Below are 112759 nucleotides of genomic sequence, written 5' to 3'. Positions count from 1 at the left end.
GCGGCCGCCTCGTCGTGGTCCGGGAAGAAGAAGCACAGGTCCTCGTCGGACAGCTTGATGAGGTCCGCCTGCCGCATGACGCGCTCGAAAATCGGGCGGTACGCGGGGTCGCGGTGCACGATGCGGGCGTTCGGGTCGAAGCTGACGCGCACCCCGGCGGCCTTCGCGTCGTCCATGACGCGCAGCAGCGTGTCCGCCAGCGGTTGCCGCGCGAGGCTGATGCCGCCCAGGTGCAGCCAGCGGGCCGCGCCCGTCCAGCCGTGCGGGAGGGCGGCCGCGTCGAAGGTCAGGTCGGCGCTGTTCTCGCCCAGGAAGCGGTACGCGGGCGGCGTGACGCTGTACACCACGGCCAGCAGGGTCGGCTCTGGCGCGTGCTGCATGAACCTCGGGTCGAGTCCCGACGCACGTGACGCCTCCGCGAGGTCCTCGCCGAAGTTGTCCTGCCCGACCGCGCCCGCGAACGCGGCAGGCACGCCGAGGGCAGACACGGCACGGGCGACGTTCCATGCCGCGCCGCCGGGGTGCGCCTCCCAGCGGTTGCCGCCTGCGGTCACGAGGTCGGTCAGGGCCTCACCGGCACTGACGATGAGCGGTAGGGTCGCCACGCTGTCCTGAGTCATGCGCTGAGTGTAGAGGAACGCCGCCCCAGTGCGTGCGGGACGGCTGCACAGGCCCCCTCCCTTCCGCCCCCGGCTTGATCTGGCGTTTACCCGGTGGGCTGGGCGACCATCCACGCCCATGAACGCCCCGACACTGGAGCGCATGACGGTGAATGTGGTGGTGACGGGCGCGGCCAGAGGGATCGGGCGCGCGATTGCGGAACTGTACGCGGAACGTGGGGCGCACGTGCTGAGCGTGGACCTGACGCTGCCGCCCGCCCTGAAGGGCCAGGAGCGCCTGAAGGCCGACGTGGCGAGCAGGGCGGGCCGCGCCCGGATTGCGCGCGCGGCGAGGGAGAAGCTGGGGCGGGTGGACGTGCTCGTGAACAACGCCGCGTACCAGGGCGCGCACGGCAGCGTGCTGGACGTCAGCGAGAGCGGCTGGCAGCGCACGCTGGACGTGAACCTCAGCGCCCCGCTGATGCTGGTGCGGGAACTGATCTCGCTGCTCCCGCAGGGCGGCGCGGTCGTGAACGTGGCGAGCGTGCAGGGGCTGTTCGCGGAGCAGGACAACGCCGCGTACAACAGTTCCAAGGGGGGCCTCGTGAACCTCACGCGCGCCATGTGCCTGGACCTCGCGCCGCGTGGCCTGCGCGTGAATGCCGTGGCGCCCGGAGCGATCAGCACCGAGGCGGTCATGGCGTCCATCGACGCGTCCGCCGACCCCGCGCAGACGCGCCGCGACTACGAGGACCTGCACGCGCTGCGCCGCATCGGGGAGCCGAGGGAGGTGGCGCAGGCCGTGTACTTCCTGGGGTCGCCGGAGGCGAGCTTCATCACGGGCGTCATCCTGCCCATCGACGGGGGCATGACGGCCAGCTTCATGATGGCGGGACGCCCCGTGTAAGAAGGCCGAACAGGCGCAGGCCCACCCCCCCTGTTCCGGGAGGTGGGCCTGCGTCTGCCAGGGTGGGGCGTTCAGGTCCTGGGTTTGCGGACCACGTCCGGGTACTCGGGCGCGGCCTGCGGTTTCAGCAGCCCCGCGAGGTCAAGAGGGACGCTCAGGACGGTGCGGTCCCCGAGGTTCAGGTCGTAGGTGCGGGTGGCAGGCGTGTAGCGGGTGCGGCTGCCTCGGAGGAGGGTCAGGCCGGACAGCGGCACGTACGCGCGGCCGTCCAGGGTACGGACGGTGAGCGTGACGGGCGGCAGGCTCTGCGCGCTGCCCGCGTAGGGCGCGAGGGTGGCGCTGACGTTGGTGCGGACGAGAAGCTGCGCCTGAAGGGCCGCCGTGAGTTCCGTGAGCGGCAGGTACACCACGCCGTCCTGAGCGCGCGCGCCGCGTCCGGCCTGCGTGGCGGCGAGCTTCGCGGTCTGGGCGGCCTGCGCGGCCAGCTGTTCCGGCGTGGGAGCAGGCGCAGTGGGAGGTGTGGGGGCGGGCGTGGTGGGTGCCGGGGGCACGGTGCCGGGCGTGCCCGTGGTCGGCGTGCCGGGTTTCGGGGTGGTGGGGGTGGGCGTGCCGGGTTTCGGGGCGGGGGCTGTGCCGGGCTTCGGCTGCGCGACGGGCGCGGTCGTCACCGGGCGCGTGGCGGCCACGCGGATCGCCTGCGTGCGCGCGGCGGCCTCGGCGGGCGTCAGGGTGCGGCCCACGCCGGACGGCGTGACCCGGTACGAGCTCCACGGGCCGTTCGCCTGCGGTTTCTGGCCCGTGATGGCGCTCAGGTTGCCGCCCTGCGTGCTGAAGTACAGGGTGCCCGCGTCCGACACGGACACGGACGTGTCGATCTTCAGGTTCGGGTTGATCTTCCACAGTTCCGTGCCGTTCACGCCCACGGCGTGCAGCGTGCCGCCCAGGTCCCCGACCACCAGCGTCCCGTCGCTGAGTTCCACGGCGGGCGCGGCGGTGGGGTTGCCGAGACTGAAGGTCCAGGCGGGCACGCCGTCCGCGTTGAAGGCGTACAGGTTCCCGTCGTAGCTCGCGACGACGACCAGGCCGGTCGCGGTCACGATGGGGCTCGCGTTCACGAAGAGGCGCGTGCCGGCCGACCAGCGCAGCTGCCCGGACGGGTCGAGGGCGTACACCTTGCGGTCCCCCGACCCGAAGTACACGTTCCCGGCCGCGTCGAGGGCCGGACTGCTGAACACGGACGAGCCCGCCTGGAAGGTCCAACGTTCCCGGCCGGACGCGTCGAGGGACGTGACGCGTCCCGTCTGCGACCCGAACGTGATGTTGCCGTTCAGGTCCACGGCCGGACTGCTGAAGACCGGGCCGGACGCCCGGTACTGCCACAGGACGCGGCCGCCCGCGTCGAGGGCGTACACGCTGCCGCCCGCCGTCGCGGCGACGATGCTCCCGTCGGCCCGCAGCGCCGGGGTGGCGTAGATGTCACCGTCGAGCTTCGTCTTCCAGACGAGCTTGCCGGACGGGTCGATGGAGTACAGGGTGTCGTCGTAACTGCCCGCGATGACGCCACCGCCGGGCAGCACGATCGGCTCGGCCCGGCCGATGTCACCGAAGGTGAAGTTCCATTTCTCCACGCCGCGCGAGTCGGTGTGGTGCAGTTTGGCGTCCGCGCCGATGAAGTACAGGTCGCCGCTTGGGGCGACGCTCACGGAACCGATGACTTTCAGGTCCTTGGTCCAGCTGATCTGGGGGGCGGTGGCGGCGGTGCTGGACGCGCCCGGCAGCACGCCCAGCAGGGACGTGGTGAGCAGCGCGGTAAAAAGTCTGATTCTCATGACTTGAAGGAACTCCTTTACGCTTTCTTAGAAAAGCTTATGAAAGGGCGGGGGTACGGTGGACGTCCGTACACTAGCGCCCTAAGATGCGACTTGATATGAAAAAGATTCTCATCCTGACCGCCTTCGCCATGGGAAGCCTCGCCGCCGCCCAGACGACCACCACCACCACCACGACCACCGAGACCACCGCTCCGGCCATGATGGCGGCCCCGGCGATGACCCCGGAGGAGAGCTTCGCCAAGGCGCAGGAGTACGCCACGCAGGCCGACGTGGCCTACCCCATCCCCTTCTACGACCGCACGCTCTGGAAGGCCGCCGTGGACGCCGCCTACATGGCCGCGAGCGGCGACATGGGCAACCGCGACTACACCGCGTACCTGGGCCAGCTGTACACCAAGACCCAGTGGTGGATCAACGCGTACAACGTCTGGACCAAGCTGAGCGACCTGACGGACGCCGAGAAGGACTGGGCCGCGCTGAGCGCCGCCAAGCTCGCCTACATCGCCCTGAACCGCGGCGACAAGACCACCGCCAAGATGTACGTCGACAAGGGCATGAGCTGGAAGAGCACCCCCAGCCTGATGGCCATCCAGAAGCGCCTCTGACCTCAGCCTGAACCTCACGCAGTCCTCGCGCCCCGGCCAACGCCGGGGCGCGCCCTTGTGTCGGCTCTGGAGGCGTATCAGCTCTGGAGGCGGTGGACGCTGCTGCCTGCCGCGCTCTTGGTGACGAGCAGGTGGTGCGGGAGGCGTTCGGAGAGGCTCTCGATGTGCGTGATGACGCCCACCATGCGTCCCCCGGTCCGGAGGTTCTCCAGGGCGCCCGCGACCGCTTCGAGCGCCTGCGGGTCGAGCGTCCCGAAGCCCTCGTCGAGGAACAGCGCGCCGAGGATCTGGTTCCCGGCGAGATAGTCGGAGAGGGCGATGGCGAGGGACAGGCTGGCGAGGAACGTCTCCCCGCCCGACAGGGTGCGGACGGCGCGCGTCTCGCCCGCGTTCCAGAGGTCCTCGACGGCGTACTCGCCGTCCTGCAGGCGCAGGCGGTAGCGGCCGTCGGAGATTTCGAGCAGCAGCTGGCCCGCGCCGCTCAGGAGGCGCGACTCGACTTCCTGCAGCAGGTACTGCTGGAAGGCACTCACGCCGAGCGACGACGCGAGGGTCTTCCAGGTGTCGAGTCGGGCGGCGAGGTCGCGCGCCTCGTCTTCCAGGGCGGTCTTGCGGGCGAGGCGTTCGCGTCCGGACGTGAGGCGCTGCGTGAGCTGTCCGGCGAGGCCCTGCGCGGCGCGGATCTCGGCGTCGAGGCCCGCGAGTTCGCGTTCGGCGGTGCTGAGCTGGGCCGGGTCGAAGGTCTGCGTGCCGAGGCGGCGTTCGAGGTCGGCGCGTTCGGCGCTCAGGCGTTGCCGGAGGTCCTCGTGCGTCTGCGCGGCCGTTTCGAGCGCCTGGATGTCCAGTTCGGGCAGGGCGGCCGCTTCGGCCTGCTCGGCGCTCAGGCCGAGCGGGGCGAGATGGGCGTGCAGGGCGTCCTGCGCGGCCTGTGCTTCGCGGGCGCGTTCGTGTTCCTGCGTGCGGGCCGCGTCGGCCTGCGCGGCGGCGGCGGCGTGCTGGGCCTGCGTCCGGGCGTGCGCCTGCCGTGCCGTGTCGTGCGCGTCTCGCAGCGTACGGATCTGGCCCTGCACGCGGGCGAGTTCCTGGGTGGGCTGGCCGCCCATGTCGCGCAGCTGCCCTGCCAGTCCGGCGAGGTAACGGGCAGCGAGGTCGGCGGGGTCGCCCTGGACTGTGGCGGCGAGCGTCGTCTCGGCCTGCCGGAGGTCCGATTCGCGCAGGTCGAGGTGCTCCTGTTCCTCCTGCAGGCGGGTGGCGGCGCCGTCCAGGGTGCGGGCGCGGGCGCGGGTGTTGACGTTCAGGTCGTTGTAGCGGGTGCGGAGCGCTTCGAGTGTCAGTTCGAGGCGGCTGATCTCGTCGTTCAGGACGGCGAGGCGCGCGGCGGGTTCGGCGGCGTCCTGCGGGGGGACGGTGAGGACCGTCTGTTCGCACAGTGGGCAGGGTTCGCCGGGGTGCAGCAGGTGGCGGTGCGCGAGCACGCCGAGGCGTTCCTGCAGCGCGTCGCGTTCCTGCTTCAGGGTGTCCTGTCGCTGCTTGCCGCTCAGCCCGTCGCGTTTCACGCGGTCCTGCTCGGTGAGTTCGCGGGCCTGCGTCTGTTCTTCGAGGGTGTGGTCGGCGCGGCGGCGCTGCAGGGCGGCGCGTTCCGCGTCGAGCTTCACGCGTTCCAGGGCGTTCTTGCGGGCCTTTTCGGCGGCCTGCGCGGCCTGTCCGTGCTGGGCCTCGTCCCAGGGGAGCGGCTGCGGGTGCGTGCTGTCGGGGCGGCCCCCGGCGAGCCTGAGGCGCACGGCGAGTCCTTCGGCTTCGCGCAGGGCGGCGATGCGGGCCTCCAGCGCGGGAATGCGGTCCAGGGCCGCGAGGGCGGCCTGCACGGCCGTGTCGGCCGTCCCGGCGGCGCGCCCGGTGACGGTCAGGGCGTCCTGCGCGCGCTGCGCGGCGAGCGTGGCCCGGTCGAGGGCCAGGGCGCTCTGGCGGGCCTGCACGGTGAGCGGCAGGACGGCCGCGACACGGCGCGCGGCAGCGGCCCGCCCTGCACCCTCGCGGACACTACCCCCCTGCGCCTCGTGGCGGTCGAGGGCCGTGCGGGCCGCCGCGAGCGCCTGCACCAGCTGCCCCAGTTCCCGCTGGCGGGCGACGCTCACGGTCAGGTCCTCGCGCGCGTCCCGCAGCGTCTCGGCGCGCGCGTCGGCAGCGGCAAGCTCGGCCGTCCAAGCGGTCAGGGTGTCCTGCGTGACGTCGGCGTACTCGTTGTCGAGCAGCGCCTGCCGCGCCGTGAGCTGCGAGGTGTACGTGCGGGCGCGGTCGCGGGCGAAGGACGCCATCTCGCCCACCTCGCCGAGGTTCAGGAGGTCCCCGAGGAGCTTCTGGCGTTCGCTGCTCCTGCCTTTCAGGAAGGTGGCGAACTCGCCCTGCGGGAGCATCACGGCGCGCGTGAACGCCTGGTAGTCCAGGCCGACCGTGTCGACGATCAGCTGGTTGGTCTCGGTGACCTTGCCGCTGGCGCGCGATACCCAGCGTCCGGCGGCGGGCGAGTCGTCCGGGTGCCAGCTCTCGAAGGTGAGGGCGTTCTGGCTGGCCTTGCGGCCGCGCGTGCGGGCCACGCGGTGCCGCTGTCCGCGCACCTCGAACTCCAGGTTGACGGACGCGCCCTGCTCGTTCTGCGAGATGAGGGCCTCCATGCCGCTCGCCCCGAGGCGCGGCGTCTGCCCGTACAGCGCGAAGGTCATGGCGTCCAGCAGGGCGCTCTTGCCGCTGCCGGTCGGGCCGACGATGGCGAACAGGTCCAGGCCCGTGAACTCCACCTCCTGATGCAGCCGGAACGGCATGAAGCCCTGCACCTGCAGCCTCACGGGCTTCATGCGTTCACCCCGCCTTCCGTGTCGCCCTGACGGACGGCCTGCTGCGCCTCGAGGAACGCGGCGCGCAGCGCGTCGGGCAGCGCGCCGGACTTCTCGCTGTAGTACCGTTCGTACAGTTCCAGGCGGCTGAGGCCCTCACGTTCCGCGAAGGGCGTGACGTTGCCGCCCTGCTGGTCCGGCGCGTCGAGGTCCACCGCGAGGACGTTCGGGAGGATGCTGAGCACCTGCGCTTTCAGGCCCGGCAGGGCCGTCCCGGCGGGCGCGCTCACCACGACCTTCAGCAGGCCCTGGAAGTCCCGCACCTCAGCGAGGCGGCGCTCCAGGGTGTCGTGCGTGACGCGCAGGGTCCGCAGTTCGCGCCCGCTGGCGAGCGGGATGGGCGTGACGGTGGCGGGGCGGCCCGCCGTGACCTCCACGAGGTTCACCTGCTTCTGCTCGCCCGCCTCCCCGAAATCCAGCTGCAGGACGCTGCCGGGGTAGTGGGCGTTCACGGTCTCCCCCACCGCCTGCGGTTTGTGGACGTGCCCGAGCGCGGCGTACTGCGTGCCGGGCGGGAACTGCAGGCCGCTGACGGTGTACGTGCGGCTCAGGTCGAGGGTGATGCTGCGCTGCCCGCTGGGTTTCGCGCCGTCCAGGGTGGTGTGCAGCATCATCATGTTGACGGCGCCCGCCTCGTAGCTGCGGCCCACGAACTCCATCAGCTGGCCCATGCCGTCCCGGAACTTCTGCCGCCACGCGCCGACATCCTGCCCGAGCAGGTCGGCGGCACGCAGCAGGCGACGTTCGGACAGGAAGGGAATGGCGCCCACCACGAGGCGTTCGCCGCTGCGCGTGTCGATGGTGCGCGTCAGCTGCGTGAGGTCCTGCGGGAGTTCGGCGACCATCTGCACGCCGACCCAGCCGAGCAGGCCGCTCAGGCCGCTCAGGCGGGTGGCGCTGTCGTGGTTCCCGGCGATGACGACGCTCGGCACGCCGAGTTCCTTGAGCCGCAGGAAGAACTCGTACACGACGCGCTCGGCACCCGCGGGCGGGTTGGGCGCGTCGAAGAGGTCGCCGCTCACGAGGACGGCGTCCACGCGTTCGGTGCGGGCGAGGCCGGTGATCTCGGTGAGGGCGTCGTGCAGTTCGGCGGTGCGGTCGTGCCCACGGGTGATTCGCCCAGCGTGGAAATCGGCGGTGTGAAGTACGCGCATGACCGACAGGGTAGCGCGCGGGGAGCGCGGGGACGGCGTCGCCTGCACGTTCCGCCCCCTGCGCCTCCCGAGTGCCGGGAAGCGTGCGGGCGGGTCAGTCGCTCCAGCCTTCCAGCACCACCTTGCCGATCACGCTGCGCGTTTCGAGATCGCGGTGCGCCTCGCGGAGGTTCGCGGCGTTGATGGGCGTGAGGGTGCGGGCCACGAGGTCACGGAGTGTTCCGGCGTCGATCAGGTCCGCCACGCGGTTCAGCAGGCGGCCCTGTTCGGCCATGTCGTCCGTCTGGAACATGCTGCGCGTGAACATGAACTCCCACGCGAAGGTGGCGCTCTTCTGTTTGAGGAGCGCGAGGTCCACGTCCCGTGCGGAGTCGATGGCGACCACGCCGCCCTGGGGGAGCAGCACGTCCACGATGGCCTGCCAGTGCTGCTCGGTGAAGTACGTGCTGTACACGTAGTGCACGCCCTGGATGCCGAGGGCGCGCAGCTGGGCGGGCATGTCGCCGGTGTGGTCGATGACGTGGTGCGCGCCGAGCTGCGTGGCCCACGCGGCGGATTCGGGGCGGGACGCGGTGGCGATGACCTGCAGGCCCGCGTGCCGGGCGAGCTGGATGGCGATGCTGCCGACGCCGCCCGCCCCGCCGATGATCAGGACGCTGCGGCCCGCGTGCCGTCCGTCCGGGTCGATGTGCAGGCGGTCGAAGAGGCCTTCCCAGGCGGTGATGGTGGTGAGCGGGAAGGCGGCCGCCTGGGCGTGCGTGAGGGTGCGGGGTTTGCGGCCCACGATGCGTTCGTCCACGGCCTGCAGTTCGGCGTTGCTGCCGGGTCGGGTGTAGTCACCCGCGTAGTAGACCTCGTCGCCGGGCCGGTAGAGCGTCACGTCCGCGCCGACGGCCTCGACGATGCCGCTCGCGTCCCAGCCGAGCACCTTGGGCGGGTCGTGCGTCACGTCCTGCGCTTTGGGGGCGCGGACCTTGGTGTCCACGGGGTTCACGGAGACGGCGTGCACGCGGACGATCAGGTCGCGCGGGCCGGGCGTGGGGGCGGGCAGGGTGAGGTCCTGCAGGCTGGCGGGGTCCGTGACGGGCAGGTGGCGGGTGAATCCGGTGGCCTTCATGAGGGCATTCTGTCGGGGTGGGGGCGTGGGGGCGGGGCGGCGCGTCACGTTCTGCGGGCGGGCCGGGCCGGGGGGTTTCTTCATGTGCGGCTCATGCGGTGGGCGCGTGGCGGGCCGGACGGTGCGCCCCCGCCTGCTATGCTGTGACCGTAATGGCCGTACCGCAGACCGACCCCTCCCTCAGCACCATCGACGTGAAGGGCAGCATCAACCGCGTGCGCTTCCGGGCCGAGAGTGGCTTCACGGTCGCCCTCGCCCACCTCAGGAACGCCGAGGGCGAGGACCCGGACGCCATCCTCGTCGGCGTGATGCCGCCTCTGGAGGTCGGAGACACCTTCAGCGCGCACGTCGTGATGGAGGAACACCGGGAGTACGGCTACCAGTACCGCGTGCTGAACCTCGTGCTGGAGGCCACGCCCACCGACCTGACCGAGGGCGGCGTCGCCGCGTACCTGGAGGCGCGCGTGGACGGCGTCGGCAAGGTCCTTGCCAAGCGCATCGCGAAGCACTTCGGCGGGCAGACCTTCGACATTCTCGGCGCGGAACCGGAACTGCTGCTGCAGGTGCCGGGCGTCACGCAGGCCACCCTGCACAAGATGACGCAGAGCTGGGGCGCGCAGGGCTCCGAACGGCGCCTGCTGGCGGGCCTGCAGGGCCTCGGGCTGAGCATCACGCAGGCGCAGCGCGCCCTGAAGCACTTCGGGGAACCGGCCCTGGAGCGCCTGAGCCTCGACCTGTACACCCTGACGGAAGTGGAAGGGATCGGGTTCCTGACCGCCGACCGGCTCGCGCAGGAGGCCGGGTACGCCCTGGACGACCCGCGCAGGCTCACGGCGGCCGCCGTGTACGCGCTGCAGCAGGCGGCGCAGCAGGGCGGGCACAGTTACCTGCCGCGCGCGCGGGCCGTGAAGGGCGTCAGTCACTACACGCGCGTGAACGCCGAGGCGGCCGAACTGGCCCTGCAGAGCGCCGTGGAGCTCGGCCGCCTGAAGGACGACGACGGCCGCATCTACCTCCCGCAGACGCTCCGCACCGAGAAGAAGCTCGCGCAGGCCGTGCGGCTGCTGCTCGCCACGCCGCCCAGCAGCGACTGGGAGGTGCGTGAGGACGCCGCGCGCGGCCTGGACGACGCTCAGGCGAGCGTGCTGGAACTGCTCAGAGATCAGCGGCTGGTGGTCCTGACGGGCGGCCCCGGCACCGGCAAGTCCACCACCACGCGCCGCGTCGCGGACCTCGCGGAACGCCTGGGCCTGGAGGTCGGCCTGTGCGCCCCGACCGGCAAGGCCGCCCGCCGTCTCGGCGAGCTGACGGGACGGCCCGCCAGCACCATCCACCGCCTGCTGGGGTACACGCCGGGCGGCTTCCGGCACAACCACCTGGAGCCCGTCATGCAGGACCTGATCATCGTGGACGAGGTCAGCATGTGCGGCGACGGACTGCTGCTGGCGCTGCTGTCGGCCGTCGCGCCGGGCGCGCGCGTCCTGCTGGTCGGGGACGTGGATCAGCTGCCGCCCGTCGACGCGGGCCTGCCGCTGCAGGCGCTCACGCAGAGCGCGCCCACCATCCGGCTGCAGCAGGTGTACCGGCAGGCGGCGCAGAACCCGATCATCTCGGCGGCGCACGCCCTGCAGCGCGGCGAGACGCCCGTCTGGTACGGCGAGCAGGGCCTGACGGGCGAGCGCGGCACGGACGCGCGCCTGTCGCACGTCCCGGTCGAACCGGACGGCGGGGCGCGGCGCGTGGCGCTCCTCGTGCGGGAACTGGGCGGGCCGTACAAGGTGCAGGTGCTGTCCCCCATGAAGCGCGGCCCGCTCGGCGTGGAGATGCTGAACCACCACCTGCAGGGCCTCTTCAACCCCGGCGAGGGCGGCACCCGCATCGCGGACGGCGAGGCGCGCCCCGGCGACATCGTCGTGCAGACCAAGAACGACTACACCAACGAGGTCTTCAACGGCACGCTCGGTACGGTCCTCGCCGCGTCGCCCGGCAAACTGCAGGTGGATTTCGAGGGGAACGTGGTGGAGCTGGGCGGCGCGGAGCTGTTCAACCTGACGCTCGGGTACGCGCTGACGGTGCACCGCTCGCAGGGCAGCGAGTGGGAGACGGTGCTCGGCGTGCTGCACGAGGCGCACGCGCCGATGCTGAGCCGCAACCTCGTGTACACGGCCCTCACGCGCGCCCGCGAACGCTTCGTGGCGGCCGGGTCGGAACGCGCGTGGGCCATCGCGGCCGGACGGCAGCGCGAGGAACGCTGCACGTACCTGCTGGAACGCATCCGCGGCCAGGCCTGATACTGTTTTGAGCTGAACTTTTGAAGTTCGGCCGAGCAAAGCGAGCACCAACAAGTACGGTTTTGAGGAGGTGGAAGCGGGCAAGCGTCCTCATGGGCGCTGTTTTGCCCAAGAAGGGATGTCGGTGTTGTTCCCGGCATCCCTGGAATCGGATCAGACCCGTATGCCACCGGGCTGCTCAGGCAGACTTCACGGCCCACCCGCCCTGTGCGGTGTGGGTTGTGGTTCGGCGGGGACCGTGCTGATGCGGTTCAGGTGAGGGCGGCGACGAGGGCGTCGCGTTCGGCGGTCTGGACCTGCAGCGTGCCGAGCAGGACGTGCACGGCGGTCTGCGTGGCGTGTCGCGCGGCAGGCAGGAGGGGCACGCCGATCATCTCCCACACGGCCCGGACGCGTCCGGCAGGGCCGGTGTCCGGCGGGTGGCCGAGCAGGTACAGGGCGTCCAGCGTGTAGGGTCCGGTGGCGCGGTCCGGGTCGAGGACGTGTTTGCCGTGCGCGTCGGTGGGGGTGTGAAGCAGGTCCGGCGCGAACAGGTGCAGGCTGTGGGGCCGCAGGCGCAGGCCGTGGTCCCAGCCGAGCACCTGCCGGGAGGGGACGTGCAGCCAGGCCCAGTCCTCGGCCACCAGGGTCCATCCGGCCTGCAGGAGGCGCAGGGCGGCGGTGCTCTTGCCTGCGCCGCTGTGGCCGGTCACGGCGACGGTCCGGCCACCCCGGTGCAGGACGGCGGCGTGCAGGGCGAGGAGTCCGGCGGCGCGCTGCGTTTCGGTGAAGGCGAGCAGGCGTTCGGCGGGGCTGGCGCCGGGGTGCAGGGCAAGCTGGCTGCCGTGCGGGGTGACGGTCAGGTGGAAGCGGCCGTCGGGTGTCCAGGCGTGGTCGCCGCTGACGTGCAGGTGCAGCGGGCCGTTCTGCGTGCGGACCTGGGTGAGGGGTGGCGGTTCGTCCGGCGTGGGGGCGGGGTGGGGCGTGACGTGCAGGGCGTGCGTGGCGGGCCAGGGGCTCGGCTGCCGCTGCCAGTCGCGGGCGAGGTCGTCGCCCTGGCCGGGCGGGGCGTGTCCGGTGACGTGCAGGGCGAGGCTGTGGAAGTCGAGCGGGTCGGTCACGCCTGCCGGAGCATGTCGAGGCGCACGAGGTCCGTGAGGAGCGCGTCCAGGTCGGTGCGGGCCTGTCCGGCGGGCACGTCGTAGGTGGCGAGGACGGCGGCGAGCAGCGTAGGGGTGGTGGCGGGGAGGGCCTGCCAGGCGGTTCGGGCGACGGCATTCAGGCTGTACATCTGGCTGGTGCGGCTGTGCAGCAGCACGAGTTCGTCGCCGAGGTCCGTGACGAGGACGTCCGGGTCGGCGTGCCAGTGGGGGTGGGTGGACGGGTCCGTCATGGGTGAACGATAGCGCGGGGGGTGGCGTGGAGGCAGGAACAAATAATTAAGATTTAATGAATACGAACTCATGATGAGCAGAGATGAAAACATGACAAAACGCACGTTAGATTGGAGGGACGCTGCGGCCCAGGCCGTCAGTCGCGACCGGAGGATTTCTTGAACGACCTGCGCTCCACGACTCTCCTTCCAGACCAGAGTGCCCCCACCCCGCGCCAGCCGTACGTAGCCCCGCGCGTCCAGCCGCTCGGCGAGTGGTCGGCCCTGACGCTCGTCACCTCCCTGCCGATCGGCCCTGGCGGCCTGGTGTTCGGCGGCCAGCACCAACCCTGAAGACCCGCGCTGCCCATGTGGCGGCGCGTTTCCGTTTGGTAGCGGTCCCACGATCTCCGGCCCTCAGGTGGCCGGAGTGACGTCCTGCACCCTGCCCTGACTAGACGACCTGATCGAGGTTTCATGTGAAATACAGCATCGCCGCTCTCACCACCCTCAGCCTGCTGCTCGCCGCGTGCGGCACGGGCACCCCCACCACCACCCCCGCCCCGGTCGTCAGCGTGCCCGCAAGCCCCAGCCCGGCCCCCGCCACGCCCGCCCGCAGCGGCGGCCTGTACGAAGTGCACTTCCAGGGCACCAACGGCGACAGCAGCGGCGTGACCGCCACCGCCCAGCTCATCCGCACGCTTGGCACGCAGGCCCTCACCGGCACCGACACCACCACCCAGGCCCTCAGGTTCGAGCGCATCGCCGCCACCACCTTCGTGAACGCCGCCACCGGCACCCGCCACGTCAGCGCGACCTTCAGGGTCACGAACACCGCCAGCAGCGACCTGACCGGCCTGACCCTGCTCGGCGTGGACACCGACGACGCCGACACCGACCCTGGCAACAACCCCGGCTCGGTCCCCACCGTCGGCACCACGCCCTTCAACAGCGTCCGGTACTTCGACGGTTCCGACGCCAGCAGCACTGCCAGCACCTTCACGCCCACCGGCGGCAAACGCTTCAACAACACGAGCGGCACCACCGAGGCCGACCCGACCGCCAGCGTCTTCCTGAGCAACCAGGACGTGAGCGGCGTCAGCACGCAGGCCCCCGCCGGACTCGTCGTGGCCGGCATCAAGACCTACGGCTGGAAGGTCGCCGACACCCTCGCCGCCGGCGCGAGCGCCAACGTCACCTTCGCCGTCGACCTGCCCGCCAGCAGCGACCCGAAGGAGGACCCCTTCGCCTTCAACATCGTCGTGACGGCTGCCGAGGGCGGCGTCACCGCCATCCACGACATCCAGGGCAGCGGCAGCGCCAGCCCCCTCGCCGGTCAGGTCGTGACCACGCAGGGCGTCGTGACGGCCGACTACCAGCTCAGCACGCAGCTCAAGGGCTTCTTCATCCAGGCGCCCGACAGCGACGCCGACAGCGACCCCGCCACCAGCGAGGGCCTGTTCGTGCTGTGCGACGTGGCCTGCAAGGACGTGAACGTCGGCGACCTCGTGCGCGTCACCGGGACCGCCACCGAATACAGCGCCAGCAGCAACCCGACCAACACCATCACCGAACTCAGCCCCACCAGCAGCGTCACCGTCCGCGCGACCGGCGTGACGCTCCCCACCGCGCGCACCGTGACGCTGCCCGTCGCCAGCACCGCCGACTGGGAGAAGCTGGAAGGCATGCGCGTCCGCGTGCAGGGCGTCGTCACCGAGAACTACAAGCTCGGGCGCGGCGGCGTCCTCAAGGTCGCCGACAGCCGCCTCGCCAGCTACACGCAGGTCAACGCGCCCAGCACCAGCGGGTACGCCGCGTGGGTCAGCGAGATCGCGCGCCGCACCATCGCCGTCGACGACGGCAGCACCGCCCAGAACCCCGAAGCCGTGTACGGGCGCGGCAACCAGCCGCTCAGCGCCAGCAACACCCTGCGGACCGGCGACACCGCCGACGTGACCGGCGTGCTGCACTACGGCTTCGACTACACCGGCACCCCCGACACCTGGCGCATCGAGAGCACCCTCAGGGACGCCACCTTCAGCGGCACGCGCCCCGCCGCGCCCACCGTGACCGGCAACGTCACCGTCGCGGGCGCCAACGTCCTGAACTTCTTCACGACCCTGGCGAGCAGCAACAGCGACAGCGACAACGGCGGCGCCCCCTGCACGCCCGACGGCGTGGACACCGCCAACTCGCGCGGCGCGAACGACTGCTTCGAGTACAAACGCCAGCTCGGCAAGGTCGTCAGGAACCTCGCGGGCCTGAACGCCGACGTGATCGGCCTGATGGAAGTGCAGAACAACACCACCGTCGGCAAGGGCGGCGACAGCCTGAACGCCATCGTCACGGCCCTCAACACCGCGCTCGGCGGCGACGTGTACGCGGCCGTCACGCACCCCAGCCCCGGCAGTGACGCGATCCGTGTCGCCATGATCTACAAGAAGGCGAACGTCACCCCCATCGGCGCGCCGCTCAGCGACACGGACGCCGTCAACAACCGCTTCCCGCTCGCGCAGGTGTTCCAGGCGAGCGGCGGCAGCAAGTTCGCGGTCGTCGTGAACCACCTCAAGAGCAAAGGCAGCGCCGCCGACAGCGACCCCCGTAACGCCGACGTCAGCGACGGCCAGGGCTCCAGCAGCTACCGACGCGAACAGCAGGTCGCGCGCCTGCTGGACCTCATCCAGAACGGCATCGTGAACGGACGCGGCGTGCAGGACGTCATCGCGGTCGGCGACTTCAACGCCTACGCCATGGAGCCCAGCCTCCAGAACCTCCAGAAGGGCCTGGACGGCGTCGCCGGGACCGCCGACGACCTCAGCCCCGTCTTCGACAACACCACGTACAGCTACCAGTTCGACGCGCAGTTCGGCAGCCTCGACCACGCCTTCGTCACCAGGAGCCTCGGGGCCCGACAGGTGAACGGCGAGAAGTGGCACGACAACAGCGACGAACCCACCGCCCTCGACTACAACAAGGAATTCAAGAGCGACGCGCAGGTCGGCACGACCGCCGCGCCCGGCACGTACTTCGAGAACACCGCGTACCGCAGCAGCGACCACGACCCCCTCAAGGTCGGCTTCGAACTGCCGTCCCTCGGCACGCTCGGCGTGACGCCCACCGGCAACAGCACCGCGTACACCGGACAGCCGTACACGCTCAGCACCCCCACCACCGGCACGCCCGACACCCTCGACATCGACTGGGGTGACGGCAGCAGCGACACGGGCCTGCCCGGCAGCACCACCAGCCGCACCCACACGTACGCCAGCACCGGCACGCCCTCCATCGTCGTCACCGCGCGCCGTGGCACCGAAACCGCGACCGGCACGCAGACCGTCACGGTCGCCACGCCCGGCATCACCGTGAACGCCACCAACGCCACCCGCGACGTGTCAACCAGCGGCGCCACCACCGCCGCCAACCCCGTCACCGTCACCCGCAGCGGGTACGCGGACAACGTCACCCTGACCGCCAGCGTCACCGGCAGCGGCACCGCGCCCACCGTCACCGTCACCCAGCAGCCCGGCACCGGCACCAGCGGCACCGTCAGCGTGGACGGCAGCGGCGCCACCGTCGGCACGTACACCGTGACCGTCACCGCCAGCGGCCCCGGCGTCAGCGACGCGACCACCACCTTCACCGTGAACGTGAACGCACCCACCACGGCCGGGAAGCTCGTCATCAGCCAGGTGTACGGCGGTGGCGGCAGCACCAGCACGAACCCCATCCCCGCCTACAAGGTGGATTACGTGGAGCTGTTCAACGCGGGCGGGCAGGACGTGAACCTCTCCGGCAAGAGCCTGCAGTACGGCGCCACGTCAAGCACGACCTTCACCGGCACGTACAGCCTCAAGAACGTGGTCCTCAAGCCCGGACAGTACTACCTGCTGAGCGTGAGCCCCGCCACCGGCACCGGCGGCGCACCCTACAGCGGCAGCGACCTGACCGGCGCGGACGACACCACCACCGCCCTCAACATGGCCGCCGCGAACGGCAAGATCGCCATCGTGAACGGCACGACGGCCGTCTCCACGGCCGCCAGCACCCCGGCCCTGATCGACCTCGTCGGCTACGGCACGGCCAGCACGTACGAGGGCACGGCCGCCGCACCCGCCATCTCCACGGTCCTCGCGGCCTTCAGGAAGGCGAACGGCTGCCAGGACACCAACCAGAACAGCAGCGACTTCACGGCCGCCACGCCCGCGCCCCGCAACAGCGCGAGCCCGCTGAACGTCTGCCCCTGACCTCCTCCGTCCACTGACGGCTGAGAGAGAAGGCCGCCGCACCCTGATCGGTGCGGCGGCCTTTCCCCTGCCGGGGGCCTGTGTCACTCGCCGAAGGTGTCCACGTAGCGGACCTGCGCGTCCGTCATGGTGGCGCCCGGGCGGGCCTGCCGGACGTGCTTCACGGCGTCACCCGGGGCCATGCCCGCCTGGACGAGCAGGCACGCGGCGAGCGTTCCGGCGCGGCCGAGGCCGCTTAGGCCGTGCGCGACGACCGTCTCTCCGTTCAGGAGGCGGTTCATGATCTCGTCGACGGTCTCGGCGTACAGGGCGGGGTTCCGGGGGACGTCCGCGCCTGGGACGGGGTGGTGCAGGACGTCGAGGCCGAGGGCATCCGCGTGTTCGTCGTAGTCCTGAAGGCCGTGGCGCCGGGCCTCGTCGTCTTCGAGGAGGCTGACGAGGGTCTGCGCGTGGTGTTCGCGGCGCAGGCGGGTGAGGTCGGCCAGGAGGTCGCGGTCGTGGCGGGTGCGGCCGTCGGCGGACAGGCCTTTCCTGCCGGGCGCGAGGGTCAGGCCGAGCTGTCCGGGCCACAGGGCCGTTTCGGTCCAGTCCACGCGGATGGGGTGGGGTTCGCTGGTCGCCGTGTTCGGGTGGGGGTTCGCGGTGGGGTCGGTCATGGCGTTCAGGATACGGATGTGGGGGCGCGGCGGGTGTGGCGGGTGCTCTACACTCGGGCCATGACGCATTCCAGCAGACCAGTCACGCTCATCACGGGGGCCACCGGCGGGATCGGTGCGGCACTCGCTCACGTCCTGCACCGTCACTCGCTGGTGCTGCAGGGGCGGGACCTGGGGCGGGTGGCGGCGCTGTGCGCGGAACTGCCGGACGCGAGGCCGCTCGTGATGGACCTGTCGCGGCCCGCGTCGTTCGCGGAGCTGCTGGAAGAGGCGGGGCTGGAGCGCGTGACGAACGTGGTGCACAACGCGGGCGTGGTGGAGCTGGGCAACGTGGCCGAGCAGTCGCACGAGATCTGGACGCACACGCTGGCCGTGAACGTGGTGGCGCCCGCCGAGCTGACGGGGCTGCTGCTGCCGCGCGTGCGGGCGGAGCGGGGGAACGTGGTGTTCGTGAACAGCGGGGCGGGCCTGACCGCGAACGCGGGCTGGGGAAGTTACGCGGCGAGCAAGTTCGCGCTGCGTGCCCTGGCGGACGCCCTGCGGGCCGAGGAGGCTCAGCACGGTGTGCGCGTCACGAGCGTGTACCCGGGCCGGACGGACACGGGCATGCAGCAGAAGGTGGTGGGGCAGGAGGGCGGCGAGTACCGAGGGGACGCGTTCATCCGGCCGGAGACGGTGGCGGAGGCGGTGCGGTACGTGCTGGAGGCGCCGCGTGACGCGGTCGTCACGGACCTGACGGTGCGGCCCGGCCCGAGGTGACGCCCGCGCAGGGGGGGAGGGTGCGGGCGGTGCTGTTCGATCTGGACGGCACGCTGCACGACCGCGCCTGCACGGTGCGGCGCTGGCTGGTGGGGCACGTGGGGCGGTTCGGGCTGCCGGACGGGTACGTGGACCGCTGGCTGGCGCTGGACGACCTGGGGTACCGGCCGAAACGCGAGGTGTTCCCGCTGCTGGTGCGGGAGTTCTCGCTGCCGCACGACCCGGAGGTGCTGCTGGCGGACTTCGACCGGCACGCCTGGGACGATGTGGCGCCCATGCCGCACGCGCATGACGTGCTGGCGCGCCTGCGGGCGAACGGCGTGCGGCTGGGCATCGTCACGAACGGCTGGACGTGCAAGCAGCAGCAGTGCCTGGACGGGCTGCGGCTGGGACCGCTGGTGGACGACGTGCTGATCAGCGAGGCGGCAGGCGTCCGCAAGCCCGACCCGGACATCTTCCGGCTGGCCCTGGCGCGGCTCGGGGTGGACGCGCACGAAGCGGTGTACGTGGGAGACAGCCCCGGGAACGACGTGCTCGGCCCGCAGGGGGTGGGGATGCGCGCGGCCCTCCTGCCGGGCGGGCACGCCCTGCCGGACGGCGTGACGCCCGACTGGCAGCTCACGGACCTGCGGGACGTGCTGCGGATCGTGCCGGGACACGTGGACGCGCCGGGCGCACGGTGACCTGACGGCGCGGCCCGCTGCCGGAATTGGGGTAACATCCCGTTCGTGACTGCCCTCCTGCCAATTCATGCGGTGCTGCCGGACGTGCGCGCCGCGCTGGCCCGGCACAGTCTGGTGGTGCTGCAGGCGCCGCCCGGTGCGGGCAAGAGCACCGTGCTGCCCACCGAACTGCTCGGCGAGCCGTGGCTGGCCGGGCAGGGCGTGGTGGTGCTGCAGCCCAGGCGCGTCGCGGCCCGCAGTGTCGCCGCGCGCCTCGCGTCGAACACGGGGAGCGAGGTGGGCGGCCTCGTCGGGTACCGCGTGCGCTTCGACTCGCGGGTGTCCGCCCGGACGCGCGTGACGGTCATGACGGAAGGCATCCTGACGCGCCTCCTGCAGAGCGACCCGGAATTGCCGGGCGTGGGCCTCGTGGTGTTCGACGAGTTCCACGAACGCAGCCTGCAGGCGGACCTCGCGCTCGCCCTGGTGCGCGAGGTGCAGGACGCGCTGCGGCCGGACCTGCGGGTGCTGGTGATGTCCGCCACGCTCGACCCGGCCCTGCCCGCACGTCTGGGCAACGTGCCGCTCGTCGCGTCCGAGGGGCGCGCGTACCCGGTGGACGTGAAGTACCTGCCGGTCGATCCGGCCGGGCCGCCGGACGCGGCCGTGACGGCGGCCGTGACGCGCGCCCTCTCCGACCTGCCGGGTGACGTGCTCGCGTTCCTGCCGGGCGTGGGCGAGATCCGCCGCGCGCTCGGGACGCTGTCGGCCCGGCACCCGGACGTGACGGTCCTCCCGCTGTACGGGGACCTGTCGCCGGAAGCGCAGGGGCGCGCCATCCTGCCCGACCCGGACGGGCGGCGCAAGGTGGTGCTCGCCACCAGCATCGCCGAGACGTCCCTGACGCTCGACGGGGTACGCGTCGTGATCGACAGCGGATGGACGCGCAGGCAGCAGTTCGATCCCGGCACGGGCCTCAGCCGCCTCGTGACGGTCCGCGTCACGCACGACGCCGCCACGCAGCGCGCCGGACGGGCGGGCCGCACCGCGCCGGGCGTTGCGCTGCGCCTGTGGAGCGAACGCACGCAGGCGGCCCTCGCGGCCGCGCAACCCCCGGAGATCCTGGAGGCGGACCTCGCGCCGCTCACGCTGGAACTCGCGGGGTGGGGCACGCCCGACCCCGGCAGCCTCCACTGGCTGGACGCGCCACCCGAGCGCCGGGTGGAGAGCGCCCGCGTGCTGCTGCGCGACCTGGACGCCCTCACCCCGCAGGGCCTCGCGACGCCCGAAGGGCTGGCGCTGCTGCGCCTCCCCACCCACCCGCGCCTCGCGCACCTGCTGCGCGGCAGCGTCCAGGCGGGCCTGCAGGCCCTCGCGTGCGACGTGGCCGCCCTGCTGGAGGAACGCGACCCGCTCGCCGGGACGGGGGCGGGCACGGACCTCGGGGAACGCCTCCTGGCCCTGCACCGCTGGCGGAACCGGCAGGCGACGACCGGCGACACGGTGGTGCTGGAACGCGTCGAGCGCCTCTCGCGGCACTGGCGGCAGGAGATCGGCATGAACGCCCCCCACCGGCACGCGGACCCCGCCGACGTGGGGCGCCTCGTCGCGCTCGCGTACCCGGAACGCGTGGCCGCCCTGCGCGAAGGCACCCGCGACCGCTACCTGATGGTGGGCGGGCAGGGCGTCCGCCTCCCCGAAGCGGACCCGCTCGCCGGGACGCCCCTCATCGCGGTCGCCACGCTGGACGCGCGGCAGGTGGCGGGCGAGGGCCGCGTGTACCTCGCCGCGCCCATCCACGAGGAGGCCCTCGCGGCCCGCGTCACGCGCGAGGACCGCGTGCGCTGGGACGCGCGGACCGGCACGCTGATCGCGCAGCGCGAGGACCGCGTGGGCGCCGTCCTCCTGCACGCCGAACCGCTGCGCGACGTGCCCGCCCACCTCCGCACGGCCGCCCTCACGGACGCCGTCCGCCAGGAAGGCCTGGAGGTGCTGCGGTGGTCGGACACCGCGCAGCAGTGGCTGGCCCGGGTGTCCAGCCTGCGCGCCTGGCGCGGCGACGACTGGCCCGACCTGGGCCGGGACGCGCTGCTCGCCCGCCTGGACGAATGGCTGCCCGGCACGCTCGGCACGGCCCGCACCCGCGACGACCTGAACCGCGTGGACGTCCTGCCCGCCCTGCAGACCCTCCTCCCGTGGAACCTCACGCGGACCCTCGACGAGCTCGCGCCCGTCATGCTGGACGTTCCCAGCGGCAACCGCGTGCGCCTCCAGTACCGCGCGGACGGCGAGGCGCCCATCCTGGCCGTGAAACTGCAGGAACTGTTCGGCCTGGCCGACACGCCCACCGTCAACGCGGGCCGCACGCCCGTCCTGCTGCACCTGCTCTCCCCCGCCCGCCGCCCCGTGCAGGTCACGCAGGACCTCCGCTCCTTCTGGGAACGCGGGTACTTCGAGGCCCGCAAGGACCTGCGAGGCCAGTACCCCCGCCACCCCTGGCCGGACGACCCGTGGACCGCCGAAGCCACCCGCAAAGCCAAACCCAGAGGCACCTGAACCCCGCGCCGCGCGGCACGCCGTCAAGGCAGGGCTGAGCGAGCGGTCAGGCGTCGCCAGAGCCGCCCTGCACGGGCAGTCCTGAACCGGACGGCATCCGTGACCGCCGACCGTGCAACGTCAGGCCCCTGCAACAGCACCCGCCCCTCACGCACCGGGCGGAGGGGCGGGAACGACCGGACGCTCCGGCCAGACTGTCGCTGCCTTACATCGAGGAGGGAATCTGGATGCCGAGCAGCCCCAGGGTTTCCTCCATCTCGGCGCGGAGGCGCTGCACGAGGGCGAGTCGGGCCTCGCGCAGTCCGGCGGGCGACTGCAGGACGTTCGTGGCGGGCTTCCCGTCGGGGCCCTTGGCGTTGTACCAGGCGTTGAAGGCCGTGGCGAGGTCCAGCGCGTACTGCGCGACGACGTGCGGGCTGTGGACGCGCACGGACGTCTGAATGACCTGCGGGGCGCGGGCGACGACCTTGGCGAGGTCCAGTTCCAGCGGCGTGATCTGACTCCAGTCGGCGCCGTCCGGGGTGTGGCCTTCGGCGGCGGCCCTCCTGAGGATGTTGGCGGCGCGGACGGCGGCGTACTGCACGTACGGGGCGGTGTCGCCCTGCAGGGCCAGCGCCTGATCCCAGCGGAAGTCGAGGGTGCGGGTCGGTTCGCTCTTCAGCATCGCGAAGCGGATCGCGCCGATGGCGATGCGGCGCACGATCTCGTCCCCTTCGGGCGTGCCGAGCACTTCCGGCTTGAGGTCCTGCATGAGCGTCGTGACGCGCGCGTGCGCTTCGTCCATCACGGCGTCCGCGCTCGCGCCCACCCCCTTGCGGCCGGAGATCGTCTGGCCTTCGAAGGTCACGAAGGCGTAGTTGAGGTGGATGCTGCGCGCCTCCTGCTCCGGGTGTCCGGCCACGCCGAGGCTCGCCGCGACGACGCGCTGCGGGTGCTCCTGGCGCGTGTCGATCACGTTGATGACCTCGGCCGCGTGCCCGAAGCGGCCTTCCGCGTCCGGCTCGCCGTCCGGGTGGCTCGTCCAGATGACCTTGCCGTCCGGGTCGGTGATGAACGGCCGGAACCGCATGCCGCCGAACAGGCCGAACTTCCAGAACTGGTACCCGATGTCCTTCGCGGCGTACATGGCGGTCCCGTCGGAACGCATGAGGACCACGTTCGGTTCCTCCAGGCCCGGCATGAACGCCGACACGTCCATCACGAACGCGCCCGCGAACTTGCCTTCCGTGGGGTGGCTGGTGCTGGGGCTGCCTTCCAGGATGCCCATGGCCTTGCTCAGGAAGCCGCTGCCGACCACGTCCGACTCCCAGTTCAGCAGGTCGTAGCGGGCGCCCAGCCGGAAGCACGTCTGCAGGTGCGCCTCCACGATCCGTTCGATCTCGCCGCGCAGTTCGCCCGTCTCCAGCCGGTGGATGATGGCGCGGATGCCGTCCTCGGCCCTGGCCTTGTCAGGGTCGGCGTTCAGGCGCACGTACCCTTCGCCCATGAACTGGTCGTACTTCTGCACGCCGTCCCACATCAGGCCGTAGTGCGTCTGCGCGTACAGGCTCTCGGCCGCCTGCCGTCCCGTGTCGTCGATGTAGTTCTGCACCTCGACGGTGTGCCCGGCCGCGCGGAAGATGCGGGCCATGCTGTCGCCCAGCGTGACGTTGCGGACGTGCCCGACGTGCAGTTCCTTGTTCGGGTTGACGCTGGTGTGCTCAATGATGACCTTGTCCGGCTGGTGCGGGAAGGTGGGGCGCACCTCGACCACGCCGCGCACGAACGCGCCCGCATCCACGAAGAAGTTCAGGTACGGCCCGACCGCCTCGGCCCGCGCGATCCCGGCGGGCAGCACCACGGCCGCCGCGAGCTGCCCCGCGATGACGGCCGGGTTCTGCCGCATGGCCTTGGCGAGCAGGAACGCTGCGGGCGTCCCGTAATCGCCGGGCTTGTCTGCGGGCGTCTCCTGAATGACGGCGTCGATGGTGCCGCCGAGCGAACGGGCAGCCTCCTCGACAGCCTGCTTGAGTTGCGTTTTGAGGTCAGTCGCCATAGTGAACGAGTCTATCAGGTCACCTGTTCCTCACCGTGCGGCCACGTCCCTCAGGGCTTTCTCAAGCTCCCGTCACGTTCAGGTCAGCGGCGTGAGGCATCATGAGAGGCATGAAGACCGGTCTGAACGCAATGATGGGGACGCTGGGCCTGGCTGTGCTGCTCGCCGCGTGCAACGTGGATTCGACGACGCCCGACAACTCGCTGAGGATCAGCAACCCGACCGTGAAGACCGAGTACTACGACACCATCAACAGTCAGTACGTGGTGTGCGCCAACGTGAACAGCGTCAGCGCCGCGAACCTGGTGCGCGTGACCGTGACGGCCAGCACCGCGCCCACCGCGCTGCACGTCCAACTGATCGGTGAGACCAGCAGCCGGTACGGGAGCGCGTACGACACGACCTTCTCGGGCGGGAACCTGAACGTGTCGGCCGACCGGTACAGTGGCCTGTTCGAGCAGCCGGCCGTGACGGGCAGCGACAGCGAGATCCTCCCGCAGGGCATCGTCGTGAATCCCGCCACGCGCCCCGTGAAGTTCGTGACGACGGCAGAGTCGGACCGCGTGGCTGGCGGGTACGGCGGGTTCCACGCGACGGTGGTGGGCACGTCCAGCACCGGTCAGACCACCAACACCCTGACCACGGGCAGCGTCCCGTCATATGTGAACTGCGCGCTGCAGGGCACGAGCAGCGACCCGGTCTGATCCTGTTCCAGGGATGCCGAAAACAGCGAAGGCGTCCATTCCTGGACAGAACAGAAGCCCTACAGGACGCATGCCCGCCTTTCGGGCACAACAGTGCCCATGACGGGTCCAGCTCCGCAGGAGGGTCACGTGTCCGCTTCCGTCTCCTCGAAACCGTATCTACCGTATTTTCTGGTGTTCACTTCGCGCGGCTGAACTCGAAGCGTTCAGCTCAACACCGCACGATTCAGGTGTTCGCGGACCGGAAGTTCAGAGATTCCTGAACACCCGGTCATGTTGACGTCAGTCCAGTCCCCGAGAATGAGAGTCATGACCAACAGAATCCGGGCAGGGCTGGGCGGGGCTGTACTCACGTTCGTTCTCGCGTCGTGCGGGGGGCTGTCTTCGGGCGGGGACCTGTACATCGATCCGTCGTCTCTCACGCTGAGCAGCGGGTACGGCGTGCAGAACGCGACGTACAACGGCGGTTCGTATTCCGGCCCGGCCATCTGCGACAACACGACCACGCCCATGAACGCGTCCTTCTCGTACAGCGGCACCATCAGTACGGTGGACGTTCGTCTGAAGGGCGGCACGACCGGCAACGTGAGCGGCAACATCAGGAACGTGACGGTCAGCGATTCCGGCTCGTCCGTCAGCCTGGGCTTCACGGTCGGGGCGGGCGTCGCGCCGCTGAACGTCGGGCCCCAGAGCATCATCGTGGTCCCGAACGCGCACGTGATCGGCCTGACGCGGCTGGAGATGGTGGGGCACAGCCCGAAAGGCTCGACGGACGTGCTGTCCTCGAACTTCATTCCCGTCGTCGACAACTGCTGACCCGTCCCTTCCCTGGGGGCCGCCTGCCGTGCTGCGTGCCGGGGCGGCCCTCCGCGTTTGTTACACTGCGTGTACATGTCACACAACGACGCACGGCTGTACGGCTGCTGGGTGGAGCTTCTAGGCTGGATGCAGGATTATGCGAAGTTCTCCGGCCTGGAGTACGTGAAGGTGAGTGATTTCCCGGATTTCATCTACCGGATGGAGCGGCCGTACGACCTGCCGACCTCCACGGCCAGCGCGAGCCTGAACCGGGACGGGCAGCCGCTGCTGGTGGCGTCCGTCAGTCCGAGGCACGTGGACCTGAAGGCCGTGCAGCTGCGTCTGATGGGGGGCAGCAGGCACTGGCACCTGCATGCGGGCGAGGAGGGGCTGCTGGAGGGGAAGCGGCCGTTCACGCGGGCGCGGCTGCATGCGCTGCTGGACGGGGCGCTGACGGGCGCGGCCACCTGAACATGCGGAGGGGCGGGGCCTGAACCGTTCGCAGTTCAGGCCCCGCCCCTTTCTATGTGCCGTTTCCGCGGGTGCGGTCAGGTGATACGGTTTTGATCCGATTCCAGGGATGCCGGGAACAGCACCGACATCCCTTCTTGGGCAGAACAGCGCCCATGAGGACGCTTGCCCGCTTCCACCTCCTCAAAACCGTACTTTTTGGTACTCGCTTCGCTCGGCTGAACTCCAAAGGTTCAGCTCAAAAACGTATGAGGCGGCCGGTCTCCTCGGTCAGGGCGCGCAGCTGGGCGGACAGGGCGGGCGTGAGGGCGTCCGCGCGGTAGCGCCACGTCCAGTTCTGCGGGCCGGTGGTGCCGGGCAGGTTCATGCGGTCCTGCGTGCCGAGGTTCAGGACGTCCTGCAGGGGGACCACGCTGAGCTTGGCGCGGCTGTGGAAGGCCATGCGCGTGAGTGCCCACGCGAAGGTCTCCTCGCTGGGGTCGCTGCTGGTGTACACGCGGTACGCGTGGCGTTCGCTCTCCTCGGCGTGCGCCCACCAGCCGCGCGTGGTGTCGTTGTCGTGCGTGCCGGTGTACACGACCTGATTCTCGCGGAGGTTGTCGGGCAGGAAGGCGTTGACGCTGAAGTCGCCGCCGCCGAACGCGAACTGCAGGACGGCCATGCCGGGCAGGTCGAAGTCGTCGCGGAGCGCCTCGACGTCGGGCGTGACGACGCCGAGGTCCTCGGCGATGATGTCTATGCCGGGCAGCGCGTCACGGATCGCCTGGAAGAGCGCGTGGCCGGGCGCGGCGACCCAGCGGCCGTGCACGGCGGTCTCGGCGGGGTACGGGATCTCCCAGTACGCGGCGAAGCCCCGGAAGTGGTCGATGCGGATCACGTCGAACAGCTTGAGGCTGCCCCGGAAGCGTTCGATCCACCACTTGAAGCCGTCCTGCTGCATGGCGTCCCAGCGGTACAGGGGGTTGCCCCACAGCTGTCCCGTCTCGCTGAAGTAGTCGGGCGGCACACCCGCGACGGCGGTGGGCTGGCCGGCGGCGTCGAACTGGAACTGTTCGGGGCGCGCCCAGGCGTCCGAGGAGTCCATGGCGACGAAGATGGGGATGTCGCCGATGATGGCGATGCCCTTGCTGCGGGCGTACTCGCGGACGGTGTTCCACTGACGGAAGAACAGGAACTGCAGGAAGGACACGCGCAGCAGGTCGCGGGCGAGGGTCTGCCGGGCCTGCGCCATCGCTTCCGGCTGGCGGGCGCGGAGCGCTTCGGGCCAGGCGTTCCAGGGGAGTCCGCCCTGCGTGGCCTTGATGGCAGTGTAGAGGGCGTAGTCGCCGAGCCAGTCGGCTTCCTGCGTCACGAAACGGTCGAAGTCGGCGTGCAGGGGGTGTTCGCCGCTCATGAGGGCCGCTTCGGCGTGCGCGAAGGCCCGGTCGAGCATCTGATTGCGCCAGATGTACTGCTGGCCGAAGTCGACGCGGTCGGCGCTGAATTCGGGGATGACGTCGAAGTCGCTGTCCTGCAGGAGGCCGTCGGTGCGGAGGTCCTGCAGGCTGATCAGGTAGGGGTTCCCGGCGAAGGCGCTGAACGCCTGGTAGGGGCTGTCGCCGTAGCCGGTGGGGCCGAGCGGCATGACCTGCCAGTAGTGCTGGCCGGCGTCGGCGAGCCAGTCGATGAAGGCGTGGGCGTGCACGCCCAGCTCACCGATGCCGTAGGGGCCGGGGAGGCTGGTGGGGTGCAGCAGAACACCGCTGGAACGGGGAATACTCATGTTGCCTCCTGTGTCCCGCCGGGGGGCTGGTCCGGGCCTCGCGATGGAAGCACTTCCATCCCGTGGGCCGAGGTCCTCCCGGTGTGACGTGCAGCCGTCAGTGTAACCCGCCGCACTCACCCGTCCGCAAGTGCGCGCTCATCCGGCCGGAAGAACCCGTTCATGCACGCCGCACGGCGGACGGTCCATACGGTTTTGAGCTGAACTCCCGGCGTTCAGCTCGGTCCGGGATCAGTACCCGCGGTCCGTCTGCACGGGGTCCGGCACGTCCACGCCTGTCCGGACGGCCTCCACGAAGCGCGCGGTGTACGCCGCGCCGCGCCGGATCAGGTCGTCGGTGGTGCTGCCGACGTGCGGCGTCACGATCACGTTCGGCTGCGTCCACAGCGGACTGCTCTGCGGGAGCGGTTCGGGGGCGGTCACGTCGAGCGCCGCGCCGCCCAGCGCGTCGTCCTGCAGGGCGTGCAGCAGCGCGTCCGGGTCGATCAGTTCGCCGCGCCCGAGGTTGTACACCCACGCGTGGCGCGGCAGGCGCGCGAGCCGGTCGGCGTTCAGGATGTGGCGCGTGGCGGGCGTGCGCGGCAGCAGCAGCACCAGGTCGTCCGCCGAGGCCAGCGCGGCGTTCACGTCGTCCGGCGTGCTGCGCGACGTGAGGCCCGCCACGGTCGCGCCGAGCGGCAGCAGCATGCCTTCCAGCAGCCGCCCGATGTGCCCGAAGCCCCACACGACCACGTGGCGGCCCTCCAGGGTGTACATCGCTCCGGCCCTCTCCCAGCGGCGGGCGTGCTGCGCGTCCCGGAAGCGGTGCAGGCCCCGCCCGGCCGCCAGCACCAGGGCCAGCGCGTGCTGCGCCACCGCCCGGTCGTGCAGGGCGTGCGCGTTGAAGAGCTGCACGCCGTCCGGCAGGTCGTTCACCACGTGGTCGATCCCGGCCGTGAGCGTCAGCACCCACTTCAGGCCGGGCCGGGACAGCAGGTCGCGCCGCTGCGCTTCCGGCAGGAACCACAGCACGAAACCGTCCGCGCCGCCCTCCGGCAGTGCGTCACGGCTGTAGTACACGGGCGTGACCCCCTCCAGCGTCAGGTCGCGGAAGGGGGCCAGGTCGGGCAGGAAGACACGCATACCCGGATTGTAGGTCGCGAACGGGTCCGGGTGGGTCCGTCGTCCCGGACAGGAACGGACAGGCGGTTCAGCGGTCCTGGGGGAGGTCCACGTCGAAGAGGGCCTGCACGAACTCGCGGCTGTCGAAGGGCTGGAGGTCGTCGGCGCTCTCCCCCACCCCGATGAACTTGATGGGCACGCCCAGTTCCCGCACGATCGGCACGACGATGCCGCCCTTGGAGGTCCCGTCGAGTTTCGTGACGATGACGCCCGTCAGGCCGATGCTCTCGTGGAATTTCTTGGCCTGCTGCAGGCCGTTCTGGCCGGTCACGGCGTCGAGGACCAGCCACACCTCGGCGGGCTCGCCGGGGTCGGCCTTGTCGATGACGCGTTTGACCTTCTTCAGCTCTTCCATCAGGTTGTGCTTGTTGTGCAGGCGGCCCGCCGTATCCACGAACAGCAGGTCGAAGCCGCGCGCCTTGCGCACGGTGGCGCCGTCGTGCGCCACGGCGGCCGGGTCGCCCCCGTCCGGACCCTGCACGACCGGAATGCCGAGCCGTTCGCCCCACACGCCCAGCTGCGCGCCCGCCGCCGCGCGGAAGGTGTCGCCGGCCGCGAACATCACGCGTTTGCCGCGCCCCTGGTAGTACTGGCCGAGCTTGGCGATGGTGGTGGTCTTGCCGACGCCGTTCACGCCGATCACCATGATGACCTTGCCCTGCGGTTCCACGCTGCCGCGACGCGCGTCGGGCGTGAAGCCCAGCTTGCGGAACTGCGCGCGGCGCAGGTCGGGTTCGAGCTGCAGGGTCATGGCGTCCATGAGCGCCTCCTGCAGTTTGGGTTTGTTGCTGGCCTTGACGTCCTCGAGGATCTCCTCGGTCGCCTCGCGGCCCACGTCGGCCGCGATGAGGGCGTACTCGAGGTCTTCGAGCGTCTCGATGCGGGTGGTGAACACGTCTTTCAGGTCGGTTCCGAGAATCCCGGCCGATTCGTTGAGTTGTTTGCGGGTCTTACTCAGCCCGTCGCGCAGGCGGTCTAGCCATGACATGAGGGCAGCATAGCGCCCGCACGCCCTCCCGCGCGTCCCGGCCTGCCCACATGAACGCTCTGTATGAGGGGCCGTCAGGCGGCCCGCATCTTGGGTCAGCTTCGCTGAGGCACCCTGGAAGCATGAAAAGACTGCTGAAGGTGATGGGCGTGCCGGGGGCCGGCATCGTGAGCGCGGCGCTGCTGCTGGGCGTGGCGGGCGCGCAGGGCACGGGGAGCGGCACGGCGGGGCCGGGTGGAGTGCCGGTGAACGGCATGGTGTGGGAGCTGCAGGTCCTGACGGATCACGGGGGGGCGGTGACGCTGCCTGCAGGGATCAGGAATCCCAGCGTGCAGTTCGCGGCGAGTTCCGCGAGCGGCAGCGCGGGCTGCAACACCTTCCGGGGCGGGTACGCGTCGCGGGGCGACGTGCTGCGCTTCGGGCCGCTCGCCACGACGCGCATGAGCTGCCCGCCGAACCTGATGACGCTGGAGTCCCGGTACCTGAACCTGCTGAAGGACACGACGCGCTTCGGCGTGTCGGGCAGCGTGCTGACGCTGTACGCGGGCACGCAGGGCAAGCTGGTGTTCCGGCTGCGCAGCGGCGCGAAACCCGCCCAACCCCCGGTGACTCAGCCAGTCCCCGTCAAACCTGTGCCCGTGAAGCCGCCGGTCGCTCCGGTGCCCGGCCAGGGCAACGCCGTCCGTGATGGGGTGACGGGCGTGACGTGGACGCTCGTGAGCGTGAACGGCAGCGCGGTCCGGACGGCGCGCCCCGTCACGTTCCGGGTGCAGGGCGCGCGCGTGACCGGCACGGACGGCTGCAACAGCTTCGGCGGTCCCGGCAAGGTGGCGGTGAGCGGGCCGGGCAGCGGCACCGTCCTGGCGACCGGTCCCCTCGTCAGCACCGAGATGGCGTGCCTGCCGGACGCGGGCGGCGTGCCTTCGCTGCCGGGCCTGCTGCAGAGCGGCGCCGCGTACCGCGTGTCGGGCGGCACGCTTACCCTGAGCACCGCGGACGCCACCCTGACCTTTACGGACGCCCAGCCGGGCGGGGCCACACCGCCCACCGGCACGACCGCGCCCGCCACCACGCTGCCCGCGACAGACCTGCCGGACGCGCGCACGCCCTTCGACACCGTCACGCCCACCGGCCTGGGGCCGGACGAGGACCTGTTCATCGTGGGTGACCGGCGCGTCCCCTGCCAGGGCGTCGGGGCGGGCGAATGCCTGCTCGTCAAGCACCCCGGCGAGACGGCCTGGAGCGTCTTTCACGGGAACATCGAGGGCTTCGCGTTCCAGGGGGGCGTGACGAGCCTGCTGAAGCTCAGCGTGCAGCGCGTCGCCGTGCCCGCAGCAGACGGCAGCAACGTCCGCTACCGGCTGGTGCAGGTCGTGCGGACCTTCACGCCCCGCTGAACACGGGACGGACGACAGGCGGGGCCGAACGTCACTGTTCGGCCCCGCCTGCACGGTTCGTTCTTCTGTCCCTCAGCCCTGAATGGCGCGGTCCAGGCGTGCCAGCACGCGCTCCTGGCCCAGCGCTTCGAGCATCTCGAACAGGCCGGGCGACTCAGAGGTGCCCGCCACGGCGGCCCGCAGCGGCTGCATCAGCTTGCCGGGCTTGATGCCCTGCGTTTCGGCCAGGGCGCGCAGGGCGGCGTCGGTGGTGTCGTGCCGGAAGTCCGGCAGGCCAGACAGCGTGTCCCGCGCGGCCCGCAGCAGGTCCTGACCTTCCGCGATGAGTTTCTGCGCCTTGTCGGTCACGGAGTACTCGTCCGTCCAGAAGTACGCGGTCTTGTCCATGAACTCCCCCAGCGTCTCCAGGCGCGGGGTGAGCATGGCGACCACCTGCCGGAAGTACGCGTCGTCCGGGACGGGCGTGCCCGCCAGCGTCAGGAAGGCCTGCAGCTGCGAGGCGACCTCATCCGGCGTCAGCACCTCGCGCAGGTACTTGCCGTTCAGCCACTTCAGCTTGGTGACGTCGAAGGTGCTGCCGCCCAGGCTGACGCGCTCCCACGAGAAGTGCCGCACCATGTCCTGCACGCCGAAGACCTCCTCGCCGTCCGGCATGGTCCAGCCCATCATGCCCAGGTAGTTCAGGAGGGCCTGCGGGAGGATGCCCATGCGGCGGAAGTCCTCGACGCTGGGGTCGCCGCGCCGCTTGCTGTACTTCTTGCCGCCCGCCGACAGCAGCCACGGCGTGTGAATCCATTCCGGCTGCGCCCACCCCAGGCCCTCCAGGATGTGGATGTGCGTGGGCGTGCTCGTCAGCCATTCCTCGGCGCGGATGACGTGCGTGACGCCCATCAGGTGATCGTCCACCATCGCCGCGAGGTGGTACGTGGGGAACCCGTCGCGTTTCAGGAGGACCTTGTCGTCGAGTTCGGCGTTCTGGAAGGTCACGTCGCCGCGCAGGCGGTCCCGGACGACCGTCTGCCCTTCGAGCGGCGACGCGAGCCGGATCACGAACGCCTCACCGGCCCCGGCGCGCGCGTCGGACTCCTCGCGGGTCAGGGCGCGGTCACGGCGGTCGTAGCCCAGGTAACTGTCCTTGCGGGCCTCGGCGGCCCTGCGGCGCTCGTCGAGCTCCTCGGGCGTGTCGAACGCCCGGTACGCCTTCCCGGCGTCGAGCAGCTGCATGGCGTACTGGCGGTGCAGGTCGGCGCGCAGGGACTGCGTGTACGGCCCGAGGCTGTCCTCGTTGCGGGGGCTGGCGTCGGGGTGGATGCCGAGCCAGTCGAGCATGTCGAGGATGCGGCCCTCGCTCTGCGCGTTGTAGCGGTTGCGGTCGGTGTCCTCGATGCGGACGATGAACTTCCCGCCGTTCTGCGCGGCGAACACGCTGTTGAACAGCGCCTGGTACGCGGTCCCGACGTGCGGGTCGCCGGTCGGGCTGGGGGCGATACGGGTGGTGACAGTCATGCCGGTCAGGATAGCAGGGGGGGTGCGGGCCGCCGTCCGCCGGATGGCGCAGGGCCGGGTTAAGCTGAAAGCATGACCGAAGCCGAGCAGGGAACGCCCGCCACGAAGGCCGACACCGCCAGCCCGTCCACGGCCGGGGCGCCGGACGCGCGGGCCGTGCTGAGTGCCGAGCAGCTGCGGACGCGCATGCCGTCCGGCTGGCAGGGCGACACGGCCGCCATCTGGCGCGAGTGGACCTTCGACACGTACCTGGACGGCGTGCAGTTCGCGGAGCGGGTGGCGCAGCAGGCGGAGTCGGTGCAGCACCACCCGGACCTGCTGATCACGTTCCGGCGGGTGCGGGTGACGTACAGCACCCACGATGCGGGCGGCGTGACGGCGCTCGACGTGTCCGAGGCGGCGTCCATCCGCGAGCTGCGCTGACCCGCGCGCCCGCCTGATACGGTTGTGAGCTGAACGTTTGGAGTTCAGCCGAGCGGAACGCGAAGCCGCCGCCCGGCCGCGAGTACCAACAAGTACGGTGTTGAGGAGATGGAAGCGGGCAAGCGTCCTGCAGGGCGCTGTCCTGCCCAAGACGGGATGTCGGTGCTGTTCCCGGCATCCCTGGAATCGGATCAATACCGCATGAGGGGCGCCTGTCCGGACGGGCCGGGAGCCTTGAGTTGACCTTACAACTGTAAGGCCGCTGTCAGGCGGATGCGGTACGCTGAAGACCTGTGAGCCGAACTCTGGTCGTTCCCCCTCCTGCACACCCGTCCGCTGCCGACGGGACCACCTCGTGCGCCCCGGCCGCCACGGCCGAGCAGCTGCGGCTGCGCCGCTTCAGCCTGCGCCTCACGGTGCAGAGCGCCGAGCTGGACGAGCTGGGGCACGTGAACAACGTCGTGTACCTCGGCTGGATCGAGCAGGTGGCGCGCGCGCACGCCGAGTCGGTCGGGGCGGGCTTCGCGGAAATGTCCGCCACGGGCGTCGTCGCGGTCGTCCGCAAACACAGCCTGCACTATCACCGCTCCGCCCTGCTGGGCGACGAGGTGGAAATCCAGACGCAGATCGAGACGGGCGGCGGCCTGCGCGCCGTGCGGCAGAACCGTATCGTGAACGCCACGACCGGCGAACTGCTCGTGGACGGCGAGACGGAATGGGTGTGGATCAACCCGCAGACGGGCCGCCCGAAACGCCCGCCGCAGGAGCTGCTCAGCCGCTTCGGATACTGACACGGTTTGGAGGAGATGGAAGGGATGCCGGAAACAGCACCGGCATCCCTGGAATCGGATCAAACCCGTATCAGGTGACGGGGCTGGCGGGTGTCAGGGTGCGGCGGTGCTCGCCGCTGTCGAGCAGGGTTCGCAGGAGGCGCACGACCTCGTCGATCTCGGCTTCGGTGTTGTACAGCGCGACGGGCGCGAGGCGCAGGATGTCCGGCTCGCGGTAGTCCGGCACGACGCCCAGCGTCCGCAGTGCGCGGGACAGTTCGCGCGCCTCGGGGTGCGCGAGGGAGACGTGTCCGCCGCGCTCGTCGTGGGACCTGGGCGTCACGACCTGCAGTTCCGGCGTGTGCCGGTCCACCTGCGCGATCAGGTGGTCGGTGAGGGCGAGGCTGCGTTCGCGGACCTCGGCGAGGTTCAGGCCGTCGAAGATGCCGAGCGCGCCCTGGAGGGCCGTGAGCGCGAGGATGCTGGGCGTGCCGGTCTGGTACGCGCCCGCGCCGGGGGCCTTGCGGTACCCGGTGGTCATCTCGAACTGGGTGGTCTTGTCGTTGCCCCACCAGCCGGGCAGGCCGGGCGTGAGGTGATGCCAGCGTTCGTGCAGGTACAGGCCGCCGGGCGCGCCGGGTCCGGCGTTCACGTACTTGTAGTGGCACCACACGGCGAAGTCCGCGCCGCTGTCGTGCAGGGCGTGCGGCATGGCGCCGATGCTGTGCGCGGCGTCCCACCCGATGACGGCCCCGGCGGCGTGCGCGGCGGCGGTGAGGCCCGGGATGTCGAGGCGCTGCCCGGAGCGGTACAGCACGGTGGGCAGCAGCACGAGGGCCACGTCGGGCGTCATGGCGGCGCGCAGGTCGTCACCGTGCAGGGTGTGCCCGTCGCGGCTCGGGACGAGGCGCAGTGTGCCGCCCAGCCGGTCCGTCCAGGCGCGCAGGGCGTACAGGTCGGTGGGGAAGTCGAGGGCGGTCGCGACGACGGTGCGCTTCTCCCCTTCCGGGCGGTACAGGGTCGCGAGGAGCGAGTGCAGGTTGGAGGTGATGCTGCCGGTCGCGACGACCTCGTGCGCGCCTGCCCCGACCAGCCGCGCGATGCTGGGCGACAGGGATTCCGCCAGGCCGAACCACGACTCCCAGCCGAGGGCCGCTTCGTGGCTCCACTCGCCGAGGCGGCGTTCCAGCAGGTCGCGCGTGACGAGCGGCATCAGCCCGAGGCTGTTCCCGTCGAGGTAGATGCCGGGCGGGACGGCGAAGGCGCCGCGTCTCACGCGCCCCTCGGGGCGGGCAGGAGGACGGCGCGGGCAGGCGCGGCGTCCGTCCCGACGAGCGGGAGCGGCAGGCACACGAGGGTGTATGTGCCGGGCGCGGCGTGCGCGAGGTTCAGGCCTTCCAGAATGAAGAGGCCCGCGTCCCGGCACGCGGCGTGCGCGTCGAGGGTCTTGCTGCTGAGGGGGTCGACGCTCGGCGCGTCCGTCCCGACGAGGCGCACGCCGAGGTCCGCTGCGCGCCGCACGAGGGCGGGCGTGAGCGGCGCGAAGGTGTCCGGGAAGGCCGTCCAGCGTTCCGGTTCGCCGGTGTGCAGCAGCAGGCGTTCCGGCAGGGACGGCAGGCCGTCCAGCAGGTCGGGCGTCACGCCGTCCGGGCCGACGTGCGCGCGGGCGTCGAGCAGCAGGCACTCACCGACGTACACGTCGAGCGGCACGGCGTCCAGCGTCACGCCGTGGTCGTCGTAGTGCCAGGGCGCGTCGACGTGCGTGCCGGTATGGGTAGAGGTGGACAGCACGCCGGTGTTCACCGTGTCGCCCGAGGCGATGCGCGCGCCGGGCGTGACGGAGTACGGCGCGTCTCCCGGCCAGTTCGGGTGGCCGGGCGTGAGGGCCCTGCTGATGTCGAGCGGTCGCATGCCCGTGAGCCTAGAGCATTTCGTGCGCGGCGATGGCGTTCCGCACCGGTGTTCCTTGCCGTGCAGGGGCGCTCCCCGCGTGCGGTGGGGGCGGGCGTGCGGGACGCGCGCACGGTTCGGGCCTGCCCGCTGCCGTAGACTGCGCGCATGTCGGATTCCCACACGCCGCCCACCGTTCCCGTCAATGCCAGCGAGGCGCAGACCGCGCCGACGCCGTTCGCGTACCGTCACGAGTACCCGCCGACCCTGATGGCGGTGTTCGCCCACCCGGACGACGAGGCCTTCAGTGTGGGCGGCACGCTCGCCCACTACGCCCGCAAGGGCGTGAAGGTGGTGCTGGTGTGCGCCACGCGCGGCGAGGCGGGCAAGATCACGGACCCCACCATGACCGTCACGGACCTCGGGCAGCAGCGCGAGCAGGAGTTGCGGACCGCCTGCGACGCGCTCGGCATTCCCGCGCCGATCTTCCTGGACTTCCACGATTCGGGCCGCGCGGAGCGCGTGCGGCACGACGACCCGAAGGCCCTGATGAACGTGGACCCGCTGGAGCTGGAGGCCGCGATCCGGCCGCTGATCGAGGAGCACCAGCCGCAGGTGATCGTGACCTTCGACCCGCACGGCGGGTACGGGCACGTCGATCACCTGCAGGTTCACCGCGCGACGAGCGCGGCGTTCTTCTCGACCGGGCACCTGCCGCGCCCGCCGCAGCGCCTGTACTACACGGCGCTCAGCCACGCGACGGCGGAGAGCATGGCGCGCTTCGGGAACGACCTCGACCCGCAGCTGTACGGCGTGAGCGAGAAGACGATGGTGGTCCGCATGAACGTCGCCAAGTACGCGCCGCTGAAGGTGGCGGCCCTCGCGGCGCACGGCACGCAGATGGGCCCGGAGAGCCGCATGGGGCAGCTGACGCCGGAGGAGCGCGCCGTGATGGAGGAGCGCCTGCTGGGCAGCGAGGGCTTCAGCCTGGGCGGCAGCCGCGCGTCCGTGCCGCGCTTCCCGCTGAGCGGCCTGTTCGACGGAGTGGATTACGTGATGTACATCGAGGACTGAACCGTGTTCGCGCTTCTTTCCGCGCGTTCACGCGGGTCCTCCGGGACGGCGTGACGGGCGGGCCGGAGGGTGCGTGAACCGTGCCGGGACCGCTCTCGTGGTGATCCCGGCACGCTAGTCTGGGTGGGTGAGACGTGCCCTGTTTTCCTCCTGCCCGGCCCTCGCCGGGGGGCGTTCCCGGTGCCTGCCGTCCGGGTTCCGGTCGGTGCCCGCGTGAGGAGCCGGACCGCCAACCGGAGCGGCATCGTGCTGCGGCGGCACGTGACGCCTGCCGGGGACATCATCGTGACGCTGCTGACCCCGCAGGGGAAACTGAAGCTGATCGCGCGGGGTGGCGTGCGCGGCCCGCTGTCGAGCGTGCTGAGCCTCTTTCATCACGTGCTGGTGCAGGTGTACCAGACACCCGGCAACGATCTCGCCACCGCGAAGCAGGCGAGCCTGGAGGGGGCGCTGGCGGGGCTGGCCGTGCCGGAACGCTACCCGTACGCGCACCTGCTTTCCGAACTGGCGGACCTGCTGTTTCAGGAGGGGGAGTTCAGCGAGGTGGCGTTCGACCTGTACGCGGGCGGCCTGCGTGGCGTGTCGCGGCACGAGGACCCGGAATGGGTGTGCCTCGTCATGAGTTACAAGCTGCTGGCCCTGGCGGGCTTCGTGCCGCAGACGGCCGCGTGCGCGGTGTGCGCCGCGCCGCACCCGGAGCATCCGGACCCGAACAGCGGGCAGCTGCTGTGCCGTCCGTGCGCGGGCCTCCCGGCCTTCGGGGAGGACGTGCTGGGCTTCCTGCGGCACTTCCCGCGCCACAGTGTCCGCACCCTGATGGAGGAACCGCTGGGCGCGGCTGGGCGTGCGGAGCTGTGGCGGGCGCTGGAGCGGTTCGTGGCGGTGCAGGTGGGGCGCGTGCAGAGCTGGCGCGTGAACCTCCCGCAGCTCGCGGGCGCGTAGGCCGGACGGCGTGTCGCCTGGACCGCTCCTGCCGGGCGGGCACCACGCAAAAGAGAACCACCCTCACCGTGGGGTGAGGGTGGGGACTGGTGGGCGGTATAGGACTTGAACCTACGACCTCTCGCGTGTGAAGCGAATGCTCTACCACTGAGCTAACCGCCCGAAGTGTTTGGTGGGCCCTGCCGGATTTGAACCGGCAACCAATCGGTTATGAGCCGACTGCTCTAACCGTTGAGCTAAGAGCCCCTGGGGTTCTCACCCGGCTGGTCAGGCGAAGGGGACTATAGCAGTGGCCCGGAGCCTTGTCAAACGCGGGCCGTGCCTGCCGGAGGCCGGTGTTATGGTAAGGGCATGCAGCTGCTGCTGATCGCGTCCGAGGTGTTCCCCTTCTCCCGCACCGGCGGGCTGGCCGACGTCATGGCCGCCCTGCCCGAATCGCTCGTCCGGCTGGGGGTGGACGTCACGGTCCTGTCTCCGTGGTGGCAGTCGCTGCACGGCCAGCCGACCGAGGTGTGGCGCGGCAGCGTCCCGCACGGCGGTCGCCTGCAGCCCGGCGCGGTCCGGGTCGGCGAGGTGCGCGCGGCGGGCGTGCGCTACCTGTTCCTGGGCACGCCGGACTTCGAGCGGCCCGGCCTGTACGCCGAGGACGACGTGGAACGTTTCCTGCGCTGGGGGAACCTGGTCCTGCCGACCCTGCAGAGCATGGGCCTGACCTTCGATCTGGTGCACGGGCACGACTGGGCGGCGGGAACGGTGGTGGCGCACGCGCGCGCGGCGGGCCTGCGCAGCGTGTACACCATCCACAACCTGCAGTACCAGGGCCGCTGGAATTTCGCGGAGGGTGCCGCGTGGAGCGGCCTGCCTGCCGCGATGCTGCCGGACGCGGAGTTCTACGGGGACCTGAACCTGATGAAGGCGGGCCTGGTGTTCAGTGACCACGTCACGACCGTCAGCCCCACGTACGCGCGCGAGATCACGACCCGCGAGTACGGCGAGGGTCTGGAGGGCGTGCTGCAGGCGCGGGACGCGGCGGGCGCGCTGACCGGCATCCTGAACGGCCTGGATCTGGACCGCTGGAACCCGGCGGCCGACCCGGACGTGCTGCCCATGACGGCCCGGTCCGGCAAGCCCGCGAACGTCGCGGCGCTGCGCGCGGAGTTCCTGCTGGACGACGCGCCGATCCTGAGTGCCGTGTCGCGCCTCGTGTCGCAGAAGGGCCTGGACCTGCTGGTGGAGGCCCTGCCGGACGTGACGCGCGACTGGAACGTGGTGGTGCTGGGGAGCGGCGACCCGCTGCTGGAGGCGGCCCTGAAGGGCTGGGCGCAGCACCCGCGCGTGCGGTACGTGAGCGGCATGAACGAGGCGCTCGCGCACCGCCTGTACGCCGGGTCGGACGCGTTCTGCATGCCGAGCCGCTTCGAGCCGTGCGGGCTGTCTCAGATGATCTCCATGCGGTACGGGACGCTGCCGGTGGTGCGCGAGACGGGCGGACTGGTGGACAGCGTGCCGAGCGACGTGGGGTTCCGCTTCTCCGGGGGAGGCGCGGGCGACCTGAGTGCCGCGCTGCACGCCGCGCGGCTCGCGTGGGACGACCGGCCCGGCTGGCAGGCGCGCGTGGCGCGCGGCATGGCGCTGGACTTCTCGTGGGAGGCGTCCGCGCGTCGGTACGTGGACGTGTACCGGCAGGTGCTGGGCGCCTGACCCGCGTTCCGTTCCGTTCCCGAACGGGCGGGACTGCACCGCCTGTCCGGCCATCTCCCGCGGCGCGTGTGCGGCCCTCCCGTCTCAGCCGGACCGGATCCGCAGGAACGCGGCCGGGCGGGGTTTGACCGCCCCCTCCGGAGTCCCTACACTGTGGGCATGATCCGCTCTGCGCTTGCGAGCAAGGGACGCCGCGACTAGCCCACCAGGCTGCGTTCGCTCCGTCCCCGGCTGCACGGCCGGGGCTTTTTTGTTGCCGCCTTTTTCCCTTTCAGCTTCCAGTTCCGTTTCAGGAGTACCTCATGACCGATTCGAGCATTTCAGGCAACCCGTCCCCCGTTCACGTCGAGGAGGAGCGCGGCAACCGGTACAACCCGCACGCCTTCGAGGTGAGCTGGCAGCAGCGGTGGGAGGCGGCGGGCCTGTACACCTTCCAGGACGACCCGAGCCGTCCCGCGCACTACGCCCTGACGATGTTCCCGTACCCGAGCGGGAACCTGCACATGGGGCACTGGTACGCGTACGTCGCGCCGGACGCCCGCGCCCGCTGGATGCGCATGAACGGCCACAACGTGCTGTTCCCGATGGGCTTCGACGCCTTCGGCCTGCCCGCCGAGAACGCCGCCATCAAGCGCGGCCTGGACCCCAGGGCCTGGACGTACCAGAACATCGCGGACATGACGGGGCAGTTCAAGCGCATGGGCACCATGATCGACTGGAGCCGGCAGTTCAACACCTGCGACCCGGAATACTACCGCTGGAACCAGTGGTTCTTCACGGAGATGTTCCGGCGCGGCCTGGCGTACAAGAAGGGCGGCCTCGTCAACTGGTGCCCGAAGGACCAGACGGTCCTCGCGAACGAACAGGTCGTGAACGGGCACTGCGAGCGCTGCGGGACGGCCGTGGAGCGCCGCGAGCTGAGCCAGTGGTACCTGAAGATCACCGAGTACGCCGACGAGCTGCTGGAGTTCGGGGACGCGGACCTGCCGGAACGCGTGAAGACCATGCAGACCAACTGGATCGGGAAGTCCGTGGGTGCCGAGGTGGACTTCGACACGCCCGCCGGGGTGGAGACGGTCTTCACGACGCGGCCCGACACCCTGATGGGCGCGACGTTCCTGGTGCTGGCGCCCGAGCACCGCAAGGTCGCGGCCCTCACCACGCCGGAGCAGGCGGCCGAAGTGCAGGCGTACGTGGAACTGGCGGGCGGCAAGACGGACGTGGACCGGCAGTCCGCGACCGAGAAGACCGGCGTGTTCACCGGCAGTTACGCCACGCACCCCATCACGGGGCACCAGCTGCCCATCTGGATCGCGGACTACGTGCTGGTGACGTACGGGACGGGCAGCATCATGGCCGTCCCCGCGCACGACGGGCGCGACTTCGACTTCGCGCGGAAGTTCGGGCTGGAGGTGCGCGAGGTGATCCGCCAAGAGGGCGGCGAGGCGATGCCGCTGGACGCGCAGGAGGCGTACACGGGCGAGGGCGTGCTGGTGAACAGCGGCGAGTTCGACGGCCTGCCGGGCGGCAAGGCCAGCATCGAGGCGGTCGTCGCGCGTCTCAGCGAGCGCGGCGTGGCGCGCGCCAAGACCACGTACCGGCTGCGCGACTGGCTGGTGAGCCGCCAGCGGTACTGGGGCACGCCGATCCCCATCGTGTACTGCGCGGAGCACGGCGCGCAGCCCGTCCCGGCCGATCAGCTGCCGGTGCGCCTGCCGGACCAGGCGACGTTCACGCCCGCCGGTCAGAGTCCCCTCAAGACGGACGAGGTCTTCAAGGCCGCGACGTGCCCCGTGTGCGGCGGCCCGGCGGAACGCGACACCGACACCATGGACACCTTCGTGGATTCGTCGTGGTACATGTACCGCTTCCTGAACCCGCACCTGGATTCGGCGGCGGTGGACGTGGACGCCACGCGGCGCTTCATGCCGATCGACCTGTACACGGGCGGCATCGAGCACGCGATCCTGCACCTGCTGTACAGCCGCTTCTGGACGCGCGTGATGCGTGACCTGGGCCTGACGACGCAGAGCGAGCCGTTCAAGGTCGTGCGCAACCAGGGCATCATCCTGGGGCCGGACCAGGAGAAGATGAGCAAGAGCCGCGGGAACGTCATCGACCCGGACGACCTCGTGCGCGAGTACGGCGTGGACACGGTCCGCACGTACCTGATGTTCATCGCGCCGTGGGAGGTGGGCGGCCCGTGGGACCCGAGCGGCATCAACGGCCCGGCCAAGTGGCTGGCGCGCGTGTACACGCTGTTCAGCGGGGACCGTGCGCCCGGCCCGGCCGAGGACATGACGGACGGCGACGTGCGGTACGCGGTGCACAGCACGCTGGCGAAGGTCTCGGGGGACTTCGAGCGTCTGAGCTTCAACACCATCGTGTCCAGCCTGATGGAATTGACGAACGTGCTCGTGAAGGCCAAGCGCAGCCGGGTGTTCGGGACGCCCGTGTGGGACGAGGCGCTGCGCCTCTTCAACCTGATGCTGGCGCCGGTCGTGCCGCACCTGGCGGAGGAGCTGTGGCAGGCGGGCGGCGAGCGGGACAGCGTGCACCTGCAGGCGTGGCCTGCCGTGGACGTGCAGGCCGCGACGCGTGACACGGTGACGCTCGGCGTGCAGGTGAGCGGCAAGGTGCGCGGGCAGGTGTCGATCAGCAAGACGGCGACGCAGGCCGAGGCGATGGCGGCCGCGCGGGCCGAGCCGGGCGTCGCGAAGTTCCTGGACGGCAAGGACACCGTCAAGGAGATCTACGTGCCGGGCAAGATCATCAACATCGTCGTGAAGGGCTGAGCCGGTCCCCGGACGGACGCCGCCCCTGGGGCGGCGTCCGTGCGGGCCGCGCCGAGCCGCGTGACCCGAAGCGCAAATTGTGTCCCTCGCCCCTTTGCGCTTCGCGGTTCCCTGTATGATTGACGTTCTGATCCCAGAGAGCAAGGCGGGATCGTGCAATGCTGGGCACTTGAGGGAGACGTCCACCTCGAAGTTAAAACGGACGTGCGAGCAGGGAAGCGGGGCAGTACCACAACCTTGATCATCCAGAGAGAAGCCACGCGCTTCTCTTTTTTCTTGCCGTCCCCCCAGCGGGCGACCGCGCACGCCACCCAACCTCCTGAGCGATTCCTCATGCGGGCCGCCCGTGCCCGCGCGGCCCTGTACCCTGGACGGATGCTCGCCGTGTTCATCGTGGTCGTCACCGTCCTACTCGTGATCTGGCAGCCGCGCGGTCTGGGCGCGGCGAGGGCGGCGACGCTGGGCGCCGTGGCGGCCCTGCTGACGGGCGTGATTCACGTGTCGGACCTGCCGGTCCTGTGGCACGCCACCTGGAACGCCACCCTGACGCTCGTGTCCCTGATCGTGCTGAGCCTGCTGCTGGACGCGGCAGGCCTGTTCCGGTGGGCGGCGCTGTGGGTGGCGCGCTGGGGCGGCGGGTCGGGGCGGCGGCTGTTCGTGCTGCTGACCTTGTTCTCGGCGGTCGTCGCGGCCCTGTTCGCGAACGACGGCGGCGTCCTCATCCTGACGCCCATCACGCTGGAACTCGCGGCGGTGCTGGGCCTGCCGGTGGCGGGCACGCTGGCGTTCGCGCTCGCGGTGGGGTTCGTGGTGGACGCGGCCAGCCTGCCGCTCACCATCAGCAACCTCACGAACATCATCGCGGCGGACAGTTTCTCGCTGGGCTTCGCGGGGTACGCCCGCGTGATGCTGCCCACCGACCTCGCGGTGGTGGCGGCGTGCGTGCTGGTGCTGCTGGCCGTGTACGGGCGCGTGCTGCCGCGCCGCTACGACGTGGCCGCCCTGGACGACCCGGCGAGCGCCGTGCGGTCCTGGGGCGTGTTCCGGGCGGGCTGGGTGGCGCTGCCGCTGCTGCTGGCGGGCGCGTTCCTGGCGGAGGGGGCGGGTGTGCCGCTGTGCGCCGTGGTGGGCGGCGCGGCGCTGCTGGTGGGCGTGGTGGCCGCGCGGTCCGGAGCGGTGTCCACGCGCCGCATCCTGCGGAGCGCGCCGTGGAACGTGGTCGCGTTCAGTCTGGCGATGTACGCCGTGGTGTACGGCCTGCGCGGGGCGGGCGTGACGGGCGGGTACGGGGCGTGGCTGGCGGGCATGGCGTCTCACGGCAGTCTGGGGGCGGTGCTGGCGTCGGGGTTGAGCGTGGCGGGCCTCTCGGCGGGCCTGAACAACCTGCCGGCCCTGCTGACCGCCATTCTCGGCATTCAGGGGAGCGGCGTGAGCGGGCACGCGCGCGACCTGCTGGTGTACGGCAGCGTGGTCGGTGCGGACATCGGCCCGAAACTCACGCCCATCGGGAGTCTGGCGACGCTGCTGTGGCTGCACGTGCTGCGTGGCCGGGGCCTGAACGTGTCGTGGGGGCAGTACTTCCGGGCGGGCGTGGTCCTCACGCCGCCGGTGCTGCTGGTGGGCCTGCTGGCCCTGTGGCTGGTGCTGCGCTGAGCGCGCGTAGACTGCTGGCATGCAGATGAAGATCGTCAGCGTGAACGTCGGTGAGGCCCGCGAGATCGTGCTGGGACGCCACCGGTCCCGCAGCGGCATCGACAAGCGCCCCGTGGGCGGTCGCGTGCCGGTGGGCGCGGAGGGTCTGAACGGCGACCGCGTCCTGAACCGCAAGTACCACGGCGGGCCGGACCAGGCGGTGTACGTGTACACCCTGGAGGACTACGACGCGTTCGCGGAGCGGCTGGGCGAGGTGCCCGCACCCGGCACGTTCGGGGAGAACCTGACCGTGTCGGGGCTCGTGTCGGCGGACGTGCGGATCGGGACGCGCCTGCACTTCACGGCGCCCGGCGCGCAGGGACAGGACGGGGAGGGCGTGGTGCTGGAGGTGACGGCGCCGCGCATTCCCTGCGCGACCTTCGCGGCGCACCTGGGGGACGCGGGCTTCGTGAAGGTGTTCCGGGGCGTGGGGCGGCCCGGCCTGTACGCCCGGGTGCTGCGCCCCGGGACGGTCGGCGCGGGCGACATCCTGACGGTGGAGCCGGGCGACGCGGCCTTTCCGACGGTCGGGGAGGAGTTCGAGCTGCATTACGACGCGCGGGCGACCCCCGAGGCGCTGCACCGGTCCCTGGCGGCCCCGATCGCGGCGCGCGTGCGCGAGGAGTACCTGTCGAGACTGAAGGGCTGACCGGTCGGCACCCGTGCGGAACGCGGACCGTGGACAGGGGCGGCCCGCGTTCCGTCCGGATCAAAAAACGGTGGGCGCAATCCGCTCAGATGCTCTAACATGCTGCCCATGCGTATTCGACTCGACCCCTGGCCCGTGGACACCCAGGGCGGTCAGCTGTCCCTGCACCCCTCCGAAACCAGCCAGCTCATCGACGTGGAAACCACGCACTGGGCCGCGCTGCCCGCCCGCGACATCCCCAGGCGACTGGAGCGCGTGTACGTCGTGGACGGCAAGCCCCGCATGGAGGCCCGCCTCCTGATCGAGGACGGGGCCGGAGCGAGCAGCTTCGCGGGGTACGGGGCGTTCGTGGCGGGCGCCGTGGACCTCTGCCCGCACGGAACGCGGCCCGCCGTGCTGGAAGGCGTCCGGGCACAGCGCGTCCTGGCGCACGGACCGGGCCTCGCGGTGGACCTCGCGCGGCTCTCCCCGCGCAGCCCACAGACGGGCCAGCTGGAGTACCACCCGTCCGAGTTCCGGGAGGACCACCCGCAGGCGCCCGCCGCGCACGTGCAGCGCCTGATGCTGCAGGCCGAGCAGGAACTGTCGCACGGGCTGGCGTCCGCCGTGCCGCTCGACGAGGACGACGACCGCGAGGCGCTGCGGACCCTGACGCTGCAGGACGGAACGCTGCGCGGCCGGAACATGGGCGGCGCCGTCGTCGGCTGCGTGAAGACCATCCAGACCATGTACCTCGGGCCGGACCGCATGGGGCTGCTGTCCGAACTGCGGCCCGGCGAGCGCACCCCGATCCTGCACCTGAAGTACGGCCACAACCAGTTCCCGCGCTTCACGTGGTACGTGCGCCTCGCGGACGCGCCACTGCACCTGCACCCGCTGGCGGGCATCATGCGGCTGGAGATGTACGCGCCGGACGAGCCGGACTTCCTGCCGCCCATCGTGCGGGCCGTCGCGCAGCTGAGCGGCACGCTCCTCACGCGGCTGGGCAGCGTGGCGCACAAGGACCCGCGCGCCCCGCAGAACCTCATCCCGACCTCGGCGCTGGAGCACGCGATGGGCCGCGCGCTCGGCGACGCGCGCCTCGTGGAGCGCCGCATCCGCGCGCACATCGCGGCGGAACTCGGGCACGTCGCGGGCGTCGCGTGACCGGCCCCTCCCCCACCCCGCTGCTCGGCCGGGTGCTCGGCACGGAGGACGCCACACCCACCACGTTCTGGTTCCTGGTCGCGCAGGGGCAGAGCGTGCAGCTCGACGACCTCGTGGTGGCCCGCACCCGCAAGCCCGACGGGCAGGAAGTCGCGTTCTACGGGCTGGTGGACAGCGTCCGCAAGCGGCACGAGGGTGTCGGCTTCGAGTCGGACGTGGACGACATCATGGCGGGCCTCCTTCCGGCCAGCGTCAGTTACAGTGCCCGCGTCCTCGTGACGCGCGTCCACCCGGAGGACTTCGTCCCGCCGGAACCGGGCGACACCGTCTGGCACGCGCGCGGCCACGACCTCAGCATGGCGCTCAGCGCCGACAAGATGGGGCAGGCGGCCTTCCCCGGCGGCCTGATGGTGGGCGGCGAGATCATGCCCATCAACTACCGCTTCGTGAACGGCGAGAGCGGCGGGCACATCAACATCTCCGGCATTTCCGGCGTGGCCACCAAGACCAGCTACGCGCTGTTCCTGCTGCACAGCATCTTCCGCAGCCGCGCCCTGAGCCTGGAGAGCGCGCAGACCAAGGCCGTGATCTTCAACGTGAAAGGCGAGGACCTGCTGTTCCTCGACAAGCCGAACCGGAACGTGCAGGAGGTCGAGGCGGGCGTGCAGGCCGGGAAGCGCCTGCGGGCCGGACGGTACGAGCTGCTGGGCCTGCCCACCGAAGCCTTCCGGGACGTGCAGTTCCTCGCGCCGCCCCGCCCGAACGCGGACGGCATCATGGCGCACGTGGAGCACCGCACGGACGGCGGCGTCACGCCGTTCCTGTTCACGCTGCGCGACTTCTGCCGCCGCCGGATGCTGCCGTACGCCTTCTCGGACCGCAGCGCCAGCCTGAACCTCGGCTTCGTGATCGGCAGCATCGAGGAGAAACTGTTCAGGCTCGCGCGGGCGGGCGACACCCCGTACCTGAGCGTCGACGACTGGCAGCCGGACCCCGAAGCGGCCCTCGACGAGGACATCCAGTTCGCGGACGTGGGCGGCATCAAGATCGACACCTTCCCGAAACTCGTGAGTTACCTGGAGTACAAACTCCTCGATCAGGACGACGGGGCGGGAGACCCGAAATGGGTGGCGAAACAGTCCGCCGCGACCCTGCAGGCCTTCGTGCGGCGCCTGCGCGGCGTGCAGAAGACCCTCGCGCCCCTCATCCGGGGCGACGTGAGCGCCGCGCAGGCCGAACAGTACCGCCCGGACCTGACGCGGCAGGACCGGCAGCTGAGCGTGGTGGACATCCACAACCTGTCCGGGCACGCGCAGATGTTCGTGGTGGGCGTGCTGCTGCGCGACCTGTTCGAGTACAAGGAACGCGTGGGCCGCAAGCAGAACACCGTGTTCGTGGTCCTCGACGAGCTGAACAAGTACGCGCCGCGCGAGGGGGACAGCCCCATCAAGGACGTGCTGCTCGACATCGCCGAACGCGGCCGCTCGCTGGGCATCATCCTGATCGGCGCGCAGCAGACGGCGAGCGAGGTGGAGCGCCGCATCGTCAGCAACGCCGCCATCCGCGTGGTCGGGCGACTCGACATGGCCGAAGCGGAACGCCCCGAGTACCGCTTCCTGCCGCAGTCCTTCCGGGCACGGGCGGGCATCCTGCAGCCCGGCACGATGCTCGTCAGTCAGCCGGACGTGCCGAACCCGGTCCTCGTGAACTACCCCTTCCCCGCCTGGGCGACCCGCGCGGACGAGGTGGCCCCCAGCACGAACAGCCAGGACCTGCGCGACCTGTTCGGCTTCTGAAGGTTCGGCGGCTGGGCGTGGGCGCGCTGTTCAGCTGGTGGGCGGCAGTTCGACGGTGGCGGGCAGTTCATGCGCGTAGTTGAAGTACGCGGTGAGGGGTCCGGGGCCGGTGTTGCGCAGCCAGTGCGGCCAGCCGAGCGGGAAGTACACGCACTGCCCGGCCTGCAGGTCGACCTCCATCCATTCCTTCGCGTCGTTCTGGAAGCCGGCGCGGGCCGTGCCGCTCAGGATCACGGCGAGTTCCGGCGTGTTGGTGTGCAGGTGCGGCGCGCGTTCCGTACCGGTCGGGATCTCCACCTGTGCGATGCTGACGCCCTGCAGGGCGGGCCACGCCCTGACGTTGCCCTTCTGTGCGAGGACACCGGTGGGGATGGTCTGGACCGGCACGCCGGGCAGGTCCAGCATGAAGTCCGCCGGAACGCGGGGGGCGGGCGGAACGGCAGGAGTGGGCGCGGGCGCCTGGGTGCTCGTGGTCTGCGCGGCGGCGCGGCCCAGCAGGGCGAGGTTCGCGGTTCCGAAGATTGCGACGCGCACGGCGTCCCGGCGCGTCAGGCTGCGGGCGGCGAGCGGAATCCAGAGCGGTTCACGGGTGTTCATGGTGACCTCCTGAACGGTGCGCGGTGGGAGGGTGCGCGGAGGTGCGGAGCGGGAGGCAGCGGCAGGGCACCGTACGTCGTCAGAGTACTCCAATTGCGCCGTGTGGCGGACTTCCCGGCAGAGCGGTACGCTACCCTCAGAATCGAGGAGTCAAGTGCAGGAATCAGAGAAAATCGCGGAACGATTGATCGCCGACCGGAAGGTGCGGGCGCTGGCCGTCATCGGCAGTCACGGCACGGACGAGCAGTGGCAGGGGTCCGTGCCGACCCTGCTGACCTTCGAGCGGGGCCTGCTGTCGCCGCACGCGGAGGTGCGTGCGGGCGTGCGGCTGGAGCGCCTCCCGTACGAGAAGCTGGACGCGTGGCGCGACTGGGAGACCGCGCAGGCGGAGGCGCCCCTGTCGCGTCTGGCGACGGGCCGTGTGCTGTACGACCCGACCGGGAATTTCGGGCGGATTCAGCGGATGCTGCTCGGCCTGAGCCCGGAACGCCGGGCGCTGTACCGTGAGGAACTGCTGCACGCGGCCGGTGAGCGGCTGGGCGGCGTGACGTTCACGGCGGGGCGCGGCGCGAGCGTGTCGGAACAGCTGACGGCGCTCGTGACGGCGCGCGAGGTGGCCCTGACGCAGCTGTACCCGGCGCTCCTGAGTCGCCTGAACCGCTGGCCGGAGTCGGAGGTGCGGCTGCCGCACGTGTGGCGGGCCGTGGCGGGCCTGCGCTTCCCGCGCAGCGTGTACAGCCTGGAGCGTCTGTACGCGTTCGGCGGGCACGACGAGGCGCGGCGGTGCCTGCTCGCCACGCGCGGGCTGGGACTGGTGGAGGAGGAGCGCCGGGCGCGCGCGGCCTTCAACGTCGGGTATTACGACGGCGCGGTGCGCCTGCTGCGGGACGAGACGGCCCGCACGCACCGCACGGACCTGGACCGCTGGGCGCAGCTGTCGTCGGCGCGGCAGGCGAAGCTGTCCACGCTGATCGGGCTGGAACGCAGTCCGCTGGGGCCGATCGCGCTGGAGATCGCGCTGGAGATGCTGGAGCATGTCCGCGAGGGACGGTGAATGCGGCCCGCCCCCGCCCGGCCTGGAGTGCAGGCGGGGCGGGGGCGGGCAGGTCGTGCCGGGGGGACCGGTACGGGATCAGCGGTGCGCGGCCATGAAGTCCAGCGCGTCCTGACGGGTCTTGCCCAGGAAGGTCAGGCTGCGGGCGAGCGAGCCGACGATGGTGTAGTGGTTCAGGCCCGGCAGGACAGTCTTGGTGACGGGCACACCCACCACTTTCAGGGCCGCTTCCATCTTGTCGGCGTTGGCGGCCTCGACCACCTCGTCGTTCGCGGCGACGAGCAGCAGGTGCGGGGGCGCGTCCCGGCGGACGTGGAAGGACGGCATGACGTCGGCCGGGTCGCTGCCGACCGGGAAGGCGTTCGCGCTCGGCAGGTTGCGGTAGTCGTAGCTGTACGGTCCGGCCACGCCGACCACGGCCTTCACGTCCGTGACGGGAATGCCGACCTCGCCGAGCCAGCGGGCGTTGTCGACGAGTTCCACGGCGTTGAAGCCGCCCGCGGAGTGCCCCATCACGTACAGCTGACCCGGGTTGCCGCCGGAGTCGGCGGCGTGGTCGCGCATGAATTTCAGCGCCTGCGCGGCGTCCTGAATGTACGCGGGGTAGCGGTGCTGCGGGGCGAGTCGGTAACTCATGACGCCCGTGACGTACCCGGCCCGCGCGAAGCTCTCGCCGACGAACCTGTAGTCGTTCTTGCTGCCGTTCGTCCACGAGCCGCCGTGAATGAAGAGCAGCATCGGGGCGCCCTTCGGGTTGCCTTCGGGCGAGTAGATGTCGATCGTGTTGCGTGCGTCGGGGCCGTACGCCAGGTCGCGCTTGACGGTGAGGCCGGTGGTGGCGGCGACGGCATTGAGGGTGCCGAGGACGGAGTTGGTGGAACACCCGGCGAGGACGGCGAGACCGCCGGCCAGCAGGAGGGGGAACAGCACGCGCTTCTTCATGAGGTCCAGTGTATCGATCAGGGAAAACGGGGCGTGTGACGGTGGTCGCAGGGGACGTTTAGGGTTTCCTGACGTCCGTCCGGACGCACCTGGAAGGCACCTGTCTATACTCGGGGCATGAACCTGTGTTTCCTGTCACCTGACCGCCATGGGGGCGGCAGGTCATGAGTCTGCTCGACATGATCGGGCCCGTGATGATCGGGCCGAGCAGCAGTCACACGGCGGGCGCGTGCCGCATCGGACTGGTCGCGCGGCAGCTGCTGGGCGCGCCGCCCGTACACGCGCGGATCGGTCTGCACGCGAGCTTCGCGAAGACCGGGCGCGGTCACGGGACGCTGCTCGCGGTGGTGGCGGGCCTGCTGGGGTACGCGCCGGACGACGCGCGCCTCCCGCAGGCGTTCGAGGAGGCGAACCGTGCGGGCCTGACCACCGAGTTCCGTGACGTGGACCTGGGCGACGTGCACCCCAACAGCGCGCAGCTGGAACTGCAGGACGCCGCGGGCGGCCGCGTGTCGCTGGTCGGGAGCAGCACGGGCGGCGGCGTGATCGAGGTGAGCCGCGTGGACGGGTTCCGCGTGAGTTTCAGCGGGGCGAGCGCCACGCTGCTGCTGCGGTACACGGACGCGCTGGGCGTGATCGCGCGCGTCGCGTCGCTCGTGTCGGCCGATCACGTGAACATCGCGGCGCTGGTGTGCTCGCGCGAGAAGCGCGGCGGAAACGCGATGCTGTGCATCGAGCTGGACCAGGCCCTGTCGGGCGCGGCGCTCGCGTTCCTGAACGGCTGGCCGGAAATGGACTGGGTGCGGATGGTGCGGCCCATCATGGACGCGGGCGACACCATCGGGGGCGGCGACGTGCCGGTGCTGCCAGGGACGACCGCATGACGCCCACGCTGGCGGACATTCAGGCGGCGCCCACCCCGGCGTCCCGCTGGGTGCTGGAACAGGACTGCCAGGAGAGCGGGCTGGACGAGGGCACGGTCCGTGCCGCGATGCTGGGCCGCATCCGCGAGATGCGCGGCAGCATCGAGCGGGGCCTGCAGACGGACGCGCCGAGCATCACGGGCATGGTCGGCTGGAACGCCAGGGGGCTGCACGAGGCGCCGGACGTGCTGCAGTCTCCCCTGCTGAAGCGCGTGCAGGCGTACGCGATGGCCGTGAACGAGGAGAACGCCCGCATGGGCCGCATCGTGGCGGCCCCCACCGCCGGGAGTGCGGGCACCATTCCGGGCGCGCTGCTGGGCGTCGCGGACCACCTGGGCCTGCCGGACGAGGCGCTCGTCATGCCGATGGTGCTGGCGGCCGGGATCGGGCAGGCGATCTCGCGTCAGATGTTCATTTCGGGCGCGGCGGGCGGGTGCCAGGCGGAGATCGGGAGCAGTGCCGCGATGGCGGCGGCCGCCGTGACGGAACTGCTGGGCGGCAGCAGTCGCGCGTGCGTGCACGCGGCCACCATGGCGCTCATGAACACCATCGGGCTGGTGTGCGACCCGGTGGGCGGCTTCGTGGAGGTGCCGTGCGTGAGCCGAAACGCGTTCTTCGCGGTGCATGCCGTGAGCGCGGCTCAGCTCGCGCTCGCGCACCTGGAGAGCTTCATTCCGCCGGACGAGGTGGTGACGGCGATGGCGCAGGTGGGCCGCATGATGCCGCTGGAGCTGCGCGAGACGGCCGAGGGTGGCCTCGCGCAGACGCCGACGGGGCTGGCCGTCACGGAACGCATGGGCCGCTGAGGCCCGCACCCCGGTCAGCCGGGCAGCGTGGCCGGGGCGGGCAGTCGAAGGGCCTGAAGCAGTTCCGCGTGGCTGTGCAGCAGCCTGGACGCGCCCGCCGCGAGCAGTTCGGCGGGCAGCGCGTCGTGCGTGTGCCCGCCCGCCAGCAGGCCCCACACGGTCGCGCCCGCCGCCACGCCCGCACGGACGCCGGTGCTGCTGTCCTCGATCACGACGGCCTGCCGCACGTCCACCCCGAGGGCCTGCGCGGCGTGCAGGTACAGGTCCGGGAGGGGTTTGCCGCGCCCGCCCACCTGTTCCGGGTCGAAGCTGTACGGCACGAGCGGCTGCAGGCCCGACGCACTCAGTTTCAGGTCGAGCCGGTCGCGGCGCGAGTTGCTCGCCACGGCGTACGGCACGCCCGCGTCCCGCAGGGCGGCCAGCGTGACGGCCGCGCCGGGCAGGGCGGGCACCCGCTCGAAGGACTGCGCGAGGGCCGCGTCCGTCCGGGCCGGGAACCCGTCGGGCGGCGTCCAGCCGTGCTGCTCGGACAGACGCGCGTACAGCTCCTGATGCGTGAGGCCCACGGAGTTCCGCATGAACGCCTGCGGGGTGAGCGGCAGTCCGTGCTCGGCGAGCAGCGCGACCCAGACGTGGTTGGCGAGCAGCTCGGAGTCCACGAGCACACCGTCGAGATCGAAGAGGACCGCCTGAATGCCTGAAATCACGCTCCCACTGTACCGCTGGACGTGCCGGACAGCAGCGCGAACGTCACCTCGCGCGTCCCTTCCAGCGTGAGGGGGCTGTCGTCCGGGAGGCTCGTGACGACGTGCCCGTCCGCGAGCCACGCGGCGGCATTCAGGAGGGGCGCGTCGGCGGCCGGGTCGAGCGTGCCCCACAGGTGCGCCGCGCCCGCCTGCCACAGCAGCGCCCCGATGGCCTCGCCGCCCGCGTACGCGAGGAGCAGCACGGCGTCCGGCAGGCGTTCGAGCGGCCCGGCGAGACTGCGGGCCAGCGGGGCGGCCCACTCGGGCAGGTCGTGGCTCTCGGCGAGCACGCCCGCGAACCGCGAGAGGTGCAGGCGCGACGTCTGCTCCACCACGATCACGCCCGGTTCAGGCTGCGGGCGGTACACGCCGACCCTCCACGACTCGACCGGCTCGCCCGGCACCGCGCCTCCCCACGCCGCGCCCTCCACCACCACCAGCGGCGGCGCGCCGTGCGCCTCGTGCCACACGCGCAGCAGCGGCGTCACCTCCTGCGGCGTGCCCGGCAGCAGGTAACTGGCGTTCGCGCCGAGCAGCGGCGAGCCGGGCGTGTGCAGCGTCGCCGCGCCCCGGAAGTCCCGGCGCAGCGTGCAGAGCGGCTCGTAGTACGAGAGCAGCGATTCGAGTGGGGAGCCGGGCACCGTCATGCGGGCATGCTAGAGCATCCTCCCGCGCCGGAGGATGGACGGCAGCGTGGCGGGCACGGGCGCACCCGGGGGCCTTGCACGCGAGCGTCAGGCCGTGACGCGCCGCGACTCGCCCGGCAGGTCCTGGCCCGCCAGCACGCTGGCCAGGACGGCCGCGCCCCGCACGATGCCCAGTGTCGCGTACGAGAAGTGCTCGGCGGCGTCCACCGCCCACACCTGCCCGTCCTGCACGGCCCGCAACGTACTCAGGGCCGGGTGCGCGCGCAGGTTGCGCGCGAAACCCTCGTTGCCGGACAGGCCCTCGCCACAGCACATCATCACGATCACGTCCGGGTCGGCGGTCCTCACGTCGTCCCAGGACACGTGGCGGGGCGTGCCGCCCGGCGTGGCGAGCACCGCCCGGCCGCCAGCGCGGCGCACCTGTTCCGGCACCCAGTGCCCGCCCACGCAGGCGGGTTCCGGCCATTCCAGCGTCAGCACGCGCGGCGCGTGCCGGACGGGCTTCACGGCGCTCCAAGCGTGGCGGGCGCGGCGCAGCACGTCCTCGCCGCCGTCCGGCAGCCGGGTGGCCCGCGCCACGGCCTGCACGTCCCGCAGCACGCCCGCCACCGTCCCGGCCCGCAGGTTCAGGAGGACCGCGCCGTCCGGCAGGGCCTCCTCCAGCGGGGCGGCCGCCCCGCCGGGCGCGTCGCCCTGCACGCGGCAGGGGCCCTCGGTGACGATCAGGTCGGGGCACACCTCGGCCAGCGCCTCGGCGCGCACGTGATGCAGCGGCCACCCGCCGCGCATGGCACTCGCCAGCACCCGTTCCGCCTCCAACGGCGACAGGCCCGCGTGCAGCGAGCGGCGCGTCAGGACCGGCAGGGTCGGCGCGCCGTCCGGCTGGCGGCACGCGTGACTGACCCCCACGAGCTGACCCTGCACACCCAGATCCCGCAGGATCCGGGTGGCGGTCGGGTGCAGCGAAGCGATTCTCACGCCTCAGGATACGGGACGCCCGCCCCGCGCCGGACGGCAAGTGCAGCCCGGCGTCTGTCAACCGGCGTCAGCGGCCCAGCAGGAAGCGCGTCGTCTCGCGGATCAGCTGATCCACCCACTCCAGGCTGTCGAAGGTGTGCCCCGCGCCCGGCAGGCCCACCGCGTCACAGCCGAGCGCCTGCGCGTACCGCACGCCCACCTCTGGCGGCACGACCGGGTCCTGATCGCCGTGGAAGACGCGCGCCTCGCCGCCCCAGCGGCGCGCGGCCTCCAGCGGGTTCAGGCGCGGCAACTCCAGCAGGAACGCCCGGCCGAGCGGCCACCCGCCCCGGTCCGTGACGACGGGCGGCACGAACCCGCCGCGCAGCATCGGCAGCCACAGTTCCGGCAGGGCCGGACTCCACAGCGCGAGCCGCTGCGGGCGCACCTCCGGGGCGCTCAGCGCCGCGACCATGCCGCCCATGCTGTGCCCCAGCAGACTCACGCGCAGCGGGTCCAGCAGCGGGTGGCGGCGCAGGTACCCGGCGGCCTCCAGCGTGTCCTGCACCTCGCGGCCCACCGTCATCTCGGAAAAGTCTCCCTCCGACTCGCCACTCCCCCGGAAATCGATGCGCATGCTCGCGATGCCCGCCGCCATCAATGCGCGCGACGTGAGCACCATCAGGCGGTGATCGGCGGACCGGCTGCCGGTGAAGCCGTGCAGCATCAGGACGCTCGGGTGGCCGTTCGGGGGCGCGTCCGTGTCGGGCAGGTGCAGCATGCCGTACACGTTCTGACCGTCCACCCGCACTGTAACGAAAGATTCCATGCGGCCCAATCTAGAGCACGCCCGCCCACGAGGGAGGGAGCGGGAACGGATTCACTGCCCCTGCAGAGGCCTGCGCGTCAGCTTCGGTCCCGCAGGAGCGGCAGGGGATTCAGGGCCGGGAAGCGGCAGGGAGAGCCCGGCCCGTACCGTTCGAACACCGCGAAGTGCAGGTGAGGGGGCGTTCCCTCGGCGTCGCCGGTCGTGCCGACCGTGCCGAGCACCGTGGCGGGCGTCACCGCCTGTCCCTCACGCAGGCCGCGCGCGACGGCGCCCAGGTGCGCGTAGTAGTACAGGCGGCCGCCCGCGCCGAGCACGTACACCCACGTGCCGCCCCGCACGCTTGACCCGGTCATCCACACGAGGCCCGCCGTGGCGCTCCGCACCACCGTTCCGCGCGGCGCGAACACGTCCTGCCCGGCGTGCAGCAGGCCCGCGCCACGCGCGGCGCGCCACGTGTCCGCCACCTGACGGACGCGCACGCCCGCCACAGGCATGGCGAGCGCCGCGTCAGGCCGGTCCGGCAGGCGGCCCGTCAGGGTGGGCAGCTTCGCGAAATGCGCGTCCCAGACGGCTTCACGCGCGGGCGACTCCCTGGGTTCCGGCTGGCACAGCAGTCCGGTGCCGCCCGCGAGAAGCATCGAAACGGCCAGGAGCACTCCAGTCACGCCGAACAGCGTGCCACACGCGGCACGTGTACGGCCTTCAGGGAACCTCCACCGTCGCCCTCACGGGCCGCCCGGCGCGCCGTTCAGAGCATGGCGAGGGGACTCGAAACGGCGGCCGCCTCGGGCGCCAGCTGCGGGCGCGCGGGGAGCGGCTGCCCGGCCGCGTCGACCACGTGCCCGTACAGCATGTGCGGCGTCGCGTGCTCGATCCGCACGGGGTAGATGCCGGGGCCGTCCGCGCCGAGCGCCTTGGGGATCACGACCGGGTGGTTGCCGCGCGTGTGGCCCTCCAGGAACCCGGAGTCGTGCGCGTCGCCGCGAATGAGGACGTTCTGCAGCGTGCCGACGCGCGCGGCATTGCGGCGCTGACTCCACTCCTTCTGCTTCACGATCAGGCGCTGCAGGCGCTCGGTCTTCACCTCGCGCGGCAGGTCCGCGAAGTGACGGTAGCTGGGCGTGCCGGGCCGGGGACTGTAGATGAACATGTACGCGCTGTCGTACCCGACCTCGTCGTACAGGTCGAGCGTCTGCTGGAAGTCCTCTTCCGTCTCGCCGGGGAAGCCCACGATGATGTCCGTCGCGAGGACCGCGTCCGGCATGTGCCTGCGGATGTGCCGGATGTGCTGCAGGTACGCGTCCCGGGTGTACTCGCGCGCCATGCGGCGCAGCACGGCGTCACTGCCGCTCTGCACGGGCAGGTGCACGAACTCGCACACGGCCGGCGTTTCCGCCATGGCCTGCGCGACGTCCTCCGTGAAGTTCATGGGGTGGCTCGTCGTGAACTTCACGCGCTCGATGCCGCTCGCGCCGACCAGCCGCAGCAGCTGCGCGAAGCTCGGGATGCCTGCCACGCGCGCCCCCTGATCGATGCCGTACGCGTTCACGTTCTGCCCGAGGAGCGTCACCTCGCGCACCCCGGCCGCCAGCAGGCCGTCCAGTTCCCGCAGGATGCTGTCCGGCGTGCGGCTCACCTGCGGGCCGCGCGTGGTCGGCACGATGCAGTACGTGCAGTGGTGATCGCAGCCGCGCATGATCGTCAGGTGCGCCTGCAGCTTGCCCTGCGGGGCGGGCGGGATGTGGTCGTGCAGTTCGTCCCTGAACTGCAGGCCCCAGAAGCGGGTGTTGCTTTCCAGCGCCGCACCCAGGTCCAGCAGACTGCCCGGCCCGAGCAGGACGTCCACCTCGAAGGTCCGGGCGAGCTGCTGGCCCTCGTCCAGCTGCGCGAGGCAGCCCATCATGCCGATCATCAGGCCACGGCTCGCCTTGAGTTTCCGCAGGTCGCCCAGCAGGCTCCGGACCTTGTCGACGGGCTTGCCGCGCACGGCGCAGGTGTTGATCAGGACGAAGTCCGCCTCGTCCACGCCGTCCACGAGATCCGCGCCGAGAGAGACGAGCTGGCTCTCGACGAGGTGAGTGTCGTATTCGTTCATCTGGCAGCCATACGTGATGACGGTCGCTTTCATGGGGACCTCCGGGCCGACCGGAGGGATTCCGGGGCCTCTGGTCCGCGCGCGCGTCCGGCCTGGGGCCGGGCGGGGCGGACGGGTGCGGGCATTGTAGCGCCCGGTCCCGGCGGCCCGCGCGCGTCAGGGCTGGCGGGTGAGGGTCACGTCGTACGCGAAGGCGAGCGTGGCGAGCGTGCCGCGCAGTTCGCCGTTCCGGACGCGGGCGACGAGCGTGCCGGCCTTGCGGCCCCCTTCGAAGAGTTCGGCGTCGACGCTGCCACCGTCGTCCGTGACGGGCACGAAGCGTCCGGTGACGGCGTACGACCGGGCGTTCCCGGTGTTCGTGAGGACGCCGTCCGCGCGGTTCGCGGCCACGTTGACGTTCAGCACGAGGCGGTAGCGGTTGTTCAGGAGGCCGTAACGGCCGGTGCCGGTGTACGTGCCGCTCACGCGGTCCGCGCCCTGCACGGCGGGCGCGGTCGGGTTGGGGTGCAGGGTCAGGTTGCCGGTCAGGCCGTTCAGGATGGGCGTGCACCCGCTCAGCGGCAGGGTGGCCGTCAGGATCAGGGGCAGGAGCGCTCGGGGCACGGCGGGACGGGCGGGGCGCACGGTGGGCATCATGCGTCACGGTACGCGCCGCACCTGAAGGTGAGCTGACCCGGCCAGCCGGGTGCGTGCAGGCCGTAGACTCTGGGGATGACTTCCTTCCCTCATATCACGGTGGTCGGCGCGGGCCTCGCCGGGTCCGAAGCCGCCCTGGCCGCCGCGCGGCTCGGCGTGCACGTCACGCTGTACGAGATGCGGCCCGTCAAGATGACGCCCGCGCACCGCAGCGGCGGTTTCGCGGAACTCGTGTGCAGCAACAGCCTCGGCGGCGAAGGTGCCCTGCAGAGCAAGGGGCTGCTGCAGGCCGAGATGCGCAGCGTCGGCAGTGCCGTCCTGGCGGGTGCCGACGCGAGCCGCCTCCCGGCCGGGAACGCGCTGGCCGTGGAGCGCGACGCGTTCAGCGAGCACGTGACGCGCGCCGTGCGCGCGCACCCGCTCGTCACGGTGGTCGGTGAGGAACTCCCGGCCCTGCCGGACGGGGTGGCGGTGATCGCGACTGGGCCGCTGACGTCCGAGGCGCTCGCGGCGGACCTCGTGCGCCTGACGGGCGGCGAACAGCTCGCCTTCTACGACGCGGCCGCGCCCGTCATCGCCTTCGACAGCATCGACATGGAAGTCGCGTTCCGCGCGGGGCGGTACGACCAGTCGGCCGACTACATCAACTGCCCCATGAACCGCGAGCAGTACGAGGCGTTCTACACGGCGCTGGAAACGGCACGCAGCCACACCCCGCACGACTGGGAGAAGCTGGAGTTCTTCGAGGGCTGCATGCCCATCGAGGAGATCGCGCGGCGCGGTCCCGACACGCCCCGCTACGGCCCCATGAAGCCGCGTGGCCTGACGGACCCGCGCACGGGACGCTGGCCGTACGCGGTCGCGCAGCTGCGGCAGGAGGACCAGGAGGGCCGCATGTGGTCCCTGGTCGGCTTCCAGACGGGCCTGAAGTGGGGCGACCAGAAGGCCGTCGTGCAGCTCATTCCGGGCCTGGAGAACGCCGAGATCGTCCGGTACGGCGTGATGCACCGCAACACGTACCTGAACGCGCCCCGCGTCCTGAACGCCGCGCTGCAGCTGCGCGCCGACCCCAGCAAGTTCGTGGCGGGCGTCCTCGCAGGCACGGAGGGGTACCTGGAGTCCGCCGCGACCGGCTGGCTCGCCGGAACGAACGCCGCACGGCTCGCGCTGGGGCTGGAGCCGGTCGTGCCGCCCCAGGAGAGCATGCTGGGCGGCCTGACCCGCTACCTGGAGAGCGCCAACCCGGAGGGCTTCCAGCCGATGAACGTGAACTGGGCGCTCGTGCCGGAACTTCCCGCCCCGGCGCCCGGCCCGAACGGCAAGGTCCGCAAGCTCGGCAAGCGCGAGAAGCGGCCCGTGATGTTCCGGCGCGGCCTGAACGCGTTCCTCGACTGGGCCGAGACGGCCGGACTGCAGGTGACGCGCCCGCCCCTGCCGGACCCCGAGCCTGCACTGCCGACGCCAGAGCCTGAACTGCAGGGGGCCGCGCAGAACTGACGCGCGCACGAAACAGAGGGACCGGCCCGCTGGCAGCGGCGACCGGTCCCTCTCCTGTATTCAGTGACCCTGCCGGGAAAGGGACGGGGCGTGGAGGACAGCGGTTCCGGGTCAGGTGCCCGCGCTGCCCTGGGGATTGCGGCGCGGGAGGAGCCGTTCCTCTTCCGCGCCGAGCCGCACGATGCGGTACTCGGCGTACTCGTTCGCGGCCACGAAGTGCCCCTGCACCGGCATGCGCCAGCGGAGCGGCGTGCCGCTGTGCTGCTGGCAGGCGTTCAGGGCGTCGGTGACCGTGTCGTGGAAGCCCAGGTTCCCCAGGTACTGCAGGGGATAAGGCTGCCAGAATTCCACGCAGTACAACGCCACCCCGTCACGGTAGCGCGCCGCGCGGTCCCTCCGGTACACCCGGATGGTCAGGGTAGGGTGACGCCGCTGTCCTGTCCGCCCCGGCCCGCGCCCGAGACTGCGGGGAGGCGTGCGGGGCGGGCGTGGCCCATACAATGCGGCATGCAGATTGTGGATGTCACGCTCGCCTACAAGACCTTCCTGACCATGGTGGTGGTCATGGACCCCATCGGGCTCGCGCCGGTGTTCATCGGGCTGGCCGGGAACCGCCCGGCGTTCGAGCGGCGCGCCATGGCGCTCAAGGCGTCCGTGGTGGCGGGCGTCATCATCCTGGCATTCGGGCTGTTCGGGCGGGCGCTGCTGGAGCGGCTCGGCATCAGCCTGGACAGCTTCCGGGTCGCGGGCGGCATCCTGCTGTTCCTGATCGCGCTGGACATGGTGTTCGCGCGGGCGAGCGGCACCAAGGAAACGCCGGACGAGGAACGCGAAGCGCAGGAGCGCGAGGACATCAGCGTGTTCCCGCTCGCCATTCCGCTCATCGCGGGGCCGGGCACGCTGGCGAGCATCATGATTCTGGCGTCGGACGCGCACGGCTCGCCGGTCCTGCTCACGGCCGTGTTTCTCGTGACGGCCGTGGTGCTGCTGCTGTGTTACCTCGCGCTGCGCGTGAGCGGGCAGATTGCGCGCGTGATCGGCCTGACGGGCGTTCACGTGGTGACGCGCGTGCTGGGCGTGCTGCTGGGCGCGCTGGCCGTGCAGTACGTGGCGGACGGCGTGCGGGGCCTGCTCGTCAACGTGGGCTGACGCGGCCGGGCCAGGAAAGACGCCCGGTGCGCGTTCAAGGCGGGCAGTTGCGTGCAGGTCCGCTGCCGCGCACCGGTATCCTGACCGGCATGCCCAGACGACGCGCCCTGCTTCCTCCTCTCCTCCTGCTGTCCTTCCTGTCTGCCGCCCAGGCGGGCCGGGTGTTCACGGACGCCTTCCGGATTCCCGGCGCGCTGCGGGACACCATGAACGCACAGCAGCTCGCGGGCGTCGGCCTGATGATCCGCAGGGCGCAGGCGGAGCTGTCGGGCGTCACGCCGTCGCAGTCGTCCGCCTGGCCGTGCGTGCCGGAAGACACGGTGGCAGCGTTCATGACGCCGAACACCCTCGCCACCTACACGCGCATGAAGGCCGCCATCGCGCAGCAGGGCTGGCACCTGACGAAAGAGGTGAAGTCACCGGACTTCAGTCAGTTCAGCGTGCAGTACAGCAGGAACGGCCAGACGATCATGGGCATGTGGGCGATGGGGGCCGTGGGGCCGCGCGCGACGGTGGTGCTGTGCCAGCAGGTGAAGGACTGGAAGCCCGCAGCGGCCACGCCCCGGACGCAGGCACGGAACATGAACGCGCCCACCCTGAAGTTGCCGTTCACGGTGCAGCTGAGCGGCTGGATCGGCGGGACCCGAAGCGTGAGGTCCACCGGGACGACGGCGGACGGGGACGCGGCGCTGCTCGCGCGCGGCAGCGTCACGGCGTCCGGCGTGATGCGGCTCGACCTGCCCGGTCGACCGAACGCGGCCCTGCTGCGCCCGGCGAGCGAGTGGAGCGCGGCGTTCGGGCTGGAGGGATCGCTGTGCGACTCAATGGATGCGCCCGTCGGCCGCGTGACGGTCAGCGACCCGCAGGTGCAGCTGGCCGTGCTGGACGACATCACGGTCCTCACGCCGCTGCTTCCCGCCGGGGCGAGCGCCGCGCAGGTACTGGCCGCACCGGTCGAGCCGGACCACCTCATCTGGAGTGGGGAACTGCTGGACTCCGGCACGAGAAAGGTGCGGCTGGTGTACAGCAGCGGGCCGGTCACGCTGGAGGGCACCGTGGCGTGCGCGGACGGGAGCGGCCGGGCGCTCGTGAGCTTGCGCCTGCCGGGCGGGTGGACGGCGCTGCAGGACATGCAGCAGATGGACGCGCGACTTCTGCTCCCCGCCAAGCCCGGCGAGGAGCTGCGTGACTGGCACGACTCCAACCTGTGATCCGGGTTCCGGCCGGATGGTGACGCGCTGGCACGGCCGGATGTGGCAGCACATGACGCGCGGCGCGGTTCAGTCGGCCTGCAGGGTCACGACCTTGAGGTGCGTGGCGGCCGGGTAGTCCTCGCCCGGTCCGAGGCGCTCCGTGACCTTCAGGTGCGGCGCGCCCGCGTGCAGCATGCGTTCGAAGGTGGCGTGCGTGACGCCCGCGTGGTTGTTCATGGCGAGCAGGTGGCCGTGCGGGGCGAGGAGCGCGGCGGCGAGGGCGGCGAGGTTGGCGTAGTCGCGTTCGCTGCGCCACACGCCGGACCGGCTGCGCGCGAAGCTGGGCGGGTCGAGGATCACGAGGTCGTAGCGGTCGTCCTTGCGGGCGAGGCGGTGCAGCCAGTCGAACACGTCGCCGTAGATGAAGTCCCGGTCCGGGTGCGGCTGGCCGGACAGGGCGTAGTTCTGCTGCCCCCACTCGAGGACCTTGCGGGACAGGTCGAGGTTCTTGACGGTGTCCGCCCCGGCGAGCGTGGCGTTCAGGCCGAAGGCGCAGGTGTACGCGAAGGTGTTGAGGACGCGGCCCGTGGCGTGCGTGCGGACCCAGCGGCGGGCGGGGCGGGCGTCCGTGAACAGGCCGACGCTCAGGTCCCCGCCGGGCCGGATGAGGTACGGGACGCCGTCCTCCAGGGCGGTCACTTCGGGCGTGTCCTCGCCCCAGAGGGGGCGCGGCGGGGCGAGTCTGTCCCGGTCGACGTTCGCGGCGTGCCGGGCCTCCTGCGGGCGGCGTTTCACGTACACGGCGCGCAGCGTGGCCGCGTCCGCCCAGGCACGCGCGAGCGCGTGCTCCTGCGCGGCGCTCAGGTCACGGTACAGGCTGAGGATGCCGGTGTCGCCCGCGAGGTCCAGGGCGTACACGTGGTCCGTCTCGGTGAGGTGCGCGGCGCGGTACACGGTGGTGCCCTGCGCGGGCAGGTGGGCGCGGCGCGCGAGGAGTCGCTGGGCCTGCAGGGTGGGGTCGGGCGGCAGCGTCACGCGGCAGAGTGTAGCGTGTCACGGGATGCAGCGTTCAGGGGCGGACGACCAGCGGGCAGGGCGCGGGCCGGGTCATCCCGAGTTGAGCCGGGCTCCTGAAGTTCAGCCGAGCGGAACGCGGAGCCGTCGCCCGGCCGCGAGCACCCACGCGTCCGGTCCGGAGGGGATGGGAGAGATACCGTTGCCGTTTCCGGCGTCCCTCCTCCCGGGTCTCGACCGGGCCGGACGGAGTCCGGATCAGTAGGCGACGCCGCCGCGCTTGATCTGGAAGCCGGTGTCGGCAAACTGCACGATGACGGTGCGGCCGTCCGCCGTGAATTTCAGGCCGGACTGCTGCGAGAAGGTGCTGCCGCTGATGCAGCTGGCCTGCAGCATGTACGTCTCGCCTTTCGCGAAGTGGACGTTCTCGCCTTTCTGGACCTTGAGGCCGCCGTCGGGCGTGAGGTTCAGTTCGGAGAGGCTCCTGCCTTCCTTCATGACGTTGACGCGCACGGCGAGGCAGGGCGAGGGGGCGCCTGAGACCATCAGGGTGTCGAGCTTGATTTCGGTGGCCTGGGTGCTGCCGGTCCACGCGAGGACGGCGGCGCCGAGGGCCAGGGCCCAGCGCTGAGTTGCGTTCATTGCTTCGAGTGTAGAGGGGGCGTGTCACAGGGCACTCACGGTTCGTGGGGCGTTTGTATGAAAGTCGTCAGGAAGCGTTTCCACAAACGATTGCGGTCATTGCAGGTGCCTGCTCGGTGGACGTTCAGTGAAAGTGATTCTCACAGACCCGTCAGCCTCACGCCATGACTGCGGGGCAGGGAGAACGGATGAACCCCGTCTTCCCTGCCCCGCTGCCCCGCCCCCGTGACCGCCGCGACTGCGGCGGCCATCAGGGCAGAATGATTCTGCTTACTTGTTCAGCACCTGCTTGAGCAGGTCGATGATCTGCGGCATGGTGTCCGCGACCGGCACGTTGGCGGCCGCGAAGGCCGCGAGCTTGCTTTCGGGCGTACCGACGTTGCCCATGATGATCGCACCGGCGTGACCCATGCGCTTCCCGGCGGGCGCGCTGCGGCCCGAGATGAAGGCCACGACGGGCTTCTTCATGGAGGAGGCGATGTACTCGGCTGCCGCTTCCTCGTCCGCGCCGCCGATCTCACCGATGACGACCACGGCGTCCGTGTCGGGGTCCGCCTCGAAGAGGGGCAGCACGTCCGCGAAGGTCGTGCCGATGACGGGGTCGCCGCCGATGCCGACCGTGGTGCTGGTGCCCAGGCCCGCGTCGCCGAGGAGTTTCGCGGACTCGTACGTGAGGGTGCCGCTGCGGCTGATGAGCCCGATGCGGCCCTTCTGCTCGTAGATGCGGTTCGGCATGATGCCGATCTTGGTCTCGCCGCTGCTGACGAGGCCAGGGCAGTTCCCGCCGATGAGGCGGATGCCCTTGCCGCCCGCCGCGCGGTTCTGCGCGTCGAGGGCCTTGACTTCCTGCACGGCCTTCATCATGTCGACGGTGGGCACGCCCTCCGTGATCAGCACGATGAGTTCCACGCCCGCGTGCGCCGCTTCGAGGACGCTGTCCGCCGCGCCGAAGGGCGGCACGAAGATGATGGACACGTCGGGGTGCAGCGCGTCGACCGCTTCAGCGACGCTGTTGAAGACCGGGAGGCCCTCGACTTCGGTGCCGCCCTTGCCGGGGGTCACGCCGCCGAGCACCTTCGTGCCGAACGCCAGCATGGCCTTGGTGTGGTTGAGTCCCTCGCGCCCGGTGATGCCCTGCACGATGACCTTGCTGTCCTTGTTCACGAGAATCGCCATTACTTCTTCGCCTCCTCGACGGCAGCCTCGGCGGCCTGGAACATGTCGGGGTACATCTTGATCATGTCGCTGTTCACCTCGGCGAGCAGCGCCTTCGCTTCGTCCTCGGCCGTACCCGCGATACGCATACGGACGGGCTTGGTGAGGATGCCTTCCTGCAGGGCCTGGATGACGCCCTTCGCGACCTCGTCGGCGCGGGTGATGCCGCCGAAGATGTTGATGAAGATGCTCTTGACGTCGCTGTCCTTCAGGACGAGCTTCACGGCGTTGTACACGATGTCGGCGCGCGCGCCGCCGCCGATGTCGAGGAAGTTCGCGGGCTTGCCGCCCACGCGGTTCACGACGTCGAGGGTGGTCATGACGATGCCCGCGCCGTTGCCGAGCACGCCGGTGCTGCCGTCGAGCTTCACGTACGCGAAGCCGTACTTGGCGGCCTCGATCTCGAGGGGGTGGTCGGCCTCGCTCTCGCGCAGCGCGGCGAGGTCCGGGTGACGGAAGAGGGCGTTGTCGTCCACGTCGAACTTGGTGTCGAGCGCGAGCGGGTTGCCTTTCTCGTCGATGAACAGCGGGTTGATCTCGACGAGGTTCGCGTCGAGTTCCAGGGCCGCGCGGGCCATCTTGACCATGATGTCGGCGATCTTGTTGAGGTTCCCCTTGAAGCCGGCCTTGAGGGCGACCTCGCGGGCCTCGTAGGGGCGCAGGCCCGTGACGGGATCGACGCGGTGGCGGATGATCGCTTCGGGGCGCTCGGCGGCGAGTTCCTCGATCTCCATGCCGCCCTCGGCGCAGGCCATCAGCGTGAAGCTCTGGACGTTGCGGTCCACGATCATGCCGACGTAGTACTCGGTGCCGGCGTCGATGTCGACGGCCTTGGTGACGAGCACCTTGTTGACGGTGAGGCCCTTGATGTCCATGCCGAGGATCTTCTCGGCGTTCTCGAAGGCCTTGTCGGGCGTCGGGCTGAACTTCACGCCGCCCGCCTTGCCGCGCCCGCCGACGTACACCTGCGCCTTCACGACGACCGGCTGGCCGTACTCGTTGGCGATGGTGCGCACCTCGTCGGGGGTGTAGGCGACCTTGCCGTCCTGAACGTTCACGCCGAAGCGGCGGAGCAGTTCCTTGCCCTGATACTCGTGGAGTTTCATGTACAGCCTCCTCAGGCGTGGGGTCAGTCCCGCAGCGGGGAGCTGACCGAATGGGTGTGGTTCTCTTGCGTTCCCAACCGCTGAGTATACCCGCCCACCCTCAGCTGCCCGTCCTGTCCCTGATCTGGGGACAGCGTGCGCGTCCGTATATCCGGGCGGCGCGCATCCGGGCAGGGCATGCGCGGGCGGGCGTCAGCGGCCAAGGTGGCGGCCCCGCAGGTAGACGAGGACCGGTCCCGTCAGCGCGGCGGTCAGGCCCAGCGCGCCCCACAGCGGCGCGTGCAGCAGCGCGAAGTTCGCGAGGGCCAGCCCGCCCTGCAGCAGCACGGTGGACAGCGACTGCCGCAGGTCGCTGCGCTGCCCGGGCCGGAACAGGTCGGCGCGGCGCACCTGCATGGGCCACCACAGCACGATCACGGCGCTGCCCAGCACGGACAGCAGCGACAGCAGCACGCCCAGCAGCGACTGCGCGCCCGGAGAACGCGCGAGCAGCAGGGCGGACAGCGCCCCCCACAGCAGCAGGACCGGCAGGACGGCCGCGAGCAGCTTCACGCGCCGCAGCCGCTCCGCGGGCTGCGGGGCCGTCATCAGGAGTTCCGGGGCGTCCTCGGCGTTCGCGGTGATGTGCGCGAGGCCCGCCGTGAGCGACCCGAGCGCCAGCACGCCCACACTGCCCGTCACGATGCCCGCCCCCACCTGCCGCTTCAGCGTGAACGCGAGCGGCAGCAGGTACACCAGCTGCAGCAGCGTGCGCGACAGCAGCAGCGGGTCACGCTGCAGGAGCCGCCATTCCTTGAACAGCAGCGCCAGGCGGCCCGGACGGAACGTCAGGACCTGCACGCCGCGCCCGGCGGCAGGCCGGTCGTGCGACGTGGCCTGCTGCGCGCCGCTCCGGAACGCGCCCTGCAGCAGCACGACACTCCCCGCGAACACCAGCAGGGTCAGCGCCACGAACATCACGGCCGGTCCCGGCTCCAGCCACAGCGCCCGCGCGGGAATCCAGACGGGACTTCCCTCCCCCAGCACGCCCCGCCCCGCCAGACCCGCCTGCACGCCCCCCACGAGCGACGTCTCCAGCGCCGAGTGGCCCGTCATGTTCTGCCACTGGCTGAGCAGGTACAGGCCGCCGCCACCCACCGCGCCGACCACGGACGCCACGGTGCGCGCCGACCGCACGCCCACCAGCCGCACCAGCCCCAGCGTGAACAGCGCCGCGAGCGCCGTGGACAGCAGCGACACGCACATCAGCCACGGCAGCACGCCCAGCGCGCGCCACACGCCCACGAACACGCCCACCAGCACCGGCGGGAGGGCCAGCAGCGCCACCAGCGCCACGGACGACACCGCCACCCCCAGCAGGCGCGACGCGAGCACCACGCCCGGCGGGATCGGCGCGCCCAGCAGCAGGTCCAGATCGCCCCGCTCGTACAGCGACTCCAGCAGCGCCGTCACGCTCGCCGAGAACAGCAGCAGCCCCAGGCCCAGCCCCACCACGCCCACCAGCAGCAGCGGGAGGCCCGTCAGGTGCGGCGAGCCGTTCAGCGCGTCCCGCGAGGGCCACACCGCCACCGACACCGCGAGGATCAGCACCGCGCCCAACCCCAGCATCCAGCGCGTCCCCGCGGACGCGAAGCGTGACCGCCAGTCGAGCCGCACCTGACGCACGATCAGCCACGGCAGCGACCCCGGCCGCCACGCGCCCCGCCGCACCGGCCGCGCCGCGCCCGGCCCGCCGTCTGGTCCTGCTCCAGCTCCAGACGCCCCGTTCAACTCCGCGTCAGAGGACGACATCCCGCCCCCGGCCACCCGCGCCCACCAGTTCCAGGAACACGTCCTCCAGCGAGCCCTGCCCCGCATGCCCCACCTGCTCGCGCAACTCCGCCAGCGTGCCCTGCGCGACGAGCCGCCCCGCGCGAATCACGCCGATCCGGTCCGACAGCTGCTCCGCGACCTCCATGATGTGCGTCGTCAGCACCACCGCGCCCCCCGCGTCCACGAAGGCCCGCAGCGCGTCCTTCACCTGCCGCGCCGCCGCCGCGTCCAGCCCGGTGAGCGGCTCGTCCAGCAGCATCAGGCGCGGCGAGTGCACCAGCGCGCCCGCCAGCGCCAGCTTCTGCTTCATGCCGCGCGAGAACGACTCCGTCAGCGCCGCACGGTGCTCCCACAACTCCAGCCACACCAGCAGCCGCTGCGCTTCCGGCGCGGCCACCGACGCCGGAATGCCCCACAGGCCAGCCACGAACTCCAGGTACTCCGGCGCGCGCAGCTTCCCGTACAGCATCGGGTCGTCCGGCAGGTACGCCATCACGCGCTTCGCGCTCAGCGGATGGCTCAGGACACTGTGCCCGTACACGCGCACGTCCCCGCCGTCCGGTTCGAGCAGGCCCGCGATCATCCGGAGCGTCGTCGTCTTCCCAGCCCCGTTCGTGCCGAGCAGCGCGTACAGCTCGCCCGGCCGCACGGTGAACGACAGGTCCGACACGGCCTGCCCGCCGGAGAAGCGTTTCGAGAGGCCAGTCAGTTCCAGCGGGGCGGGAGAGCCGGTCATGCCTCAGCGTACGGCAGGCGCGGACGCCGCAGCCCGACATCTGGTGTCCGGGCCAGCAGGGGGCGACCAGGCCGCATGGCCGATTCGCCCACACGGGCAGGGGGCTAGCGTGAAGCGGTGAACCCTGTCTCTGCTGAAGCGACTCCCGAGTCGGCGGGCCTCCCGTCCCGCGCCGTCCTGCAGTTCCTGAACGGCTGCGAGGAGGCGAGACTGGAACTGCACGCCCTCGAACTGCTGCGTCACGGGCGGACGCTCGTGCGGGCGGCGTGGCGTCCCTTCAGGCTGGACGCCCCGCACGCGCTGTACTCGGTCAGCAAGAGTTTCGTGTCCACGGCAGTCGGGTTCGCGGTCGCGGAGGGCCTCTTCGGCCTGGACGACCCGCTGCCCACCCTCTTCCCGGCGGACCTGCCCGACGTGCCGGACGGGCAGCTGGCGGCCATGCGGGTACGTGACCTGCTCACCATGACGACCGGGCACGCCGACGACGTGACGGGAGAGCTGTACGGGCGGCCGCAGCCGTGGGTGCGGTCGTTCCTGGCGCAGCCCGTGCCGTTCGCGCCGGGAGCGCACTTCGCGTACAGCAGCGCCGCGACCTTCATGCTCTCGGCCCTGGTGGAGCAACGCAGCGGCCTGCGCCTGCTGGAGTACCTGGAGGCGCGCCTGTTCGCGCCGCTGGGCATCGGGGGCGCGACGTGGGAGCGCAATGCCGCCGGGGAAACGGTCGGCGGCTGGGGCCTGAGCCTGCCCGTCTCGGCGCTGGCGCGACTGGGGCAACTGTACCTGCAGCGCGGCGTATGGGAGGGCCGCCAGCTTCTCCCGGCGGGCTGGGCGGAACAGGCGACGTGCGCGCAGGTGAGCAGCGGGGACGCGGCAGCACCGGGCGCGGGCGACTGGGCGCAGGGGTACGGATTTCAGTTCTGGCGGTGCCGTCACGGCGCGTACCGGGCCGACGGCGCGTTCGGGCAGTTCGCGCTGGTGATGCCGGAACAGGGGGCGGTGCTCGCGCTGCTGTCGTCGGTGGAGGACATGCAGGCCGTGCTGGATCAGGTGTGGACGCACCTCCTGCCCGCCTTCAGGAGCGGGCCGCTCCCGGCGGACGACGCGGCACTCACGGCACTGCGGGCGCGGTGCGCCAGCCTCGGCGTTCCCGTCCCGGGCGGCGACCACACTTCCGTGTCGGCGGGCAGGCTCGCCGGTCGCCGCTTCAGCTTTCCCGCAAACGACTGGGGGCTGGAGGGCGTCCGCTTCGGCGACATCGGGCCGGACGTGCCGCTCACGCTGACATTCACGCACGGCACCTACGCGCACCGCGCGGGGTTCGGGGACTGGACGACGCACACGACCGCAGGGCCGCGCGCCAGAGACACGCTGCTCCCGCCGATGCACTGGGCGGGCGCGGCCGCCTGGACCGGTCACGGCACGCTGCACGTCCGCCTGCTGGACCTGGACGGGCACGGGACGCTCTCTCTGCACCTGAGCCATGCCCATGCGGCCAGGCAGGAGTCCCTGCGGGTCGAGGCGCAGTTCCTGCGGTCCTTCCGGCAGGACGGCGTGCTGAGGGTCGCGGGAACGCCCGGTTAGGCGTTCCGCCCGCCCGTGCTTCCGAAGCGGGTGCCGATGTACGCGGTCCACACGGCGGCGAGCGCGGTGACGATGCTCAGGAACCACAGGAGGTTCCCGAGGGTGTGGCTCGCGGCGAGGGCGTTCCAGCTGCCGAGCAGCTGCCACCAGTCGTGGCTGTCGGGGTCGTCGCCCAGCAGGGGCAGCAGGCGCGCCTGGGCGTCGGCGACGTACACGCTGACGTTCCCGAGGCTCTGCGCGGTCCACAGGAGCAGCGCGGCGCAGGAGACGCCCTCGCCGCGCCACAGGAACACGCCTGCCAGCGCGAGCGGGAGCAGCACCTGGAAGAGCGAGCCGCCCATCAGGTACAGCGTCTCTCCGAACGGCATGAACAGGACGTGTCCGGCCTCGTGGAAGATCAGGTCCACGCCGGACAGGAAACTCCACGTCTGGGGGTGCAGCAGGCCCGGCGTGAGCAGCGCGAGGGCCGTCAGGAAGGTCCAGAAGGCCCACGGGTGGGCGGGGTGGAGGGCGGCGGGCCTGGGGATCATGCGGGCCGGGCCGCTCCTGGCGTGCGGGCGGGCGTGGTCGCGCCGGGCATCGTCAGTCCCGTCCGCTGCCTTTCTGGCGGGCGAGGACGCCCATCAGGTCGCTGGTCTTCTGTTCCTGTTCGTTCAGCCAGCGGTGCAGGAGGTCCTCCATCAGTTCGTTGAGGTTCCCGTCGCGGCCCTTGCCGAGTTTGCGCCACACGGCGCGCAACGTTTCCTTGCGGATGTACACGGTTTCGAGCGGTTCGAGCGATTCCGCCTGGATCTTCTCGGCGTCCTTGCGGCGCACCTTCTGGCCCTGCAGGTAAGCGAAGCGTTTAGCCACGTGTGGCCTCCCTGGCGTGCGGCGTCACAGGATTTCCCGGGAGAGGCTGAGGATGTCTGCCCACGCCTGCGCGGAGCGTTCGTCGGGCACGTCGCGGCACAGCACACCGAGGTCCGCGGCGCGCAGGTACGACGCGTACTGGCGGACGAGGGTGTTGGTGACGGTGAGGCCCGCTTCGCGCAGGTCCTCGCGGGCGCGTTCGCCTGCGCCGGAGGTGGGCGGGACGCGCGTGAGGACGACCTTCAGTTTGCGTCTCGCGCCGCCCTCGCTGTTCAGGTAGTCGGCGATGGACAGGGTGGATTCCAGTTCGAGGGTGCTGACGCCGCTGGGGACGAGGATGGTGTCGGCGCGTTCGGACAGGTCGCGCAGTTCCTTGCGTTTCGGTCTGCCTTCCGTGTCGATGATGAGGGCGTCCAGTTCGCGCAGGGCTTTGGGGCGGACCTCGTCGGGTTCCAGCACCGGGAACGGCAGGCCCGGACCGCGCCGGGACCAGCCGACGCTGGAGCCGACGCGGCCGTCCTCGTCCACGAGGGTCACGCGCAGCCCGCGTTCCGCGAAGGCCCCGGCAAGGTGGACCGCCAGGGTGCTCTTCCCGACGCCTCCCTTCTCGGATGTGATGGCAATGACAGCAGACATGCCTTCAGGCTAGCAGGAGGATGAGAACGGCGCGTCATCGGTGAGTGCGGGCGCGTGCCACACTGAGGCATGACCACGCCACACGGCACGGCGGCAGGTGAAGTCCCGGCAGACGCGGAGCGCCGCGTGCAGGTGCTCATGCGGAGCGTCACGTACTGGACGGCGCGCGCCATGCAGGAGCAGGGCAGCCGTTTTTACCGGGCGATCGGGCAGGCGCTCGACGCGGCGGACGCAGGCAACCGCCGCGTCATCTACGCGGCGTGGCCGGACGAGTGCTGGGACTTCTACCTGCGCGGGCTGATCCTGCAGGCGCAGGAGGACGGCGGAGCGGACGCGGGATGAGGTGAGGGAACCGTCAGAGCGGGCGGGGTTTCCTGAGTTCCTCGCGGTACTCGTCGACGGTGGTCTGGGAGCTGCACTGGCTGGGATGGACGTGCAGGATGCGCCGCCACGCTTTGGGTTGCTGGTCGTCCACGATGATGTTCGGTTTGGGCAGGAACGCCTGGAAGCAGTGGGCGACGCCGCACGTCTCGGCGCACTGGCGGGCGTACGCGGCGCCCATGGAGGACCAGCAGTACAGTTCGGCGCCCTGCTTGTGGAGGGCCTTGATCTGTTTGATGACGCTGGGGATGGGGATCTGTCGCGTGCCGTAGTGGCGCAGCAGGGTTTCGTCCACGTCGACGTACACGGCGAGGCCGGCGACCTTGCAGTCTGCGGGCAGGGATTGTTGTGCCGGTTGTTCGGGTTCGGTCCGGGTCGTTCCGGCGTCGGGGGCGTGGGTCGCCGGGACCGATGTGGGGGAGCTCATTGCAGAAGTGTACTCCCGGGTGCATGAAGAGAACCTGAAGGTCCTCACAGAAGGCGGCCCGTCCACCCGGACCGTGAAGATCGGGGCGGGCCTGCCGGGGGGCGCGGTGGGGTGACGGGTCAGGCGGGGGTGGGCATGCAGTCGGTGACGGCGGCGTCCACCCCTGCAGAGAAACGTTCGAAGTTCGTGCGGAACATTCCGGCGAGCCTGCGGGCGGTCTGGTCGTACCGTGCGGGGTCGGCCCAGGCGGTGCGCGGGTCGAGGACCTCGGCGGGCACGCCGGGCACGCGGGTGGGGATGCTCAGGCCGAAGTTCGGCTCCTGCACGAAGGGCACGTCGTCGAGTTCGCCGTTGAGGGCCGCGTTGATGAGGCGGCGGGTGTGCGCGATGCTCATGCGTTTGCCTTCGCCGTACTTGCCGCCGGTCCAGCCGGTGTTCACGAGCCACACGCGGGCGCCGCTGGCGCGGACCTTCTGCGCGAGCAGGCGGGCGTACTCGCCGGGGTGTCGGGGCATGAACGGTGCGCCGAAGCAGGTGCTGAAGGTCGGTTCGGGGTCCACGACGCCCTGTTCGGTGCCGGGAATCTTGGCGGTGAAGCCGGAGATGAACTGGTACATCATCTGCTCCTCGGTCAGGCGGCTGAGGGGCGGGAGGACGCCGAACGCGTCGGCGGTCAGGAACACGATGTTCCTGGGGTGCCCGGCGAGGCCCTCGGGGACGATGTTGTCGATGTACTCGATGGGGTAGGCGCTGCGGGTGTTTTCGGTGAGGGAGCCGTCGTCGAGGTCGGCGGTGTGGTCGCCGCGCAGGACGACGTTCTCGAGGACGGTGCCGTACATGTGGGTGGTGCGGTAGATGGCAGGTTCCGCGTCGCGGTTCAGGCCGATGACCTTGGCGTAGCAGCCGCCCTCGAAGTTGAACACGCCGCGGTCCGTCCAGCCGTGCTCGTCGTCGCCGATCAGGGCGCGTTCCGGGTCGGCCGAGAGGGTGGTCTTGCCGGTGCCGGACAGGCCGAAGAACAGGGCGACGTCGCCGTCCCTGCCGACGTTCGCGGAGCAGTGCATCGGCATGACGCCCACCTCGGGCAGCAGGAAGTTCAGGACGCCGAAGATGGCTTTCTTGTTCTCGCCGGCGTACTCGGTGCCGCCGATCAGGACCATGCGGCGCGTGAAGTTCACGAGGATGAAGGTGTCGGTGCGGGTGCCGTCGCGGGCCGGGTCGGCGTGGAAGCTGGGGAGGTTCAGGACTGTCCAGTCCGGCTGGAAGGTGTCGCGGTCGTCACCGGTGGGGCGGACGAACATGTTGCGGACGAACAGCGAGTGGTACGCCATCTCCTGGATGAAGCGCACGCCGATGCGCTGCTCCCGGTCGGTCCCGGCGTACAGGTCCTGCACGAACAGTTCGCGGCCGTCCGTGTGGGCTTCCATGCGCGTGAGGAGCGCGTCGAAGACGCTGGGGGCGATGGGGGTGTTGAAGCCGCCCCACCAGACGGCGCCGCGCGTGAGGTCGTCCTCGACGATGAAGCGGTCCTTAGGGCTGCGGCCGGTCTTGTTGGTGCGGACGGCGAGGGGGCCACCCTCGCTGATGTGGCCCTCGCCGCGCCGGATGGCGGCCTCGTACAGTTCGGCGACGGTGGGGTTGTGGTGAATGCTGCCCGGGTTCAGGGGGAGGTTCAGGGTCACTTCGTGTTCGTTCATCGTGGTCATGGTCTGTCCCTCCGTGAAGTAGCAACTTTGTTTTCAGGTCGTGATTTCCCCCATTATTTGGGTGGAATCGCTCCCGTTCAAGCCTGAAATCGTCACGCTGGGGGTGACAACTGGTGTACCGTGTACACCAATTGGTGTATTTGGGGGGGTGTCCCCGGACCGCCCTCCCCCCCCGCCGCGCTTGACCGTTCCCTCACCCTCGGGGCCTACACTGACCGCAGATGCGCGCCCGTCCCCTCCTGACCACCGCCGGCCTGCTGCTGGCCGCGGTCTCCCTCACCCTGCTCGTCACCCACCGCACGGCAGGCGCGCCCCCCACCCTCCGGACGGCGGCCCGGCCCGCGCCCGAGTGGCCGTACCCGGAGTACGAGCAGGGCCCCCTGCCCGTCCCGGTCCCGCCGCGCGTGGCGCTGCAGGTGCCGGTGCCCGCGCCGGTCTTCACGACGCTGCTGCGCGAGGACCGGCCCGTGCAGCTCAGCGAGGGGCAGGTGGGGGTCACGCGCGTCGCGCTGCTGCGCGGCGGGCAGCCGGTCAGCAGGCACGTGCTGTGGCGCAGCAGCGTCGGCGAGTTCATCCGCGCGTCGGGCGCGGTGGCGGGCGTGAACGGCACCTTCTTCAAGGACGCCGCCATCGCCTCCAACGACTCCAACATGCTCGGGCCGCTCCTCACGCCCGGCGGGCACTTCCTGTCGGAGTCCGACCCCAGCAAGTTCCGCAAGATCCAGGGCCGCCCGCTCGTGGCGTGGTCGCACTCGCGGTTCATGGTGACAGCCTTCGATCCGCGCACCATGAACAGCAAGGCGGACGTGCAGGCGCTCCTTCCGGGCATGACGGACGCCTTCCTGGCGGGCGCGTGGCTGGTGCACGGCGGGCAGGCGCTCAGCCGCGCGCAGATGATGACGCACGCGCCCAGCGACGCGCAGCAGGTCCGGCCACGCGTGTTCTTCGGCGTGACGCGCGACGGGCTGAGCATCGCGGGGGCCACCATCACGCCCGTCAGCAGCGAACGCCTGGCACGGATCGCCCAGCAGGCGGGCGCGCAGGAAGCGGTCCTGATGGACAGCGGGTACAGCACCAGCCTCATCTACGGGTCGCGCGCCCTGGCAGTCGGGCACTCTTCCCGCCGGGTGCAGTCGCGCCCCGTGCCGCACGCCATCGTGTTCATGAACCCCGTCATGGCACTCGCGCCCGCCCGGAAACCCTGACTTCCGGGGGACGGAAGAGATGCGGCGGGTGTACAGTACGCGGGTGTCCGAGCAGTCCTCCTCCCCGAGCGTCCCTCCCGTCCCAGACCCCGCCGCGCAGGCCGCCCCCCGGCCCGGCAACCCGCAACCGGCCGCGCCTCACCTCGCGGTGGTGCTCGTGTCGCCCAAGACGCCCGGCAACATGGGCGCCACGGCACGCGCCATGCTGAACATGGGCGCCAGCGACCTGCGGCTCGTCGCGCCGCGCGGCGACCACCTCGACTCGGGCGCCGTCGCGATGGCCGTGCACGCCGAAGCGGTCCTGCGCGGCGCGCGGCTGTACGACACGCTCGCCGAGGCGCTCGCGGACCGGGACCTGTGCATCGGCACGACCGCCCGCAACCGCGCGGACCTGCCGGACCCCGTGCACCCCGCCACGCTGCGCCCCCTGGTGCGGCAGGCCCACGCGCCCGCCCTGGTGTTCGGGCCGGAGGAGTCCGGCCTGTCCAACGAGGACCTCGAACTGTGCCAGGCGAGCGTCCGCATCCCCACCTCCGACTACGCCAGCCTGAACCTCGCGCAGGCCGTGCTGCTGGTGTGCTACGAGTTCCTGCAGGGGCAGGACGTCACGGAGGCCGCCCCGACCCGCAAGCTCGCCACGCGCGAAGAGATGGACGGCCTGTACGCCCACCTGCGCGACACGATGCTCATCACCGGGTACACGGACGAGGTGCGCGCCACGCACACCCTGCGCCTGTGGCGGCACTGGATGGACCGCGGCCTGCTGAACACCGCCGAGACGCGCCTCTTCCGGGGCCTGCTGCGGCAGGTGCGCTGGAAGATCAGCGAGGCGCGCAAGGTGGCGGGCCTGCCTCCCCTGCCCGCCCCGCGCCTGCGGCCCTCGCAGCTGGCAGAGGACGACGCGGGGACCGGCGCGGGCGACGACACGACGGCCTGAGCGCCCCCGACGCTTTTCCCGGCGCGGCGGCGCTCTAGACTGCGGGCGTGACCGTTCAGGACCGCCTCCCCGCCAGCGAAACGCAGTCCACCTTCAGCACGCCGCTCTCGCGGCGGCTGGGATTCTCGCGCAGCATCCTGCCCGCACTCATCGTGCTGGTGGTCGTGGCGTACGAACTGCTCGTGCGGCAGGTGCTGGACCGCACGGTGGAACTCACGGCTCACCTGCTGTTCTACGGGCTGGTGGGGCCGCTCGCGACGTTCTTCACCATCCAGTGGATCGCGGACGGCGCGCGCGCCCGCGAACGGGCCGAACAGGAACTCCGGCAGCTGTACCTGCAGCTCAGCGCGCAGAACGAACGCCTGGAGGCCGTGCAGACCCTGATGCGCGAGGTGGCGGACGCCCCGGACCTCGAAGCGCTGCTGCAGGTCGCCGCGCAGGGCGCGGTGCGCGCCACGGGCGCCACGCACGCCCGCCTGAACCTCGCGGGCCTGGAACTCAGCAGCCCCGTGAGCGGCTCCGCGCGCGGCAGCACCCTGCTGGAATCCCCGAGTGCCGACCTGCGCGAACTGATCGTGCCGCTCAGCACGGGCGGCGGACGCCAGGAGCACGAACTGGCCGGACAGGAACGGCTCGGGCAGATGAGCCTGTACTTCGACGCGCCGCCCCGCAGCGACACGCGCGCCCTGGCCGAAGCGATCGGCGCGGAGGTCGGCGCGGCCCTGTACAGCGCGCAGCAGCGCAGCCGGGACCTCATCACGCTGTACGAGGTGGACCAGTCGATCCGCGCGGAACGCAACATGCGCCGCCTGCTCGCCCGCGTGACCGGCAACATGGCCGAACGCGTCGGCGCAGGCTCGCGCGCCGCCTACCTGACGGACGCGGACGGCGTGCTGCGGCAGGAGTACTTCCAGAACGGCGACCGCGAGGTGAAGACGGGCGGCACGGTGCCCGCCTTCGTGCAGCGGGTCGGTCAGGGCGGCCTGCCCGTCACGGCGTCCGAGGCCGAAGCGCAGGACGTGCTGCCCGGCACCCGCAGCGCCCTGGGCCTCCCCATGCGCGGCGAGGACGGCCTGGTGGGCGTCATCGTGCTCGGCTCGGAACGCGAGTCGGCGTTCTCCGGCATGCGCGTCCCGCTGCTGGCGCTGCTCGCGTCCCAGGCGACGCTCGCCGTCCGCAACGCCCGGGCGTACCTGCACAGCGAGGAGGTCGCCACGCAGGAGGAACGCAGCCGCATCGCGCGCGAAATTCACGACGGCGTCGCGCAGTCCCTGGCGTTCTGCGCGATCCGGCTGGACCTCGTGGAGCGCCAGATCCTGACGCAGCCGGACCGGGCCGTGCAGGAGGTCCGCGCGGCCAGCAGCCTGCTGCGCGAACAGATCCGCGAGGTGCGGCGCAGCATCTTCGCGCTGCGGCCCATCGACCTGGAACGGTACGGACTGCTGGAAACGGTGCGGCGCTACGTGCTGGATTTCGGGGAGCAGAACAGCGTCCGCGCGCAGCTGACGGTGGACGGCGAGGTGTCGCTCGCACCGGGCGACGAGGCCGTCATCTTCCGGATCCTGCAGGAGAGCCTGAACAACGTCGCGAAGCACGCGCGGGCCACAAGCGTGGACGTCACGCTGCGCGGCGGGGCGCGCGTCAGCCTGACCGTGCAGGACGACGGGCAGGGCTTCGACCCGGCCCTGGTCAGCGGGCGCGTGTCGAGCGCGGGCGGACTGGGCCTCACGCAGATGCGCGAACGCATCGAGGCGCGCGGAGGCGTGTACCGCGTGCAGAGCGCCGTGGGTCAGGGCACCCGCGTCGAGGTCACGCTCCCCCAGGGCTGATCCCTGGGCACGCCGCTGGTCACGCCTGCTTCCGGACACGGTGTTCGGGCGGGTCAATCAGGTGTCCAGGAAGCGCACCATGAGTTCCTCGTCCACGTCCTGTCCGTCCACGCGCATGGCGCGGCGTTCCAGGCCGTACACCGTGAAGCCGTGGCGGGCGTACACGCGGCGCGCGGCGACCTGTGGGACGCTGACGCTCAGCGTGACCTGCAGCAGTCCGGCGGACCTGGCCCAGGCGAGCAGGTGCGTGAAGAGTGCGTCGGCGGTGCCCTGGCCGCGCGCGTGTGGAACGACGTACACGGCGTAGATGCTGCCTTTGTGGCGTTGTTTGAGGGCCGGGTTGCGCAGGGCGGTGACCGCGCCGACCAGTGTGCCGTGCAGGAACGCGCCGAGCGTGACGCGTTTGCCCGGCAGTTCCTGCAGGGCGTCCGCGACGGCGCTGAGGGTCTCGTGGCGGTATTCCTCGGCGCTGCGTCCGAAGGCGAGGGGCGCTTCCTGCAGGCCCGCGAGGCGGAACGCGCGGTACTCGGGCGCGTCCTCGCGGGTGAGCGGGCGGACGTGCAGGGGTCCGGGCGTCAATTCAGGACCCGGCCCTGCCCGGAGTCCCCGCCGGGCACGCCGTCCGGGAGGGCCAGGACGAAGGGCGGGATGGGCGCCCACGCCTCGTGGCCCCAGGCGTTGCGGACGCGGTAGCGGCCCTCCATGCGGCCCGGCGCGACCTGCAGCGTCACGAAGCTGTCGTATACGTACACGCCGCCCGGCGCGAGGACGGGCGTCTGGCCGACCACGCCCTCACCGGCCACCTGCGTGACGCGGCCCTCGCCGTCCGTGATGGTCCACTCGCGCGCGAGGACCTGCCAGCTCTCGTCGGCGCGGTTCTCGATGGTGATGACGTACTGGAACAGCCAGCGGCCGTCCCGGGAGTGGTCGGGGCGGTACCGGACGTCCACCGCCACGGAAAGGTCCGGCTGGTCGCTCATGCCTTCACGATAGCAGCCTCACCCTGACGCGGCCCTGACGGACCACGGCACAGGGAGCGCGCCCGACCTGTGGAATGGTCACGCTCAGTTCATGGGACGGCCGGGGCCGCCCGAGCCGTCCTTGTCGCGGTCCTCGGCGCGCTTGCGGAGTTCGCGGGCGAGGTCCGTGAAATCGTCGGCGCTCGGCAGGATGTTGCGGCTCGCCTTGCGGGCCTCCTGCGACACCTGAATCTGCTGCGGCCTGCCGAACGGGAGGCCGTCGCGGCGACGCTGGAAGTACGCTTCGGCGGTCCGGCCGAGCACGTACGTCCAGCCGTACACGGCGGGCGCCGTGATGACGCCCCCGATGACCGGCAGGGCCAGCTTGGCGAGGCCGCGCATGACCTGCCGGGCGGCCATGCCGTACGCGACGGTCACGCCGAGTTCCTGCACGATCTCGCGGGCGCGGGCAGCGCTCACCTCGAAGCCGTAGATCTTGCCGATGTGCAGCACCATCTTCACCTGCAGCGGCGTGATGAGCAGCAGGTCCGCGAAGGGGAGCGGTTCGACCGCGATGGCGCCCGCGAGCAGCGCCGCGCCCCGGATGACTTCCTCGGTGTTCTGCTCTGGCGTGAGGGAGGGGTCCACGTCCAGGTTGAAGTTGTCGAGCACCTGTTTCAGGAGGGGCAGCATGCGTTCAGTGTACGCCGATGCCGGGGGCGGGTCCTGGGAAAGTGGGGCCTGAACGGTACGCAAATCCTTAGATTCCGGGCGGCCGGGACGGGTGTGCAGCCTCGCGCGGGGGCCGCGCGCGGCGTGCGGGGCTGCCCTGCAGAGGCCTGCGGCACACGCTACACTGCGCGTCATGATCTCCATCGTGACCGATTCCACCAGCGACCTGACGCTGGAGGAGCAGCAGCAACACGCCATCGTCTCCGTGCCCCTGTACGTCCTGTTCGGCGGCCAGATGTACAAGGACGGTCTGGAGATCACGCCCGCGGACATCTTCAAGGGCCTGCGCGAAGGCAAGAAGACGCCCTCCACCTCGCAGCCCAGCCCGGCCGAGTTCGCGCAGGCGTACAGCAGGGCGCTCGAAACGGCGGACGAGGTGCTGAGCGTCCACATCAGCGGTCAGCTGTCCGGCACGGTCGGCAGCGCCCGCCTCGCCGCGCAGGACTTCGGCGGGAAGGTCACGGTGCTGGACAGCCACACGACCGCGATGGGTCTGGGCATGCAGGCGATCCGCGCCGCGCAGATGGGCCGCGAGGGCCGCAGCATGGCGGAGATCGTGACGGCCCTGGAGCGCGTGCAGGCGAACGCCGTCATCCGTTTCACGGTGGACACGCTGGATTTCCTGCGCATGAACGGCCGCATCGGTGGCGCGGCGGCCCTGCTGGGCGGCCTGCTGAACATCAAGCCGATCCTGGCGGTGCGTGGCGGCAAGGTCGACGCGGCGGGCCGGGCGCGCGGCGCGAAGAAGGCGCAGGCGGACATCGTGCAGTTCGCGCGCGATTACGCGCAGCAGCACGGCCCGGTCCGTGCGTCGTTCATCTGCACGGACGGCGGCGAGGCGACGCTGGAGGAGATGCGCGCCACGCTGGCGGGCAGCGGCATCGAGGACTTCGGCAACCACAAGTTCGGCGCGGTGATCGCCACGCACGCCGGTCCCGGCACGTACGGGCTGGCGCTGGAACCCCTGAACTGATGCGTCTGCAGGCACCGCGGCGCCTGCGCAACAAGGGCCGTTACGTGCTGCTGGCCCTGGTGGCCCTGGCGGGCGGGACGGCGTGGCTGAACCGGGCAGGCAGCGGGACAGACCCGCTCCTGCCGGGACGGGCTCGCGCCGCCATGCAGGCGGGAGGCGTCACGGGCACGGCCGGGGCGGGCGGCGTGCAGGTCACGCAGGGCACACCGTGCCTGAACGCTCCTGCCGGGACGGAAGCGCCCGCCCCGCCGCCCCGGCTGTCCGGGCGGCTCGGGCTGTACGTCGCCGTGGTCGACCCGGTCACGCTGCAGCCGCGCCGGGTGGTGTCGCACGACCCGGACGGCGTGTTCCCGCTGGCGAGCACGTACAAGCAGGCGGTCCTGTGGGCCGTGCTGCGCCAGAAGGACGCGGGCACCCTGCGCCTGTCCGAGACGTTCGAAGTGACGCCCGGCACGCAGAGCCTCGGCAACTACCCCTACGATCACAGCGACGTGCCCACCCTGGCCGCCCGCATGATCCACAACTCCGACAACACCGCCACCGACCTGCTGCACCGCCGGGTGGGCCTGCAGGCCGTGCAGGACGTGGCGGACACGCTGGGCCTGTGCCGCACGCGCCTGATCCTGCCCACCAAGGACTGGTGGACGGCGCAGGCGGGCCTGTCCGGGAATTTCCCTGGCGCGGCCGCCTTCGCGTCGCTGCGCGGGCCGGAACTGCTGCGGGCCGCGCAGGCGCTCGACGAGGACGCGAGACGCAACCGCGCGGACGTGCTGCAGCGGCGTCTGAACGACTACTTCGATCACCGGTACGCGCCCGACACGGACCTCGGCACGCAGAACGTCAGCACGCCCGCCGAGTTCGCTCACCTCGTCGCGGCGGAATTCCTGCGCAGCGGCCTGAGCGCGGACGCGCAGCAGATGCAGCGCAGCGTCATGGCGACCGGTTTCGGCCGCACGCGCCTGCAGGCGCCCGTCACGTACTGGGGCGGCAAGGGCGGCAACGGCTGGCGCCTCCTGACCTTCAGCGGGTACCTGCACACGGCGGGCGGCGAGGACGTCGTGTACGCCTTCATGCAGCATGGCGCGGACCAGGAGTACACCATGCACAACACCGGCGCGGCCTTCGCGTGGATCAACGCGGCCATGAAGACCGTGCTGCTGGAAGGGGACGGCGGACACGTGCAGCCGGACGCGGCAGCGGCACCCACGGCGGCACGCCCGGCCATGCCGACCGCGCCCTGACCGGACGCGCGGGTCAGTTCAGGTAAGGTGCGAAGCGGGCGAGCACGGCGGCCGGGGGAGTCGCCGTGGCCGTCTGGCGACCGTTCGTGCCGTTCAGGAGCAGCACGGCGCGGCTCCCGGCCTTCGCGTAGCGCGTCCCGGCGGACGTGAGCGTGTAATTGCCGCTGAGCAGCACCAGCTTGCCGCCGTCCAGCACGACGACCCGGTCGGCCTTCAGGGCGGGCGTGCGGGCCGTGACGCCGCCCGTCGCGACGACTGCGCCGCTGCGGGTGTCGAGACGCACGGTGCGGGCCGTCAGGTCCTTCAGGGCGCTGTTCTGGAAGGCGAGGTGGCCGTTGGCGTCGAGCCTGCCGCCCGGCACGTCGTACGTGACGGTGTCGGCCCGCAGGTTCCCGCCGCCCGCCGTGCGGATCGTGACGCCCGTGGCGCGCAGGCTCCTGCCGGCCTCGTAGCTCATGGTGCGGCCCTGCAGGGTCAGGCCGTGCGCCGCGTCGGTGGCGGTGCCGCCCTGCGGGAGGTCCGTGCGGCCCGTCTCGAGGTTCAGCGACTGCGCGCCGCGCGCCTGGATCTGGAAGCCGCCGAGCGTGATGGCGTGCGCCGCGAACGGTACGGTCAGGGCCGCGAGCAGCGTCAGGACGGGCAGGCGGTGGGGACGTGGCGTGCGGTTGGCCGTCATGGCTCCATCATGCACCTCCCCGCGTGAGCGTGCGCGCGTGAAGGTGAGAAACTTCTGTGACCTCCTCACCTGGAATCCGCTACACTCGCGCCCAGTGAAGCGCTCCACCATCCTGCTGCTGAGTACCGGCCTGACGCTCGCCGGACTGACCCTCCCCGCCCTCCCCCACTCGGGCCGGGCGAGCGCCGCGCCGCGCATCGGCACGCACGAGGGCTTCACGCGCCTCGTGTTCGACCTGCCCGGCCCGAGCACCGTCAGCACCGCCCTCAGCAGCGGCAGCGGCGGCAACCGCGTCCTGACCGTCACGCTCAGGGTGCCGCTGCGCGCCGAGCAGGGCACGCTCGCCGAGCCGGGCGTCGCGTCGTACACCGTGGAGGGGTCGCGCGTCAGCGTGCAGCTCGCGGCGGGCGTCACGGACGCCGCCGCGCAGGTGTACCCGGCCGGGAACGGCCAGCCCGCCCGGCTCGTGATCGACGTGCCGCTGCCCACCGGGACGCGGCCCGCGCCCGCCAGCGCGGCCCGGCCCGCAGCGACCGCCACGAGCGGCGTCCCGGCCCGGCCCGTCATCCAGCCTGCCAGCACCGTCGCCCGCCCGCGCCTGAGCGTGGTGCTCGACGCGGGGCACGGCGGCGTCGACCCCGGCATGGTGAGCCGCTGGGTGACCGAGAAGGAAGTGACGCTGGACGTCGCGCAGCGCGTGCGCGGGTACCTCACGGCGCGCGGCGTGAACGTCATCATGGTGCGCTCCAGCGACACGCAGCTGTCCGTGGACAAACGCACCGACCTCGACCGGCGCTCGCGCCTCGCCAGTGCCGGGACCGTGAACGCGTACATCAGCATTCACGTCAACAGCGGCAGCAGCAGCGCCAGCGGCATCGAGACGTACTACTTCGGCAGCACCCTGCCCGGCAGCAAACGCTCCATCGCCGTGCAGGAGAACGGTGGTGGCAGCATCGGGCAGGAACTCACCCGCAAGGCCAGCAGCAACGCGCAGAACCTGGTGGGCGATCTGCTCTCGCAGGCGAAACTCGCGTTCAGCGCGCAGCTGGCACGCAGCATCCAGTCGCAGCTCATCGCGCAGACGGGCGCCGAGAACCGTGGCGTGCAGTCGGACGCCTTCTACGTGATCCGCAACCCCACCGTGCCTGCCGTCCTGACCGAGGTAGGGTTCGGGACCAGCCCCACCGAGGGCGCGAAGCTCGCGCAGGCCGGGTACCGGGACCGCCTCGCGAGCGCCATCGCGACCGGCATCCTGCGCTTCCTGAAGGTGCAGTGACGTCGGCACCCCGAAGAGACGGAGCGCCGACGTCGGACGAGATCAGTTGAGGCCAGCGGGAGGGCGGGTCGTCCGGTGCTGCCGCGGTGTCACGCTCAGCGGCGTTTCTTGACGTGCCATTCCGCTTCGTGGATGCCCGCGCGGGCATTCGCGGCGCGCGCCATGATGAACAGCAGGTCCGACACGCGGTTCAGGTAGACCTGCGCCTGCAGGTTCACGGCCTCGTGCTCCATCAGGCGGATCACGTCGCGTTCGGCGCGGCGGGCGACGCTGCGCGCCACCTGCAGGGTCGCGGCGGCGGGCGTCCCGCCGGGGTGGATGAACTGCGTGAGGGGCGGCACGCCGTCCTGGTAGCGGTCGATCAGCGTTTCGAGGTGCGTGACGTCCTGCTCGTCCATGCGGGCGATGTTCTTGCTGTAGGGGCTGTCGTTGCGGGTGGCGAGGTCCGCGCCGAGGTCGAAGAGGGCGTTCTGCAGGTGTTCGAGGTCCGCGTCGAGGTCCGCGTCGGGCTTGTGGGAGCGGGTGTTGTGGGCACGGGCGAGGCCGAGGAGGCTGTTGAGTTCGTCGACGGTGCCGTACGCTTCGACGCGCGGGTGGCCCTTGCTGACGCGGTCCGCGCCGTACAGGCCGGTCTGTCCGCCGTCTCCGGTCTTGGTGTACAGTTTCACGCGTTCAGCCTACCGGATGCGGGCGAGGCCCTCTGCAACAAGGCCCGCCTTCGTGGGGGGCGTGGGGGGCGCGTCACAGTTCGAGTTCCGGCTTCCCGAACTTCTCCTTCAGGAAGCGCCCGTTGGCCTGCAGGGCGTCGGCGTCGCCGCTGACGGTGTCCTGCGTGACGCGGTCGAGGGTGCTGGAGAGCAGGTCGAGCTGCTCCTGCACGAGCGCGTCGGGGCTGCGGCCCAGGCGGGCGCTCGCCTGGGCGCGCAGGGCGGGCGGGATGTTCAGGTAGTTGCGGAACGTGCCGGGAAGGTAGTCGGTGATGATCTGCCGGACCGTGAAGGCGTTCGGGTCGCCCGCCTGTTCGAGTGCGGCGAGGCGCGGGAGGATCGCCTGCAGCTGCCGAGCGATGTGCTGCGTGCGTTCCAGCAGGGCGGGCGGCACCTGGCCGCGCAGGGAGTTCACGAAGCGCGTGAGGTCCGCGCCGAGGTCGTCGGCACGGGCCTGCTGCGCCGTCAGCACGTCGGCGCGGGTGCGGGCGGGCGTGACGAGCACGCCGAGCACGTACAGGCCGAGCACGATGGGCAGCCACCACGTGCCGAGCAGTCCGGCGAAGTGCGCGCCGAGGCCCAGCAGGGCGAGGGCCGCGCCGACGAGGTGACGGGTGCTGCTCAGGTACCGCATGGCGCTCCGGCCGGGCGGGGCGGGGTGGCGGGGCGGGTCACTGGTAGCCCCGGATCTGCTTGAAGGCGGCCTGCAGGTCGCTGGTGCCGTCGAAGGTGCGGCCACCCGTCAGGGTGGCGATCTCGTTCATGGCGTCGCGGCTCGCGTCGCCGAACAGGATGGTGAAGGTCCGCACGGCCTTCACGCTGCCGGGCAGGGCGTCGTACGCCCGCCTGAAGTCGCGGGCGCTGGGGCCCTCGTTGCTCTCGCCGTCCGTCATGAGGACGATGCTGGTGTACCGTCCGGGCGGGGCGTGCGCGGCTTCGGCGTACGCCGCTTCGAGCGCGCCGTAGATGTTGGTGCCGCCGCCCGGCTGGAGGGCCTGCACGCGCGACTGCAGTTCCGTGAGGGCCTGCGCCTTCTGAGGGCCGATCTCGGTGGTCTGCGGGGTCTGCACGCCGGAGCTGAAGGGGATGAAGGTGACGCGCTCGCGGTTCGCGAAGTTGGAGAAGCGGCCGGTCAGGGTACCGTCCGCGCCGCTCAGGCCGAGCAGCGCCGCCTTGAGCGCCTCCATGCGCTGCCCGCCCATGCTGCCGCTCGTGTCGAGCACGAAGATGGTGTTGGCGGGCGTGCGCGTGTCCTGCAGGTACGCGTTCAGGACGGCGTTCACGGCTCCTCCACTGCCGGGGAACGGCAGTTCGATGGTCAGTCCGGCCGGGAAGTCGGCGGTGAGCGGGACGGCGCGGTTGACGGGGCGGCGGCGCGTCTCCTGCAGGATGCGGCGCTGCACGTCCGTGCTCTTCAGGGCGTCGACGAGCTTCTGGTACGCGTCCTGCCGGTCCTTGTTGAGGAGCATCAGGGGGTAGTCGGCGGTGATCAGGCCGTCTTTCGGGTAGATGAGCGTGAGCGGCTCGCGGAGTTTGCCGCTGGCGTTCAGGCTCAGCAGGACCGATTCGTAGTTGATGAGGCCGTTCAGGCGATCCTGGTCGTGCAGGTACGCGTCCGACAGCCAGCCGCTGCTGCCGCTGGTGAGCGCCTGCCCCCGGAAGAAGCCGCGCAGAGCGGGCGCGGTCACGTCGGCGGCCGTGATGGCGTCGCCCTTGCCGCTCACGGCGGCGACCACGCCGATCAGGGCGGACAGGCCGCTGTTGCTGGCGGCGGGGTTCGCCATGCCGTACTTCAGGTCGCCGCTGGCGGCCTTCTGCGCGATGTCCTTCCAGCTGACGCTGCCGGACGTCCAGCCCCAGCGGCGGGCGCTGGACGCCTTGACGCCCAGCACGACGGGGGACAGCATGATCTTCTCGCTGGCGAGCACGCGGCCCTGCAGGCCGTTCTGCAGCTGCAGGTAGCGGGCGCTGGAGAACCACACGAGGTCCGGTCTGGCGCCGCCCAGGAGCTGTTCCGTGCCGTCGAGCGTGCCGGTGTAGCGCACGTCGAGCTTCACGCCGGTCTGCCGGGCCACGTCGTCCAGGATGGGTTTCAGGTCGCTGAGTTCGCTGCCGCCGAGCACGGTGAGGGTGGTGGCGTCCCCGCCGCCCCGGCACGCGGCGAGCGCGAGCGGCAGGAGCAGCAGGGCGAGGGGGCGGGCGGCGCGCTTCACAGCTTCAGGTCGCGGCCGGGGTCCGGCAGGTTCAGTTCCTGCTGCACCTCGCTGGACGCCCGGCTGCGTTCCTTGTCGAGGTACTTCTGCGCGCCGTCCACCTGCGTCTGCAGGGTGTTGATGCTGCGCTCGAAGGTGTCGAGGGCACGCAGGCGGTACGTGGACACGTCGTCGAGCGCGGTGTAGATGTTGTCGAAGGCGGCCTTGAGCTTGTCGATGCTGATGGTGGCGCTGCCCGCCTGCGCCTGGATCTGCGCGCCCTGCGTCTTCAGGAGGCGGCTGGTGCCCTCGATCATGTTGGCGGTGGTGGTGTTCAGGGCCGTCACCTGATCGAGGACCAGCTTCTGGTTCGCGAGGGCCTGCGCGACGATCACGGCGGTCCGCAGGGCGCTGACGGTGGTGGTGCTGGCGCGGTCCACGCCCTTGATGAGTTCGAGGTTGTTGCGGCGCACGAGGTCGAGCGCCATGTACCCCTGGATGCTCACGGCGAGCTGCGTGAGGAGGTCCGTGACGCGCTGCCGGACGGCGAACAGCAGTTCCTCGCGCACGATGCGGGCCTTCTCGGGGTCGGTGCTGTCCATCGCGGCGAGGCGTTCGGTGAGCGCCTGATCGACGGCGCGGCCCACGTACACGTACTGCCGGAGTTTCGTCATGAGCGCCCAGAGGTTCACCTTCTCCTGCTCGATGGCGGCGTTGTCCTTGCGCAGCTCGTCCTGACTCCTGGCGAGCGTGGTGAGGATGGCGTTCAGGTGGCCCTGCGCGGACTGGTAGCGGTCGAAGTACGCTTCGATCTTCCCGCCGAAGGGAATGATGCCCAGGAGTTTCCGGACGCTGAAGAGGTCGCCCGCGCGGCTGGGGTCGAGGTCCTCGACGGTGCGGCGCAGGTCGGTGAGGCCCTTGGCAACCTGCGCGCCCTCGGAGAGCGTGCCGAGGTTCGTTTCGCGGATGGGCCGGTCGAGCATGCGGCTCGACACGCTGGACGCCTGCCGGATCTCGTCCTGCCCGAGGTTGTGGATGGCGTTGACCTTCTCCTTGAAGTCGGTGCTCTGCACGTCGGCGTTGATGAGGCCCGTCAGGAACGCCTGGGCGCGCGCGTCGAGGCCCGCCTTCTGTTCGGGCGTGATCCGGATCATCTCGTCGCTCTGCTGCGGCGTGACGGCGGGGACGGGCGCGGGCGCCTGGAGGGTCTCGGGCGGGGTCAGTTCCGGCAGGGCGTTCGGGTCGGTCATGGTGTGCCTCCTGGGGCGCGGGTGGGGCGGAGGGGCGTCATTTCGGGTACTGGTTCTGGATGGTGGAGATCATGGCTTCCAGCACCTCCTGGCTCGGCAGGTCGACCGTGTCGATGATCGTGCCGGGCACGGTGAGTCCGGCGGCGTTCGCCTGCTTCTGGAAGAGGGCCGCATCGCGCGTGCGGTACCCGGCGCGCGCCGCGAGGCGCTGCAGGTCGGGGTCGGTGGTGAGGGCCTCCCCGAGCCTCGATCCGGCGGGCGTGAGCGGCACGAGGACGTGCTTGGTGACGATGCCGGGCTGCGGGTACAGCAGCACCGCGCCGTCCGGCAGGGCGTGGTCGCGGGCCGCCTCGATGAACTGCGACTCGTAGATGTTCACGAGGGGCGTCTTGCCCGCCCCGAGCGCCTGGTAGTCCTCGAAGGGTCCGGCGCTGCTGCTCTCCTGGTAGCCCTGACGCAGGAAGAGCGGCGATACGCGCGGCATGAGGGCGGGGAGGTCGCTCGCCTGCGCGACCGTGTTGCCGTTCAGGAGGTTGCTGACGAGCCCGAGGTACATGGCGGCGCTGTTGCTGGTACGGACGTCGGTGGTGGTGACGAGGACGCTGCGGGACGACGGGTAGGCCGCCGCGCCCTTCAGGGCGTTCCAGCGGGTGCCGGCCTCCATGACCTTCAGCAGGGCGGGCAGGTCGAGCGTGCCGTAGCTGCCGTGCGCCGTGGCGAGCGCGTTCTGTTCGAGGACGCGCAGGACGGGCGCGAAGCTCGCCACGACGACGGGGGTGTAGAACACGTCGTACACCTGCTGCGCCTTGACGCGCCTGCGGACGGCGTCGGAGGCGGGCACCCCGGCGGGGAACACGAAGTCCGTGCCGCTCAGGTCGCGCGTGGCGATCTCGCGTGATCCGGCCTTCAGGAATTCGACCTTCAGCTGGTGTTTCAGGAGGGCGGCCGTCACGTCCGGGTCGCGGAAGAAGGCTTCCTTCTCGCTGCCGATGACGCCGTGGACGGTGACGATGCGGCTGGCCAGCAGCTGGCCGCGCACGCTGACGTAGATCCCGAAGCCCAGGCCCAGGGCGAGCAGGACGGTCAGGATCAGGTTGATCGGACGCTTCATGAAGGGGCCTCCGGTCTGATTGTAGGGGCAGGGCGGGCGGGACGGGCGGGGGCGTGTGCGCCCGGCAGGTCACGGCGGCGCGGACGGGCACGTGAAGCGGCCCGGTCCTGCCCTGCCCCGGCTGGGCGGGGTGGGCAGACCGGGCACTGACACTTCAGGCTCATCTGTCTTTCAGCGTGTCAGAGGTGCGTCAGCGGCCCGTCAGGTGCCGACACCCCCCCCGGCGCTCATTCGAGACGGCTCACCTCGCGTTCCGGCGCTCCGGCGGCGTGCGCGGCCTTCAGGGCCTCCAGCGCGCGGCCACGGTGCGACACGGCGCGCTTCTCCTGCACGCTCAGTTCGGCCATGCTGCGGCCGTCCGGCAGCAGGAACAGCGGGTCGTACCCGAACCCCGCCTCGCCGCGCGGCCCTTCGAGGATCTCGCCCGCGACCTCGCCCCGGTAGCTTTCCAGGTGCCCGTCCGGGTACGCGAGCAGCAGCACGCTCACGAATTTCGCGGCGCGGTCCTTCTTGCCGCGCAGCTGTTCGAGCAGGTGCACGTTGCGGGCGGTGGCACTGTCGAGGTTCCCGAAGCGGGCGCTGAACACGCCGGGGTCGCCGTTCAGCGCGGAGACCTCCAGGCCGCTGTCGTCGGCGAGGGCGGGCAGGCCGGACTGCAGGGCAGCCGCGCAGGCCTTCAGGGCGGCGTTCTCCTCGTAGGTGGTGCCGGTCTCCTCGGGGAGGGTGATGGTGGGCAGGCTGGCGTCGTCGAGGGCGAGGAGGTCCCAGCCCAGTCCGGACAGCGCCTCCCGGATCTCGGTGACCTTGCCGGGGTTCGAGGTGGCGACCACGACCCGCAGGGGTGCGGTGGTGGCGTTGACAGGGGCAGACGGGTCCAGACTCATATCGGTCATTCTAGACCCGGCGTGGGACGCCCGTTGCAAGGTTTTTCGGATTGGCGTGCCGGGGCGGGCGACGCGGCGTACGGAACGCGGGTGGCGGGGCGGGGCCACCCTGGCCTGCCGCCCCGCCACCCGCCCGTGCGGGCATGGCGCACACGGCGCGTCACAGCTGGCGCTGCACCTCGGCGAGCAGCTGCCCGGCCCCCACGATCCCGGCGCGCAGCAGCTGAATGTACACGTCCGGGTCCATCGGCGTGCCTTCCGCGCCGCCCTGCGCCTCCAGCAGCCGACCGTCCAGGGTCGCCACGACGTTCAGGTCCGCACTCGCGCCCGCGTCCTCGCTGTAGTCGAGGTCCATGCGGATCTCGCCGTCCACGAGGCCCACGCTGACCGCCCCGACCGGGTACAGGATCGGCGAGTGGATCAGCACGCCCGTCTGCACCAGCCGCTCGCTCAGGTCGTACAGCGCGGCGTACCCGGCCAGGACGCTCGCGACACGCGTGCCGCCGTCCGCTTCGAGCACGTCGCAGTCGATCACGAGTGTCTGGTTACGGAAGGGTTTCAGGTCGAGCGCCGTGCGGAAACTGCGGCCCAGCAGGCGCTGGATCTCGTGACGGCGGCCGTTCTGCAGGTTGCGTTCCCGCGCGATGCGGTCCTGCGTGCTGCGCGGCAGCATCGAGTACTCGGCCATCAGCCAGCCTTCCTTCTTGCCGCGCTGGTGCGGGGGGACCTTGTGGTCGATGCTGACGGTGGCGAGCACCTCGGTGTTCCCGATGCGCAGCTGCGCGCTGCCCTCGGCGTGACGGCTCACGCCGCGCTCGACGGTCAGGGGGCGGGCGTCGAGCAGGCCCCGGCCCTCTCTGGGAATGCGTTGTGTCATGTTCAGAACCTCGTTTCTGCGGCGCTCGCGCGGCGCGTTTCGCGTCTCCCCTGTTCCCTCGCCGGTCAGACCGGGAGGACGGTGGCGTGCTGCACCGTGGGGGCGTCCGGCAGCAATTGTCGCACACCGGGCGTCACGCGTGCCGGGTCGCCCGTCGTGAAGACCGACACGCGCCCCGGCGTGCCCGCGGGATTCAGGGCGTTCACGGCCTCCAGGCGGCGGCGCGTCTGGCGGGCCACGCCGTCGCCGGAGTCGAACAGCGTGAACGCGTCCCCGAACTCCGCGCGGATGGCGGGCGCGAGGTACGGGTAGTGCGTGCAGCCCAGCACGAGCGCGTCCACGCCCGCCTGCAGGGCCGGGGTGAGCACCTCGTGCAGCAGGGCGCGCGCCTCGTCGCTCTGCGCGCCGCCCGCCTCGACGAGCGGCACGAGCCGCCGCTCCCAGAGCTTCATGACCTGCACGCCGTTCGGGCGGGCGTGCTCAGTCACCACGCCCTCCAGCAGGTCGCCGTCCAGGGTGATGCGCGTGGCGAGCACCGCGACCCGGCCGCTGCGCGTGGCGTGCACGGCGGGCTTCAGGGCCGGGACGAGGCCCACCACGGGCAGGTCGAGCGCCTCACGGACGGGATTCAGCGAGAACGCGCACGCGGTGTTGCAGGCGATCACGACCAGTTTGCAGCCCTGCTCGCGCAGCCAGTTCACGCCCGCCAGCGTGAGGGCCTGCACGTCCTGCCGGTCGCGGTCGCCGTACGGGACATGCGCGCTGTCCGCGAGGTACAGCACGTCCTCGTGCGGCAGGACGCGGCGCAGGTCCGCCAGGACGGACAGGCCGCCCACCCCGGAGTCGAAGATGCCGATGGGTTGCGCCGGCCCGCGCGCCGGGAGGGCGTGGGCGTTCGTGCCGGATGTGCTGCCCTGCCCCGTCACTGCAGGATGTTCCCGGAGTCGCGCAGCAGCACCAGGGCCTCCAGCGCTTCGAAACGCCATTCGGGCTGCATGCGGATCGCCTGCGGCGGGCAGGAGGCCTCGCAGGCACGGCAGCCGGTGCACGCCGCGAGCGCCAGCGTGAGCGTGACGCTCCCGTCCGGCTGCACGTCGCGCGTGATGGCGTCCGTCGGGCAGACGTTCGCGCAGACGGGACAGTCGATGCAGGTGTCGTCCACGACGGGCGCGGGCCAGTGCACGGGCGCGTCCGGGGCGGGCGCGGGCCGCAGGGCACGCACGCGCCACTGCCACTCGGACGGCACGCGGTCCTCCGGCTCGGACCAGTCCACGAAGGGGAGCGGCGAGTCGGGAATGCTCTGCGCGGCCATGGTGCGCGCCCCACGGGCGAGCGCCCCGAACACGCCCCGGCGGCTCACGGTCTCCCCGCTGCCCGCCCGGGCGGGGTCGTGCGGGCGGACCGTGACGCGCGACGCGCGGCCCGTCGCGCCGCGCAGCAGGTTCGCGTCCTGCACGACCCGCGCGACCGATTCGGGCACGTCCGGACCGCCGAGCGTGCAGGTGCCGCAGTCGCCGTGCACCAGCGTGAGCGGCACGTCCCACGCGCCCGCCGCCATCACGGTGCTGACCGTGACGCGCCCCAGGCACGGCAGGGCCTTGCCGCCCTCCTCGCTCCTGCTGCACACCAGTTTCGCTTCGGGCTCCTGGCCGCGCGCGGCACCCGTCTTCTGTTCGCGCACGGCGTTCAGGGGGGCGGTCACGTCGTACTCCAGCGCGCCGCTCGGGCAGGCCTGGACGCACAGGCCGCAGCCGGTGCAGGCGGCGGGATCGATCACGACGCTCTGCGGGATGAGGATCGCGTCGTGCGGGCAGGCCGTCTGGCACAGGTCGCAGCCGCCGACGCTCAGGCGTTCGGACAGGCAGCGCGGGCCGGTGTAGCGCGGCACCATGTTGCCGTACTCGCCGAGGAGCTTGAAGACGCCGTCTAGCATGCCGGGACCGGCAGCGCGGAGCGCGGGGAGCGGGCGGGAAGGACCGTCATGACGCGCAGTTTACGCCGCCGGACCGCCCGGCAGGGTGACGCCGGACGCGCCCTGCCGGACCGCATCCACCGGCAGGGCAGCCTCGCCCGCCGCGCGGGTACGGAGGCTGGACGCGAGCGCCGACACGAGTGGCAGACCCGCGCGGGCCGGGAGGACCGCGACGCCCAGGTGGCGTTCCAGCGTCTCGGGCAGCGGCAGGACGCGCACGCCCGCCGGGAGCGGCAGCGTCGCGAGGCGCGGCAGGATCGCGTACCCCAGCCCGTGCGCGACGAGGCCCAGCATCACGCTGTCGTTCTCGATCTCCAGCACGCTCTGCGGCGTGACGGCGTGCTCGTGCAGGTACGTGTGCAGCCGCCGGTTGCAGGCGTCCGTCCCGGCGGGCAGCAGCAGCGTGCCGTTCAGGTCCGCCCAGCGGGCGCGCGTCTCGCCCGGCGCGCCCCGGTCGCCCGGTACGATCAGCACGTACTCGTCCTGCCAGTACGGCCAGCTGAGCAGCGGTCCCTGCGCGGGCAGGTTCAGGATGACCACGTCGGCCCGCCCGGACTGCAGGAGCGTGCCGGGGTCGCGGCCGTCCGAGTCGGCGTCCATCACCTGCACCCGCACGTCCGGGTGCCGGGCGCGGAACGCCGCGAGGACGGGCGGCAGCAGGAACGTGGCGACGCTGCGCGGCGCGGCGAGCGTGAGGGTGCCGTGCAGTTCGGCGTCGTCCTGCACGGCGAGCTGCAGGTCCTGCGCGGCCTGCACGGCCCGCTCGGCGTGCGCCTGGGCGCGCGTTCCGGCGGGGGTGGGCGTCACGCCGGACGCCGTGCGGCGCAGCAGGCGGACGTTCAGGGCGCGTTCCAGGCCCGCGACGCCTTCCGAGACGCTGCTCTGCGACATGCCGAGTTCGGCGGCGGCCTCCCCGAATCCTCCGGCCTGCAGCACGGCCAGAAAGAGGCGCATCTGGGAGAGGGTGGGGGCGCTGCGGGGCTTCATGCCTCAGTGTACGCGGCCACGCCTGCGCCGACATCGGAACTTCCGATGGCAGCGCGCGCGCGTGCAGGAGCGGCCCGATGGCCTGCGCGGCCCCGCGAGCGCACAGTGGACGGCAGGAGGTTTCCCATGACTCAGCTCCCGATCACCGTGAGGACGCCGCACCCCTACCGTTCGCCCGTCACGCCGCCCCCCACGGCCCCCCTCTGCCCGCAGGCACATGCCGGGACGCCCGCCCCCGTACCGGCGGCCCCGGCAGCGGTCGCCAGGGTGTTCGGCACGCTGTTCGTGGAGGTGATCCTGACTGGACCGCTGCCCGCCCTGCCCGGCTGGCACGTCCGGCTGTGGCCGCAGGCGCGGCTGGGAGACGCGACCCTGGAGGCCTGCCCCGAACGGGAAGGCGGCGCGGACGACCTGCGCGCGGCCCTGCAGGCGGCCAGCGTTCAGGCGCTCGGCCCGGTCCGGCCGCGCCGCTGACACGTCTGCCTGTTCCTGCGTCCCCGTCCCGTGACGGAAGGCCCGCCCCTCCTGACCCGGTCAGCGCACGAGGCGGGCGTCGTCGTGCTCGGTCATCATCTGCACGAAGGCTTCCACGAACTGCGGGTCGAACTGCCGTCCGCCCTGCGCGCGAATCTCGTTCAGGGCCCGCTCCCTGGGCCACGCGGCCTTGTACGGGCGGGCGCTCGTGAGGGCGTCGTACACGTCCACGATGCTGAACACCCGGGCGGTGTTCGGGATGTCCTGACCGCGCAGCCCGCTCGGGTAGCCCTGCCCGTCCCAGCGTTCGTGGTGGTACCGGACGAGGTCCAGCGTCTCGGCAGGCAGGAAGTGCAGGTCCTGCAGCATGTCGTACCCGACGGTGGTGTGCCGCTGAATGACGCGGCGTTCCTCCGCCGTGAGCTGGCCGGGCTTGTGCAGCACACCGTCCGGCACGGCCAGCTTGCCGAGGTCGTGCAGGTACGCGCCCCAGCGGAGGGCCTTGACGGCGTCCTCCTTCCAGCCGAGCTTGCGGGCGAGCTGCTGGCTGAGTTCCACCACGCGCGCCGTGTGCCCGCCCGTCTCGTCGTCCCGGTGTTCGAGCGCCGACCCGAGCGAGCGGAGCGTCAGTTCGTTCGCGTCGCGCAGTTCACGGATCGCCTGCCACTGCCCGAGCGCCGACCCGAACAGCCGCGCGAAGGCCTGCACGACGCTCCGCTCGCTCGGCAGGAACTCCCCGCGCCCACCTTCGGGCCGCGCGATGAGCACCAGTCCCAGCTGCTGCCCGGACAGGCCCTCCACGGGGAGGCTCAGGTGGTGGCGGCGCTGCTCCCTGGGAATCTGACTCAGGGCGCGCTCCGCGACCCAGTGGTCCGCCTGCACGCTGCGGCTGTCGGCCTTGCCGTTGCCTGGCAGGATGGGTTTGCCGAGCAGTTCGGTGAAGGCGCCGCGCGCGCCCAGCACGTGCGGCGTGCCGCGCCGGTACGCCACGAACGCGAGGTTCGTCGCGACCTGCAGACGGTCGAGCGTCTGTACCCCCGCGCGGATCACGCTGCCGGTGTCCTTGGACTCCGACAGTTCCGCGCTGCCCTGCTCCAGCGCCCGGATGACGTTGGTGGTGCGCGCCACCTCGCGCAGCGCGCCGCGCTGACCGGCCAGCAGGAATCCCAGGCCCAGCAGCAGCGCCAGCCCGCCCGCGAGCGTCAGCGGGTCGTGGCGCGCCTCCGGGCTCGCGGCGCTGAGCACGACGGACAGCAGCACCGTCCCGAACAGCACGCCCCGCCATACGTCCGTGAAGGACCACAGGACCGCGCACGCGACGACGGCGAGACCGGCCATGAGGAGCAGGTGACCCAGGACGGCGGACCCGATGACGGCGAGCAGGGCGAGGACGCCCAGAACAAGGCGGAGGGACGACTGGAGTGGCACCCGGCCAGTTTACTCCGAAACCCCGGCCGAACGGGGTCGCCCCAGCAGCCAGGACGGCAGGGGCCGGGCACGGCAGGGGCGGGTTCAGGTGTCCTGCTCGGGCCGGGGAGAGGTGCGGGCAGCCCGCACGTCCGCGAACAGGTCCCGCAGGAGTCGCGCCGCCTCGGCGGCCCGCACGCCGCCCCGGACGTCCGGGCGGTGCCCCCAGCCGGACGTGAGCAGGTCGTGCACCCCGCCGAGCGCGCCCGCCCGGGGGTTCGAGGCCCCGTACACGATGCACCCCACCCGCGCTTCCAGCGCCGCGCCCAGGCACATCGGGCAGGGTTCCAGCGTCACGACGAGCGTGCACTCGGTCAGGTACGGGCCGACCACGCGCGCCGCGTCCCTCAGGGCCAGCAGTTCGGCGTGGCTGGTCAGGTCCCCGAGTTCGCGGCTGCGGTTCGCGGCGCCCGCCACGACCTCGCCCCGGTGCAGCACGACCGCACCGACCGGCACCTCGCCCGCCTGCGCCGCCTGCCGCGCGAGCCGCAGGGCCTCCCCCATCGCGGTCACGTCCGGGTCCGGCCGGTCCGGCTGTCCGGCGAGGGTGGCCGCGCCGACCGCCCAGAGGGGCCGGTTCGGGAGCGGCAGCCCCACCCAGGCGAGCGCGCCGGGCTCACCGGGCAGGGCCACGACGTGCAGGTGCGGGCGCTCCCGCCTGGGCACCTTGAGGTCCGTGAGCACGTCGCTCAGCTTGCGCGTTCCGCCCGGCAGGCGCACCCGGTCGCCCGCCTGCGGGGCACGCCGCACCCACCCGGACGGCAACGGGAACTCCGGGGCGGGACGCGAGGCGGGCGCGCCCTCGCCAAGCACGAGGCGGCCGCCCGTCACGCTGACCGGCACGTCGCCCGGCAGGGTGAGATGCGCCGTACCGCCCGACCGCAGTGCGCCCGCCAGAGCCGCCACCTGACCGGCATGCACGGCCCTCGGCCCGAGCGCCGCGCGCACGTGGCGGCGCAGGACCGCCAGCGGCTGCCGGGCGAGCGGCGTGTGCGGCTGCAGGGCCGCCGCGAGGGCCCGCAGCGCGTCGTCGTCCTCCGCCTGCATGACCGAGAGGCGCAGCAGGGACGCGTCCACGCCCGGAAAGCGGGCGCGCAGGAGCGGCAGCACCTCGTGCCGCAGCCAGTTGCGCGTGAAGCGCGTGTCGAGGTTGCTCCCGTCCTCCCGCCACTCCTGCCCCAGACCCTGCAGGTAACGGCGCAGGTCGGCGCGCGCCACCGTCAGCCACGGGCGCTCCAGCGGACCGCGCACGGCAGGCATGCCGTTCAGGACCGCCTCGCCGCGCAGCGCCTGCCACAGCACCGTCTCCACCTGATCGTCCCGCGTGTGCGCCGTGAGGAGCGTCCCCACGCCCGCACGGCGTGCGGCACGCGTCAGGAAGCTGTACCGCAGGCGACGCGCCGCCTCCTCCAGCCCCCACCCGCGCCGCGCCGCCACGGCCCGCACGTCCACCCGCTCCGAGAAGCACGGCACGCCGAGCCACTCCGCGAGCGCCCCCACGAACGCCGCGTCCTGCGCCGACTCCGGCCGGAACGCGTGATCGAAATGCCCCACGTGCACGCGGGCCCCCACCGCCACCAGCGCCCGAAGCAGCGCCACCGAGTCCGCGCCGCCCGACACCGCCACCATCACCGCCCGCCCCCGGTACGGGACGAGCGGCACACGCAACGCGGCAGGCAGATCAGAAGAACTCACGGCGTCAGTCTGCCACTCCGCCCGCCCACCCTGCACACACGCACGCATGAAACGCAGCACACGCGCGCCCGGCCCGCCCGTGTGTAAAGTGACGCTCATGAGCCCCCGAGTCGGACAGCCCGCCCCGCCCTTCGACGCCGTCAGCGACGACGGCACGCCCCTCAGCCTGAACGGCCTGCGCGGCCGCTGGGTCGTCCTGTACTTCTACCCGCGCGCCGGAACGCCCGGCTGCAGCATCGAAGCGCAGCGCTTCGAGCAGGCCCTCCCGGAATTCGCGCGACTGGACGCGCAGGTGATCGGCGTCAGCACCGACACCGAGGCGCGACAGGCGAAATTCCGCGAGACGTGCGGCCTGAGCTTCCCACTCATCCCGGACGGCGACAAGACCGTGTGCCGCGCGTACGGCGTGATGGGCGGCATCGGCGGCCTCCTGAACCTCGCCGGACGCCAGACCTTCCTGATCGACCCGCACGGACAGCTGGCATGGCACTGGAAGTCCGCCGACCCGAACCGCAACGCGGCCGACGTCATCGGCAAACTCAGGGAACTGCAGCACGCCTGAGAGACCCCGGGAAAACAGACAGAAGGCTGGCCCGGACATCCAACGTCCGGGCCAGCCCACCACCAGCAGGTCAGGTCAGAAGCGGATGGTGGCGCGCACCTTCGTGAAGTTGATCTGATCGTTCGTCATGGTGCTGCCCTGGTTGATGCGGAACCCGATGTAGCCCTTGCGGTTCTTGACAGCGCCGTTGAGGACCGGGCCGGTCAGCGTCACGCTCTGCAGGTTGCCCTTGGTGATGCTCACGTCCTGAAGCTTGTACTTCGCCTCGGCGTTCGCGGAGTCGTCGCAGATCAGGTACCCGGCCTGGTTGTAGCAGTTGCTGCCGTCCACGGTGCTGCGGATGTACACGCCGACATTGCTGAGCGTGCTGAGCGGCCCGTTGCCGTTGTACACGAGGTTGCCGGTCAGGTCGATGCTGCTGATGACCTGCGCGATGGCGGGCAGGCCCGCGAACTGGTCCTGCGTGCTGTAGATCACCATGGGGGCCGTGGTGGACGGCACGGGCAGCGTCGCGTTGATGTCGGGCAGATCGTAAGGCACGGCGGGGATCAGGCCGGTGCCGCAGGCGGACATCAGGACTCCCAGACCGAGGAGGGGAAGCATCTTCTTCATGCGTTCAGCATGCCACGCGCCCCTGACGGGAAGCTTTCAGGAGACGCACATCTTTGCGCTCATGAGGTTGGGGGGCGTGCGACACTGGGCGCGTGACGGTCGCGGAACTGCTGCTGGTGGCGGACGGGGCGGGCGTGCTGGCCTCGGCGTGCCGTGCCCTGCCGCACGAGACGTCGGGGGCGGGTCTGGAGGCGTGGGCGGCGAGGGTGTTCGGGGAGGGGGTGTGGCTGCTGCACGACGGGGGTCTCTGGGCCGGTCGGGGGTGCGGTCCGCTCAGGTTCGAGCGGCGAGCGGGCGGCGCGGTTCCGGGCGGGACTGGCCCGGCAGGCGCCGCAGCTCCGCCTTTGCCGGGCGAGCGGTCCTGGCAGCGTGCCGGGTGGCGGGACGGGGTGACCGCGTGGGCGCAGGGCGTGCTGGGCGCGCCTGTGACGCGGTGTGCGTGGGTGCATGCGTCGGACGTGGGCGCGGTGGTGGTGCTGGACGGTCCGGCCGGGCGCGCGTTCCTGAAGGTGGGTGAGGATGCCCGCGAGGTGGTCGCGGCCCGCTGGGTGGCCCGGCACTTCCCGCACGGGTCGGCGGACCTGCTGGGCACGGACACGGCGCGTGGCCTGCTGCTCACGCGGGACGCCGGGACGGCCCTGCTGGGCAGCGCGGACCTGAACGACTGGCGGCGGGCGGTGCGGAGGATGGCGGACCTGCACACTCTCCCGCTGGACGGCGGAGGTGCGGAGGGACTACCCGTGCAGGCGTTCGCGGCGTTGCCGGGGCGGCTGGAGGGCCTGCTGCGAGAGGACGTGCTGCTCGGGTGGGGAATGACGGACGCGCAGGTACAGCGCGCCCTGGCGGCCCGGCCGGCGGTGCTGGACGCGCACGCGCGCGTCACGGCTGCCTGTCCGCGCGCCGCGCCGTGCCACGGGGACCTGCACGCCAACAACGTGCTCGTCCCGCCCGCCAGAACGCCCGGCGACGCGCGCCTCTTCGACTGGTCCGAGGCGCACGTGGGCCAGCCGCTCATGGACGTGGGGTGGTTCCTGGCGTTCGTGATGCTGCCCTTCCGCGCGGACCTGCCGGTGCGGGCGGCGTACCCGGACCTCGCGGAGCGGCTGTGGGACGGGTACCGGGACGCGGCGGGCCTCGACACCGCGCTTCCCTGGCGTGACGTGGCGCTCCTGAGCCTGTACGCGCGGGCGGCGGCGTACGACGCGCGGTACCGCGCTTGGTCGGGGACCGTGCCGGGCTTCCGGCCGCTGTACGCACCGTACGCGCTGCGGACCGCGGCGCACTTCGCGCCCGCCTGAGCCGGGGCGGACCGGGACGTGCGCGCCGGGAGGTGGGCGCTATGCTGCGCGCATGAGCGTGATCCTGTGAAAGTAACCATCAAGGCGGCCGCGGAGCGGCGCATCCGGGGGCGGTATCCCTTCGGGCACAGCGGCGACATCCTGAACGCGGAGGCGGGCATCGAGGCGGGCGACGTGGTGGACGTGTACTCGGAGGGCGGGCCGTTCGTGGGGCGCGGGTACTTCAACCCGTCCGGCGCGACGCCGCTGCGGATGCTGACCCTGAAGCGTGAGAACGTCGACGAGGCCTTCTATCGCCGCCGCATCCGCGAGGCCCTCAAGCGCCGCGAGGGCCGCATCACCGGCACGAACGCCATGCGCGTCCTGCACGGCGAGGCGGACGGCACGCCCGGCATCGTGGCGGACCTGTTCGGCGAGACGCTCAGCGTGCAGTTCCGGAACGCGGGCGTGGAACGCCACCGGAGCGTCATCGTGCGGGCGCTGCAGGCGGAACTGGGGGCGACGTCTGCCTTCGAGCGCAGCGACACCGGCGAGAGTGCCCGCGAGGGCCTGAGCGGGCAGACGGGCGTGCTGTGGGGTGAGCTGCCGTCCCGCGTGGCCTTCTACGAGGACGACCTGGAGCTGAGCTTCGCGCCGATGGAGGCGCAGAAGACCGGCTTCTACCTCGACCAGCGCGACAATCGCCGCCTGATGCGCGGCCTGGTGCGGCCGGGGCAGGGGTTCCTGGACACGTACAGTTACACGGGCGGCTTCAGTCTGCATGCGGCGCGTGCGGGGGCGCGCAGCGTCGCGATCGACAAGGACCCGGTGGCGCTCGGCACGCTGGAGAGCGTGGCGCGCACGAACCGCGTGGAGGTGGGCGTGCGGCTCGGGGACGCGCTCGTGGCGCTCGGGCGGCTGGAGTCCGAGAAGCGGCGCTTCCAGGCGGCCGTGATCGACCCGCCCACCCTCGCTAAACGCCGGGACGACGTGCCGCGCGCGAAGCGGGTGTTCACGCAGGCGGCGACGAGCGTGCTGAACATGCTCGACCCGGGCGGGTACCTGCTGATCAGCACGTGCGCGCACTACATCTCCGTGAACGACCTGCTCGACTCGGCCCGCATCGCGAGCGCCGAGGCGGAGTGCGGCGCGGAGGTGCTGGACACGACGTACCAGCCGGCCGATCACCCGCACCTGCTGAGCGTGCCGGAAAGCCTGTACCTGAAGAGCATCCTGCTGCGCAAGGAGGCCTGAGCAGGCCCTCCCCCGCCCCGCCGCGCAGGGTGGGCCCAAGCCGGAAGGGAGCGTAAAGGCCGACGGGGGCGCCCGTCACGCTTCCGGTCGTCCCGGCGGGTACGCTGGGGGCATGACGCAGACTCAGGACGCCGTCCGGTTCCCCAGCCCCAGCATCGTGCCGTACCGTGGCGGGTGTGTGACGGAACCGGCGTTCTTCGCGCTGGATTACCTCGTGAAGTGGCGGGCGGACGTGACGGTGGGCGGGCAGGCGTTCACGGACGTGGAGGTGCTGCCCCTGCTGCGGGAGGTGCTGGCCGACCCGGCCCGGTACGGCGTGAGTGCCGCCGACGCGGAGGCGGCCCGCGAGCGTTTTCTGGATCAGGCGGGGCAGGCGCTCGTGCAGGAGGGCGGTCAGCGCGCGTGGCTGGAGCGGGAGTTCCTGCCGGACCGCTGAACCAGAATCCGCGAGAGATCAGTCGGGGAGGGCGGCATCCGGAACTGGACGCCGCCCTCCCCTGTTGGGTGTCCGGCCGGTCAGGGTTGCAGGGCCAGCGCGAGTCGCCGGGCCGCCTCGCGCAGCGCGTCGGGCGGCAGGTGCGCGAAGCCGAGCAGCAGCGCGGGCGCGTGCGGGAGGCTCGCGTACTCGTGCGCGCCGCTCACACCGAGGCCCAGGCGGGCGGCGCGCGCCGTCACGTCCTCCTCGCGCTGGCCGTGCGGGAGGGGGACGCGCAGGTGCAGGCCCGCGCGGGCGGGAAGCACGTCCAGCTGCGGCAGGGTGGCGTGCAGTGCGGCGAGCAGCACGTCGTGCCGGTGCGTGACCTGCGTGCGGGCGCGGCGCAGGTGCCGCACGTACCCGCCCGACGCGAGGAAGTCCGACAGGGCCAGCGCGTCCAGGGTGGGCGGGTGGCGGTCCGTGAGCGGGCGGGTGCGGGCCAGCACGTCCAGCACGGCGGGCGGCGCGACGAGGTACCCGCTGCGCAGGGCGGGCGCGAGGCTCTGACTGAAGGTGCCGAGCAGCAGCACGCTGTGCGGCGCGAGACCCTGCAGCGGCGCGGGCGGCCTCGCCGTGTGGTGGAAGTCGGCGGCGTAGTCGTCCTCCAAGATGAAGCTCTGCGTGCGCGTCGCCCACGCGAGGAGCGCCTGCCGCCGCGCCGCGCCGAGCGTGGCCGTCGTCGGGAACTGACATCCGGGCGTCACGTACGTCAGGGTGGGGTTGGGCGGGAGGCGCGTCACGTCCAGGCCGCCCGCGTCGACGGGGACGGGGTGGACGGTCGCGCCGACCGCCTCGAAGGCGCGGCGCGCGCCGAGGTAGCCGGGGTCCTCCATCACGGCGACCCGGCCGGGCTCCAGGTACGTGCGGCTCAGGAGGTCGAGGGCGGACTGCGTGCCGCCCGTCAGCATCACCATGTCGGGCGTGACGCTCGCTCCGCGCTCCCGCGTGAGCCACTGCGCGATGGCGTGCCGCGTCTCCTGCGGGCCGAGTTCCCCGGCACTCAGGAGGGCGTCCGCGTCGCCCGCACGGCGCGCGAGGGCCTGCGCCCACACCTCCGACGGGAACAGGCCCGCCGACTGCCCGAGCCGCAGGTCCAGGTCGTACTGGCCGGGCACGCCGGACCTCCCGCCACTCAGGGCGCGGGTCGCCCAGCCGGACAGGGGGACGCGCGGCACGTCCTGCACGGCCGGGCCGGGCGTGGCGCCGCGCGGCGCGACGTAACTGCCGCTGCGGGCGCGGACCTCCAGGTACCCTTCGGCCTGCAGCTGGTCCACGGCGTCCTGCACGGTGTTGCGCGCCACGCCCCACGCCTGCGCGAGGCGGCGGGTGCTGACGCGCGTGCCGGGCGACAGGTGCCCCTGCACGACGGCGTCCCGAAGGCTGCGCGTGACGCGCACGTGCTGCGCCTCGCCGGGACGTGCGGCGAGCAGGTCGGGGAGGGACATGCGGGCAGTGTAGCGGCACGGCCTGCCCGCCGCACCGCACACTCTGCCCTGCCCCGCCCGCACTACACTGGAGGCGTGACCCGCGCCCCCGTCAGCGAACTGCTGCTGGAGTACCAGCATTACCTCATGGCGCACCGCCTGCGCTCCCTGTTCGGCGGGCCGCTCATGCCGCCCGCGCGCCTCACCCTGCCGGAGTACGCGTCGCGCCGCCTCACCCGGCAGGACCTCGCGCGGCAGATGATCACGCGCGCCTCCCCGCCCGAAGCGATGCGGCAGATGGACCGCCTGACGGACGAACTGATGTTCGGATTCTGGCACAACCCGGCCGAGGTGACGGCCTTCCTGCGCGCCGCGATCCGGCAGGGCAGCCACCCGGCGCTCGGCGAGCCGGACGAGTTCGCGCGCCTGCTGAGTCCCGCCGAGCGTGCGCGGCTCGGGCCGGACGGCGTGGACCGCGTGTGCCGCCACTACCTGACCTGCCTGCACCTGGCCGCGCCGGGCGTGGACCCGCACGCGCTGGAGCACCTGTTCCAGCGCATCGACGCGAACACCCCGCCGCTCTTCGCGGACGAACTGACGTTCGGGACGCAGGAACTGCCCGCGTGACCGGCGGCCTGCACACCCTGCTGCGCTCCCTGATGCCGCGCCGCTGCCCCGGCTGCGACGCGCAGCTCGGGGCGTCGGCGGGCCTGTGCCCCGCCTGCCGAGCCACGCTGCGGCCGCAGGTGCAGCGTCACTCGCCGCTGCACCTGCACCCCACCCCGCATCTCGTGGTGCTCGGCCCGTACCGGGGCGTGCTGGGACGCAGCGTCAAGGCACTGAAGTACGGCGGGTCGCGCGAGGTGGCGGGCGTGCTCGGCGCGGCCCTCGCGTCCGGCGTGCCGTCCGAGTGGGGCGTGCAGGGCGTGAGCGGCGTGCCGCTCCACCGTTCCCGGCAGCAGCAGCGGAGCTTCAATCAGGCGGAACTGCTGGGCCGCGCGACCGCCGAACGGCTCGGCGTGCCGTACCTCGCGGCCCTGGCCCGGCAGCGCTCCACGGGCGCGCAGGCGCGGCGGCACGCGAGCGAACGCCGGGTCGCGGTGCAGGACGCCTTCGTCGCGACCGGCGCGCCCCTTCCCGGCACCCTCCTGCTCGTGGACGACGTCCTGACCACCGGAAGTACCCTGCTGGCCTGCACGCGCGCCCTGCAGACGGCCGGGGTGCAGCGCGTGTACTACGCCGTCGTCGCACGCTGACGGCGCCCGGCCCGGACTGGACGCACGCCGCGCGGCAGGGCCGCACACGGTTTTGATCCGATTCCAGGGATGCCGGAAACAGCACCAGCGTCCCTTCTAGGGCAGAACAGCGCCCATGACCAGTACAGCTCCGCAGGAGAGGACGCCAGCCCGCTTCCATCTCGTCAACACCGGACTTGTTGGTACCCTTATCGCTCGGCTGGACTTCGAGAGGTCAGCGCAACACCGTATCAGACCGCAGCAAACACACGTTCTGGCGCACGGCACGCGCAGTATATTCGCTCTCATGACCGTGACTGACAGACCGACCCCCGGAACCCGGCTGGGCCGCTACACCGTGGAACGCGTGGTGGACCTGCCCGGCGTGCAGGCCACGTACTACCAGCTTCGCCACGAGCTCGGCGCGCGGCACATCCACATCGGGCGCGACGACGACAACCAGACCTTCGCAGTGTTCTTCCCGACCGTCCCCCGCGACAGCACCGGCGTCGCGCACATCCTGGAGCACACGGCCCTGATGGGCAGCCGCAACTACCCGGTCGCGGACCCGTTCTTCGCGATGATTCCGCGCAGCCTGAACACCTTCATGAACGCCATGACGGCCTCCGACTGGACGACGTACCTGTACAGCACCCGCAACCGCAAGGACTACTTCAACCTGCTCGGCATCTACCTCGACGCGGCGTTCTTCCCGCTGCTGCGCTACGAGTCCTTCCGGCGCGACGGGCACCGCTTCGAGAACGCCGACCCGGCCGACAAGACGAGCGAACTGAAGATGCAGGGCGTCGTGTACAACGAGATGAAGGGCGCCATGGCCTCCCCCAGCAGCGTGCTGTGGAAGACCGTGCAGAAGGCCCTGTACCCGGACCTGACGTACGCGAACAACTCCGGCGGTGAACCGTCCGAGATCCCGAACCTCACGTACCAGGGCCTCAAGGACTTCCACGCGGCGCACTACCACCCCTCCAACGCGTTCTTCTACACGTACGGGAACCTGCCGCTGCACGAGTACCTGGACGCCATCGAGGCGGGCGTCATGGCGCACTTCACGCCCAGCGAACTCGACGTCTCCATTCCCGACCAGACGCCCTTCACCGAGCCGCGCACCGTGACGGCCAGCTACCCGTCCAGCGACGTGGAGCGCGGCGCGCAGGCCCTCATCGCGTGGAAGCTCGGGCACAGCTTCGACCCGGACGAGAACCTCCGCTGGAGCGTCCTCAGCGAGGTTCTGGTGGGCAACCCCGCCGCGCCCCTCACGCGCGCCCTCATCGAGAGCGGCCTCGGCAGCGCCCTCGCGGACGGCAGCGGCTACCAGGACAGCTTCCGCGAGGGGGCCTTCTCGGTCGGCCTGAAAGGCCTGAACGCCGAACAGGCGCCCGCCGTGCACACCCTGATCCTGGAGACGCTCGGCCGCATCGCGCAGGAAGGGATCGGCGCGGACCTCGTCGACAGCGCCCTGCACCAGTTCGAGATCGCGCAGAAGGAAGTCTCGAACGCCGGGTGGCCCTACTCCCTCAAGCTGATGTTCCGCGCGGTCGGCCCGTGGCTGTACGGCGGCGATCCGCTCGACGGCCTGAACCTCGACGCGGCCCTCCAGCGCCTCCACGACGCCCGGAGCGCCGGACCCGTCTTCGAGACCATGATCCGCGACGGCCTCCTGAACAACCCGCACCGCGTCACGCTCACCCTCACGCCCGACCCTGCCATGCAGGACCGGCAGGTCGAAGCGGAACGCGAGATGGTAGCGCGCCTCAGCGCTGACCTGACCGACGCCGACCGCGACCGCATCGTGCAGGAAGCCGTCACGCTCCTCGCCGACCAGGACAAGGAAGACGACGTCAGCGTCCTCCCCACCCTCACCCTGCAGGACGTGACGCGCACCGTCGCCCGGCCCGCCTACACCACCGAGCACAGCGGCACCGCCCTCGTCGGCCGCGTCGAGCAGCCCACCAGCGGCCTCGTGTACCTCGACGTGCAGGTGCGCGTCCCCGACCTCACGGACGACGAACTCGACCTGCTGCCCCTCTACGCCTTCGCCGTCACCCGCAGCGGCGCCGCCGGGCAGGACTACGTCACGCTCAGCCAGCGCGCCGAAGCCGTCACGGGCGGCATCAGCGCCAGCACCAGCGTCGGCACCGGCCCCGACCACCTGGACGACCTGCGCGTCAGCCTCACCTTCGGCGGCAAGGCCCTCAGCCGCCACGCCAGCGACCTCGCCGACCTCCTCCACGACGTGATCGCCACACCCACCTTCGACGCCGCCCGCCTCGAACAGCTCGTCAAGCAGCGCGTCGCCGGACAGAAAGCCGGCATCGTCGGCAGCGGCAACGCCTACGCCGCCCGCCTCGCCGCCGCCCAGCTCAGCCCCGAAGCGGCCCTCGAAGAACGCCAGAGCGGCCTCACCGCCCTCAAACGCCTCGAAACCCTCGTCGAGACCGGCGACTGGCACGGCACCATCGCCCGCCTGAACGCCCTCCACGCCCGCCTCCTCCAGGGCCAGGCGCGCCTGTGCCTCACCGCCACCCGCGACGACCTGAACCTCGACCTCACCCGCATCACCGCCCTCTTCCACGGCCACGCCGCGACCGGCATCACCGCCCCCCTCGCGCCCCGCCAGCCCACCGCACGCACCACCGACACACCCGTCGCATACAACGCCGTCGCGTACCGCACCGTCCCCTACACCCACCCCGACAGCCCCGCCCTCCTCGCCCTCTCCCGCCTCCTCACCAGCGAATACCTCCTGCGCGAACTGCGCGAGAAAGGCGGCGCGTACGGCGGCAACGCCAGCTTCGACGCCCGCACCGGCCTCTTCCGCATGACCAGCTACCGCGACCCCAACATCGCCCGCACCTTCACCGTCTACCGCCAGGCCCGCACCTTCCTCGACACCATCCACGGCGACCGCGAACTCACCGAAGCCGTCCTCAGCGCCAGCAAAAGCCTCGACCCCCTCACCAGCCCCGACACCGTCGGCCGCATGCGCTACTACGGCGACCTCAGCGGCTACACCCCCGACGTGCAGGAAACCTACCTGAACCGCCTCCTCAACGTCACCCTCGACGACCTCAAACGCGTCATGGACACCCACCTCACGCCCGACCACGCCACCTACGCCCTCATCGCGGGCCGCGATCCCAATCCCGAAACCCGCGAACAGGGCCTCACCTTCAACGTCAGCCCCATCTGAACGAAAGTACGAAAAAGCGCGCCACTCCATGTGAGTGGCGTGCCCTTTCATGTATGGAACCAAAAACCCGCCCATTTGGGCGGGTTGATACTCAGACTTCCTTACTGAGCCGGATTCTTCTTGACATTGATGTAATCGCCGGCCACTGAAGTGACGATGCCTGTCGTCATATCTTCGACCAGCCAGACGACCTGATAGGTTCCTTCATCAGCAAAGTTGATGGATACGTTGGCCGAAGTGTTCGTGGATGCCGTGAAGGAAATGGACTGCTGAACGCCGTTGAGATAGAGCACGCCTGCGACGCGGCTATCGTTTGTGATTTTGGATATGTTCCACGACCCAGCCGTGTAATTGAGTTTCCCAGGCGTAGTGTCAGGGTTGCCCGGTGTTGTCACGGTCGTGAGATCGTACTTGATCCGTTCTGTTTTAGTCTTTACGCGGTCGATCGTTACCGGAATGCACTGAATATTACGGTTCTTATCTGTGTCGATAGTCGTAATCCGCAAATCGTAACGCTGATTGGTATCATTGTCTGGAACATAGGCAGAGCCATCAATGTCAAGACTTGGCAAGAAAACATCACCGAGCTTCGTATTGATTCCGTAGTTGAGAAGGAGTACGTCAACTGCTTTACCGACAGGCACGCTCTCCTGGCACTGTGTCGTGCCGTTCAGCGCCAGTGGTTTACTGGCGTCGAACGGTCCAACAATTCTCGCCTCAACAACGGCTACGCCAGTGTCATCACTCACGTTGATCAGCGTCCCGGAGGAACTGTCGATACGACCAACGGTACGGTTGTTGGTGATCGCGGGAAAGCGGATGGTCGCGGCAGGCGGAAGCACGCTCGTGGTGTTCGACGTGAATCGGCTCGTCGTCTCAAGGGGCCGGCTCTCACCGTTCGCGGTGATCGTGACGTCAGTTCTGGCACGGATTGTGTATGTATCAGCTGGCAGTCCGGCCATATCGAACTCTAGATTGCACGTGAGGGTCGCGTTATCGCCACTGCATTCAGGCGAGGTAAACGTCTTGAAGTCGTTGGAGGTGGAGGTAGAGACTTTCGTCAATGCCACCTTGCCGCGGGAATCAAGAATATCGACGGTAATCGTCTTGGCATACGTGTAATCTGTGCCGCGGGTGGTGAGCGTGAGCTTTACTGGAACGAGAGGCGTTGTGATGGCCGCACCGTCAGAGGGCGATGCCACCGAGAACGAGGGGCTATTAAGATTGCTGATCGTGACGGCAGACTCGTAGAGTTTGGTGGTGCTCAGGTTGCTCTTAGTGTATGCGATTGCTTCGAGCTTTCTGAGGTCCCCATTGGCCAGTTTGGTGGTATCGACGCTAAAGGTGCCGTTCTGCTGAGTAGTCACGTAGGAGGAGTTGTCTACCACGCCGTTAGCATCTGTAATCTGAAGGACCAACCGGTCGACGGTGCTCCGCACGTCAAAGTTGCCGTTGACCGTAACGGTCATATTTCCGGAGTGGGGGTTAGATCCCACCACAGAGATGATTGGGTTGGGTGCACTCTCGACCGGAGACGTCGAGTTGCTGTAAGTAAAGACCCGGGTCAAGAGTGTGGAGGTGTTCCCCGCTGCGTCCACTGATTTGTAGGTGAGGGTATACTTGCCGTTTATGGTCGGTGTATAGGACGCAGTGTAGGTGGCGCCTGCCTGCGTACCGAGCGTGGTCGGGGAGGCGTCATTCGGCCCCTGAACGAATACCTCGATAGCCTTCACACCTGACAGGTTGTCTGTAGAGGTCGCTACGACGTTCACTGGAACGGTCGTGAAAGTCTGATTCTCGGCCGGTCCAGTCACAGTGAGGATCGGCGCGGTCGTGTCATAGGTGATGGTGGTTTTCTGGGTTCCAACGTTGTTGACAGCGTCGCTGGCACTGGCGATCACATCGTATGTACCGTCTTCGGCAGGAGTCCACGGGGAGGTCACCGCCTGGCCCGCGACGGTGTACGTCACAGGACCCTTGGGACCGGACGCCGAATCAGTCGAGGAGGCGTTCAGGGTCAGCGGTTTGTTCGTGACACTGCCAATTGCAGGAGCATTCCAGGTGACGGTGGGTGCGGTCTTGTCGACGTAAACGCTGAGTTTTGCTGAGTCGGTCAGCGTCCCGGCACTGTCCTGCCAGCGCAGACCGACTTCGTGCAGACCCTCGTTCAGGGTCGAGAAATCGAAATTGAAGCTCGCCGTCCCGGGCGTCGCCGTCGGGGTTCCGCTGGTTTGTCCATCTATAAGCAACTGCGCAGCCGTGATGGTGGCAGTGCTGGACGCCGTCCCGGTGATCGATCCGAGCGCACGGACATAGGTGGGATTCGTTCCGGACGTGTTGCTTCCCACGATGGAGGGTGCGCCAGGGGTGATGTTGCTGCTGGTCGTGATCGTGAAGGTGCGTGTTGCGGTGCTGGTATTGCCAGCTTTGTCGAAGGCGGTAACGGTCAAGCTATGCGATCCATTGCCGAAGGCGACTGACAGGCTGCCCTGCGCAGCAGGGATCGTCCCAAGCAGAAGCGAACCTTCCTTGACCTCTAGGTGATCAATACCGCTGAGAGTATCACTGCCGCTCACCTGGATCGTCACCGGGTTCTGGGTCAGCGCAGCCCCTTCCGAAGGGGACAGGATGTTCGCGCTGGGCGCCGTGCCGTCAGCGAGCACCGAAACTGAACTGATGGTGCGATTCCCAGCAGCGTCGGTTGCGGTGGCGGTCAGGACATGCTGTCCGTCGCTCAGGTTCTGCGCTCCTGCGCTCACAGGCACACCGTCCACGCTGTAAGCGACGGTGCCCTCGGATGTGGTGGCGTTGAGGACCACATTGGGCTTGACCACTTGTCCGTCCCGTGGATTCTGCCAGTTCACGACGGGCACGGTGTTGTCGACGGCGAGGGTCGTGCTGGATTCGCTGCTGCTGCCGGCGTTGTCGTAGGCCACGGCGCGCAGGGTGTGCGTGCCGTCCGTGAGTTTGGTGGTGTCGAGGCTGAAGGTGTACGTGCCGCTCACGCCGCTGGCCTTGGTGTCGATCAGGGTGCCGCCGTCGTACAGGTCGACCTTGGCGACGCCGCTGTCCGCATCGCTGGCCTTGGCAGTCACGGTGATGGTGGCGCGCTGCGGCGTGGCGGGGACGGGCGTGAGAGCGACGGTGGGGGGTGTGGTGTCGCTGCTGGTGAGGCTGACCTTGATGCCGCCGAGGGTGGTGGTGCTGCTGCGGCCGGTCTTGTCGGTGGCGGTGGCGCGCAGGGTGTACGTGCCGTTCATGGGGGCCCAGACGACGTCGCCGCTGGTGGCGGTGACCACACCGACGGACGTGAAGGTCGTGCCGTCCTTGCTCGCTTCGACGAGGATACGGTCAATGCCGCTGACGGCGTCGGTGCCGGTCACGCTGACGGTGATGGGGTTCTGCGTGAAGGTCTGGCCCTGCTGCGGTTTGGTGATCTGGACGGTGGGGTCGCTCGCGTCGACGGTGACGGTCTTGCTGATGGTGTAGTTCTTGCCGTTGTCGACGAGGTTCGCGGTGATGGTCTGTTTGCTGCCGTCGGCGCAGGTGTTGCCGAGCGTCCAGCTGGCCCCGGCGACGACGCCGCAGGTGGCGGTATACGTCACCTGGGCGCTGAGGTCCTGGGCGGCCTTGAAGGCACTGGCGCGCAGGTTGACGACACCGTTGCCGCTGACGTAGTCGCCGGTCGGCGCGAGCCAGCTGAGGACAGGTTCGGCGGTGGTGCCCGTACCGCCGCCGGTCGCGGCCGTGAACTGCACGGTGAAGGTGCGGGAGGCGCTGGTGTTGAGGGCGGAGTCGACCGTGAGGACACGGACGGTGCTGACGCTGGTGGACGACCCGAGGACTGCGGCGAGATCGACGGCGGTTCCGGTGGGGACCCTGGCGGCGAGCGTGGAGTTCACGTACACGAGGGTGGTGGTGCCGGAGGCGCTGGTGTCGCCGCCGCCGCGCGTGTCGGTGGCGGTGGTGCTGAGCGTGACGGCGTCCCCGACCGTGAAGGTGAGGGCCTGCCCTTCGGTGACGGCTTTGCTGTTCACGGTCACGCCGGTCAGTGTGGGCGCTTCGGCGTCGACTTTGAAGGAGCCGGTCGCGGTGCCGGTGCCGCCAGCGTTGTCGGTGGCGGTGATGGTGATGGTGTGCGTGCCGCTCGCGAGGTTGGGGAGCGTGAAGTCCAGGCTGCCTTTCACGTCGGTGCCGGTGTAGTCGCCGCTGCGTTCGGTGGTGCGGCCCGCGTCGATCACCCAGTGGATCTTGGTGATGGTGCCGTCGATGTCGGAGGCACTGATCTTGAGGGCTTCGCTGGCGTTGAAGTAGGGGACGGTGCTGAGGGCCGTGCCGTCAGCGAGCTTCAGGCTGACTTCGGGCGTCTGGTTCGCGCCGGCGGGCGTGGTGCCGGTCTGGCTGCCGCACGCGGCGAGCAGGCCGGTCAGGGCCCACAGGATCGGGGTACTGCGGAGGGATTTCATGATGTGTGGTTAAGCTCCTCGTGAATGGGCGCTGGCGCAGATGGGATGGACGTGGCGGCAGTCTAACGACCGGTTTCTTACGTTTTTACACCACTCTCATTTCCTGGCTACGAGTTTATTCCGTAACGCTGGCGACGCTTGTCACACTTGCGCCGAGGGTCGCTCCGGCCACCGTGATGGACTGCGCACGGCCTGCCGTGTCCACGCCCGTGAACGTCACCTTGAGTTTCAGGGTGGGGCAGCCGACGGATGAGCAGTCGGAGGCGACCTGGGACGCGATCTCGTCCGTGACGAGTTTCACGTCGGTGGAGCTGAGGATCGTAGCGACGTTCGCGGGCACCTTGCTGTTGGGGTCGCAGCTTTCGATGGCGGTCCCGGCCGTGCTGCAGGTGAAACCGGGCTTCACGACGGCGCTCACGCTGCGCTGATAGCGGCCCAGGTCGTTGTCGTACCGCGTTCCGGCATTGTCGAGCACCTCGACCGTGGCGGTCTGCAGGTTCAGGCCGACGCTCTGCGGCTGGGCGTTGAAGGTGACGGTGGGATTGGTGAGGGTGTACGTGCTGCGGTACCCCTTGAAGGCGCCGGAGGTCTTGTCGTACACCTTGACGACGGCGACCGCCACGTCCGCACCGGCGACGTTCGCGTCGATGGCGAAGCCCTGTCCGATGTTCACGCCGTTCTGAGTGCAGGCGCCGAGTCCGAGGGCGAGTACGCCAGCCATGATTGCCAGGTTCTTCATGTCATTCCTCCAGGGGGTGCGTGAGGTCGGTGGTGCTGGGGGTGGGTTCGGTAGGGCGGAGGCTGGGGTTGAGGGTGTAGAAGGCGAGGCGTTTCATGCCGGCGAGAAAGTCGACGTTTTCGACGCTGACCTGTTGCCATTCCTCGGTGGGGTCGGTGGTGCCGGGGTGCGTGCGCGGCTGGATGATGGTGGGGGCGAAGTTGAGGATGCCGCGGATGCCGGCGGCGACGAGGGTCTGTGCGGCGTTCTGGGCGTGTTCGGGGGGGACGGCGAGGAAGCCGAGGTCGACGGGGGTGGTGTGCGTGAAGGTGCGGAGGTCGTCGGCGTGCTGGACGGTGAGGCCTCGGATGTTCTGGCCGACGAGGTCGGGGTTGATGTCGAAGAGGCCGACGTAGCCGAACTGGTAGTCGCTCGCGCCGGGGTAGTTGGCGATGGCCTGTCCGAGACGTCCGACGCCCATGATGACGACGTTCCAGGTGCGGTTGAGCCCGAGGACGCGCATCAGTTCGCGTTTGAGGAGGGGGACGGTGTAGCCCATGCCGCGCGTGCCGAACCGT

General features: G+C 71.1%; 101 protein-coding genes and 2 tRNA genes (2 of these 103 only partly in view). 44 read left to right on the top strand and 59 right to left on the bottom strand.

Features of this window, described 5'->3' with window-relative positions:
- Positions 1-620, bottom strand: partial view of a carbohydrate kinase family protein gene (locus IEY33_RS00820; protein ID WP_188960336.1) — the 5' portion only. It extends 307 nt beyond the left edge of the window; the window shows 620 of its 927 coding nt (coding positions 1-620); the start codon lies at positions 618-620; its stop codon lies beyond the left edge, outside the window.
- A 118-nt stretch (positions 621-738) separates the two neighbouring features.
- Here IEY33_RS00820 and IEY33_RS00815 point away from each other — a divergent pair, with 118 nt between their 5' ends.
- Entirely contained in the window at positions 739-1506 is a 768-nt protein-coding gene (locus tag IEY33_RS00815) for an SDR family NAD(P)-dependent oxidoreductase (RefSeq protein WP_188960335.1), read from the top strand.
- Between the two features lie 71 nt (positions 1507-1577).
- Here the strand turns inward: IEY33_RS00815 and IEY33_RS00810 are convergent, their stop codons facing one another.
- A complete protein-coding gene (locus IEY33_RS00810) occupies positions 1578-3335 on the bottom strand; it encodes an outer membrane protein assembly factor BamB (RefSeq protein WP_188960334.1) in 1758 nt (585 codons plus the stop codon).
- 98 nt (positions 3336-3433) lie between these two features.
- Here IEY33_RS00810 and IEY33_RS00805 point away from each other — a divergent pair, with 98 nt between their 5' ends.
- Positions 3434-3943 (top strand): hypothetical protein, encoded by a 510-nt coding sequence (locus IEY33_RS00805; RefSeq protein ID WP_229670651.1) that lies wholly within the window; start codon positions 3434-3436, stop codon positions 3941-3943.
- A 77-nt stretch (positions 3944-4020) separates the two neighbouring features.
- On the opposite strand, the gene IEY33_RS00800 is transcribed toward IEY33_RS00805, so the two are convergent.
- The 3 genes from IEY33_RS00800 to IEY33_RS00790 form a co-directional block, all read right to left on the bottom strand.
- Positions 4021-6795, bottom strand: a complete 2775-nt coding sequence (locus IEY33_RS00800; RefSeq protein WP_188960332.1) for an AAA family ATPase — start codon at positions 6793-6795, stop codon at positions 4021-4023.
- Positions 6792-7988: an exonuclease SbcCD subunit D gene (locus IEY33_RS00795; RefSeq protein WP_188960331.1), complete on the bottom strand. Its 1197-nt coding sequence runs from the start codon at positions 7986-7988 to the stop codon at positions 6792-6794. Before IEY33_RS00795 ends, IEY33_RS00800 begins: the two co-directional genes overlap by 4 nt.
- 94 nt (positions 7989-8082) lie before the next feature.
- Positions 8083-9189: a zinc-binding alcohol dehydrogenase family protein gene (locus tag IEY33_RS00790; protein ID WP_229670650.1), complete on the bottom strand. Its 1107-nt coding sequence runs from the start codon at positions 9187-9189 to the stop codon at positions 8083-8085.
- Between the two features lie 68 nt (positions 9190-9257).
- On the opposite strand from IEY33_RS00790, the gene recD2 reads away from it, so the two are divergent.
- A complete protein-coding gene (gene recD2 / locus IEY33_RS00785) occupies positions 9258-11396 on the top strand; it encodes an SF1B family DNA helicase RecD2 (protein WP_188960330.1) in 2139 nt (712 codons plus the stop codon).
- Positions 11397-11647: 251 nt separating this feature from the next.
- On the opposite strand, the gene IEY33_RS00780 is transcribed toward recD2, so the two are convergent.
- Entirely contained in the window at positions 11648-12496 is an 849-nt protein-coding gene (locus tag IEY33_RS00780; RefSeq protein ID WP_188960329.1) for a phosphoenolpyruvate carboxykinase (ATP), read from the bottom strand.
- On the bottom strand, positions 12493-12768 hold the full coding sequence (locus IEY33_RS00775) for a PqqD family protein (RefSeq protein WP_188960328.1): 276 nt from the start codon (positions 12766-12768) through the stop codon (positions 12493-12495). The genes IEY33_RS00780 and IEY33_RS00775 overlap by 4 nt, the downstream gene beginning before the upstream one ends.
- A gap of 159 nt (positions 12769-12927) precedes the next feature.
- Here IEY33_RS00775 and IEY33_RS00770 point away from each other — a divergent pair, with 159 nt between their 5' ends.
- On the top strand, positions 12928-13101 hold the full coding sequence (locus IEY33_RS00770; RefSeq protein ID WP_188960327.1) for a hypothetical protein: 174 nt from the start codon (positions 12928-12930) through the stop codon (positions 13099-13101).
- Positions 13102-13226: 125 nt separating this feature from the next.
- Positions 13227-16991: an ExeM/NucH family extracellular endonuclease gene (locus IEY33_RS19420; protein WP_188960326.1), complete on the top strand. Its 3765-nt coding sequence runs from the start codon at positions 13227-13229 to the stop codon at positions 16989-16991.
- Positions 16992-17074: 83 nt separating this feature from the next.
- On the opposite strand, the gene IEY33_RS00760 is transcribed toward IEY33_RS19420, so the two are convergent.
- Positions 17075-17647, bottom strand: a complete 573-nt coding sequence (locus tag IEY33_RS00760; RefSeq protein WP_188960325.1) for a phosphatase domain-containing putative toxin — start codon at positions 17645-17647, stop codon at positions 17075-17077.
- A 60-nt stretch (positions 17648-17707) separates the two neighbouring features.
- Between IEY33_RS00760 and IEY33_RS00755 the strand changes: the two genes are divergently transcribed.
- Genes IEY33_RS00755 through hrpB form a run of 3 tightly spaced genes read left to right on the top strand, consistent with a single transcriptional unit; the run spans position 17708 to position 21624 of the window.
- Positions 17708-18406, top strand: coding sequence for an SDR family oxidoreductase (locus tag IEY33_RS00755; RefSeq protein ID WP_188960324.1), 699 nt, complete (start codon positions 17708-17710; stop codon positions 18404-18406).
- Between the two features lie 20 nt (positions 18407-18426).
- Positions 18427-19089: an HAD family hydrolase gene (locus IEY33_RS00750; protein WP_188960323.1), complete on the top strand. Its 663-nt coding sequence runs from the start codon at positions 18427-18429 to the stop codon at positions 19087-19089.
- A gap of 45 nt (positions 19090-19134) precedes the next feature.
- Positions 19135-21624, top strand: a complete 2490-nt coding sequence (hrpB, locus tag IEY33_RS00745) for an ATP-dependent helicase HrpB (RefSeq protein WP_229670649.1) — start codon at positions 19135-19137, stop codon at positions 21622-21624.
- 205 nt (positions 21625-21829) lie between these two features.
- Here hrpB and IEY33_RS00740 read toward each other — a convergent pair whose 3' ends face one another.
- The gene (locus IEY33_RS00740) at positions 21830-23659 is read right to left on the bottom strand and encodes an arginine--tRNA ligase (protein ID WP_188960322.1); all 1830 of its coding nucleotides are present in this window, start codon (positions 23657-23659) and stop codon (positions 21830-21832) included.
- A gap of 110 nt (positions 23660-23769) precedes the next feature.
- On the opposite strand from IEY33_RS00740, the gene IEY33_RS00735 reads away from it, so the two are divergent.
- From IEY33_RS00735 to IEY33_RS00725, 3 genes are all read left to right on the top strand, one after another.
- On the top strand, positions 23770-24363 hold the full coding sequence (locus IEY33_RS00735; protein WP_188960321.1) for a hypothetical protein: 594 nt from the start codon (positions 23770-23772) through the stop codon (positions 24361-24363).
- A 309-nt stretch (positions 24364-24672) separates the two neighbouring features.
- Positions 24673-25179, top strand: coding sequence for a hypothetical protein (locus IEY33_RS00730; protein WP_188960320.1), 507 nt, complete (start codon positions 24673-24675; stop codon positions 25177-25179).
- A gap of 75 nt (positions 25180-25254) precedes the next feature.
- A complete protein-coding gene (locus IEY33_RS00725; RefSeq protein WP_188960319.1) occupies positions 25255-25632 on the top strand; it encodes an NADH-quinone oxidoreductase subunit 15 in 378 nt (125 codons plus the stop codon).
- A 238-nt stretch (positions 25633-25870) separates the two neighbouring features.
- On the opposite strand, the gene malQ is transcribed toward IEY33_RS00725, so the two are convergent.
- From malQ to ftsY, 3 genes are all read right to left on the bottom strand, one after another.
- Positions 25871-27394: a 4-alpha-glucanotransferase gene (gene malQ, locus IEY33_RS00720; RefSeq protein ID WP_188960318.1), complete on the bottom strand. Its 1524-nt coding sequence runs from the start codon at positions 27392-27394 to the stop codon at positions 25871-25873.
- Between the two features lie 231 nt (positions 27395-27625).
- Complete coding sequence (locus IEY33_RS00715; protein ID WP_188960317.1) at positions 27626-28516, bottom strand: NAD(P)-dependent oxidoreductase; 891 nt, start codon at positions 28514-28516, stop codon at positions 27626-27628.
- Between the two features lie 67 nt (positions 28517-28583).
- Positions 28584-29543, bottom strand: a complete 960-nt coding sequence (ftsY, locus tag IEY33_RS00710) for a signal recognition particle-docking protein FtsY (RefSeq protein WP_188960316.1) — start codon at positions 29541-29543, stop codon at positions 28584-28586.
- A 122-nt stretch (positions 29544-29665) separates the two neighbouring features.
- Between ftsY and IEY33_RS00705 the strand changes: the two genes are divergently transcribed.
- Positions 29666-30940, top strand: coding sequence for an META and DUF4377 domain-containing protein (locus IEY33_RS00705; protein ID WP_188960315.1), 1275 nt, complete (start codon positions 29666-29668; stop codon positions 30938-30940).
- A gap of 72 nt (positions 30941-31012) precedes the next feature.
- Here IEY33_RS00705 and gltX read toward each other — a convergent pair whose 3' ends face one another.
- Positions 31013-32446, bottom strand: coding sequence for a glutamate--tRNA ligase (gene gltX / locus IEY33_RS00700; protein ID WP_188960314.1), 1434 nt, complete (start codon positions 32444-32446; stop codon positions 31013-31015).
- Between the two features lie 72 nt (positions 32447-32518).
- Here gltX and IEY33_RS00695 point away from each other — a divergent pair, with 72 nt between their 5' ends.
- Together IEY33_RS00695 and IEY33_RS00690 are read left to right on the top strand one after the other, a co-directional pair.
- Positions 32519-32869: a 4a-hydroxytetrahydrobiopterin dehydratase gene (locus tag IEY33_RS00695; protein WP_188960313.1), complete on the top strand. Its 351-nt coding sequence runs from the start codon at positions 32519-32521 to the stop codon at positions 32867-32869.
- A 293-nt stretch (positions 32870-33162) separates the two neighbouring features.
- Positions 33163-33660, top strand: coding sequence for an acyl-CoA thioesterase (locus tag IEY33_RS00690; RefSeq protein ID WP_229670648.1), 498 nt, complete (start codon positions 33163-33165; stop codon positions 33658-33660).
- 70 nt (positions 33661-33730) lie between these two features.
- On the opposite strand, the gene kynU is transcribed toward IEY33_RS00690, so the two are convergent.
- Both kynU and IEY33_RS00680 read right to left on the bottom strand, forming a co-directional pair.
- Entirely contained in the window at positions 33731-34915 is a 1185-nt protein-coding gene (kynU, locus tag IEY33_RS00685) for a kynureninase (protein WP_188960312.1), read from the bottom strand.
- Positions 34912-35550: a cyclase family protein gene (locus tag IEY33_RS00680; protein WP_188960311.1), complete on the bottom strand. Its 639-nt coding sequence runs from the start codon at positions 35548-35550 to the stop codon at positions 34912-34914. The genes kynU and IEY33_RS00680 overlap by 4 nt, the downstream gene beginning before the upstream one ends.
- 249 nt (positions 35551-35799) lie before the next feature.
- Here IEY33_RS00680 and IEY33_RS00675 point away from each other — a divergent pair, with 249 nt between their 5' ends.
- Together IEY33_RS00675 and recO are read left to right on the top strand one after the other, a co-directional pair.
- Positions 35800-36603, top strand: coding sequence for a PIG-L deacetylase family protein (locus IEY33_RS00675; protein WP_229670726.1), 804 nt, complete (start codon positions 35800-35802; stop codon positions 36601-36603).
- Positions 36604-36816: 213 nt separating this feature from the next.
- Entirely contained in the window at positions 36817-37545 is a 729-nt protein-coding gene (gene recO / locus IEY33_RS00670) for a DNA repair protein RecO (RefSeq protein ID WP_188960309.1), read from the top strand.
- 87 nt (positions 37546-37632) lie between these two features.
- Here the strand turns inward: recO and IEY33_RS00665 are convergent.
- Positions 37633-37707 (bottom strand) — tRNA-Val (locus tag IEY33_RS00665).
- 8 nt (positions 37708-37715) lie between these two features.
- Positions 37716-37791: transfer RNA gene (locus IEY33_RS00660), tRNA-Ile, on the bottom strand.
- Positions 37792-37896: 105 nt separating this feature from the next.
- Here IEY33_RS00660 and IEY33_RS00655 point away from each other — a divergent pair.
- The 6 genes from IEY33_RS00655 to IEY33_RS00630 all read left to right on the top strand — a co-directional run bounded on the left by IEY33_RS00655 (position 37897) and on the right by IEY33_RS00630 (position 47324).
- The gene (locus IEY33_RS00655) at positions 37897-39246 is read left to right on the top strand and encodes a glycogen synthase (protein ID WP_188960308.1); all 1350 of its coding nucleotides are present in this window, start codon (positions 37897-37899) and stop codon (positions 39244-39246) included.
- A gap of 302 nt (positions 39247-39548) precedes the next feature.
- Positions 39549-42041 carry a leucine--tRNA ligase gene (leuS, locus tag IEY33_RS00650; protein ID WP_188960307.1) on the top strand — a complete coding sequence of 831 codons (2493 nt, stop codon included), beginning with the start codon at positions 39549-39551 and terminating at the stop codon, positions 42039-42041.
- Between the two features lie 375 nt (positions 42042-42416).
- The gene (gene arsB / locus IEY33_RS00645; RefSeq protein ID WP_188960306.1) at positions 42417-43694 is read left to right on the top strand and encodes an arsenical efflux pump membrane protein ArsB; all 1278 of its coding nucleotides are present in this window, start codon (positions 42417-42419) and stop codon (positions 43692-43694) included.
- Positions 43695-43713: 19 nt separating this feature from the next.
- A complete protein-coding gene (locus IEY33_RS00640; RefSeq protein ID WP_229670647.1) occupies positions 43714-44382 on the top strand; it encodes an MOSC domain-containing protein in 669 nt (222 codons plus the stop codon).
- 108 nt (positions 44383-44490) lie between these two features.
- Complete coding sequence (locus tag IEY33_RS00635; protein ID WP_188960305.1) at positions 44491-45528, top strand: DNA double-strand break repair nuclease NurA; 1038 nt, start codon at positions 44491-44493, stop codon at positions 45526-45528.
- Entirely contained in the window at positions 45525-47324 is a 1800-nt protein-coding gene (locus IEY33_RS00630) for an ATP-binding protein (RefSeq protein WP_188960304.1), read from the top strand. The genes IEY33_RS00635 and IEY33_RS00630 overlap by 4 nt, the downstream gene beginning before the upstream one ends.
- A gap of 30 nt (positions 47325-47354) precedes the next feature.
- On the opposite strand, the gene IEY33_RS00625 is transcribed toward IEY33_RS00630, so the two are convergent.
- Positions 47355-47921, bottom strand: a complete 567-nt coding sequence (locus IEY33_RS00625; RefSeq protein ID WP_188960303.1) for a cupin domain-containing protein — start codon at positions 47919-47921, stop codon at positions 47355-47357.
- Positions 47922-48075: 154 nt separating this feature from the next.
- Between IEY33_RS00625 and IEY33_RS00620 the strand changes: the two genes are divergently transcribed.
- Positions 48076-48975, top strand: a complete 900-nt coding sequence (locus IEY33_RS00620; RefSeq protein ID WP_188960302.1) for a hypothetical protein — start codon at positions 48076-48078, stop codon at positions 48973-48975.
- 78 nt (positions 48976-49053) lie between these two features.
- Here the strand turns inward: IEY33_RS00620 and IEY33_RS00615 are convergent, their stop codons facing one another.
- Entirely contained in the window at positions 49054-49917 is an 864-nt protein-coding gene (locus IEY33_RS00615) for an alpha/beta hydrolase (protein WP_188960301.1), read from the bottom strand.
- 164 nt (positions 49918-50081) lie between these two features.
- Between IEY33_RS00615 and sdaAB the strand changes: the two genes are divergently transcribed.
- Together sdaAB and IEY33_RS00605 are read left to right on the top strand one after the other, a co-directional pair.
- The gene (gene sdaAB / locus IEY33_RS00610) at positions 50082-50801 is read left to right on the top strand and encodes an L-serine ammonia-lyase, iron-sulfur-dependent subunit beta (RefSeq protein ID WP_188960300.1); all 720 of its coding nucleotides are present in this window, start codon (positions 50082-50084) and stop codon (positions 50799-50801) included.
- Positions 50798-51646, top strand: coding sequence for an L-serine ammonia-lyase, iron-sulfur-dependent, subunit alpha (locus IEY33_RS00605; protein WP_188960299.1), 849 nt, complete (start codon positions 50798-50800; stop codon positions 51644-51646). Before sdaAB ends, IEY33_RS00605 begins: the two co-directional genes overlap by 4 nt.
- Before the next feature lie 14 nt (positions 51647-51660).
- On the opposite strand, the gene IEY33_RS00600 is transcribed toward IEY33_RS00605, so the two are convergent.
- From IEY33_RS00600 to IEY33_RS00570, 7 genes are all read right to left on the bottom strand, one after another.
- On the bottom strand, positions 51661-52353 hold the full coding sequence (locus tag IEY33_RS00600) for an HAD family hydrolase (protein ID WP_188960298.1): 693 nt from the start codon (positions 52351-52353) through the stop codon (positions 51661-51663).
- The gene (locus IEY33_RS00595; protein ID WP_188960297.1) at positions 52350-53039 is read right to left on the bottom strand and encodes a hypothetical protein; all 690 of its coding nucleotides are present in this window, start codon (positions 53037-53039) and stop codon (positions 52350-52352) included. The genes IEY33_RS00600 and IEY33_RS00595 overlap by 4 nt, the downstream gene beginning before the upstream one ends.
- Before the next feature lie 87 nt (positions 53040-53126).
- A complete protein-coding gene (locus tag IEY33_RS00590; RefSeq protein ID WP_188960296.1) occupies positions 53127-54017 on the bottom strand; it encodes an ABC transporter substrate-binding protein in 891 nt (296 codons plus the stop codon).
- 67 nt (positions 54018-54084) lie between these two features.
- Positions 54085-54825 (bottom strand): alpha/beta hydrolase family protein, encoded by a 741-nt coding sequence (locus IEY33_RS00585; protein ID WP_188960295.1) that lies wholly within the window; start codon positions 54823-54825, stop codon positions 54085-54087.
- A gap of 77 nt (positions 54826-54902) precedes the next feature.
- Positions 54903-55490: a M23 family metallopeptidase gene (locus tag IEY33_RS00580; protein WP_229670646.1), complete on the bottom strand. Its 588-nt coding sequence runs from the start codon at positions 55488-55490 to the stop codon at positions 54903-54905.
- A gap of 83 nt (positions 55491-55573) precedes the next feature.
- Positions 55574-56953: a tRNA (N6-isopentenyl adenosine(37)-C2)-methylthiotransferase MiaB gene (gene miaB, locus IEY33_RS00575; RefSeq protein WP_188960294.1), complete on the bottom strand. Its 1380-nt coding sequence runs from the start codon at positions 56951-56953 to the stop codon at positions 55574-55576.
- Between the two features lie 123 nt (positions 56954-57076).
- Positions 57077-57556 (bottom strand): hypothetical protein, encoded by a 480-nt coding sequence (locus IEY33_RS00570; protein ID WP_188960293.1) that lies wholly within the window; start codon positions 57554-57556, stop codon positions 57077-57079.
- 75 nt (positions 57557-57631) lie between these two features.
- Here IEY33_RS00570 and trmFO point away from each other — a divergent pair, with 75 nt between their 5' ends.
- A complete protein-coding gene (gene trmFO, locus IEY33_RS00565; RefSeq protein WP_188960292.1) occupies positions 57632-59053 on the top strand; it encodes a methylenetetrahydrofolate--tRNA-(uracil(54)-C(5))-methyltransferase (FADH(2)-oxidizing) TrmFO in 1422 nt (473 codons plus the stop codon).
- A 111-nt stretch (positions 59054-59164) separates the two neighbouring features.
- On the opposite strand, the gene IEY33_RS00560 is transcribed toward trmFO, so the two are convergent.
- On the bottom strand, positions 59165-59458 hold the full coding sequence (locus IEY33_RS00560) for a hypothetical protein (protein WP_188960291.1): 294 nt from the start codon (positions 59456-59458) through the stop codon (positions 59165-59167).
- Positions 59459-59560: 102 nt separating this feature from the next.
- Here IEY33_RS00560 and IEY33_RS00555 point away from each other — a divergent pair, with 102 nt between their 5' ends.
- Together IEY33_RS00555 and IEY33_RS00550 are read left to right on the top strand one after the other, a co-directional pair.
- Positions 59561-60202, top strand: a complete 642-nt coding sequence (locus IEY33_RS00555; protein WP_188960290.1) for a MarC family protein — start codon at positions 59561-59563, stop codon at positions 60200-60202.
- Between the two features lie 89 nt (positions 60203-60291).
- Positions 60292-61413 (top strand): hypothetical protein, encoded by a 1122-nt coding sequence (locus IEY33_RS00550; RefSeq protein ID WP_188960289.1) that lies wholly within the window; start codon positions 60292-60294, stop codon positions 61411-61413.
- A 69-nt stretch (positions 61414-61482) separates the two neighbouring features.
- On the opposite strand, the gene IEY33_RS00545 is transcribed toward IEY33_RS00550, so the two are convergent.
- The 6 genes from IEY33_RS00545 to IEY33_RS00520 form a co-directional block, all read right to left on the bottom strand.
- On the bottom strand, positions 61483-62430 hold the full coding sequence (locus tag IEY33_RS00545; RefSeq protein WP_188960288.1) for a class I SAM-dependent methyltransferase: 948 nt from the start codon (positions 62428-62430) through the stop codon (positions 61483-61485).
- A 237-nt stretch (positions 62431-62667) separates the two neighbouring features.
- The gene (locus tag IEY33_RS00540; RefSeq protein ID WP_188960287.1) at positions 62668-63051 is read right to left on the bottom strand and encodes a hypothetical protein; all 384 of its coding nucleotides are present in this window, start codon (positions 63049-63051) and stop codon (positions 62668-62670) included.
- A gap of 270 nt (positions 63052-63321) precedes the next feature.
- Positions 63322-64227 carry a succinate--CoA ligase subunit alpha gene (sucD, locus tag IEY33_RS00535; RefSeq protein WP_188960286.1) on the bottom strand — a complete coding sequence of 302 codons (906 nt, stop codon included), beginning with the start codon at positions 64225-64227 and terminating at the stop codon, positions 63322-63324.
- Positions 64227-65372 carry an ADP-forming succinate--CoA ligase subunit beta gene (gene sucC / locus IEY33_RS00530; protein WP_188960285.1) on the bottom strand — a complete coding sequence of 382 codons (1146 nt, stop codon included), beginning with the start codon at positions 65370-65372 and terminating at the stop codon, positions 64227-64229. Before sucC ends, sucD begins: the two co-directional genes overlap by 1 nt.
- A gap of 192 nt (positions 65373-65564) precedes the next feature.
- Positions 65565-67163, bottom strand: coding sequence for a hypothetical protein (locus IEY33_RS00525; protein ID WP_188960284.1), 1599 nt, complete (start codon positions 67161-67163; stop codon positions 65565-65567).
- Complete coding sequence (locus tag IEY33_RS00520; protein WP_188960283.1) at positions 67150-67920, bottom strand: ABC transporter ATP-binding protein; 771 nt, start codon at positions 67918-67920, stop codon at positions 67150-67152. Before IEY33_RS00520 ends, IEY33_RS00525 begins: the two co-directional genes overlap by 14 nt.
- 117 nt (positions 67921-68037) lie before the next feature.
- On the opposite strand from IEY33_RS00520, the gene IEY33_RS00515 reads away from it, so the two are divergent.
- Complete coding sequence (locus tag IEY33_RS00515; protein ID WP_188960282.1) at positions 68038-69501, top strand: serine hydrolase domain-containing protein; 1464 nt, start codon at positions 68038-68040, stop codon at positions 69499-69501.
- Here IEY33_RS00515 and IEY33_RS00510 read toward each other — a convergent pair.
- From IEY33_RS00510 to IEY33_RS00500, 3 genes are read right to left on the bottom strand one after another with little or no spacing between them, the layout of a single operon-like run.
- A complete protein-coding gene (locus tag IEY33_RS00510) occupies positions 69498-70031 on the bottom strand; it encodes a hypothetical protein (protein ID WP_188960281.1) in 534 nt (177 codons plus the stop codon). The genes IEY33_RS00515 and IEY33_RS00510 overlap by 4 nt on opposite strands.
- A 52-nt stretch (positions 70032-70083) precedes the next feature.
- Positions 70084-70353, bottom strand: coding sequence for a hypothetical protein (locus IEY33_RS00505; protein ID WP_188960280.1), 270 nt, complete (start codon positions 70351-70353; stop codon positions 70084-70086).
- A gap of 24 nt (positions 70354-70377) precedes the next feature.
- Positions 70378-70989: a nucleotide-binding protein gene (locus IEY33_RS00500; protein WP_188960279.1), complete on the bottom strand. Its 612-nt coding sequence runs from the start codon at positions 70987-70989 to the stop codon at positions 70378-70380.
- 69 nt (positions 70990-71058) lie between these two features.
- Here IEY33_RS00500 and IEY33_RS00495 point away from each other — a divergent pair, with 69 nt between their 5' ends.
- Positions 71059-71331 (top strand): hypothetical protein, encoded by a 273-nt coding sequence (locus IEY33_RS00495; RefSeq protein WP_188960278.1) that lies wholly within the window; start codon positions 71059-71061, stop codon positions 71329-71331.
- A gap of 13 nt (positions 71332-71344) precedes the next feature.
- Here IEY33_RS00495 and IEY33_RS00490 read toward each other — a convergent pair whose 3' ends face one another.
- On the bottom strand, positions 71345-71797 hold the full coding sequence (locus IEY33_RS00490; RefSeq protein ID WP_229670645.1) for a hypothetical protein: 453 nt from the start codon (positions 71795-71797) through the stop codon (positions 71345-71347).
- A gap of 119 nt (positions 71798-71916) precedes the next feature.
- A complete protein-coding gene (gene pckA / locus IEY33_RS00485; protein ID WP_188960277.1) occupies positions 71917-73503 on the bottom strand; it encodes a phosphoenolpyruvate carboxykinase (ATP) in 1587 nt (528 codons plus the stop codon).
- A gap of 221 nt (positions 73504-73724) precedes the next feature.
- Between pckA and IEY33_RS00480 the strand changes: the two genes are divergently transcribed.
- The 3 genes from IEY33_RS00480 to IEY33_RS00470 all read left to right on the top strand — a co-directional run bounded on the left by IEY33_RS00480 (position 73725) and on the right by IEY33_RS00470 (position 77474).
- On the top strand, positions 73725-74708 hold the full coding sequence (locus tag IEY33_RS00480; protein ID WP_188960276.1) for a phosphodiester glycosidase family protein: 984 nt from the start codon (positions 73725-73727) through the stop codon (positions 74706-74708).
- Between the two features lie 148 nt (positions 74709-74856).
- Complete coding sequence (locus IEY33_RS00475; RefSeq protein ID WP_268238803.1) at positions 74857-75645, top strand: RNA methyltransferase; 789 nt, start codon at positions 74857-74859, stop codon at positions 75643-75645.
- A 47-nt stretch (positions 75646-75692) separates the two neighbouring features.
- Complete coding sequence (locus tag IEY33_RS00470; RefSeq protein ID WP_373287907.1) at positions 75693-77474, top strand: GAF domain-containing sensor histidine kinase; 1782 nt, start codon at positions 75693-75695, stop codon at positions 77472-77474.
- A 57-nt stretch (positions 77475-77531) separates the two neighbouring features.
- Here IEY33_RS00470 and IEY33_RS00465 read toward each other — a convergent pair whose 3' ends face one another.
- From IEY33_RS00465 to IEY33_RS00455, 3 genes are all read right to left on the bottom strand, one after another.
- Complete coding sequence (locus tag IEY33_RS00465; protein ID WP_188960274.1) at positions 77532-78053, bottom strand: GNAT family N-acetyltransferase; 522 nt, start codon at positions 78051-78053, stop codon at positions 77532-77534.
- The gene (gene apaG / locus IEY33_RS00460) at positions 78050-78454 is read right to left on the bottom strand and encodes a Co2+/Mg2+ efflux facilitator ApaG/CorD (RefSeq protein WP_188960273.1); all 405 of its coding nucleotides are present in this window, start codon (positions 78452-78454) and stop codon (positions 78050-78052) included. The genes IEY33_RS00465 and apaG overlap by 4 nt, the downstream gene beginning before the upstream one ends.
- A gap of 84 nt (positions 78455-78538) precedes the next feature.
- The gene (locus IEY33_RS00455) at positions 78539-79126 is read right to left on the bottom strand and encodes a YcjF family protein (RefSeq protein WP_188960272.1); all 588 of its coding nucleotides are present in this window, start codon (positions 79124-79126) and stop codon (positions 78539-78541) included.
- Positions 79127-79298: 172 nt separating this feature from the next.
- On the opposite strand from IEY33_RS00455, the gene IEY33_RS00450 reads away from it, so the two are divergent.
- Both IEY33_RS00450 and IEY33_RS00445 read left to right on the top strand, forming a co-directional pair.
- Positions 79299-80138: a DegV family protein gene (locus IEY33_RS00450; RefSeq protein ID WP_188960271.1), complete on the top strand. Its 840-nt coding sequence runs from the start codon at positions 79299-79301 to the stop codon at positions 80136-80138.
- Positions 80138-81379: a serine hydrolase gene (locus IEY33_RS00445; RefSeq protein WP_188960270.1), complete on the top strand. Its 1242-nt coding sequence runs from the start codon at positions 80138-80140 to the stop codon at positions 81377-81379. The genes IEY33_RS00450 and IEY33_RS00445 overlap by 1 nt, the downstream gene beginning before the upstream one ends.
- 13 nt (positions 81380-81392) lie before the next feature.
- Here IEY33_RS00445 and IEY33_RS00440 read toward each other — a convergent pair whose 3' ends face one another.
- Positions 81393-82055 (bottom strand): hypothetical protein, encoded by a 663-nt coding sequence (locus IEY33_RS00440; protein ID WP_188960269.1) that lies wholly within the window; start codon positions 82053-82055, stop codon positions 81393-81395.
- 94 nt (positions 82056-82149) lie between these two features.
- Here IEY33_RS00440 and IEY33_RS00435 point away from each other — a divergent pair, with 94 nt between their 5' ends.
- Positions 82150-83331: an N-acetylmuramoyl-L-alanine amidase family protein gene (locus IEY33_RS00435; RefSeq protein WP_229670644.1), complete on the top strand. Its 1182-nt coding sequence runs from the start codon at positions 82150-82152 to the stop codon at positions 83329-83331.
- Positions 83332-83426: 95 nt separating this feature from the next.
- Here IEY33_RS00435 and IEY33_RS00430 read toward each other — a convergent pair whose 3' ends face one another.
- The 10 genes from IEY33_RS00430 to IEY33_RS00385 form a co-directional block, all read right to left on the bottom strand.
- On the bottom strand, positions 83427-83999 hold the full coding sequence (locus IEY33_RS00430) for a cob(I)yrinic acid a,c-diamide adenosyltransferase (protein ID WP_188960267.1): 573 nt from the start codon (positions 83997-83999) through the stop codon (positions 83427-83429).
- 73 nt (positions 84000-84072) lie between these two features.
- Positions 84073-84672, bottom strand: a complete 600-nt coding sequence (locus IEY33_RS00425; RefSeq protein ID WP_188960266.1) for a hypothetical protein — start codon at positions 84670-84672, stop codon at positions 84073-84075.
- Positions 84673-84709: 37 nt separating this feature from the next.
- The gene (locus IEY33_RS00420; protein ID WP_188960265.1) at positions 84710-86251 is read right to left on the bottom strand and encodes a substrate-binding and vWA domain-containing protein; all 1542 of its coding nucleotides are present in this window, start codon (positions 86249-86251) and stop codon (positions 84710-84712) included.
- The gene (locus tag IEY33_RS00415; protein ID WP_188960264.1) at positions 86248-87480 is read right to left on the bottom strand and encodes a toxic anion resistance protein; all 1233 of its coding nucleotides are present in this window, start codon (positions 87478-87480) and stop codon (positions 86248-86250) included. Before IEY33_RS00415 ends, IEY33_RS00420 begins: the two co-directional genes overlap by 4 nt.
- Before the next feature lie 37 nt (positions 87481-87517).
- Positions 87518-88591: a hypothetical protein gene (locus IEY33_RS00410; RefSeq protein WP_188960263.1), complete on the bottom strand. Its 1074-nt coding sequence runs from the start codon at positions 88589-88591 to the stop codon at positions 87518-87520.
- 227 nt (positions 88592-88818) lie between these two features.
- Complete coding sequence (gene rdgB, locus IEY33_RS00405; RefSeq protein WP_188960262.1) at positions 88819-89475, bottom strand: RdgB/HAM1 family non-canonical purine NTP pyrophosphatase; 657 nt, start codon at positions 89473-89475, stop codon at positions 88819-88821.
- 160 nt (positions 89476-89635) lie between these two features.
- Positions 89636-90352, bottom strand: coding sequence for a ribonuclease PH (gene rph, locus IEY33_RS00400; RefSeq protein ID WP_188960261.1), 717 nt, complete (start codon positions 90350-90352; stop codon positions 89636-89638).
- Between the two features lie 65 nt (positions 90353-90417).
- Positions 90418-91278, bottom strand: coding sequence for a glutamate racemase (gene murI / locus IEY33_RS00395; RefSeq protein WP_229670643.1), 861 nt, complete (start codon positions 91276-91278; stop codon positions 90418-90420).
- On the bottom strand, positions 91275-92285 hold the full coding sequence (locus IEY33_RS00390) for a 4Fe-4S binding protein (protein WP_188960259.1): 1011 nt from the start codon (positions 92283-92285) through the stop codon (positions 91275-91277). The genes murI and IEY33_RS00390 overlap by 4 nt, the downstream gene beginning before the upstream one ends.
- Before the next feature lie 60 nt (positions 92286-92345).
- Positions 92346-93311 (bottom strand): LysR family transcriptional regulator, encoded by a 966-nt coding sequence (locus tag IEY33_RS00385; RefSeq protein WP_188960258.1) that lies wholly within the window; start codon positions 93309-93311, stop codon positions 92346-92348.
- 126 nt (positions 93312-93437) lie between these two features.
- Between IEY33_RS00385 and IEY33_RS00380 the strand changes: the two genes are divergently transcribed.
- On the top strand, positions 93438-93785 hold the full coding sequence (locus IEY33_RS00380) for a hypothetical protein (RefSeq protein ID WP_188960257.1): 348 nt from the start codon (positions 93438-93440) through the stop codon (positions 93783-93785).
- Between the two features lie 60 nt (positions 93786-93845).
- Here IEY33_RS00380 and IEY33_RS00375 read toward each other — a convergent pair whose 3' ends face one another.
- Complete coding sequence (locus IEY33_RS00375) at positions 93846-95213, bottom strand: HD domain-containing phosphohydrolase (protein WP_229670642.1); 1368 nt, start codon at positions 95211-95213, stop codon at positions 93846-93848.
- Between the two features lie 84 nt (positions 95214-95297).
- On the bottom strand, positions 95298-96947 hold the full coding sequence (gene tilS / locus IEY33_RS00370; protein ID WP_505691145.1) for a tRNA lysidine(34) synthetase TilS: 1650 nt from the start codon (positions 96945-96947) through the stop codon (positions 95298-95300).
- A 97-nt stretch (positions 96948-97044) separates the two neighbouring features.
- Here tilS and IEY33_RS00365 point away from each other — a divergent pair, with 97 nt between their 5' ends.
- Positions 97045-97509: a peroxiredoxin gene (locus tag IEY33_RS00365; protein ID WP_188960256.1), complete on the top strand. Its 465-nt coding sequence runs from the start codon at positions 97045-97047 to the stop codon at positions 97507-97509.
- 75 nt (positions 97510-97584) lie between these two features.
- Here IEY33_RS00365 and IEY33_RS00360 read toward each other — a convergent pair whose 3' ends face one another.
- The gene (locus IEY33_RS00360) at positions 97585-98121 is read right to left on the bottom strand and encodes a hypothetical protein (RefSeq protein WP_188960255.1); all 537 of its coding nucleotides are present in this window, start codon (positions 98119-98121) and stop codon (positions 97585-97587) included.
- Between the two features lie 92 nt (positions 98122-98213).
- Between IEY33_RS00360 and IEY33_RS00355 the strand changes: the two genes are divergently transcribed.
- From IEY33_RS00355 to IEY33_RS00345, 3 genes are all read left to right on the top strand, one after another.
- Positions 98214-99419 carry a phosphotransferase gene (locus IEY33_RS00355; RefSeq protein ID WP_188960254.1) on the top strand — a complete coding sequence of 402 codons (1206 nt, stop codon included), beginning with the start codon at positions 98214-98216 and terminating at the stop codon, positions 99417-99419.
- A gap of 66 nt (positions 99420-99485) precedes the next feature.
- Entirely contained in the window at positions 99486-100652 is a 1167-nt protein-coding gene (locus IEY33_RS00350) for a class I SAM-dependent rRNA methyltransferase (protein WP_188960253.1), read from the top strand.
- Between the two features lie 112 nt (positions 100653-100764).
- Positions 100765-101088 carry a hypothetical protein gene (locus IEY33_RS00345; RefSeq protein ID WP_188960252.1) on the top strand — a complete coding sequence of 108 codons (324 nt, stop codon included), beginning with the start codon at positions 100765-100767 and terminating at the stop codon, positions 101086-101088.
- Between the two features lie 80 nt (positions 101089-101168).
- Here IEY33_RS00345 and pdxR read toward each other — a convergent pair whose 3' ends face one another.
- Positions 101169-102572 carry a MocR-like pyridoxine biosynthesis transcription factor PdxR gene (gene pdxR / locus IEY33_RS00340; protein WP_188960251.1) on the bottom strand — a complete coding sequence of 468 codons (1404 nt, stop codon included), beginning with the start codon at positions 102570-102572 and terminating at the stop codon, positions 101169-101171.
- A 75-nt stretch (positions 102573-102647) separates the two neighbouring features.
- Between pdxR and IEY33_RS00335 the strand changes: the two genes are divergently transcribed.
- The 3 genes from IEY33_RS00335 to IEY33_RS00325 all read left to right on the top strand — a co-directional run bounded on the left by IEY33_RS00335 (position 102648) and on the right by IEY33_RS00325 (position 106997).
- Positions 102648-103178, top strand: coding sequence for a hypothetical protein (locus IEY33_RS00335; protein ID WP_229670641.1), 531 nt, complete (start codon positions 102648-102650; stop codon positions 103176-103178).
- Positions 103175-103807: a ComF family protein gene (locus tag IEY33_RS00330; protein ID WP_229670640.1), complete on the top strand. Its 633-nt coding sequence runs from the start codon at positions 103175-103177 to the stop codon at positions 103805-103807. The genes IEY33_RS00335 and IEY33_RS00330 overlap by 4 nt, the downstream gene beginning before the upstream one ends.
- A gap of 286 nt (positions 103808-104093) precedes the next feature.
- Positions 104094-106997: an insulinase family protein gene (locus IEY33_RS00325; protein ID WP_188960250.1), complete on the top strand. Its 2904-nt coding sequence runs from the start codon at positions 104094-104096 to the stop codon at positions 106995-106997.
- A gap of 101 nt (positions 106998-107098) precedes the next feature.
- Here IEY33_RS00325 and IEY33_RS00320 read toward each other — a convergent pair whose 3' ends face one another.
- The 3 genes from IEY33_RS00320 to IEY33_RS00310 all read right to left on the bottom strand — a co-directional run.
- Entirely contained in the window at positions 107099-111463 is a 4365-nt protein-coding gene (locus IEY33_RS00320; RefSeq protein ID WP_188960249.1) for a beta strand repeat-containing protein, read from the bottom strand.
- A gap of 115 nt (positions 111464-111578) precedes the next feature.
- Positions 111579-112202 carry a hypothetical protein gene (locus IEY33_RS00315; protein ID WP_188960248.1) on the bottom strand — a complete coding sequence of 208 codons (624 nt, stop codon included), beginning with the start codon at positions 112200-112202 and terminating at the stop codon, positions 111579-111581.
- A 1-nt stretch (position 112203) separates the two neighbouring features.
- Positions 112204-112759, bottom strand: the 3' portion of a protein-coding gene (locus IEY33_RS00310; RefSeq protein ID WP_188960247.1) for a redox-sensing transcriptional repressor Rex. It continues 167 nt past the right edge of the window; 556 of the gene's 723 nt are visible here — the last part of the coding sequence; its start codon lies beyond the right edge, outside the window; the stop codon is at positions 112204-112206.

This window comes from Deinococcus aquiradiocola (genome assembly GCF_014646915.1).
Taxonomy (GTDB): Bacteria; Deinococcota; Deinococci; order Deinococcales; family Deinococcaceae; genus Deinococcus; species Deinococcus aquiradiocola.
The sequence above is the reverse complement of the archived record's forward strand: the minus strand, read 5'-3'. Positions and strand labels throughout refer to the sequence as shown.

Coding starts and splice junctions, on each gene's coding strand:
- IEY33_RS00815 (WP_188960335.1), top strand. CDS start 739: ATGAACGCCCCGACACTGGAGCGCATGACGGTGAATGTGGTGGTGACG.
- IEY33_RS00810 (WP_188960334.1), bottom strand. CDS start 3,335: ATGAGAATCAGACTTTTTACCGCGCTGCTCACCACGTCCCTGCTGGGC.
- IEY33_RS00805 (WP_229670651.1), top strand. CDS start 3,434: ATGAAAAAGATTCTCATCCTGACCGCCTTCGCCATGGGAAGCCTCGCC.
- IEY33_RS00800 (WP_188960332.1), bottom strand. CDS start 6,795: ATGAAGCCCGTGAGGCTGCAGGTGCAGGGCTTCATGCCGTTCCGGCTG.
- IEY33_RS00795 (WP_188960331.1), bottom strand. CDS start 7,988: ATGCGCGTACTTCACACCGCCGATTTCCACGCTGGGCGAATCACCCGT.
- IEY33_RS00790 (WP_229670650.1), bottom strand. CDS start 9,189: ATGAAGAAACCCCCCGGCCCGGCCCGCCCGCAGAACGTGACGCGCCGC.
- recD2 (WP_188960330.1), top strand. CDS start 9,258: ATGGCCGTACCGCAGACCGACCCCTCCCTCAGCACCATCGACGTGAAG.
- IEY33_RS00775 (WP_188960328.1), bottom strand. CDS start 12,768: ATGACGGACCCGTCCACCCACCCCCACTGGCACGCCGACCCGGACGTC.
- IEY33_RS00760 (WP_188960325.1), bottom strand. CDS start 17,647: ATGACCGACCCCACCGCGAACCCCCACCCGAACACGGCGACCAGCGAA.
- IEY33_RS00755 (WP_188960324.1), top strand. CDS start 17,708: ATGACGCATTCCAGCAGACCAGTCACGCTCATCACGGGGGCCACCGGC.
- IEY33_RS00740 (WP_188960322.1), bottom strand. CDS start 23,659: ATGGCGACTGACCTCAAAACGCAACTCAAGCAGGCTGTCGAGGAGGCT.
- IEY33_RS00735 (WP_188960321.1), top strand. CDS start 23,770: ATGAAGACCGGTCTGAACGCAATGATGGGGACGCTGGGCCTGGCTGTG.
- IEY33_RS00730 (WP_188960320.1), top strand. CDS start 24,673: ATGACCAACAGAATCCGGGCAGGGCTGGGCGGGGCTGTACTCACGTTC.
- IEY33_RS00725 (WP_188960319.1), top strand. CDS start 25,255: ATGTCACACAACGACGCACGGCTGTACGGCTGCTGGGTGGAGCTTCTA.
- malQ (WP_188960318.1), bottom strand. CDS start 27,394: ATGAGTATTCCCCGTTCCAGCGGTGTTCTGCTGCACCCCACCAGCCTC.
- IEY33_RS00715 (WP_188960317.1), bottom strand. CDS start 28,516: ATGCGTGTCTTCCTGCCCGACCTGGCCCCCTTCCGCGACCTGACGCTG.
- ftsY (WP_188960316.1), bottom strand. CDS start 29,543: ATGTCATGGCTAGACCGCCTGCGCGACGGGCTGAGTAAGACCCGCAAA.
- IEY33_RS00705 (WP_188960315.1), top strand. CDS start 29,666: ATGAAAAGACTGCTGAAGGTGATGGGCGTGCCGGGGGCCGGCATCGTG.
- gltX (WP_188960314.1), bottom strand. CDS start 32,446: ATGACTGTCACCACCCGTATCGCCCCCAGCCCGACCGGCGACCCGCAC.
- IEY33_RS00695 (WP_188960313.1), top strand. CDS start 32,519: ATGACCGAAGCCGAGCAGGGAACGCCCGCCACGAAGGCCGACACCGCC.
- IEY33_RS00680 (WP_188960311.1), bottom strand. CDS start 35,550: ATGCGACCGCTCGACATCAGCAGGGCCCTCACGCCCGGCCACCCGAAC.
- IEY33_RS00675 (WP_229670726.1), top strand. CDS start 35,800: ATGGCGGTGTTCGCCCACCCGGACGACGAGGCCTTCAGTGTGGGCGGC.
- IEY33_RS00655 (WP_188960308.1), top strand. CDS start 37,897: ATGCAGCTGCTGCTGATCGCGTCCGAGGTGTTCCCCTTCTCCCGCACC.
- leuS (WP_188960307.1), top strand. CDS start 39,549: ATGACCGATTCGAGCATTTCAGGCAACCCGTCCCCCGTTCACGTCGAG.
- arsB (WP_188960306.1), top strand. CDS start 42,417: ATGCTCGCCGTGTTCATCGTGGTCGTCACCGTCCTACTCGTGATCTGG.
- IEY33_RS00640 (WP_229670647.1), top strand. CDS start 43,714: ATGCAGATGAAGATCGTCAGCGTGAACGTCGGTGAGGCCCGCGAGATC.
- IEY33_RS00635 (WP_188960305.1), top strand. CDS start 44,491: ATGCGTATTCGACTCGACCCCTGGCCCGTGGACACCCAGGGCGGTCAG.
- IEY33_RS00625 (WP_188960303.1), bottom strand. CDS start 47,921: ATGAACACCCGTGAACCGCTCTGGATTCCGCTCGCCGCCCGCAGCCTG.
- IEY33_RS00615 (WP_188960301.1), bottom strand. CDS start 49,917: ATGAAGAAGCGCGTGCTGTTCCCCCTCCTGCTGGCCGGCGGTCTCGCC.
- sdaAB (WP_188960300.1), top strand. CDS start 50,082: ATGAGTCTGCTCGACATGATCGGGCCCGTGATGATCGGGCCGAGCAGC.
- IEY33_RS00605 (WP_188960299.1), top strand. CDS start 50,798: ATGACGCCCACGCTGGCGGACATTCAGGCGGCGCCCACCCCGGCGTCC.
- IEY33_RS00595 (WP_188960297.1), bottom strand. CDS start 53,039: ATGACGGTGCCCGGCTCCCCACTCGAATCGCTGCTCTCGTACTACGAG.
- IEY33_RS00585 (WP_188960295.1), bottom strand. CDS start 54,825: ATGGAATCTTTCGTTACAGTGCGGGTGGACGGTCAGAACGTGTACGGC.
- miaB (WP_188960294.1), bottom strand. CDS start 56,953: ATGAAAGCGACCGTCATCACGTATGGCTGCCAGATGAACGAATACGAC.
- IEY33_RS00570 (WP_188960293.1), bottom strand. CDS start 57,556: ATGATGCCCACCGTGCGCCCCGCCCGTCCCGCCGTGCCCCGAGCGCTC.
- trmFO (WP_188960292.1), top strand. CDS start 57,632: ATGACTTCCTTCCCTCATATCACGGTGGTCGGCGCGGGCCTCGCCGGG.
- IEY33_RS00555 (WP_188960290.1), top strand. CDS start 59,561: ATGCAGATTGTGGATGTCACGCTCGCCTACAAGACCTTCCTGACCATG.
- IEY33_RS00550 (WP_188960289.1), top strand. CDS start 60,292: ATGCCCAGACGACGCGCCCTGCTTCCTCCTCTCCTCCTGCTGTCCTTC.
- IEY33_RS00540 (WP_188960287.1), bottom strand. CDS start 63,051: ATGAACGCAACTCAGCGCTGGGCCCTGGCCCTCGGCGCCGCCGTCCTC.
- sucD (WP_188960286.1), bottom strand. CDS start 64,227: ATGGCGATTCTCGTGAACAAGGACAGCAAGGTCATCGTGCAGGGCATC.
- sucC (WP_188960285.1), bottom strand. CDS start 65,372: ATGAAACTCCACGAGTATCAGGGCAAGGAACTGCTCCGCCGCTTCGGC.
- IEY33_RS00525 (WP_188960284.1), bottom strand. CDS start 67,163: ATGTCGTCCTCTGACGCGGAGTTGAACGGGGCGTCTGGAGCTGGAGCA.
- IEY33_RS00520 (WP_188960283.1), bottom strand. CDS start 67,920: ATGACCGGCTCTCCCGCCCCGCTGGAACTGACTGGCCTCTCGAAACGC.
- IEY33_RS00510 (WP_188960281.1), bottom strand. CDS start 70,031: ATGATCCCCAGGCCCGCCGCCCTCCACCCCGCCCACCCGTGGGCCTTC.
- IEY33_RS00500 (WP_188960279.1), bottom strand. CDS start 70,989: ATGTCTGCTGTCATTGCCATCACATCCGAGAAGGGAGGCGTCGGGAAG.
- IEY33_RS00495 (WP_188960278.1), top strand. CDS start 71,059: ATGACCACGCCACACGGCACGGCGGCAGGTGAAGTCCCGGCAGACGCG.
- IEY33_RS00490 (WP_229670645.1), bottom strand. CDS start 71,797: ATGAGCTCCCCCACATCGGTCCCGGCGACCCACGCCCCCGACGCCGGA.
- pckA (WP_188960277.1), bottom strand. CDS start 73,503: ATGACCACGATGAACGAACACGAAGTGACCCTGAACCTCCCCCTGAAC.
- IEY33_RS00480 (WP_188960276.1), top strand. CDS start 73,725: ATGCGCGCCCGTCCCCTCCTGACCACCGCCGGCCTGCTGCTGGCCGCG.
- apaG (WP_188960273.1), bottom strand. CDS start 78,454: ATGAGCGACCAGCCGGACCTTTCCGTGGCGGTGGACGTCCGGTACCGC.
- IEY33_RS00455 (WP_188960272.1), bottom strand. CDS start 79,126: ATGCTGCCCCTCCTGAAACAGGTGCTCGACAACTTCAACCTGGACGTG.
- IEY33_RS00450 (WP_188960271.1), top strand. CDS start 79,299: ATGATCTCCATCGTGACCGATTCCACCAGCGACCTGACGCTGGAGGAG.
- IEY33_RS00445 (WP_188960270.1), top strand. CDS start 80,138: ATGCGTCTGCAGGCACCGCGGCGCCTGCGCAACAAGGGCCGTTACGTG.
- IEY33_RS00440 (WP_188960269.1), bottom strand. CDS start 82,055: ATGACGGCCAACCGCACGCCACGTCCCCACCGCCTGCCCGTCCTGACG.
- IEY33_RS00425 (WP_188960266.1), bottom strand. CDS start 84,672: ATGCGGTACCTGAGCAGCACCCGTCACCTCGTCGGCGCGGCCCTCGCC.
- IEY33_RS00415 (WP_188960264.1), bottom strand. CDS start 87,480: ATGACCGACCCGAACGCCCTGCCGGAACTGACCCCGCCCGAGACCCTC.
- IEY33_RS00410 (WP_188960263.1), bottom strand. CDS start 88,591: ATGAAGCGTCCGATCAACCTGATCCTGACCGTCCTGCTCGCCCTGGGC.
- rdgB (WP_188960262.1), bottom strand. CDS start 89,475: ATGAGTCTGGACCCGTCTGCCCCTGTCAACGCCACCACCGCACCCCTG.
- rph (WP_188960261.1), bottom strand. CDS start 90,352: ATGACACAACGCATTCCCAGAGAGGGCCGGGGCCTGCTCGACGCCCGC.
- IEY33_RS00390 (WP_188960259.1), bottom strand. CDS start 92,285: ATGCTAGACGGCGTCTTCAAGCTCCTCGGCGAGTACGGCAACATGGTG.
- IEY33_RS00385 (WP_188960258.1), bottom strand. CDS start 93,311: ATGAAGCCCCGCAGCGCCCCCACCCTCTCCCAGATGCGCCTCTTTCTG.
- IEY33_RS00380 (WP_188960257.1), top strand. CDS start 93,438: ATGACTCAGCTCCCGATCACCGTGAGGACGCCGCACCCCTACCGTTCG.
- IEY33_RS00365 (WP_188960256.1), top strand. CDS start 97,045: ATGAGCCCCCGAGTCGGACAGCCCGCCCCGCCCTTCGACGCCGTCAGC.
- IEY33_RS00360 (WP_188960255.1), bottom strand. CDS start 98,121: ATGAAGAAGATGCTTCCCCTCCTCGGTCTGGGAGTCCTGATGTCCGCC.
- IEY33_RS00345 (WP_188960252.1), top strand. CDS start 100,765: ATGACGCAGACTCAGGACGCCGTCCGGTTCCCCAGCCCCAGCATCGTG.
- pdxR (WP_188960251.1), bottom strand. CDS start 102,572: ATGTCCCTCCCCGACCTGCTCGCCGCACGTCCCGGCGAGGCGCAGCAC.
- IEY33_RS00325 (WP_188960250.1), top strand. CDS start 104,094: ATGACCGTGACTGACAGACCGACCCCCGGAACCCGGCTGGGCCGCTAC.
- IEY33_RS00320 (WP_188960249.1), bottom strand. CDS start 111,463: ATGAAATCCCTCCGCAGTACCCCGATCCTGTGGGCCCTGACCGGCCTG.
- IEY33_RS00315 (WP_188960248.1), bottom strand. CDS start 112,202: ATGAAGAACCTGGCAATCATGGCTGGCGTACTCGCCCTCGGACTCGGC.